At 43.5% G+C, this 113,014-nt stretch carries 104 protein-coding genes, 1 tRNA gene, 1 other RNA gene and 3 pseudogenes; 66 read left to right on the plus strand and 43 right to left on the minus strand.

The features are described 5' to 3' along the window. Nucleotides 1–333 precede the first annotated feature (333 nt). Nucleotides 334–1,500, minus strand: coding sequence for a methionine adenosyltransferase (metK, locus tag FTU44_RS09165; RefSeq protein ID WP_005096646.1), 1,167 nt, complete (start codon nt 1,498–1,500; stop codon nt 334–336). 473 nt (nt 1,501–1,973) lie between these two features. On the opposite strand from metK, the gene FTU44_RS09170 reads away from it, so the two are divergent. From FTU44_RS09170 to FTU44_RS09190, 5 genes are all read left to right on the plus strand, one after another. Continuing rightward, nucleotides 1,974–2,357, plus strand: a complete 384-nt coding sequence (locus tag FTU44_RS09170; RefSeq protein ID WP_180050383.1) for a prepilin-type N-terminal cleavage/methylation domain-containing protein — start codon at nt 1,974–1,976, stop codon at nt 2,355–2,357. 452 nt (nt 2,358–2,809) lie between these two features. After that, the gene (gene tkt, locus FTU44_RS09175) at nt 2,810–4,798 is read left to right on the plus strand and encodes a transketolase (RefSeq protein ID WP_005096649.1); all 1,989 of its coding nucleotides are present in this window, start codon (nt 2,810–2,812) and stop codon (nt 4,796–4,798) included. Nucleotides 4,799–4,932: 134 nt separating this feature from the next. After that, entirely contained in the window at nt 4,933–5,148 is a 216-nt protein-coding gene (locus FTU44_RS09180) for a hypothetical protein (RefSeq protein ID WP_005096650.1), read from the plus strand. Between the two features lie 174 nt (nt 5,149–5,322). Further along, nucleotides 5,323–5,778 (plus strand): GNAT family N-acetyltransferase, encoded by a 456-nt coding sequence (locus tag FTU44_RS09185; RefSeq protein ID WP_005171309.1) that lies wholly within the window; start codon nt 5,323–5,325, stop codon nt 5,776–5,778. 128 nt (nt 5,779–5,906) lie between these two features. After that, nucleotides 5,907–6,497, plus strand: coding sequence for a YceI family protein (locus FTU44_RS09190; RefSeq protein WP_100357101.1), 591 nt, complete (start codon nt 5,907–5,909; stop codon nt 6,495–6,497). A gap of 71 nt (nt 6,498–6,568) precedes the next feature. Here the strand turns inward: FTU44_RS09190 and FTU44_RS09195 are convergent, their stop codons facing one another. Both FTU44_RS09195 and FTU44_RS09200 read right to left on the minus strand, forming a co-directional pair. Then, the gene (locus FTU44_RS09195; RefSeq protein ID WP_100357102.1) at nt 6,569–7,201 is read right to left on the minus strand and encodes a LysE family transporter; all 633 of its coding nucleotides are present in this window, start codon (nt 7,199–7,201) and stop codon (nt 6,569–6,571) included. A gap of 50 nt (nt 7,202–7,251) precedes the next feature. After that, on the minus strand, nt 7,252–7,971 hold the full coding sequence (locus tag FTU44_RS09200) for a glutamine amidotransferase (RefSeq protein WP_180050242.1): 720 nt from the start codon (nt 7,969–7,971) through the stop codon (nt 7,252–7,254). A gap of 240 nt (nt 7,972–8,211) precedes the next feature. On the opposite strand from FTU44_RS09200, the gene yfcF reads away from it, so the two are divergent. After that, on the plus strand, nt 8,212–8,847 hold the full coding sequence (yfcF, locus tag FTU44_RS09205; protein ID WP_180050245.1) for a glutathione transferase: 636 nt from the start codon (nt 8,212–8,214) through the stop codon (nt 8,845–8,847). A gap of 133 nt (nt 8,848–8,980) precedes the next feature. Beyond that, a complete protein-coding gene (locus FTU44_RS09210) occupies nt 8,981–9,898 on the plus strand; it encodes a cation diffusion facilitator family transporter (protein ID WP_005096661.1) in 918 nt (305 codons plus the stop codon). A gap of 27 nt (nt 9,899–9,925) precedes the next feature. Here the strand turns inward: FTU44_RS09210 and FTU44_RS09215 are convergent, their stop codons facing one another. The 4 genes from FTU44_RS09215 to cysS all read right to left on the minus strand — a co-directional run bounded on the left by FTU44_RS09215 (nt 9,926) and on the right by cysS (nt 13,535). Next, nucleotides 9,926–10,906: a fatty acid desaturase family protein gene (locus tag FTU44_RS09215; protein WP_180050248.1), complete on the minus strand. Its 981-nt coding sequence runs from the start codon at nt 10,904–10,906 to the stop codon at nt 9,926–9,928. 91 nt (nt 10,907–10,997) lie between these two features. Then, on the minus strand, nt 10,998–11,786 hold the full coding sequence (locus FTU44_RS09220; RefSeq protein WP_159138181.1) for a PaaX family transcriptional regulator C-terminal domain-containing protein: 789 nt from the start codon (nt 11,784–11,786) through the stop codon (nt 10,998–11,000). A gap of 189 nt (nt 11,787–11,975) precedes the next feature. Continuing rightward, nucleotides 11,976–12,051: transfer RNA gene (locus tag FTU44_RS09225), tRNA-Gly, on the minus strand. 62 nt (nt 12,052–12,113) lie between these two features. Continuing rightward, nucleotides 12,114–13,535, minus strand: a complete 1,422-nt coding sequence (cysS, locus tag FTU44_RS09230) for a cysteine--tRNA ligase (RefSeq protein WP_005096664.1) — start codon at nt 13,533–13,535, stop codon at nt 12,114–12,116. 484 nt (nt 13,536–14,019) lie between these two features. Between cysS and FTU44_RS09235 the strand changes: the two genes are divergently transcribed. The 11 genes and pseudogenes from FTU44_RS09235 (at nt 14,020) to FTU44_RS09285 (ending at nt 25,017) form a co-directional block, all read left to right on the plus strand. Next, complete coding sequence (locus FTU44_RS09235; protein ID WP_071851229.1) at nt 14,020–15,012, plus strand: KpsF/GutQ family sugar-phosphate isomerase; 993 nt, start codon at nt 14,020–14,022, stop codon at nt 15,010–15,012. A gap of 3 nt (nt 15,013–15,015) precedes the next feature. Next, nucleotides 15,016–15,555, plus strand: a complete 540-nt coding sequence (locus tag FTU44_RS09240) for an HAD family hydrolase (protein ID WP_005096667.1) — start codon at nt 15,016–15,018, stop codon at nt 15,553–15,555. A gap of 33 nt (nt 15,556–15,588) precedes the next feature. Next, a complete protein-coding gene (lptC, locus tag FTU44_RS09245) occupies nt 15,589–16,137 on the plus strand; it encodes an LPS export ABC transporter periplasmic protein LptC (RefSeq protein WP_005096668.1) in 549 nt (182 codons plus the stop codon). Further along, a complete protein-coding gene (gene lptA, locus FTU44_RS09250; RefSeq protein ID WP_005096669.1) occupies nt 16,121–16,687 on the plus strand; it encodes a lipopolysaccharide transport periplasmic protein LptA in 567 nt (188 codons plus the stop codon). Before lptC ends, lptA begins: the two co-directional genes overlap by 17 nt. Then, nucleotides 16,687–17,430, plus strand: coding sequence for an LPS export ABC transporter ATP-binding protein (gene lptB / locus FTU44_RS09255; protein WP_005096670.1), 744 nt, complete (start codon nt 16,687–16,689; stop codon nt 17,428–17,430). The genes lptA and lptB overlap by 1 nt, the downstream gene beginning before the upstream one ends. Before the next feature lie 208 nt (nt 17,431–17,638). Further along, a pseudogene (locus FTU44_RS09260) lies at nt 17,639–19,114 on the plus strand (TolC family outer membrane protein). Then, a pseudogene (locus FTU44_RS09265) lies at nt 19,111–21,252 on the plus strand (type I secretion system permease/ATPase). The pseudogenes FTU44_RS09260 and FTU44_RS09265 overlap by 4 nt, the downstream one beginning before the upstream one ends. After that, nucleotides 21,249–22,436, plus strand: coding sequence for an HlyD family efflux transporter periplasmic adaptor subunit (locus FTU44_RS09270; RefSeq protein ID WP_180050251.1), 1,188 nt, complete (start codon nt 21,249–21,251; stop codon nt 22,434–22,436). The pseudogene FTU44_RS09265 and the gene FTU44_RS09270 overlap by 4 nt, the downstream one beginning before the upstream one ends. A 118-nt stretch (nt 22,437–22,554) precedes the next feature. Beyond that, nucleotides 22,555–23,154 carry a YigZ family protein gene (locus tag FTU44_RS09275; RefSeq protein ID WP_180050254.1) on the plus strand — a complete coding sequence of 200 codons (600 nt, stop codon included), beginning with the start codon at nt 22,555–22,557 and terminating at the stop codon, nt 23,152–23,154. After that, nucleotides 23,147–23,764 carry an acyltransferase gene (locus FTU44_RS09280; protein WP_100328714.1) on the plus strand — a complete coding sequence of 206 codons (618 nt, stop codon included), beginning with the start codon at nt 23,147–23,149 and terminating at the stop codon, nt 23,762–23,764. The genes FTU44_RS09275 and FTU44_RS09280 overlap by 8 nt, the downstream gene beginning before the upstream one ends. Nucleotides 23,765–24,174: 410 nt before the next feature. After that, on the plus strand, nt 24,175–25,017 hold the full coding sequence (locus tag FTU44_RS09285) for a universal stress protein (protein ID WP_005171275.1): 843 nt from the start codon (nt 24,175–24,177) through the stop codon (nt 25,015–25,017). A 170-nt stretch (nt 25,018–25,187) separates the two neighbouring features. Here the strand turns inward: FTU44_RS09285 and FTU44_RS09290 are convergent, their stop codons facing one another. From FTU44_RS09290 to FTU44_RS09345, 12 genes are all read right to left on the minus strand, one after another. Next, on the minus strand, nt 25,188–25,853 hold the full coding sequence (locus tag FTU44_RS09290) for an O-methyltransferase (protein ID WP_180050257.1): 666 nt from the start codon (nt 25,851–25,853) through the stop codon (nt 25,188–25,190). Nucleotides 25,854–25,986: 133 nt separating this feature from the next. Continuing rightward, on the minus strand, nt 25,987–26,703 hold the full coding sequence (locus tag FTU44_RS09295; RefSeq protein ID WP_005096679.1) for a D-Ala-D-Ala carboxypeptidase family metallohydrolase: 717 nt from the start codon (nt 26,701–26,703) through the stop codon (nt 25,987–25,989). A gap of 136 nt (nt 26,704–26,839) precedes the next feature. Next, the gene (gene fdxA / locus FTU44_RS09300) at nt 26,840–27,163 is read right to left on the minus strand and encodes a ferredoxin FdxA (protein WP_180050260.1); all 324 of its coding nucleotides are present in this window, start codon (nt 27,161–27,163) and stop codon (nt 26,840–26,842) included. Between the two features lie 196 nt (nt 27,164–27,359). Continuing rightward, a complete protein-coding gene (gene mutS, locus FTU44_RS09305; RefSeq protein WP_180050263.1) occupies nt 27,360–30,008 on the minus strand; it encodes a DNA mismatch repair protein MutS in 2,649 nt (882 codons plus the stop codon). Nucleotides 30,009–30,344: 336 nt separating this feature from the next. Beyond that, nucleotides 30,345–32,351, minus strand: a complete 2,007-nt coding sequence (locus FTU44_RS09310) for a triacylglycerol lipase (RefSeq protein ID WP_005171267.1) — start codon at nt 32,349–32,351, stop codon at nt 30,345–30,347. A 123-nt stretch (nt 32,352–32,474) separates the two neighbouring features. After that, nucleotides 32,475–33,416 (minus strand): ABUW_2363 family tetratricopeptide repeat lipoprotein, encoded by a 942-nt coding sequence (locus FTU44_RS09315; protein ID WP_005171266.1) that lies wholly within the window; start codon nt 33,414–33,416, stop codon nt 32,475–32,477. 120 nt (nt 33,417–33,536) lie between these two features. After that, the gene (gene cysE, locus FTU44_RS09320; RefSeq protein WP_005096684.1) at nt 33,537–34,346 is read right to left on the minus strand and encodes a serine O-acetyltransferase; all 810 of its coding nucleotides are present in this window, start codon (nt 34,344–34,346) and stop codon (nt 33,537–33,539) included. Next, nucleotides 34,346–35,194: an RNA methyltransferase gene (locus tag FTU44_RS09325; protein WP_005096685.1), complete on the minus strand. Its 849-nt coding sequence runs from the start codon at nt 35,192–35,194 to the stop codon at nt 34,346–34,348. Before FTU44_RS09325 ends, cysE begins: the two co-directional genes overlap by 1 nt. Before the next feature lie 37 nt (nt 35,195–35,231). After that, the gene (gene dnaE / locus FTU44_RS09330) at nt 35,232–38,804 is read right to left on the minus strand and encodes a DNA polymerase III subunit alpha (protein ID WP_100328709.1); all 3,573 of its coding nucleotides are present in this window, start codon (nt 38,802–38,804) and stop codon (nt 35,232–35,234) included. Between the two features lie 576 nt (nt 38,805–39,380). Further along, entirely contained in the window at nt 39,381–40,076 is a 696-nt protein-coding gene (locus FTU44_RS09335) for a methionine ABC transporter permease (RefSeq protein ID WP_005096687.1), read from the minus strand. Continuing rightward, nucleotides 40,073–41,098: a methionine ABC transporter ATP-binding protein gene (locus FTU44_RS09340; RefSeq protein ID WP_005171261.1), complete on the minus strand. Its 1,026-nt coding sequence runs from the start codon at nt 41,096–41,098 to the stop codon at nt 40,073–40,075. Before FTU44_RS09340 ends, FTU44_RS09335 begins: the two co-directional genes overlap by 4 nt. Before the next feature lie 76 nt (nt 41,099–41,174). Continuing rightward, nucleotides 41,175–42,050, minus strand: a complete 876-nt coding sequence (locus FTU44_RS09345) for a MetQ/NlpA family ABC transporter substrate-binding protein (protein WP_005096689.1) — start codon at nt 42,048–42,050, stop codon at nt 41,175–41,177. Between the two features lie 700 nt (nt 42,051–42,750). Here FTU44_RS09345 and FTU44_RS09350 point away from each other — a divergent pair. After that, nucleotides 42,751–43,953, plus strand: coding sequence for a hypothetical protein (locus FTU44_RS09350; RefSeq protein WP_159138173.1), 1,203 nt, complete (start codon nt 42,751–42,753; stop codon nt 43,951–43,953). 53 nt (nt 43,954–44,006) lie between these two features. Here the strand turns inward: FTU44_RS09350 and purD are convergent, their stop codons facing one another. The 8 genes from purD to FTU44_RS09390 all read right to left on the minus strand — a co-directional run bounded on the left by purD (nt 44,007) and on the right by FTU44_RS09390 (nt 52,185). Continuing rightward, on the minus strand, nt 44,007–45,290 hold the full coding sequence (gene purD / locus FTU44_RS09355) for a phosphoribosylamine--glycine ligase (RefSeq protein WP_180050266.1): 1,284 nt from the start codon (nt 45,288–45,290) through the stop codon (nt 44,007–44,009). A 162-nt stretch (nt 45,291–45,452) separates the two neighbouring features. Further along, nucleotides 45,453–47,027, minus strand: coding sequence for a bifunctional phosphoribosylaminoimidazolecarboxamide formyltransferase/IMP cyclohydrolase (purH, locus tag FTU44_RS09360; RefSeq protein ID WP_005096691.1), 1,575 nt, complete (start codon nt 47,025–47,027; stop codon nt 45,453–45,455). 95 nt (nt 47,028–47,122) lie between these two features. After that, on the minus strand, nt 47,123–47,392 hold the full coding sequence (fis, locus tag FTU44_RS09365; RefSeq protein WP_001086304.1) for a DNA-binding transcriptional regulator Fis: 270 nt from the start codon (nt 47,390–47,392) through the stop codon (nt 47,123–47,125). Nucleotides 47,393–47,788: 396 nt separating this feature from the next. Then, nucleotides 47,789–48,643, minus strand: coding sequence for a DUF3426 domain-containing protein (locus tag FTU44_RS09370; protein WP_005171257.1), 855 nt, complete (start codon nt 48,641–48,643; stop codon nt 47,789–47,791). 15 nt (nt 48,644–48,658) lie between these two features. Further along, nucleotides 48,659–49,564 (minus strand): 50S ribosomal protein L11 methyltransferase, encoded by a 906-nt coding sequence (gene prmA, locus FTU44_RS09375; RefSeq protein WP_005171256.1) that lies wholly within the window; start codon nt 49,562–49,564, stop codon nt 48,659–48,661. 129 nt (nt 49,565–49,693) lie between these two features. Then, a complete protein-coding gene (locus FTU44_RS09380; RefSeq protein WP_005096694.1) occupies nt 49,694–50,581 on the minus strand; it encodes a bile acid:sodium symporter family protein in 888 nt (295 codons plus the stop codon). A gap of 88 nt (nt 50,582–50,669) precedes the next feature. Continuing rightward, the gene (locus FTU44_RS09385; RefSeq protein ID WP_159138171.1) at nt 50,670–51,557 is read right to left on the minus strand and encodes a bile acid:sodium symporter family protein; all 888 of its coding nucleotides are present in this window, start codon (nt 51,555–51,557) and stop codon (nt 50,670–50,672) included. Between the two features lie 145 nt (nt 51,558–51,702). Next, the gene (locus FTU44_RS09390) at nt 51,703–52,185 is read right to left on the minus strand and encodes a hypothetical protein (protein WP_180050269.1); all 483 of its coding nucleotides are present in this window, start codon (nt 52,183–52,185) and stop codon (nt 51,703–51,705) included. A 254-nt stretch (nt 52,186–52,439) separates the two neighbouring features. On the opposite strand from FTU44_RS09390, the gene mnmG reads away from it, so the two are divergent. The 3 genes from mnmG (at nt 52,440) to FTU44_RS09405 (ending at nt 56,297) form a co-directional block, all read left to right on the plus strand. Then, nucleotides 52,440–54,320 (plus strand): tRNA uridine-5-carboxymethylaminomethyl(34) synthesis enzyme MnmG, encoded by a 1,881-nt coding sequence (mnmG, locus tag FTU44_RS09395; protein ID WP_180050272.1) that lies wholly within the window; start codon nt 52,440–52,442, stop codon nt 54,318–54,320. A gap of 314 nt (nt 54,321–54,634) precedes the next feature. Further along, nucleotides 54,635–55,840 carry a 3-(3-hydroxy-phenyl)propionate transporter MhpT gene (gene mhpT, locus FTU44_RS09400; RefSeq protein WP_100355040.1) on the plus strand — a complete coding sequence of 402 codons (1,206 nt, stop codon included), beginning with the start codon at nt 54,635–54,637 and terminating at the stop codon, nt 55,838–55,840. A gap of 130 nt (nt 55,841–55,970) precedes the next feature. Then, nucleotides 55,971–56,297 carry a hypothetical protein gene (locus tag FTU44_RS09405; RefSeq protein ID WP_180050275.1) on the plus strand — a complete coding sequence of 109 codons (327 nt, stop codon included), beginning with the start codon at nt 55,971–55,973 and terminating at the stop codon, nt 56,295–56,297. A 50-nt stretch (nt 56,298–56,347) separates the two neighbouring features. Here the strand turns inward: FTU44_RS09405 and glnG are convergent, their stop codons facing one another. Beyond that, nucleotides 56,348–57,823, minus strand: a complete 1,476-nt coding sequence (gene glnG / locus FTU44_RS09410) for a nitrogen regulation protein NR(I) (protein WP_180050278.1) — start codon at nt 57,821–57,823, stop codon at nt 56,348–56,350. Then, nucleotides 57,810–58,919 (minus strand): nitrogen regulation protein NR(II), encoded by a 1,110-nt coding sequence (gene glnL / locus FTU44_RS09415; protein WP_005096702.1) that lies wholly within the window; start codon nt 58,917–58,919, stop codon nt 57,810–57,812. The genes glnG and glnL overlap by 14 nt, the downstream gene beginning before the upstream one ends. Before the next feature lie 341 nt (nt 58,920–59,260). On the opposite strand from glnL, the gene rimO reads away from it, so the two are divergent. From rimO to lpxA, 12 genes are all read left to right on the plus strand, one after another. Next, nucleotides 59,261–60,604: a 30S ribosomal protein S12 methylthiotransferase RimO gene (rimO, locus tag FTU44_RS09420; RefSeq protein WP_005096703.1), complete on the plus strand. Its 1,344-nt coding sequence runs from the start codon at nt 59,261–59,263 to the stop codon at nt 60,602–60,604. Nucleotides 60,605–60,650: 46 nt separating this feature from the next. Further along, a complete protein-coding gene (gene pyrH / locus FTU44_RS09425) occupies nt 60,651–61,379 on the plus strand; it encodes a UMP kinase (protein WP_004279886.1) in 729 nt (242 codons plus the stop codon). A 78-nt stretch (nt 61,380–61,457) separates the two neighbouring features. After that, on the plus strand, nt 61,458–62,012 hold the full coding sequence (frr, locus tag FTU44_RS09430; RefSeq protein WP_005096705.1) for a ribosome recycling factor: 555 nt from the start codon (nt 61,458–61,460) through the stop codon (nt 62,010–62,012). Nucleotides 62,013–62,019: 7 nt separating this feature from the next. Then, complete coding sequence (gene uppS / locus FTU44_RS09435; protein WP_005096706.1) at nt 62,020–62,772, plus strand: polyprenyl diphosphate synthase; 753 nt, start codon at nt 62,020–62,022, stop codon at nt 62,770–62,772. A gap of 3 nt (nt 62,773–62,775) precedes the next feature. Further along, a complete protein-coding gene (locus FTU44_RS09440; RefSeq protein WP_100355039.1) occupies nt 62,776–63,600 on the plus strand; it encodes a phosphatidate cytidylyltransferase in 825 nt (274 codons plus the stop codon). Then, entirely contained in the window at nt 63,601–64,797 is a 1,197-nt protein-coding gene (ispC, locus tag FTU44_RS09445; protein ID WP_100328702.1) for a 1-deoxy-D-xylulose-5-phosphate reductoisomerase, read from the plus strand. 3 nt (nt 64,798–64,800) lie between these two features. Then, nucleotides 64,801–66,156, plus strand: a complete 1,356-nt coding sequence (gene rseP, locus FTU44_RS09450) for an RIP metalloprotease RseP (protein WP_180050281.1) — start codon at nt 64,801–64,803, stop codon at nt 66,154–66,156. Between the two features lie 39 nt (nt 66,157–66,195). Next, on the plus strand, nt 66,196–68,640 hold the full coding sequence (gene bamA, locus FTU44_RS09455; RefSeq protein WP_180050284.1) for an outer membrane protein assembly factor BamA: 2,445 nt from the start codon (nt 66,196–66,198) through the stop codon (nt 68,638–68,640). 82 nt (nt 68,641–68,722) lie between these two features. Continuing rightward, the gene (locus FTU44_RS09460; RefSeq protein ID WP_180050287.1) at nt 68,723–69,220 is read left to right on the plus strand and encodes an OmpH family outer membrane protein; all 498 of its coding nucleotides are present in this window, start codon (nt 68,723–68,725) and stop codon (nt 69,218–69,220) included. A gap of 3 nt (nt 69,221–69,223) precedes the next feature. Further along, nucleotides 69,224–70,294 carry a UDP-3-O-(3-hydroxymyristoyl)glucosamine N-acyltransferase gene (lpxD, locus tag FTU44_RS09465; RefSeq protein WP_005096712.1) on the plus strand — a complete coding sequence of 357 codons (1,071 nt, stop codon included), beginning with the start codon at nt 69,224–69,226 and terminating at the stop codon, nt 70,292–70,294. Nucleotides 70,295–70,299: 5 nt separating this feature from the next. Next, nucleotides 70,300–70,785, plus strand: coding sequence for a 3-hydroxyacyl-ACP dehydratase FabZ (gene fabZ / locus FTU44_RS09470; RefSeq protein WP_171063349.1), 486 nt, complete (start codon nt 70,300–70,302; stop codon nt 70,783–70,785). Further along, nucleotides 70,782–71,570 carry an acyl-ACP--UDP-N-acetylglucosamine O-acyltransferase gene (gene lpxA / locus FTU44_RS09475; RefSeq protein WP_074382858.1) on the plus strand — a complete coding sequence of 263 codons (789 nt, stop codon included), beginning with the start codon at nt 70,782–70,784 and terminating at the stop codon, nt 71,568–71,570. Before fabZ ends, lpxA begins: the two co-directional genes overlap by 4 nt. Nucleotides 71,571–71,643: 73 nt before the next feature. Here the strand turns inward: lpxA and FTU44_RS09480 are convergent, their stop codons facing one another. Then, complete coding sequence (locus FTU44_RS09480) at nt 71,644–72,441, minus strand: YbgF trimerization domain-containing protein (RefSeq protein WP_180050290.1); 798 nt, start codon at nt 72,439–72,441, stop codon at nt 71,644–71,646. Between the two features lie 293 nt (nt 72,442–72,734). Between FTU44_RS09480 and ffs the strand changes: the two genes are divergently transcribed. After that, nucleotides 72,735–72,831, plus strand: an RNA gene (gene ffs, locus FTU44_RS09485) — signal recognition particle sRNA small type. A 192-nt stretch (nt 72,832–73,023) separates the two neighbouring features. Here the strand turns inward: ffs and FTU44_RS09490 are convergent. The 4 genes from FTU44_RS09490 to FTU44_RS09505 all read right to left on the minus strand — a co-directional run bounded on the left by FTU44_RS09490 (nt 73,024) and on the right by FTU44_RS09505 (nt 76,016). Next, nucleotides 73,024–73,632, minus strand: a complete 609-nt coding sequence (locus FTU44_RS09490; RefSeq protein WP_100357125.1) for a regulatory protein RecX — start codon at nt 73,630–73,632, stop codon at nt 73,024–73,026. Nucleotides 73,633–73,722: 90 nt separating this feature from the next. Then, nucleotides 73,723–74,763, minus strand: a complete 1,041-nt coding sequence (recA, locus tag FTU44_RS09495) for a recombinase RecA (RefSeq protein WP_005096717.1) — start codon at nt 74,761–74,763, stop codon at nt 73,723–73,725. A 145-nt stretch (nt 74,764–74,908) separates the two neighbouring features. Beyond that, entirely contained in the window at nt 74,909–75,349 is a 441-nt protein-coding gene (locus tag FTU44_RS09500) for an RNA-binding S4 domain-containing protein (RefSeq protein ID WP_005096718.1), read from the minus strand. Next, the gene (locus FTU44_RS09505; protein WP_218949983.1) at nt 75,342–76,016 is read right to left on the minus strand and encodes an HAD-IA family hydrolase; all 675 of its coding nucleotides are present in this window, start codon (nt 76,014–76,016) and stop codon (nt 75,342–75,344) included. Before FTU44_RS09505 ends, FTU44_RS09500 begins: the two co-directional genes overlap by 8 nt. A 221-nt stretch (nt 76,017–76,237) precedes the next feature. On the opposite strand from FTU44_RS09505, the gene FTU44_RS09510 reads away from it, so the two are divergent. After that, the gene (locus FTU44_RS09510; protein WP_180050293.1) at nt 76,238–77,539 is read left to right on the plus strand and encodes an integrase family protein; all 1,302 of its coding nucleotides are present in this window, start codon (nt 76,238–76,240) and stop codon (nt 77,537–77,539) included. Here the strand turns inward: FTU44_RS09510 and FTU44_RS15215 are convergent. From FTU44_RS15215 to FTU44_RS09545, 8 genes are all read right to left on the minus strand, one after another. After that, nucleotides 77,449–77,670 (minus strand): hypothetical protein, encoded by a 222-nt coding sequence (locus FTU44_RS15215; RefSeq protein WP_005251506.1) that lies wholly within the window; start codon nt 77,668–77,670, stop codon nt 77,449–77,451. The genes FTU44_RS09510 and FTU44_RS15215 overlap by 91 nt on opposite strands. Further along, nucleotides 77,670–78,032 (minus strand): hypothetical protein, encoded by a 363-nt coding sequence (locus FTU44_RS09515; protein WP_180050296.1) that lies wholly within the window; start codon nt 78,030–78,032, stop codon nt 77,670–77,672. The genes FTU44_RS15215 and FTU44_RS09515 overlap by 1 nt, the downstream gene beginning before the upstream one ends. Continuing rightward, complete coding sequence (locus FTU44_RS09520) at nt 78,025–78,270, minus strand: hypothetical protein (RefSeq protein ID WP_180050299.1); 246 nt, start codon at nt 78,268–78,270, stop codon at nt 78,025–78,027. The genes FTU44_RS09515 and FTU44_RS09520 overlap by 8 nt, the downstream gene beginning before the upstream one ends. A 46-nt stretch (nt 78,271–78,316) precedes the next feature. After that, the gene (locus FTU44_RS09525; RefSeq protein WP_180050302.1) at nt 78,317–79,789 is read right to left on the minus strand and encodes a recombinase RecT; all 1,473 of its coding nucleotides are present in this window, start codon (nt 79,787–79,789) and stop codon (nt 78,317–78,319) included. Between the two features lie 23 nt (nt 79,790–79,812). Continuing rightward, complete coding sequence (locus FTU44_RS09530) at nt 79,813–80,691, minus strand: PD-(D/E)XK nuclease-like domain-containing protein (protein WP_373686012.1); 879 nt, start codon at nt 80,689–80,691, stop codon at nt 79,813–79,815. Then, a complete protein-coding gene (locus tag FTU44_RS09535) occupies nt 80,688–80,930 on the minus strand; it encodes a hypothetical protein (RefSeq protein WP_180050305.1) in 243 nt (80 codons plus the stop codon). The genes FTU44_RS09530 and FTU44_RS09535 overlap by 4 nt, the downstream gene beginning before the upstream one ends. A 189-nt stretch (nt 80,931–81,119) precedes the next feature. Next, entirely contained in the window at nt 81,120–81,485 is a 366-nt protein-coding gene (locus FTU44_RS09540; protein WP_180050308.1) for a hypothetical protein, read from the minus strand. After that, entirely contained in the window at nt 81,485–82,210 is a 726-nt protein-coding gene (locus tag FTU44_RS09545) for a S24 family peptidase (protein ID WP_180050310.1), read from the minus strand. Before FTU44_RS09545 ends, FTU44_RS09540 begins: the two co-directional genes overlap by 1 nt. Before the next feature lie 116 nt (nt 82,211–82,326). Between FTU44_RS09545 and FTU44_RS09550 the strand changes: the two genes are divergently transcribed. From FTU44_RS09550 to FTU44_RS09695, 30 genes and pseudogenes are all read left to right on the plus strand, one after another. Then, nucleotides 82,327–82,542: an XRE family transcriptional regulator gene (locus tag FTU44_RS09550; RefSeq protein WP_180050313.1), complete on the plus strand. Its 216-nt coding sequence runs from the start codon at nt 82,327–82,329 to the stop codon at nt 82,540–82,542. After that, nucleotides 82,542–82,880: a hypothetical protein gene (locus FTU44_RS09555; protein ID WP_180050316.1), complete on the plus strand. Its 339-nt coding sequence runs from the start codon at nt 82,542–82,544 to the stop codon at nt 82,878–82,880. Before FTU44_RS09550 ends, FTU44_RS09555 begins: the two co-directional genes overlap by 1 nt. Then, complete coding sequence (locus tag FTU44_RS09560) at nt 82,874–83,761, plus strand: replication protein (protein WP_180050319.1); 888 nt, start codon at nt 82,874–82,876, stop codon at nt 83,759–83,761. The genes FTU44_RS09555 and FTU44_RS09560 overlap by 7 nt, the downstream gene beginning before the upstream one ends. Then, entirely contained in the window at nt 83,758–84,357 is a 600-nt protein-coding gene (locus FTU44_RS09565; protein WP_180050322.1) for a restriction endonuclease, read from the plus strand. Before FTU44_RS09560 ends, FTU44_RS09565 begins: the two co-directional genes overlap by 4 nt. Beyond that, nucleotides 84,354–84,866 carry a RusA family crossover junction endodeoxyribonuclease gene (locus FTU44_RS09570; protein ID WP_180050325.1) on the plus strand — a complete coding sequence of 171 codons (513 nt, stop codon included), beginning with the start codon at nt 84,354–84,356 and terminating at the stop codon, nt 84,864–84,866. Before FTU44_RS09565 ends, FTU44_RS09570 begins: the two co-directional genes overlap by 4 nt. 17 nt (nt 84,867–84,883) lie before the next feature. Beyond that, nucleotides 84,884–85,327, plus strand: a pseudogene (locus FTU44_RS09575) (hypothetical protein); the annotation flags it as partial. Nucleotides 85,328–85,778: 451 nt separating this feature from the next. Continuing rightward, a complete protein-coding gene (locus FTU44_RS09580; RefSeq protein ID WP_180050328.1) occupies nt 85,779–86,273 on the plus strand; it encodes a hypothetical protein in 495 nt (164 codons plus the stop codon). Between the two features lie 65 nt (nt 86,274–86,338). Continuing rightward, on the plus strand, nt 86,339–86,668 hold the full coding sequence (locus FTU44_RS09585; RefSeq protein WP_180050331.1) for a hypothetical protein: 330 nt from the start codon (nt 86,339–86,341) through the stop codon (nt 86,666–86,668). A gap of 2 nt (nt 86,669–86,670) precedes the next feature. Continuing rightward, the gene (locus FTU44_RS09590; protein WP_159515833.1) at nt 86,671–86,904 is read left to right on the plus strand and encodes a hypothetical protein; all 234 of its coding nucleotides are present in this window, start codon (nt 86,671–86,673) and stop codon (nt 86,902–86,904) included. Between the two features lies 1 nt (nt 86,905). After that, a complete protein-coding gene (locus tag FTU44_RS09595; protein WP_180050334.1) occupies nt 86,906–87,127 on the plus strand; it encodes a hypothetical protein in 222 nt (73 codons plus the stop codon). Between the two features lie 3 nt (nt 87,128–87,130). Further along, a complete protein-coding gene (locus tag FTU44_RS09600) occupies nt 87,131–88,789 on the plus strand; it encodes a portal protein (protein ID WP_180050337.1) in 1,659 nt (552 codons plus the stop codon). Next, a complete protein-coding gene (locus FTU44_RS09605) occupies nt 88,786–89,310 on the plus strand; it encodes a hypothetical protein (protein WP_180050340.1) in 525 nt (174 codons plus the stop codon). The genes FTU44_RS09600 and FTU44_RS09605 overlap by 4 nt, the downstream gene beginning before the upstream one ends. Further along, on the plus strand, nt 89,303–89,944 hold the full coding sequence (locus tag FTU44_RS09610; RefSeq protein WP_180050343.1) for a hypothetical protein: 642 nt from the start codon (nt 89,303–89,305) through the stop codon (nt 89,942–89,944). Before FTU44_RS09605 ends, FTU44_RS09610 begins: the two co-directional genes overlap by 8 nt. Before the next feature lie 13 nt (nt 89,945–89,957). Beyond that, nucleotides 89,958–90,857 (plus strand): phage capsid protein, encoded by a 900-nt coding sequence (locus tag FTU44_RS09615; protein ID WP_180050345.1) that lies wholly within the window; start codon nt 89,958–89,960, stop codon nt 90,855–90,857. A 108-nt stretch (nt 90,858–90,965) separates the two neighbouring features. Further along, nucleotides 90,966–91,529 (plus strand): hypothetical protein, encoded by a 564-nt coding sequence (locus tag FTU44_RS09620; RefSeq protein ID WP_180050348.1) that lies wholly within the window; start codon nt 90,966–90,968, stop codon nt 91,527–91,529. After that, entirely contained in the window at nt 91,529–93,553 is a 2,025-nt protein-coding gene (locus FTU44_RS09625; RefSeq protein WP_180050351.1) for a carbohydrate-binding protein, read from the plus strand. The genes FTU44_RS09620 and FTU44_RS09625 overlap by 1 nt, the downstream gene beginning before the upstream one ends. A 2-nt stretch (nt 93,554–93,555) precedes the next feature. Beyond that, nucleotides 93,556–94,008 carry a GNAT family N-acetyltransferase gene (locus tag FTU44_RS09630; protein ID WP_180050354.1) on the plus strand — a complete coding sequence of 151 codons (453 nt, stop codon included), beginning with the start codon at nt 93,556–93,558 and terminating at the stop codon, nt 94,006–94,008. Nucleotides 94,009–94,010: 2 nt separating this feature from the next. Next, the gene (locus tag FTU44_RS09635; protein WP_159515825.1) at nt 94,011–94,394 is read left to right on the plus strand and encodes a hypothetical protein; all 384 of its coding nucleotides are present in this window, start codon (nt 94,011–94,013) and stop codon (nt 94,392–94,394) included. After that, nucleotides 94,394–96,424, plus strand: coding sequence for a methyl-coenzyme M reductase (locus FTU44_RS09640; RefSeq protein ID WP_180050357.1), 2,031 nt, complete (start codon nt 94,394–94,396; stop codon nt 96,422–96,424). The genes FTU44_RS09635 and FTU44_RS09640 overlap by 1 nt, the downstream gene beginning before the upstream one ends. Then, the gene (locus tag FTU44_RS09645) at nt 96,424–99,249 is read left to right on the plus strand and encodes a lytic transglycosylase domain-containing protein (RefSeq protein ID WP_180050360.1); all 2,826 of its coding nucleotides are present in this window, start codon (nt 96,424–96,426) and stop codon (nt 99,247–99,249) included. The genes FTU44_RS09640 and FTU44_RS09645 overlap by 1 nt, the downstream gene beginning before the upstream one ends. 65 nt (nt 99,250–99,314) lie before the next feature. Next, the gene (locus tag FTU44_RS09650; RefSeq protein WP_180050363.1) at nt 99,315–102,482 is read left to right on the plus strand and encodes a hypothetical protein; all 3,168 of its coding nucleotides are present in this window, start codon (nt 99,315–99,317) and stop codon (nt 102,480–102,482) included. 88 nt (nt 102,483–102,570) lie between these two features. Beyond that, nucleotides 102,571–102,906 carry a hypothetical protein gene (locus FTU44_RS09655; protein ID WP_180050366.1) on the plus strand — a complete coding sequence of 112 codons (336 nt, stop codon included), beginning with the start codon at nt 102,571–102,573 and terminating at the stop codon, nt 102,904–102,906. Between the two features lie 3 nt (nt 102,907–102,909). Then, entirely contained in the window at nt 102,910–104,562 is a 1,653-nt protein-coding gene (terL, locus tag FTU44_RS09660) for a phage terminase large subunit (RefSeq protein WP_180050369.1), read from the plus strand. 9 nt (nt 104,563–104,571) lie between these two features. After that, entirely contained in the window at nt 104,572–107,205 is a 2,634-nt protein-coding gene (locus tag FTU44_RS09665) for a hypothetical protein (protein ID WP_180050371.1), read from the plus strand. A 33-nt stretch (nt 107,206–107,238) separates the two neighbouring features. Continuing rightward, nucleotides 107,239–109,191: an acyltransferase family protein gene (locus FTU44_RS09670; RefSeq protein WP_180050374.1), complete on the plus strand. Its 1,953-nt coding sequence runs from the start codon at nt 107,239–107,241 to the stop codon at nt 109,189–109,191. Nucleotides 109,192–109,246: 55 nt separating this feature from the next. Next, nucleotides 109,247–109,531, plus strand: a complete 285-nt coding sequence (locus tag FTU44_RS09675) for a holin (RefSeq protein WP_257226466.1) — start codon at nt 109,247–109,249, stop codon at nt 109,529–109,531. Then, on the plus strand, nt 109,515–110,057 hold the full coding sequence (locus tag FTU44_RS09680; protein ID WP_180050377.1) for a glycoside hydrolase family protein: 543 nt from the start codon (nt 109,515–109,517) through the stop codon (nt 110,055–110,057). The genes FTU44_RS09675 and FTU44_RS09680 overlap by 17 nt, the downstream gene beginning before the upstream one ends. After that, the gene (locus tag FTU44_RS09685; protein WP_180050380.1) at nt 110,058–110,420 is read left to right on the plus strand and encodes a hypothetical protein; all 363 of its coding nucleotides are present in this window, start codon (nt 110,058–110,060) and stop codon (nt 110,418–110,420) included. A gap of 333 nt (nt 110,421–110,753) precedes the next feature. Next, nucleotides 110,754–111,605: a 3'(2'),5'-bisphosphate nucleotidase CysQ gene (locus tag FTU44_RS09690; RefSeq protein ID WP_100355033.1), complete on the plus strand. Its 852-nt coding sequence runs from the start codon at nt 110,754–110,756 to the stop codon at nt 111,603–111,605. Between the two features lie 60 nt (nt 111,606–111,665). Next, a complete protein-coding gene (locus FTU44_RS09695) occupies nt 111,666–112,400 on the plus strand; it encodes a phosphoglycerate mutase family protein (protein WP_034608526.1) in 735 nt (244 codons plus the stop codon). A gap of 85 nt (nt 112,401–112,485) precedes the next feature. Here the strand turns inward: FTU44_RS09695 and FTU44_RS09700 are convergent, their stop codons facing one another. After that, nucleotides 112,486–112,812 (minus strand): hypothetical protein, encoded by a 327-nt coding sequence (locus FTU44_RS09700; protein WP_257222417.1) that lies wholly within the window; start codon nt 112,810–112,812, stop codon nt 112,486–112,488. Between the last annotated feature and the right edge of the window lie 202 nt (nt 112,813–113,014).

The raw sequence follows: 113,014 nt of genomic DNA on the forward strand, positions 1-113,014 counted from the left end.
AGAAAGTAACTTAGACCAGTGTTGATCATTCAGCATTGTACGAGGCATAGCGAGAAGTAAATTTGGTTTGGCGATTAAATTTTACTTTCTCGCTATTTTTTTGAACAGAAAATGTCAACAGACCCTAATAAGTTGTTTTAAGTGTATTAGATGAGTCAGATCCAGAAACTAAGAAATTTCTAATTTAATAAGCATTCAAGGATGATGGAGGTGAACAGGGTATATTATTAATCTTGCGATTTAAGTTGTCAGTCGTATAAAAAAGATGATTTTAAGCAATAAAATCCCAGTCATAAAAAAAGCCCGCAGGGTGCGGGCTTTTTAAAGAGAAAATTAGAGACCAGCAGAGGCTTTAAGCGCTTCCACTTTGTCGGTTTTTTCCCAAGTAAAGGCCGTATCAGAGCCTTCACGGCCAAAATGACCATAAGCCGCAGTCTGCTTATACATTGGCTGAATCAGATCCAGCATGCGGGTAATGCCATATGGGCGTAGGTCAAAGTGCTCACGAACCAAGGCAATAATCAATTCTTCAGATACTTTTGCAGTATTAAAAGTGTTGATTGAAATTGAAGTGGGTTCAGCAACACCAATTGCATAAGACACCTGGATTTCACACTTGTCTGCAAGACCAGCCGCAACGATATTTTTTGCTACATAACGCCCTGCATAGGCAGCAGAACGGTCAACCTTAGATGGATCTTTGCCAGAGAAAGCACCACCGCCATGACGCGCCATACCACCGTAGGTATCTACGATAATTTTACGACCTGTCAAACCACAGTCACCGACAGGGCCGCCAATCACGAACATACCCGTTGGGTTGATGTGGAATTTGGTCTCTGCATGGAACATATCGGCAGGAATGATTTTCTTCACGATTTCTTCAATCACAGCTTCTTTAAGATTGGCTTGTGAAATTTCAGGATCGTGTTGAGTCGACAAAACCACAGCATCTAAACGAACAGGTTTGCCATTTTCATAAGCAAAGGTCACTTGGCTTTTCGCATCTGGGCGTAACCAAGGCAAAGTTCCATTACGACGAAGCTCTGCTTGTTTTTCCATTAAGCGATGTGCATAGGTAATTGGCGCAGGCATTAAAACGTCAGTTTCACGGCTGGCATAACCAAACATTAAACCTTGGTCACCGGCACCTTGATCTTCAGGTTTCTGACGGTCTACACCCTGAGCAATTTCAGGTGACTGTTTGCCAATCATGTTGATTACGGCACAGGTCGAACCATCAAAACCTAGATCAGAATGGTGATAACCAATACCGTTCACGGTATGGCGTACTACCGCTTCAAAATCGATATTGGCCGTCGTTGTGATTTCACCGGCAAGTACAACCGCACCTGTTTTTACAAGCGTTTCACAAGCAACCCGTGCATAAGGGTCTTCTTTTAAGATTGCATCCAAAATAGCGTCACTGATTTGGTCAGCCATTTTATCTGGATGGCCTTCGCTTACAGATTCTGAAGTAAATACAGCGTACTCGCGCATAGTCCTATCACAGTTAATTTTAAAGACCCGATATGTTACATCGAGTTGCGCTCTAGGACTAGCTTAACACGACAAAATTGGTCGAAATTGTTTCAAATTATTGTGTTTTTAATTGATTAATAGAATTAAAAAAATTGATATGTCGATTTAACCGTCATTGCTGATTTGGCAAGGAGCGACAAATTAATCCGGATTTTCCCAGATGTAGCAAAATTAAACAGTTATATTCTCGAATAAATTTTAAAAGATCGCTGATTGGAAAAATATAAAGCTAAAATCTGAGCAATTTTCAGGAAAATGATTATTACATTAATACGCTCGCATGTGATTCAACATGATTCGACTAGCTGTATTGTTGTTGCATCGGCTTCTCTGCATATTAGGCCTAAGGTTTCACTACTGGCCGGTTAAGCATGGCCAAGATTCTTTTTGTATGGGCTTCTTGAAGTAAGACTGTACGGAGATAAGTCATGATGTATCAAAAGGCATTTACCTTAATTGAGGTGATGATTGTACTGACGATGATGGCGATTTTAGCCACCATGGCGTTTATGAGCTATCAGGGCTATGTGGTACGTGCTCAACTGGCTGAAGTGTTTGAGCAGGCTGGCACATATCGAACTCAGTTCATTGCCTCAGGTCAGCATTGTGATGCTGGACGCGAGATTGGGGGGAATACACGATATATCGAAAAAGTGGTGATTAATGCGGCATGCCGAATTGAGTTTAAGCTGCGACAGCAAGGCCTAGATGCAGCGATTCGGGGTAAATCAATTGCATTTGATGTCTATACGGGAAAATGCTTTTCGACTGATATTTATCAGCGCTATTTACCTAAAAGCTGCCAAGGGCGCTAAGCACGCTTGCTGCTTATGATTGAGCCTAAATAGATGTAAGCTTTTCATCTAAAAAATAAATACGTTGATCCATCTATTGATAAGAATGAATCATCAATGCTTTCCATCATCAACGAGAAAATTATATGACACATCTCGCTTTGAACGGATGGAGCCGACTTTAGATTAAAAACGAAGTAACAGTCAATTCTAAAAAATCCAGGGTTGAAAAGCTCAATCAGACAACAATATGCTAACTATCATATCTAATAAATCCATCGCAAAAGTGACCAGAGAAAACAGAACTAGAGAGAAAAATGTGGAATAATTACCCGATAAGGAAATACAAGACTAATAAACTGATAAATGTTGTTGCTTAGTCTTTACCCCTCGCTGTTTTTTTAAGACAATAGACCATAGTTTTGAAAGTCTTTTCATCATTTCCTATTTCTGAATATTTTGGACTCTGATTTATGACAACCCCGCTTAATGAACGTCGTATTGCAAACGCAATTCGTGTATTGGCAATGGATGCTGTGCAAAAAGCAAACTCAGGACATCCAGGTGCTCCAATGGGGATGGCAGATATCGCTGATGTGGTTTGGCGTGAATTCCTGAACCACAACCCGACCAACCCGAATTGGGCTAACCGTGACCGTTTTGTATTGTCAAATGGCCATGGCTCTATGCTTCAATATGCACTGCTTCATTTAACGGGCTACGATCTTTCGATTGAAGATCTAAAAGCATTCCGTCAACTTCATTCTAAAACACCTGGTCACCCGGAATTGGGTTATGCACCCGGGATTGAAACGACGACTGGTCCTCTAGGTCAAGGGATCGCCAATGCTGTTGGTTTTGCGCTGGCTGAAAAAACCTTAGCCGCACAATTTAATAAAGATGACCTTCAGGTTGTGGATCACTTTACTTACTGCTTCCTGGGCGATGGCTGCCTGATGGAAGGTATTTCACATGAAGTGTGTTCATTGGCAGGTACCTTAGGTCTTGGTAAGTTAATTGCCTATTATGACGACAACGGTATCTCGATTGATGGTGAAGTGGAAGGCTGGTTCTCTGACGATACCGAACAACGTTTCTTGGCTTACGGCTGGCAAGTACTTAAAGTAGATGGTCATGATAGCGAAGCGCTTCGTGCTGCAACTTTAGCAGCTAAAGCTGAAACTGCTAAGCCAACCATCATTATCTGTAAAACAGTGATTGGTTTGGGTTCACCAAACAAGCAAGGTAAAGAAGACAGCCATGGTGCGCCACTCGGGCATGATGAAATTGTCTTGACGCGTGCAGCATTAGGCTGGACTGACGAAGCATTTGTTATTCCTGAAGATGTGTATGCAGCTTGGGATGCCAAAGACAAGGGCGCTAAAACTGAAGCAGCGTGGAATGAAACATTTGCTGCCTATGCTGCAAAATATCCGACTGAAGCGGCAGAGCTAAAACGCCGTATGTCAGGTGATTTGCCAGCGGACTTCGTTGCAAAAGCAGATGCTTATATCGCTGAAGTGAATGCTAAAGCTGAAACCATCGCGACACGTAAAGCAAGCCAAAATGCATTGCAAGCACTGGTTCCATTATTGCCAGAAGTGCTAGGCGGTTCTGCGGACTTGGCTGGTTCTAACCTGACGCTGTGGAAAGGTGCGCAAGGTGTACAAGACAATGCAGCGGGTAACTACGTACATTATGGCGTGCGTGAATTCGGTATGACTGCAATCGCCAATGGTGTTGCGCTGCATGGCGGTTTCATTCCTTATGTGGCTACATTCCTGATGTTTATGGAATATGCACGTAATGCGGTACGTATGTCTGCCTTGATGAAGCAACGTGTGATTCATGTGTACACACATGACTCTATTGGTCTCGGTGAAGATGGTCCTACGCATCAGCCAATCGAGCAAATTGCATCTTTACGTGGTACACCAAACCTGAATACCTGGCGTCCATGTGATACCGTTGAAGCCGCAATTTCTTGGAAGTCTGCATTGACTCGTTCTGAGGGTCCGACAGCGTTAATCTTCTCTCGTCAAAACTTAGCTTTCCAAACTCGTACTCAAACACAAATTGAGAACGCCGCGAAAGGTGGTTATGTATTGGCTGAAGAAAAAGGCGAATTAAAAGCGATTATTATTGCAACAGGTTCAGAGGTTGCTTTGGCAATGGAAGCTTATGCAGAGCTTGAGGGCGTGCGTGTCGTGTCTATGCCATGTGCTGAAGAATTCATGAAGCAAGATGCAGCGTACCGTGAAGCGGTTCTTCCATCCAATATTCGTGCGCGTGTTGCGGTTGAAGCAGCGCATGTAGATTATTGGTGGAAATTCGTTGGTCTAGATGGTCGCGTAATTGGTATGAGTACTTATGGTGAATCTGCACCTGCAAAAGACTTGTTCCAGCACTTTGGTATTACCACTGATGCCGTTGTTGCAGCAGTAAAAGAAATTACTGCTTAATCAGCCCCTTAAAAGTTTAAAATGGCGTCCCAGTTTTGGGGCGTCTTTTTGTTTTTGGTCTTTTTAGCTCTGTTTTCATGTGACAAGAGTTGAAGAGTTCTCTTGATAATTGAATGCAAAAAAGTGAGATGAACATGAGCTTGTACGAGCAAATTAGCGAAGAAATTACTCTGATGGATGCAGGCGAACAGAAATGGATCGGGCAGGATCTACCTCTTGAGGCCATGATGGCGGTTGAGTTAATGCTGCAAGAACTCGCGGAAGAAAAAGTCATCAAAGTCCGTCGTAAAAACCATGAAAAGACGACTGGCCTAAAACAGGTTGATCGTATTCTGGTTGAAAAACTGTAAAGCTAAAATACTAAAAAGTCCCTGATTGGGGCTTTTTTTATGCCAGATGATTTTTGTCTGGAAGTTGCTTATCAAAACCAGATGAGATAAAGATAAGTTTATAACCCGCTATAGAACTCAGCACCCTATCGAAACGGTTTATTTTGATGAAATAGGCAAAAGAAGTTGGTAAACATGAAAATAAATTCCCAGATTCAGATCAAATCTTTAGAGCAAATATCACAGTACCAATGGCTGCCTTTATGGCAAGAATATCAGGCTTTTTATCATGCGAAGATCTGTGACGAGGTCAGTGAAAATACCTGGGCGAAATTACACAGTACTGAGCTAGATTCGATGTATGGCTTTGCCGCATTGCTTGATGAAAAAGTGGTGGGCATTGTACATGTGGTCGAGCATGACAGCAGTTGGACGCTACGACCTTATGCTTATTTGCAGGATTTATTTGTGCCTTCGCAGTATCGAGGTCAAGGTATCGCTTGCAAGTTGATTGAACAGGTTTATCAGGTGGCAGAACAGCGTAATTGTGACCGCGTTTACTGGCTTACGCATGAATCAAATCGTCAGGCACAAATGCTCTATGATAAAGTGGCCAAAAAGACCGGATTTATCCAATACCGTATGGATTAATAATAGAAATTTAAAAAATAACTTACAAATTTATCGTTTCATCGCTGCAACAAAACGTTTTATCTTTAGAGCTGTAAATATTTCTGAATTCTATACACTGAATAACATCCAAAACGAGAGATAAAAACATGAATTTCAAAACATTAGTATTAGGCTTAGCGGTTTCATCTGTAGCAACATTTTCTATTGCAAAACCAGTAACCTATACAATTGACCCGACCCATACTGCAGCCGTATTTAGCTGGGATCATTTCGGTTTTTCTACGCCATCTGGTAATTTCTCTGATATTCAGGGCAAAATCGTGGTAGACAATAAACAACCGGCAAAGTCAGCTGTGCATGTGACAATTCCAGTATCCAGTATTAATACCAACGTGACAGCTTTAGATGATCACTTAAAGAAAGCAGATTTCTTTGATGCAGCAAAATATCCAAACATCAGCTTTAAAAGTACCAAAGTAGAAACACAGGACAAAAAGAACTTCAAAATTACTGGTGACTTAACTATTAAAGGCGTGACCAAACCTGTGGTATTGGATGCTGTTTTAAACAAACAGGCTGAACATCCAATGATGAAAGTTCCAGCAATTGGTTTCAATGCAACCACTTCATTTGACCGCTCTGCATTTGGTTTAGGAGCAAACGTACCGAGTGTGGGTGATAAAATTACTGTTCAGATTACCACTGAAGCCACTGTACCTGCGCCTACAAAGAAATAAGATTCTCTGTATGGGTAGTATGAAAAAGCACCTGATTCAGGTGCTTTTTTATCAAATAAAATGACTTAGATCTAATCACGATTCAGAATCAGCAGACAGCCAAAACTGATAAAGATCCCGCCTGTAACTCCATCAATCCATTTGGCAAATTTTTGATAATAAGTCGTCATCTTCGGCATTGAAAAAATAATGGCTACAACCGTAAACCAGAGCAAACTTTCGATAAAGACCAGAGCTAAAAGAGAAGATTGTTCTGATAGTTTTGCATTAGGGCTAATCGCCAATGCAAATACACTGCTAAAGTAAATCAGGGCTTTGGGGTTGGCCATGTTGGTGAAAAAACCTTGCAGCAATAATTTAAGATACGACGGCTGAACGATAGAAAGAGCTTCTGCTTTCGAATTTGTTAAAGGTAGAGGTGTCTTAAAGCTCGACTTCAACATCAAACTGCCCAGATAGAGCAGATATAATCCACCCAATAGCATTAAGATCTGCTGTAACCAGACCATTTTCTGAAATAAAAAATGCAGGCCGCCAAGTGCACAAATTGACCAGACCAGAATGCTCAATGAAATACCGAGGGCTGCACATAAAGCATGCTTTCTGGACTGCCGGATGGCACTTTGTGTGACAAAGAAAAAGTCCGGTCCTGGACTAATCAGGGCAAAAAAATGAATCACGGCAATGCCGAATAATGCGCTCATAATGTTTCTACAGTCGAGAGGAAGAGTTTAGTCTGGAATGCATCTTGAGACTAGGATACGATATTTAATTGCGCCAGATATTGCTTTAGTACAGTTTGCGAGGTGGTTTCCAGTACAGGCGCAAACTGAAGATTGGCAGCGCGTAGTGCAGGAATATCAATTTTAGCCTGACTCAATTCACAGCTATGTCCAATCAGCCATTTCTCTAAACTTTCACTGGCCACTTCAGCATGGAATTGTAGTGCTAGAATATTCTGTCCTACCCGAAAGGCCTGATTTGGATAAAGATCAGAGCTGGCCAGTAATTCTACCTGTTCAGGTAGGTCAAAGGTATCACCATGCCAATGCAGGACGTCAATATCCTCCAGAGCTTTTAGTGGATTGTTTTCAATAGAAGCAAGACTGAGTTTAGACCAGCCAATTTCCTTCACATCTCCGGGGTAGACTTTAGCATTCAATGCAGCAGCAATTAACTGCGCACCTAAACAGATGCCTAAAGTCGGTAAATTCTTTTCCAGTCGAACTTTAAGTAAGTCTATTTCTTGTTGTAAGAAAGGGTAATCCTCAGTTTCATAGACTGCAATCGGGCCACCGAGAATAATTGTTAATCCAGGATGTTTAAAAGCCTTGGTAAGATCATCGATGCCAGCTTCGAAATAACGCACACGTAAGCCGAGCTGATAAAAAATATCTTCCCAAGCGCCTAAGTCTTCAAAAGCCAGATGTTGAATGGCATACACGGTATCGGAGAGGTGGGCTAAGTTCAGCATAGTTTTTTGATATCAAGAGAATGATTTAATTTAACGTGAATCAAAAGCAAAATAAAAGGTTTATCTACCGATCCTGTGCAAAATAGAAAGCAATGAACATCGCTGCGCTATCAGAAAGTTTCTAAACATTTTCGGGTGATCGCTACATGAAGCAGTTCATTTTTTTCTTTTGTATAGGAAAGAGAGTAGAGTAAGACTGCCGTACTGAATAAAAACAACAAGTCTATCAGGAACAAGGATATGCAAAATATACGTTTATATGTCGATAAAAATAGAATCAGCCCTTATGCCATGTCGGTTTATGTTGCCTTAAAAGAAAAGGGTTTAGATTTTCAGGAAATTGTGATTGATTTAGATCAGCAGCAACAGAAATCTGCGACTTATCAAGCCATTTGTCCAAGTGCTAAAGTTCCGTGTTTAATAGTAGATAACTTTAGCCTGTTTGAATCATGGGTAATCACTGAATACTTGGAAGATGCCTTTCCAGCTCCAAGTTATCCGGCCTTATATCCAAAGGAAATTCAGGCCAGAGCCAAATGTCGCGCCATACAAGCCTTGGTCAAAAGCGATTTTATGCAAATCCGTCAGCAAATGCCTTCCGATTCGGTATTTCATCCACCAAAAATATCTACACCTCTTACAGCTTCGATCACTGAAGAAATTCAGCGATTGTTAAATGTGGCAGAACATATGCTAGAGGACATATGGTTGGCTGAACACTGGTCAATTGCAGATTTTGATCTGGCCTTTATGCTGCATCGCCTGCTTAGCCAGCAGATTGAACTGCCTGATAAAATTCAGGTATATATCCAGCGAAATTTCCAGCGTGCTTCAGTTCAGGCGTGGCTAACAGAAAATGAAAAGCTCAAGCTTTAAGCTGCCAAAACTTATCAACTAGAGGATACAAAAAAGACTTAAATAGATAAAAATCAAGCGTAATATAAATCAGAACTGTGTGGAAAATTACGAGAAATAATGTCCTTGTTGCATCATTATTAAGGAGTGCGGGGTGGGGAATTCACATCATCATGAGCATAGTCATGTCACTGTGACTGCGAAAAATATCAAAAAGTTATCGATTGCTCTGGCACTCACGACCAGTTTTTTAATTGTGGAACTTATTGCCGGCTTTTTGACGCAGAGTCTGGCCTTGCTTTCTGATGCCGCACATATGTTTACTGATGCTGCGGCACTGGCGATTGCACTGGTGGCCATCAAGATTGGGCAAAAACCGGCAGATAACAAACGCACGTTTGGCTATCAACGCTTTGAAATTCTGGCTGCCTTATTTAATGCCTTGATGCTCTTTGTGGTGGCGATTTATATTTTATTTGAAGCCTATCAACGTTTAAGCAATCCTCCAGAAATCCAGAGTCTGGGGATGATGGTTGTGGCGAGCTTAGGACTCATCATTAACCTGATTTCGATGAAAATTCTGGTGTCGAGTAGTCAGGAAAGTCTAAATATCAAAGGGGCTTATCTGGAGGTGCTGAGTGATGCATTGGGGTCAGTCGGCGTGATGATCGGGGCGCTGCTGATTTATTTTACTGGCTGGATGTGGGTAGATACACTGATTGCCGTATTGATCGGATTTTGGGTTTTGCCACGCACCTGGATTTTGCTCAAACAAAGTATCAATATTCTGCTAGAAGGAGTGCCAGATGAAATTGATATTGAAAAACTGCGTCATGATCTTTTAGCACTCGAAGGCGTACAAGATATTCATCAGCTTAAAGTCTGGGCGATTACTTCCAAAAAAGTCATGTTGACGGTACATCTGGTTGCACCGAATGTAGATTATCAGAAACTGCGTCATCAGGCTTTTGAAATGTTGAGCCATCAGCATCATATTACTGAAATGACTTTACAGATTGAGGCAGAAAATTGTCCACCGGAACAACGAGGGCATTCGACCCATCAGCACTGAAATATAATCATCTGAGCATCGCAGGGCTTAATTATTTTTTAGAAGTGAACGGATGACATCCAAATAACTTGGTGGAGCATCGACATACTGACGCTCTCTTAACATTTGATGCATTTTCGCCAGCTTTTGATGCGGAACAGCGGCCATTAAATGATGTTCAATATGATAGTTCACATGAATCGGTGCTACAAAAGCTCGTGCCAGATAACCTGCGCGGGTTGTACGGGTATTGCTGAGGGCAGAATGACTGGTTTCCAGACCCGCATGTTCAGCCATTGCGCGAATACGGATAAATAAAGGGAATGGTGTGATATAAGCCAAAGGCCATAGCAAATACAGCTTAGGATGGCCACTGGCCCAAAACACAGAGAAAATCGTGGCATTCGCGAGCAGCATACCTGAACTGTTTTTCAGCAGATTTTTGGCCAAATCTACCTTGCTACGATCACCACGTGGAATAGGTTTGGGATCGTTGGATACACTCCATTCCAGAAGCTCCAAATCCATCAATACCCGACCTGCCAGAAATTTAAGTCCAGATTGCCCGTTTAAGTCGCGAAAGAATTTTCGGAATAATGAGCTTTGAGTAATGGGGAAGTTTTTCACCAGGCCTAAATCCGGGTCGTCTGGTTGAGAGGTTTTAGCATGATGTTTCAAGTGATAAGGACGATATTTGCTGACCTCATTCCAGATTGGGCGTGCACACAGCCAATCGGTCAAATGTGTATTTAGCCATTTGGTTTTAAACAGGCTATGGTGTGAGGCATCGTGCATCAAAATCGCCATGGCCAGCTGACGACCTGCCAAAATCGCCAATGCCACTGCACACATTAAAACCTTTCCCCAAATGGGCAAATATTCCCAGCTATAGGCCACTGTACCGAAGGTCATCACAATCACAGCCCAAGTTGAAGCTATAGACCAAGCACCATGTAAGTCAGAAGTCGTGGTGAGTTCTTTAATTTCTTCGCGGCTAAAAAATTCGGTGACACTGAGCTTAGTGTTCATTGTTTTGCCTATAGCGTTCTTATCATTACTTTCAATATATTTGTCCTAAATATTACAGTCAATTTATTTTTGTGAATAAATATGAAATAAATTATACACCCTGATTGTTAAAATATTGCTGCCATAAAAATTGCCCCTGTTTTTCTATTTTACGAACCGCCCGCTCAAATTGTTGCCGAGCTTCGGCTTCTATCCATTCTGCAGGAAGTAGGGGATCGGCACGTAAACTAAATAAGGCAGATTTACCGAGATAGAAGGCGGTTTTTGCTGCATCAGATAAAGGCAAGCTTTGAGAGTAATCAAACCATTGATGAATGTCTTGATTCACCTCCAGATAAGTTTGATGTAAGGCTTGAACATCCCAAAGTGCACTGACATCTATTTCCTGATCTATCTCACTGACTTGAAAAAAACGTGCATCTGGATCTAATCCAAACTGGATTGCAGCCGTTTTTAATTCGGTTAAGCTCAGCATTAAGTTGTCTGGACGAATAAAAACATTCTGCTCCATTTCCTGAAAGCCATAATAACCTAGTGCTTTTTCCCGTTTGGATAATGCAGTGCGATCTACACGTCCCAAAGCACCGGTATAAACCAGTACATATTTTCCATTCCACGCGGTCGCCATTTGCATATTGGGATGCTTGTTTAAACTGATAAAAGAAGTATCAAATTTTTTTTCTAGCAATTGATACACCCCGCGCTCTACAGCTTGAATGATATTTTCCTGATTCAATCGGGCTACAGCAACCCGCAGACTATTGTGAGAAATGCTTAATAGATCTGCTGCACATAGCATCTGTTTAATGCTGGCGGTGGAATTTTGAGACGCATATAACAAGTCTAAAACCAGATGACGGGCATTCAATTTATAAGTCATGAAACGATATCGTAATTAAAGGAATTGAAAGTTTTGAAGTTTATTTACAATAGCACTTTGTTGTGAATAACCCAAAAAAATGTCAGGGTGAAAGAGGATGAATAAGTGATTTGAGATATGCTTTTTATCAATGAAATTTTTTAAACACAATAAAAAACCCTTATCTTTCGATAAGGGCTTTTCGTATTCTGGAGCGGGAAAGGAGACTCGAACTCCCGACCCCAACCTTGGCAAGGTTATGCTCTACCAACTGAGCTATTCCCGCAATGAGATGAATTATAGAGAATTCCACAGCAGTGTCAACTCTCTACAAATCTGTTTGCTTAATTAATCAGCACGGCGCCAAACTGTACCTTGGCGGGTATCTTCAAGAACAACACCTTGATCAAGTAAAGATTGGCGAATTTCATCCGCACGCGAAAATTCTTTGGCTTTTTTGGCATCTTGACGCTGTTGAATTAAACCTTCAATTTGTTCAGGTGATAACCCTAGGGCTTCCTGACCAATATCAGATTTGAGAAACTCATCTGCATCTTGTTGTACCAGACCGAGAATATTGGTCAGATGGCGTAAAGTTGCGTAGTAGATTGCTGCCTGTTCCGCATTTTCCTCTTTCACGGCACGATTCAGTTCTTTGTTAATTTCAAATAGCACTGCAATCGCTTCAGGTGTATTGAAATCATCACGCATGGCAGCATTAAAACGTTCAACCAAAGCATCATCCAGCGTTTCCACCAGATGATCGCCATAAACCGCCTGATAGGTTTTAAATGAATGGTAGAAACGAGACAAAGTATTTTTCGCTTCTTTTAAGGCAACATCCGAATAGTTCACCGGGCTGCGATAGTGTGAAGACACAATAAAGTAACGCACCACTTCCGGATGGAACTTTTCGATCACGTCGCGAATGGTGAAGAAATTGCCTAAAGACTTCGACATTTTCTCGCCATCGACATTAATGAATCCGGCATGCATCCAGTAATTCACATATTGTTCACCGGTTGCTGCTTCAGATTGTGCAATCTCATTTTCATGATGCGGGAAGGTCAAATCGGCACCGCCGCCATGAATGTCGAAATGATTGCCCAGGCAGCAGGTCGACATCGCTGAACATTCAATATGCCAACCCGGGCGGCCATTACCCCAAGGTGAAGGCCATGCAGGTTCATTTTCTTTGGCGTGTTTCCAGAGGACAAAGTCAAATGGATGTTTCTTTTGAACTTCGACATCAACACGTTCAGAAGCTCCAGCTTGCATATCTTCTAACTTGCGACCAGAAAGACGGCCATATTTGGCAAATTTCTCGACTTCAAAATAGACATCGCCATTATTAGATGGATATGCCGTGCCTTTGTCGACCAGATTGCCAATCATATCTTGCATTTGGTCAATATAGTCTGTGGCTTTAGGCGCAGCATCAGGCGGGAGACAGCCTAGTTTGGCAAAGTCTTCATTCATCGCATCAATAAAGCGGCCGGTCAACTCCGAGATATTTTCGCCATTTTCATTGGCACGTTTAATAATTTTGTCATCAATATCGGTAATATTGCGCACGTATTTGACTTTCCAGCCTTGGCTGCGCAGGAAACGGATAATATAGTCAAATGCAACCACTGTACGTGCGTGTCCAATATGACAGTAGTCATAGACGGTCATACCACAGACATACAAATCAATTTGACCTTCAACACGAGGTACGAATTCTACTTTTTTGCGTTGCTCTGAGTTATATAGAACAAATGGTTGCATAGCTGTTCAAAAGACTTCAAATAAAAGGATGAATCATCTTAACCTAAGCATAATTATTCATAAAGACAAAAGCGTAAAAAGCCTCAGATATTTAGCATAGTTAGGCAGAGATACTGATTGATAAAAAGGTGATTCTTGGACGGAAGTCAGAATATTGAGCTCAGCTTTACAGAACTAGTGTTTGCCAGGGAGATTAGGTGATATTGGGATGAGTATGATCTTATTCGAATCCAGCTTATTGAGGAGAGAGTAGGCGTGTGTCGATAGAAAATAAAAAACAAGCATATTTTACAGCGTCAAAAATGGAGTAAATGTAGAGATGGAGATACCAGACTGCGTAAGTCACATACAATCAAGATATATTAAAAATCTGTCGAATCTTCTACATTTAGAAAGCTTGCAATTGCATAGCTATGCTAAAATTGCGAAAATTGTGCCCATCAAATGAGAGTTTTTCTCTGTCCTTAACGTAGGTAAACAGGCTTTGAATTCACAAAAAACAGCGAATCAACTCGATTTTCAGAAAGTCGCACTTGAAACACTGCGCATCGAAGAAAATGCATTACAGATTTTAGCCACACAGATTGATGGCCGTTTTAGCCGGGCCTGTGAAATTATTCTACAGTGTACTGGTCGTCTGGTAATTACCGGAATGGGCAAATCAGGTCATATTGGCCGTAAAATGGCGGCGACCTTTGCTTCGACCGGAACACCCTCATTCTTTATGCATCCGGGTGAAGCCGGTCATGGCGACTTGGGCATGCTGGTCGCGGGTGATGTGCTGATTGCGATTTCAAACTCAGGCAAGAGTGATGAGATCATGATGCTGATGCCACTCATCAAACATCTTGAAATTCCTTTAATTACCATTAGCGGCGATGAGCGTGGCCCAATGCCACAAAATGCCGATGTGGCTTTGACCCTGGGTAATATTCAGGAAGCCTGTCCGCTCGGGTTGGCACCCACCTCATCAACGACTGCCACCTTGGCCTTAGGCGATGCTTTGGCGGTGGCGTTACTGGATGCGCGTGGTTTTACTTCAGATGATTTCGCCCGCTCGCATCCCGCCGGAGCTTTGGGTAAGCGCCTGTTATTACATGTAAAACATCTGATGCGTACGGGTGATGATTTACCTAAAGTTTCACCAGATACCGCCATGAACAAAGTATTGTATGAAATTTCCAACAAACGTCTGGGATTGACCACGGTCGTAGATGCAAATGATGTCTTGCTGGGAATTTTTACCGATGGTGACTTGCGTCGTTTAATTGATAAACAGCAAGGTTTTGATGTCAATCTGGCAATTCAGGACGTGATGACCAAGAATCCGCTTACGATTTCTCAGGAAGCACGTGCAGTCGTGGCGCTGGAACGTATGAATGAACGTAAAATTAACCAGTTTGTAGTGGTTGATGAGGCCAATAAAGTGATTGGTGTGATTAGTATGCATGACCTGATTCAGGCTGGGGTAAATTAATAAATGGCATCTTATGTATTATTAGAGCAGGCACGTCATATTGCAGCATTAGTGCTTGATGTAGATGGTATTTTAAGTGACGGCTTTGTAACGCTGACCAATACTGGTGATGAAATCAAATCATTCGATATCCGCGATGGTCTGGGTATGAAACTGGTTCAGCAGGCTGGAATCAAGGTGATTATTATCACTGGCCGTAAAAGTAATATTGTCGAAAAACGGATGTCTGACCTGGGTGTGGATCTGGTCTATCAGGGCCGTGAAGATAAAGGCACAGCACTACGTGAAGCATGTGCACAGCTCAATATCGACCCTGAAGATTGCTTATATATGGGCGATGACTGGCCTGACTTATCTGCTTTTGCCATTGCTGGCATGAAAGTGACCGTACCGAATGGTCATGTCGAAGTTCGTCGCCGTGCAGACCTGGTGACTCAGGCGCTGGGTGGCCGTGGTGCAGTACGTGAAATCTGCGATATGCTGCTGATGTCCAAAGGCGTATACCAAGAGTTACTTGAAAAATATACTCGTGCGCCTTATTAATAAGTCATATCTTTTGGATTAAGTACACCGCTTATGGATACTAAAGTTTTATATATTACGGCTGTGATGATTGCCGCAATAAGTGGTGGTTATTATTATTACAGTGGCAAGGGCAATAAGCTGCAGACGGACTCCGCGCGCAGCATGACCTATTCCGCTCAAGATATTAACTTAACCCAGACAGATGAATCAGGCATGTTATCGGTTCGCGCCCAGGTGGATCGACTTGAGCAGAACTTGCAGCAACAGACCTCCAAGCTGGAAAATCTGCAAGCTTCGACCTATGACAATGCTCAAGTCGATGCGACTTTCTCTGCTAAAATGGCGCATGGCTATGATGACAATACAAAAGTTGTACTCTCTCAAGAAGTGCTTGCCACCAAAATCATGCAAAATGGACAGTTAGAGTTCCGTACTGAGGAGCTGACGGCTTTTCCAAAAACACGTGAAATTGAAACTGATAAAACGGTGATCGTGGAGTCTCCACAGGCTGAATTTATCAGCCAGGGTCTTAAAGCCAATCTTAATGATGGTCAATACGAATTCTTTAATATTCGAGGAAAGTATGAACCAAATTCCTAAAGTCAAAATGATGCACACTTTCCTGAAGCGCACTGCGCTGGCGACTGTGATTGGACTTTTTTCAATCGCGGCCTTTGCCTTGCCATCTGACCGTAACCAGCCGATCACCTTACTGGCGGATCGCGCGACTTTTAATGAGCGTACTGGGGTGACGACCTATTCTGGCAATGTCATCATTGAACAGGGCACCATGAAGCTGCAAGCCAATTCAATTGTGGCCAATCTGAACAATAAGCGCCAGATTAGCCTGATTACGGCTACCGGTAGCCCGACACAGTTCCAGCAAAAAGTAGATGCCTCCAAAGGTCTAACCAAAGGTCAGGCTCAGAAAATTGTCTACAATGCTGAAACCGGAATTATTACCCTGTCTGGTAATGCCTTATTGCAGCAGGATGGGGCCAGTATTCGTGGTGCGACTTTAAAATATAGTATGAATAAAGGTGATGTTGAAGCGATTGGTACACCGAATAAAACCGGTTCAGCTGAAGGTCGCGTAAAAATTGTGATTCCACCATCGGCTTCACAATCCTTTCCAGGAGCACGTGATTAATGGAACAATCGCAGCAGGTTCAAACCTTGACCATCAAACATCTGGCGAAAAATTATAATAAGCGCTGGGTGGTGAAAGATGTGTCTTTTAGTATGGAAAGTGGCCAGATTGTCGGATTGCTCGGACCTAATGGTGCAGGTAAAACCACCAGCTTCTATATGGTCGTCGGTCTGGTACGTATGGATAAAGGTGAAATCTATCTGGATGATCTGGATCTTTCTGATCTGGCCATGCATGAACGGGCACGCAAGGGAATTGGCTATTTGCCGCAAGAAGCATCGATTTTCCGCAAGCTGACAATTTCACAAAATATTATGGCGATTCTGGAAACCCGCAAGGATTTGACCAAGGCCCAACGTCAGCAACGTCTGGCGGAACTTTTGGCCGACTTTAAAATCACTCATATCAAAGATTCTTTAGGAATGAGTGTCTCCGGTGGTGAGCGACGCCGTGCCGAGATTGCACGTGCATTGGCGGCAGATCCAAAATTTATGCTACTCGATGAGCCTTTTGCTGGTGTCGACCCGATCTCGGTTGGTGATATTAAAGATATCATCACCACTTTGAAAGATCGTGGGATTGGGGTATTGATTACCGATCATAATGTGCGTGAAACGCTGGCGATTTGTGAACATGCTTATATTGTGAGTGAGGGAGCATTGCTTGCTGAAGGTACGCCAGCAGAAATTCTGGCCAATGAAACAGTAAGAAAAGTTTATTTAGGTGATGATTTTACCGTATAAACAGCTTTTATGTCTGTAAGATACCCACATCACGACACCAATTGTCGGATGAGGGTTTTTTTTCATCAAATCAACGTTAAAAAAGTATCTTTTACAACGATTTGATATATTGTTAGGCTAAAACACGAAACATTAATTATTATGCGATTTAGGGTACAGCACATAAAAAATGTTCAGGGGGAAAACCGATAAAAAAAGGGGGATCTTCATGAGTCTTCTTTTGCCTTTATCTATTTCCTTGGCACATGCAGAAACTTCGCAAAACCATTTTGCAAATATTAAAAACGGTTTAAGTAAACTGATTGCACCAGAGCCAACACGGTCAGCGCATTCAGTTGATATTACGTCACTCAGTCGCTACTCATTAGACACTTCTCAGGTAGCTGAACTGCCCAGATTACCCGGCCACAACAGGGACAGTCTGCTACCGGCCCTATCGTGGCTCCTATTCCACAAAAGATGAATGTGGTGGAAGCGATCCATACCGCAGTTCAGCGACGTCCTGAAATTAGCCAGAGTATTTCTACCCTGTCTGCACAGGCGGCCAATATTGATGTGGCAAAAGCAGCCTATTATCCGCAGTTATCGGGCGGATTGGGGACCGGTGATCTGACCTCGGGTGAGCGTGGACGTCAAGTGATTTCCTTAAATGCGACACAGATGCTGTATGACTTTGGCAAGATCAAAACCAATGTCAGTATCGAGGAAGCCAGATTGGCAGAAGAGCAGGCAAGGGTGCTGGTCAGTCTGGATCAGGTGGCTTTTGAAGTGGCAGATGCGATTGTTAATATCAAGCGTTATCAGGAAATTACCAAAATTGCCCAGCAACAGATTCAGGGCATTGGACGGATTGCAGAAATTGCCAATTTGCGTGCCCGTGCCGGTATCAGCAGTCAGGCCGATCCAATTCAGGCTCAGTCCAATCTGGAAGCGGCACAATCGAACCTGCTGGTGCAGCAGACCCAGCTCAGACAATATCAGCAACGTTTACGCACTTTGTTGGGATTTGATGTATCTACAGTTGAATGGGATATTCCTGAACGTATTGTGACACAGGCAGATCTGTACCAAGATCCGGAATTTACCCAGATTCCAAATATGATCCTAGCACATGCCGGGGTTAATGTTGCCCGTTTGCAAAAAAGATCAGGCGCGTTTAAGTCCTTATCCGACCATTCATCTCAAAGGCAGTCTAAGTCAGGCAGTTAACGGGCGAAATCCGAATAATAATGAAGATGATGGCTTTTATAATTCAGTCATGATTGAAGCCAGCAGTAATTTGTATCAGGGTGGTGCAACGCGTTCACAGACCCGTGCCGCAAGCTATGCTGAAGAAGCTGCACGCGCACAGGTCAATACGGTCTATCTGGATGTGCTGGATCAGGTGCGCTTGATCCGAGAACAGATTGAAAATAAACAAAAGCAAATGGGGGTTTTATCCCAACGCCGCGCCACTACGGTACGCACCAAAGAGCTGTATCAAGAGCAATATAAATTGGGTACCCGAACCGTAGTGGATTTACTGAATGCAGAGCAAGCCATTCATAGTGCAGCGCAGGAAATTGAATCGGCGCGCTATGACATTTATTCGGCGATCGTACAGTACATTCAGGTCACGGGCCGTACACGGGATATTTACGCGCTTAACAGCATTTCTATTCAGGGGTTTGAAGTTCAGCCATGAGTACTACAATAATAAATTATCAACCTTGGCTTCAGGCAGTATTAAATATTGCCCGGCATTACCGGATTGAGCCTTCTGAAGAGCGAATTCGCCTGCAACTGGACTGGAACCAGCATCATGACATTGATGACCTGCTCAAGATTGTCAGTCGTCAGATGGGGTTAAATGTCCGTAAAAATAAATTTGACCGTAGCCTGCTGAATCCATGGCGTTTGCCATTGCTGGTTGAGTTTGACAGCGGAGATGTCGGCGTCATTGAACGGATTGACCGAGACGGTAATCTCAGTGTACAGCTCAGCGGTGATGATGGCCTGTCTCAAAGTTTTAGAGTTGAGCAGTTAGAGACTGGCGTTAAGCATCTTTATGTGCTGCGTCCTGAATCTTCAGTACCCGATGCCCGGGTCGATGAATATATCAAGCCTTTTGAAAAGAACTGGTTCTGGTCAATCGTTCTGAATGACTGGAAGCGCTATATCGATGTGATGTTTGCGTCTTTAATTACGAACATCCTTGCGTTGGCGACCATTGTCTTTTCCATGAATGTGTATGACCGTGTCATTCCATCGTAATCTATTCCAACCTTATGGGTGTTAGCTGGCGGTGTGTTAATCGCAGCGATTTTTGAGTTTGTTTTACGCGTGTCACGGATCTATCTGTCCGACATTATTGGGAAACGTGCGGACTTAAAAATTTCTGACCGGGTGTTTGGCCATTCATTGCGTATCAAAAACAGTGAACGATCCAAATCGACAGGAACGTTTATCTCGCAGATTCGTGAACTGGAAGGTGTGCGTGAACTGGTGACTTCAACCACAGTCACAGCAATTGCCGATCTGCCATTCTTCTTCCTGTTCTTGGGCATCTTCTGGGTCATTGGTGGCAATCTGTTCTGGGTCATGTTGCTCGTTGTGCCTTTAATGATTCTGCCGGGAATTCTGGCGCAGAAAAAACTGGCACAGCTGGCGCAGTTAGGCATGCGTGAATCGGCCATTCGCAATGCCTTGCTGGTCGAAGCTGTGCAAGGGATTGAAGACATTAAGTTGCTCAGGGCTGAAACACGTTTCCAGAATCAGTGGAACCATATGAATGAAGTTTCGGCTGATGTCAGCATGCAGCAACGTAAAATTGTGGGCTTGATGACGGCATGGACGCAAAAAATTCAGGGGCTGACCTTTGCGATTGTGGTCCTTGTCGGCGCTTTTGCGGTCATGGAGGGTGATATGACCACCGGTGCACTGGTGGCCTGTTCGATTCTATCTTCACGCATGTTAGCGCCGATATCACAAATTACTGGTGTACTGGGGCGTTTGCAACAGGCCAAAGTCGCCAAGGCCGGGCTGGATGAATTGATGAAAAAACCGGTGGATCAGCCGGATTATTCACACCTGATTCATCGTCCGGCATTAGAGGGTCATTATGAGTTAAATGGCGTGGTGTTCAAATATGGTGATGATGACCCAAAACCGAGTCTGATGATTCCAAAACTGGAGATCAAGCCAGGGGAAAAAATTGCGATTCTGGGGCGGAATGGTGCAGGAAAATCGACTTTGTTGCAGCTCCTGTCTGGGATGCAGACGCCTTTACAGGGCAAGGTCAAGCTGGATGGGATTGATCTGACCCTGATTGATCCTTCAGATATACGTCGTGATATGGGCTTGCTGAATCAGAACTCACAGCTATTTTACGGCTCAATTCGTGAAAATCTGAGTTTGGGTGCGCCATTGGCCACCGATCAGCAAATTTTGGAAGCCTTACAAATGACCGGCGCGCTCGGTTTTGTGCAGGAGAAAAAAGAAGGTCTGGATCATATCATTTTAGAAGGGGGCGTCGGCTTTTCTGGCGGGCAGCGCCAAGCCTTGTTATTGGCACGGCTGTTGATTCGTCAACCCAAAATTTTGCTGCTGGATGAACCGACCGCTGCTATTGATGATGTTTCTGAGAAACAGCTGATTGATCATCTCAAAGGATATCTGACCCATCGTACCATGGTGGTTGCGACGCATCGCCGTGCGGTACTGGAACTGGTGGATCGTATTCTTGTGGTGAATGACGGCAAGATTGTCATGGATGGACCACGTGATCAGATCCTGAATCAGTCGCAGGGTGGCAATAAACGGGTTGTGGGAGCAAGTGCATGAGTGAACTACAACAACTAAAACGTTCCAGCAAGGTCAGCTTTCAGGAACCGCCATTACCCAAATCAAGTGTCATCATCTGGATTGTCGGCATTGGTCTATTGATGCTGCTGACCTGGGCCTGGTTATTCAAGCTGGAAGAAGTTTCCACAGGTACTGGTAAAGTGATTCCATCATCTAAAGAGCAGGTTATTCAGTCTCTGGAAGGCGGTATTCTCACCAAACTGAATGTCAAAGAAGGTGAGATTGTCGAGCAGGGGCAGGTATTGGCTCAGCTGGATCCGACCCGTTTTGAGTCTAATGTTGGGGAGTCGGCTTCGTTATTAATCTCGTCACGTGCGACTGCTGCGCGTTTACGTGCCGAAGTCAGCGGTGCTCCGTTGTCTTTCCCGCCTGAAGTACTTAAAGAGCCAAAACTGGTGGCAGAAGAAACTGCATTATATCAATCACGGCGTGCCAATCTGGAACAATCTCTGGCCGGTTTAAAACAGGCATTGGTGTTGGTACAGCAAGAACTGGAAATGACAGCACCACTGGTGGCCAAAGGGGCAGCCAGTGAGGTTGAAGTACTACGCTTAAAACGTGAAGCCAACGACCTGCGTAATCAAATGAATGATATTCGTAATCAATATTATGTGAGTGCGCGGGAAGAGCTGTCCAAAGCCAATACCGATGTGGAAACTCAGCAACAGGTGGTACGCGGCAAGTCAGATACGTTGAGCCGGACTATTTTTAAATCACCGGTACGCGGTATCGTAAAAGAAATTGATGTGATGACCTTGGGCGGCATGATTCCACAAAATGGCAAGTTGATGACCATCGTGCCACTCGACGAAAAACTACTGGTTGAAGCGCGGATTTCACCACGTGATATTGCCTTTATTCGTCCAGATCAGGAAGCACTGGTTAAAATTACGGCCTATGATTATTCAATCTATGGTGGGTTAAATGGTAAAGTTGCGATGATTTCACCAGACACCATCCGTGATGAAGTCAAGCAGGATCAGTTCTATTACCGGGTCTATATCCGCACGGACAGTGACAAACTGAATAATAATGCGGGTCAGGAGTTTAATATCACCCCAGGTATGGTGGCCACGGTAGACATTCGCACCGGTTCAAAAACTGTCATGGATTATCTGATCAAGCCATTCAACAAGGCCAAAGAAGCGTTGCGGGAACGCTAATCCTTTCAGGCCATTGAGTCAAACAATCGAGTCAAATCAGGCCTCTCCATGGAGAGGCTTTTTATTTGTTGAAGTAAAGCAGGTATACTGCCAGGGTTCGATTTTAAAGCCCGAAGTTATGCCATATACGCTTGCCAGCCTGGTCAGTTTTGAGGAAGACATCAAAAAAAGCCGATTTCAGGCATTTGCGACCCCTGTAGAAAATGAACAGCAGGTCAAAGATTTTCTGGACGCTTATCGTGATCCAAGTACCACGCATCAATGCTGGGCCTGGAAAATTGGCCATCAGGTGCGCTTTAATGATGATGGTGAACCTTCAGGCACTGCGGGGCGCCCGATTCTCGCCACCATTGAAGGTAATGAACTGAGCAATGTACTGGTGCTGGTCAATCGCTGGTATGGCGGGATTAAACTCGGCACCGGAGGTTTGGTTCGTGCCTATGGCGGCTGCGCTGGACAATGCTTGCTGCTGGCAGACAAAATTGAACTGATTGAAAAGAAAAAAGTGCAATTTTTCTGTCAGTTTAATGAATGGGCCATTTTTCAGTATGAACTGAATCAGCAGCAAATCGATTATCAGGAAGACTATAGTGCCGAAGGCGTTCAGGTTCAGGCACAGTTGCAGAAGCATCAGATTGAAGCTTTTGCTTTAAAAATTCAGGATGTGACTCGTGGCCGTGAACAGCTCAAAATCATAGAAGAAGCGACAGATGACTGAAGCAGATCCATTACTGAAATATCGTGAGCAGCATAAACATCGCCTGAACTATATGCCTTGGCTATACTGGTCCTTAAAGCCGAAAAACCGTGGCTGGGCAGAAGCTTGGCAAAAAGAATATCAGGCTTATCTGATGGAAATGGAAACCGTCGAGATTGGTGAAAACTGTTTTATTTCACCACTGGCACATATTTTTGCGGAACCGGGACGCAAGATCGTCATTGGCGATAATACCTTTATCGCCGCAGATTGCACCCTGCATGGCCCACTGGACATTGGCAATGAAGTGGCGATCAATCATCACTGTATTCTGGATGGTGGCCGGCTGGGGATTAAACTGCATGATCAGGTGCGTATCGCAGCGTATTGTCATCTGTATGCATTTGATCACGGTATGCAGCTAGAACAGCCAATTTATCAGCAAGCGGTACGCTCACAAGGCATCGAAATTGGCCGGGATGTCTGGCTCGGCGCACATGTCGGTATTAAAGATGGCGTTAAAATCGCAGATCAGGCCATTGTCGGAATGGACAGTATGGTCACCAAAGATGTCGAAGCACGGGCTATCGTTGCTGGGAATCCTGCAAGCTTTATTCGATACCGCAAATAAAGCTTTACACTCAGTAGATCTCTTTCATCAATCAAAAAATGATGGTTCTATTGATATTTAAATCCACGAGATATTAAAAGCCCTTTCTCTCTTTCGGATGAGAAGCAGTGCGTCGCAAGGGCATGAGCGGATTTTATAAAGACCTCTTCCTTGTGCAACAGTATTGCTGACTTCCTAACAGCAAGAGGGAATTTCGCTGATATGAATTAGAAAATGATTTTAAACGCATTTTAATGATCTGAATTTAAGTGTTTGGCCTAATGGCTGAATTATTCTTCTAATTATCGGTCAATCACATAAAAGTTAACATATTTCAATTCAAGCCTTACAGATTTTGCTGCACATTTTATAAAGCTTATGCTAAGTTAAAAATAACAAAGAAATTTTTATCATAAATAGAGAGGCTAAACATGAAACGTGTCATCGCCTGCATCGACTCTTCACCATGTATAAACGCGCTGGCAGACGCGGCTGCATGGATTGCCAAACAGACTGGACGTGAACTGGTTTTGTTACAGGTCTTGGATTATTACCCGGCCAGTTATCATCTGGGCGAAATCAGTGGGGTAATCGGGTTTGAAAGCAATGCCATGTTGCTGAAGGAATTGGCCGAGCTTGAACAAAAACAAAGCGAAATTGCCTTGGATTATAGCAATAATCTGCTGCAACATATTTCCGAGCGGATTTTAGCCGAACATGGTATTCAAACCACACATATTCAGGAAAAAGGGGATTTTCTGGAGCAAAGTTTCCAGATTCTTGAGCCGGATGATATCGCATTAATTGGATTGCTCGGTGAGCGCTCAGCTGAAAAGAATAAACCGATCGGCACCAATGTCGAGAATTTTATTCGTGGTGCCAATTGTACGGTCATGACCGTTGGGGAGCAGTTTAAACCGCCAACACGATTTATTTTTGCCTATGAATATTCTCCAACCTGTATCAAAATGATGAGACGGATTGCGGAAAGTGATCTGCTGCGTTTATTACAATGTCACCTGTTATATATTGGCGATCATGCCGAAATTTTAACTGAGCCGCTGCAATATCTGACTCAAGCGGGTCTAGATGTAGTGCCGCAATATCGCTATGGCGATGTCGCCGAGAATATTTTGACCTATCAACAGGAGATGGGTATTCAACTGATTGTTCTGGGCGCATTTAGTCACAGCAAAATCCATCAGTTTTTCCTCGGTAGTATTGCCACCACAATTTTCCGTAATTCCAAGGTGCCTTTACTGGTCGCAAAGTGAGGATTGCCTAAAAAGCAAACAAAATTAAAATTTAAACGTAAATTGTTACAGCTTGATTTAAAAATGATCAGAGTTATCCTCATATATTGTGGATAACTCTGTGGTTAATGTTTTTAAGTTAATGTTATATATAATAAATATGGCGCTGGGTAATTTTTGTTCTTCTGATTTTATTTGACAATCGCAAGTGCAAAACCATCATGTCCTTTACTGCCTACAGTCTGTAAAGCGGTACAAGACAAGATACGTGGATGATTTTGCAGCGCTTTAAACATGACACGGATGCCTTCAATACTTGGCTTGTGATTGTCCGGATTGATAATCTCGCCTGCACGGATTACATTGTCCAGAAAAATAAGTGTACCTGAATGCGACAGATTTAAACTGAGTTCCAGATATTCCGGATAACTCTGTTTGTCTGCATCAATGAAGATAAAATCAAAAGCCTCGGTCTCTGCGGGTAGAGCTTTGAGTACATCTGCTGCACGACCACATTTCAGTTCAACAGTTTGCTTGAGCTGGGCACGGTCAATATTTTCCTGACCCATTGCCGCGTGGGTATCACGTCCTTCAATTGTCAGGATATAACCATCATCCGGCAAAGCACGTGCCAACCACATGGTGCTGTATGCGGCAAATGTTCCGAGTTCCAGTACACGTTTACATTGATTCATCTGGATCAGCATCTGCAACAACATGCCTTGATTTGCTGCTACAGCCAGATGATCTGGCAGACCATGCGCAGCAGTATTTTCCAGCGTCTGGTTCAGGATGGGATCTTCAGGAATTAAATGTGACTCAATGTAGTTGTCAATGTCTGTCCACATGTGTTGCATAGTTTTAGCACCATCAATTGCGATGGGTGCATTTTAAACTTTTCGCGGCATAGCGCAATTTATTGTGCTATAGCTGCTGTTTTTTTAGGCTATATAAAGTCTTAAATGAACTTTGTATAGCCGTTGTCATGACTTAGTAATTACACATTGAAGAATTTCGCCCCAGACTTGGCCCCCAGGTACGGTAACCTTGGGTATCGATGTGGATCTGACCAGAAGCATACATGCCGAGTCCCATATTCAGACTTTGACCATGTTGCGCCCAGAACTGGCACAGTTTGAACTTGGTATTTTCAATATAACTATAGTCTTGCGCTTGTGGATATTCTGGGCCAATACGAAAATCGATGGCAGAATTATACAGATGGCGTGAAGAATTGGCGCCACCGGCACACTGGTTTAAAGGCAGGTCACGATAGACGGAAGTGACTTCAAAATCAGTCAGGACATTGGCGGCTACTAAATATTTAAATACACGCAAGGTTGGAACCTGATTGGCCCATAATTCACGGCTTGGAATCATGTACTGTGAACGACCACATTTGGCCCAGTCCCGCGCGGTACGCATTAATTCAAAACTGGGAATAATATTGCCTACGCCATTGCGTTCCAGAAACACTTCATACTCACGTACACGTGATAAATTATCCAGCGCAGAGACCCAGTGGGTATACAGATAAGGTACAGTTTTGGGTTGGACTTTGCGGTCGTATTGAACACGTTCTTGGGGAATATAAATCCGCTTTCCATCGGGCACGGTCTGTCCCGGTGGTTTTGGGGTCGTGGTACAACCCACAAAAACGAGAGGGATTACACACAGACTCAATAATCCCTTTGCAAAATTCTTCATTTATAGAAATCAGATATTTATAAATAGCGCCATTTTAGACTAAATATACGGAGAAATTTGGAGAATATTGCAATAAAATGTGTGGATTGAGTATAAAAAAGATCAGCATGTGCTGATCTTTTTTAACTGAAATTAATTACTTTTCAAGATATTGTAATTTGTCAGCTTTACCATTCCATTCTTCACGATCTGCTGGCTGGTCACCAATTTGTGTGATATTTGGCCATTTTTGCGACAGGTCAGTATTCAATTCAATAAATACTTCTTGGCCTTCTGGTAATTCATCTTCAGAGAAAATTGCATTCGCCGGACATTCAGGTTCGCATAAGGCACAATCGATGCACTCGTCCGGGTTAATCACCAGGAAGTTAGGACCTTCATAGAAACAGTCTACAGGGCAAACTTCAACACAGTCTTGATATTTACATTTAATACAATTTTCAGTGACAACGAAGGTCATGGCGACAGCTACCTAAAAAATATGGTTCTATTTACGAATACTGTATTTTAGGCAAAAACAGGGGGAACTAACAATTCCTTTTATTGATATTTGTTATATATAGGGCTGTTAAATTTGAAAAAAGCCAGAATAGGGCTAAATTCAAGTATAAATCAGTGCTAGACCCCATACGGGATGAGGTCTATGACTTAGAGAATTACCCCGGCTGTTTGAGTAAATCTTTTAGTGCATATAATTGTGCTAAGGCTTCGCGTGGACTCAGGTTGTCTACATCGATGTCCTCAAGTAATTCGAGAGCTGGAGATTCTTTCTCAATTGCGACAATACGTTCCACTGGCTCTACAATTTCCGGCAGTGCAAATAGATCGTGTTGTAGACTCTTTGGTTTGACCAGTTGTTGCTTTTCCAGAATCTTTAAGCGGTTTTGTGCTTCTTTAATGACTGATGCCGGAATACCGGCAAGTTTCGCCACCTGTAAGCCATGACTCTGGCTGGCAGGGCCATGTTGTACCTTATGTAACAAAATCAGATTGCCATTCAGTTCTTTAGCCGTGACATGATAGTTATCAATGCCGCTTTCTTTATCGAGTTCGGTCAGCTCAAAATAATGGGTTGCGAATAGACACAGGCATTGAATGCGTTTGCTCAGATCCAGCACACAGGCCCAGGCCAGAGACAGGCCATCATAGGTACTGGTGCCACGACCGACTTCATCCATCAGTACCAGCGACTGACTGGTGGCATGATGCAGAATTTGCGAAGTCTCGGTCATTTCCACCATAAAGGTCGATTTGCCAGTTGATAAATCATCGGCAGAACCAATACGGGTGAAAACCCGGTCAATAGGCCCTAAAGTCGCAGCTTGTGCAGGTACATAAGCCCCGCAATACGCCAGCAAGACGATCAATGCGGTCTGGCGCATAAAGGTCGATTTACCGCCCATATTGGGTCCGGTAATAATCGCCATGCGATGGGAAAAGTCCAGTCGCGTATCGTTCGGTGTAAAAGCAGTTTTGCTTAAAGCTTCCACCACCGGATGACGGCCAGCAGTGATACTTACACCGACTTCAGGGCTGAATTTTGGACGTGACCAGTTGCGTAAACGTGCCTGATGGGCAAAGTTTGCCACCAGATCAATCTGGGCAATGGCACTGCTCATCATCTGTAAATTGCCGATATCCTGACGTAATTCATCTAGCAGCATTTCAAACAGCATTTTTTCACGCGCCAGAGCACGGGATTCACTGGATAAAACCTTATCTTCAAAGGCTTTCAGTTCAGGTGTGATATAGCGTTCGGCATTTTTCAGAGTCTGACGGCGGATATAGTGCTCGGGTGCCTGTTCGGCCTGAGCACGTGAGAGTTCAATATAATAACCACTCACTCGGTTATAACCAATTTTCAGTCCCGGAATTCCGCTGGCTTCACGTTCTTTAATTTCCAGATCAATCAGGAACTGGCTGGCGTGATCACGAATCTGACGTAATTCATCCAGTTCACTATCAAAGCCTTCGGCAATCACATTCCCATCACGCAGCAATACCGGCGGATTTTCTACGATGGCAGACATCAAGTGTTGATGCAGGCCATGGAAATCTCCGAGTTCTTCATTGAGCTGGATTAATAGCTCAGACTGTTGTTGACTGACAATCGGCTGTAGGGCATGGCGTAAAAATGGAATTTGCGCACAGGCCTGACGTAGTTGTACCAGATCCCGCGGTCGGGCACTGCCCAAAGCAATTCGGCTCAGGACACGTTCAATATCACTAATTTCCTTAAGTACCAAACGTACAGGTGCTTCATGGAAACCTTGTAGCAGGGACTGGATGGCATCTAAACGTTCACCCAGCAAGGCAGTGTCACGCAAAGGCTGCATCAGGGTGCGACTCAGCAAGCGTCCACCCATAGCCGTCTGGCAATCATTAATTAACTGGAACAGTGAAGTACCATGCTCAAATAAAGGCTCAATCAGTTCCAGATTGCGACGTGTCACTGGATCTAGGGCGATAAAGTCGGAACTCTGTTCTAGTTGAATCGAAAGAATATGTGGTAAAGCGGTTTTCTGGGTTTCTTTGGCATAGTGAATCAGTGCCGCAGCGGCAGCTTTTGCCAACGGCAAATGATCAATCCCGAAACCGGAAAGTGTGCTGACGGCAAACTGGTCGCACAAGGTTTTTTGTGCATTGTTCAGGTTAAAGTCCACATTAGGACGCTTCGTCACGGAAATATCAAGTTGCTGCTTGAGTTGCTCGGTCAGCATCGGATCAGTCGTATTTTCATCCAGCAAAATTTCGCTTGGCATTAGGCGCGCCAGTTCAATCATGAGCTGGTTGAGATCATAATCCTGCTGCTGTACTTTAAATAAGCCGGCACTGAGATCGAGCAGTGCAATCCCGATCTGATTTTGCTGAATACATAAAGCCACCAGATTAGAGCTTTGATGTGCACCGAGCATGGCATCATCGGTCAGGGTGCCCGGGGTGATAATCCTTACCACGCCGCGCTCCATGGGAGCCTTACCGCGAGTGCTTGTGCTCTCGCCCTCACCAATCTGCTCACAGATCACCACCGTTTCGCCTTTTTTGACCAGACGGGCCAGATAGCCTTCGGCTGCATGGTAAGGCACACCTGCCATCGGGATCGGCTGACCATTGGCTTTACCGCGATGGGTCAGGGTAATGCCTAAAATTTTGGCTGCCTTGTGTGCATCTTCAAAGAACAGTTCATAAAAATCACCCATACGATAAAACATCAATGAGTGTGGATGCTGCACTTTCACCGACATGTATTGCTGCATCATGGGCGTTAAGGTAGAAAGATCAGCCATAATTTCCGAACTGGTCATTAAAAATAAATCCTTTCAACAAGAGAGAAATGCAAATACTGATAAGCAGCGTATGCACAAAAAATTAAAGCACATCTAAACAGATCTATAAAAATATTTTATCGAGGATCTGCTCAGGAGCATAGTGAATGAGGTCGCTTATCTTAGGGTGCTTTAAATCAAGATTGAAACAAGTCTATCAAATTTAATTTTTAGAAAGAAATGAAATTCCAGATGAATGTTTAAGTCATGCGACAGATCTGTCGGTCTGAGTTTTTATTCAGCATGATTTCCAATTTTAAAAAACAAACCACTGGATGTGAACATGCAGTGGTTGATTTAAATTAAGGGAATTGTTTATTCGGGATCATAAAGACCAAGGTCAGACAGGTGTAATCTGAGAATCCGGCGCAATTCCAATACGGCCTCAGGGGTTTCCTGAATGGAATGGCCACCCTTGATCACTTTACTGGATACTGCACCTTGCAAATAAGCACTTTCGTAGGAAACAATGCCATCACTCATCAGCTGAGGTTCTGTAGTATCTACGGTATTACCGATGATGGAGTGAAATTTGAAGCCGGTATAGGGCTGAATGTTTTTAGTCAGCGCATTGAATTTCGAATTTTCACTCAAATCACTCGGGCCATTTTGAATCAGGTCATGTCCCAGTTCTTTGACAAATTCTTTTAATCCGATTTCGCCTTGTAAAGTATCAGCAAAGGCACCTAAAAATGCACCTGGAACCCGAATAATTTTACGCGCCAGTTTGGTATGCCAGCGATTGGCATATTCTGTGCCACGATGCGGTGTGGCCAAGAAAATCGCCCGACTAAAATTTGGAATCGGCTGCATTTGCAGGCGTGCTTGAAACAGCGGTTTATCCTTAAACTGTTCAATACGGGTATTTTGTACCAGTTTAAAAGCATCTTGGCTGATATCGGCATTGCTGACCATCAAACGGGCAATCACGCCGCCCATACTATGTCCGACCAGTACTGCATCTTTTTTAGCTGCGGCATTGTTCGCGACCTGGGCAAATCCTTGCTGAACCAGTGCATTGATTTGAAAACGGCTTTCCAGAATCGGCATGTTGGTAGAATAAAACACCTGCCAGACCTGAAAGTTTTCTCTTAGAACCGGATCACCCATAATATCGTTGGTCATACGAATCCAGGCTTCGGGGCTGCTGGCCAGACCATGGACCAATACCAGGATCTTCTTGTTCGGATTATAAGGTTCCAGCATATACAGGTGGGGCATGCTCAGACTATCATCCCGATCAATCAGGGTCAGATAGGCCAGACGCCCCAGATTGTTCTCGGCCAGCCATAAACCATAAGGTGCTGAAAAATTGGCTGCCAGAGCATATTCCTTAGAAGCGACCTTAATTTTTTCATATTTATAGGGATCATAGAGTTTCAGATGAAATTCGGAGGTCGATAAAATCTGTTCAGTACTATTGGCTGATTTAGGTACAGCGGTGATCGTGGTGGCCAGATATCGTGCTGCGTGGATATTGGGATTGATACCATTCGGATATTTGTGATTGAGTGGGTCAGTAATATATTTTTTATCTTTTTCGGATGGTTGCTGCTCCGGTAGAACCACTAAAAACTCTGAACCAAAACCGTCACGACGGGTAATTGAACGAAGCCCAGAGAAGTTCATGTTGTAGGTGGATAATAGTTGCTCAATGGGCTGGTTTTTCAGCTGCGGAAAATTTTCCAGATCAATGCTATACACACTGTTACCCACCTGAATCCGTTGGCCGGAACGCTTGGTTTCATAACGTTCAGCATAGCGTTGAATCAGATGAGCAATCGCCAGGTTATAAAAATCACGAATCTGAACCTGACGGTTGTCGAAAATACGGTCTTGCGGGGCACGCTCGGTTTTAAACAGGTAGGCATAACTATAACGAATGCTTTTATCCAGCATGCTGAGCTGCTGATCCAGACATTTCTGGATATTCTGTTTTTGCAGCTGTTGCTTTTCCTGAGATTGGGTCTTGCTCAAAACACTGGTGTTGCACTCGGCTGACTTGGCATTCTGTAAAGAATTGGCGAGATACAACTCACTTGCTGTAGAAAGTAATTGTTCATCTAAAATCTGGGGAATCTTTTTAAGATCCTTTACACATTCTTCGGGCTGGTCAATACAGATCTGGGCTTCACGCCCCGTCATGGACAACACATTTAGACTGGCTTCGCTCAGTTTGTCGCGCGTCAAAATACTGTCACGCTCATTGCTGAGTGTGACATTAAGTGCCTGTTCCTTAACACTGACCACCTGACAGCCGCTCAGCACGCTGGTGATGACTAAAGTGCACAGTATTAATCTTTTATTTATTTTTTCGTGCATAAAACCTTTCACTGAATTTAAGTTGTAAGTTTGGATAATGGTTTGTATTTTACTAATTTTTTCTCATAAAAATAGACCGCCGTAGCAGTCTATTTGTAATCAGAGAAAGAAGATAAATTCTGATTATGGCGTTTTAGGCGTTGCAGCAGCTGGAGCTTGATTTGCGGTTTGCAGAACTTGCCAAACATTCCAGCGACCTTGTTTCTCAATTTCCTGAATCAGACGGTCTGCCACTTCAGCTTCTTGCGGGTATTTCACTTTATAGTTTGCCAAGGTTTGAGCCGCATTTTTTTTCTGTTCCAGCGCAATATAATTATTGGCTGCAGCAAGATAGGCTTCCTGAACGCCAGCTTTCATGGCTTTGTCCAGATAAGGGATCGCTTCACGTTGACCGCCACCTTCGGACAGGCCAAAGCCGAACCAGAAGTTCACTTCAGGATCATCTTGGTTGATCTTAAGAATTCGTTGTGCATAGGTCAGGGATTTGGTGGTATAGACTGAACCCAGATCCAGATTACGTGCCATGACACTGGCTTTAAATGCACGTACCAGAACATCGAAAGAGGCATTTTCACGTGCAGCTAAAGTATCCAGCTGTTGAGTGACTTCACGCAGTTTGGCTTCAAAGCCACGACGTTCCTGACGATCGCTAAAACGTGGTGGATAATGACGTGCTTTACCTTCCACCATTTGCAGGAAATCATCAATCTCGGTGATGTCGATTTCATTGGTATTTGCCAGAGCCGCATAACGCATTGAACGTGTATTGCTGTCTACAATGGGAATAATCAGTTTATTGACATCCAAGGTTAATTGCTTGGATGGATCATTTGGATGAGTCACGACCATTTTGGTCACGGGTTGAGCCGCAGCTTTTTGCAAATGCACCTCAAACGGAGGTGGTTCATTATAATTGAATGGATTTAATGCATAAAATGGCGGACTTAATTCAGGTTCTACAAAAACCACTTGATCCACAGGTTTCTCAGCAGACTTCTGAGAGACGGTCGAACATGCAGTCATTGTGAATGCTAAACAAGCAAGTGCCAAGGGCTTAAAGGTCATAATATTCATCCATTCGTGTTATTTTTTAAAACAGCTAGTACAAAAATCACATGACCGTCAGTCTATGAAAACTCTAACGATCATGCAAGTAAATGCATGTTACAGAATTGAACGCTCTATTCAGGCTTTAGACTGACTGGTTTGAGCTTCACATTCACGGCGCGCTTCTTCCAGAATCTGTAATTCTTTTTTGCTTAAAGGCTGACCATCTTGTTGCTGTTTATTAAAGGTCGGATCCAGCAAAGAAAGACGGTTGCACAAGTTGTTCATGCGTTTTTCATTTTGCTGAATACGGTCCAGCAGAATGCGCATACCCTCCAGAATTGGATCAGACTGGTCTTCAGTTGCAGCATAGGGCTGGAAGCCGATACTTTCTGCATAATCACGACGACGGGTTTCTGCATCATCCTTCGGTTTATTTTTGGTAATAAAGCGTGCAGGGTTACCCACAGCCGTCGTGTTTTCAGGAACTGCTTTAGTCACGACCGCATTAGAACCGACCTTGGCATTTTTACCGACAGTAAATGGCCCTAAAATCTTGGCACCAGCGCCAACCACCACGCCATCTTCTAAAGTTGGATGGCGTTTGCCTTTATTCCAGGTCGTTCCACCCAAAGTCACCCCATGATAGAGGGTAACATCATCGCCAATTTCTGCAGTTTCCCCAATTACGACACCCATACCGTGATCAATAAAGAAACGACGGCCTATCTTGGCGCCCGGATGTATTTCAATACCAGTCGCAAAACGGCTAAATGAAGACAATGCACGTGCAGTTCCCTTACAGTCTTTGTTCCATAGCTCATGTGCCATGCGATGCATGATCAGCGCATGGATGCCAGGGTAAGTGGTTAAGACTTCTAAGGTATTGCGTGCTGCAGGATCGCGCGCAAAGACAGCTTGTATATCTTCTTTGAGCTGTTTTAGCATTAGATTTGATCCTCGTCCTGTGATGATGTATGTGAAGATTTTTTCCACGTGCCGTTATTTAAGGCCTGAACGCGGCTGAAAATACCACGAAGTAAATGATATTCCATACGATCTAATTGTATACGTCCAAAGAGACGACGCAAGCGTAAAGGCAATAATCTTGGATTTTTTGGGTCCATAAATTCAATTTCGGCCAGCATTTTTTCCAAATGCGGATAGAACTGTTCCATCTGCGCATGATTCACCAAAGGCTCATCCCATTCCATTTCAATGCCATCAATGACTTGCATGGTTGCTTTAGCATCACGTGGTTGTTCAATCTGGCTCATGGCTGCCATGCGCATTTCATAGCAGATCACCTGAATGGCTTGAGCCACATTCAGTACGCCGTAATCGGTATTGACTGGAATGGTCAGGTGATAGTTGGCCATTGCCAGTTCTTCATTGGTCAGACCGCGGTCTTCACGGCCAAATAGAATTGCAACTTCTTGCTGCTCTTGTACCACGGCGCTCATGGCTTTTGTCGCAGCAGGGCGCACATCTAACAGCGGCCAGGGAATGGTACGGCTACGTGCGCTGGTACCGAATACAATCTGACAGTCTTTAATGGCATCTTCGAGCGTTTCTACAATCTCGATCTGCTCGATCAGGTCAGTTGCGCCTGCGGCCAGTGCATCAATATCCGGATGCGGATAGGTTTTTGGCGCCACCAGAACCAGCTTGGACAGGCCCATGGTTTTCATGGCGCGTAAAGCACTGCCGATGTTGGCAGGTAAAGTGGTATTGACCATGACAATACGCACATGGGAGAGATGTGCTGAAACAGCAGCATTGTCAATTTGACTCATGAGGATTCCAATTTAAAGGTTTTTTAAAGATCAGGATTTATGAATATTGTGGCTGGGATTCAGCCTGATACAGTTCCAGCGCATCGTCCATGCTCATGCCAGCAGGTGGTGGTGGAACATTGACCGGTTTGGCCTGTTCATAAGAAACAGCTTTGGCGGCTTTGGACTTGACCTGATATTCAATATGCAATGCTTCTTTACCAAAATAATCACGCAATTTAGCCAATAGTTCGTCCAGTGGTGCCACTTTCCAGTTGAGACCCAGATGAAGTTCAGTCGTAGCATAAGGATAGTCTAAATACAGAATTACCGGAATATGCGCTGACATGTCGATATTGGTATATGGTGTCAAAATCTGCTGCAAGTCACGACTCAGACTTTTACTGAAATGCTCGGCAGTTAGGGTGATTTTAATGCTGTTGGCACGCTTCTGGCGAATTTCATTCAGGCTAAAGGCTTTAGTAAGACGTCCCATTGGGCGGTCAAAGCCTTCACGCTCATAAATTTCACCTTCAATCACCACAACTTTATCCAGCTGGATAATCTCTTTAAAGCGGTTAAAACGTTCATGATTGGCTGAAATTTCAATACGCGCCGTACCATCATCCAGGGTCATCATCATCCGGTTCGGGAAGTTGGCAATATCCACCACCAGTCCTGCAAACACGGTGGTCACGCCACGGCGGGTCGGCGTCAGCTCATTGATCTGACTAGGTACAAAGGATTTCAGTTCATTACGATAGACATCAATCGGGTGGCCGGTGAGGTACAGGCCGAGGGTGTCTTTTTCACCTTTCAGGCGAACTTCATCCGCCCATGGCTTGACCGGTTTAGAGGGTTTGCGCTGAACTTCTTCCACTTCACCAAACAGATCCATGATGCCGGTTTCACGGTTGGAGCGCGCCTGTTCCGCAGCTTGCACCGCTTCAGGCAGTTGTGCCATCAGGTCGGCACGATCAATGCCTAAACAATCCAGCGCACCGGAGCGAATCAATGCTTCCAGGGTACGTTTATTGATTTTTTTCAGGTCAATACGATGACAGAAATCAAACAGGTCACGGAAAGGACCTTCTTGTGTACGCGCGTCAATCACTGATTGCATCGCAGCTTCACCGACACCTTTAATCGCACCCAGACCATAGACAATGGTTTGTTCATCCGTGGCATGGAACTGATACAGCGACATATTCACGGAAGGTGGTAAAACTTCCAGATGATTCTTGCGACAGTCATCAATCAGGAATACCACGTTGTCGGTGTTCTGCATCTCCGAGGTCAACACCGCAGACAGGAATTCCGCCGGATAATGCGCTTTTAGCCATGCAGTCTGATAGGCAACCAAAGCATAGGCCGCAGCATGTGATTTGTTAAAGCCATAGCCGGCAAACTTTTCCATATAGTCGAAAATATGGTTGGCAGTGGCTTCATCAATGTCTTTTTTCGATGCACCTTCAATAAAGATCTGGCGCTGTTTGACCATCTCTTCCGGTTTTTTCTTACCCATGGCACGACGTAACAAGTCCGCGCCACCGAGGGTATAGCCGGCACAGTACTGTGCAGCCTGCATGACCTGTTCCTGATAGACCATAATCCCGTAGGTGGGTTCTAGTACGCCTTCAAGCAAGGGATGCAGATATTCAAAATCGCCTCCATGCATCCGGTGGATAAAGTCAGGAATCAGATCCATCGGGCCCGGACGGTACAGCGACACGAAGGCAATAATTTCTTCAAATTTGCTTGGGCGTGCCTCTTTCAGCATCTTCTTCATGCCCACGGATTCAAACTGGAATACCGCGGTGGTGTTGGCATTGGCAAAAACCAGATACGCGTCTTTATCTTCAAGCGGGATATAGGCAATGTCTAAAGGCTTGTCAGATTTGATACGTTTATTAATATTTTTAACTGCATCTTCAATTACGGTCAGGTTACGCAGACCCAAGAAGTCAAACTTGACCAGACCAGCAGATTCAACATCGTCTTTATCGAACTGTGCCACGCGTGAAGTACCATCAGCCTCACACATAACGGCAGAGAAATCGGTAATTTTGGTTGGCGAGATGACCACACCACCGGCATGTTTACCGGTATTTCGGGTAATACCTTCCAGTTTTAGTGCCATTTCCCAGATTTCAGCCGCATCATCATTATCTGGGTTGGATGGATTGGTGACGATATCTTTAAGCTGTGGTTCGGCTTCTAAGGATTCCAGCAGACTCAGGCCTAAAGGCTTGGTCGGGATCATTTTCGAGATACGATCGGCCAGACCATAAGATTTACCCAAGACACGCGCCACATCACGAATCGCACCTTTGGCCGCCATGGTACCGAAGGTGGCAATTTGCGAAACTGCATCACGGCCATAAGTACGCGCCACATAGTCAATCACGCGGTCACGACCTGCGATACAGAAATCGACGTCGAAATCGGGCATCGACACACGTTCCGGGTTCAAGAAACGTTCGAAGAGTAATTCATAACGTAGCGGATCAAGATCGGTGATTTTTAAGCTATAAGCCACCAGTGAGCCTGCACCTGAACCACGCCCCGGGCCTACTGGAACGCCGTTACTTTTCGACCACTGAATAAAGTCCATCACGATCAGAAAGTAGCCCGGAAACCCCATCGAGTTAATGATATTAATCTCGTACTCGATTCGCTCATCATAAGGCTTGCGAACTTCTGGCCAGTGTTCATCACGCTGTTCAGGTGGATACAGGAAATTCAGACGTTCTTCCAGACCTTCTTTGGACAAGTGTGCAAAGAAAGTATCAATGGTATGACCTTCAGGAATCGGATAATCCGGCAGAAAGTATTGACCCAGTCGCAATGTGACATTACAGCGTTTGGCAATGTGGTAAGTGTTCTCAATCGCAGAGGGAATATCCGAGAACAGCTCTGCCATTTCCTCTGCAGATTTAAAATATTGTTCAGGTGAATAGGTTTTAGGGCGGCGGTTATCCCCCAGTACATAACCATCGGCGATACACACCCGGGCTTCGTGAGCTTCATAATCATTGCGGGTCATGAAGTGCACGTCGTTATGTGCCACTACACCGATATTATATTTTTTGGCCAGTTTCACTGCTTCCAGAATGAAGTCATCTTCATCCGGACGGTTGGTGCGGGTCAGGGCGATATAAACGCGATTGCCGAATTTTTCGACCCATTCTTCCAGCAAGGGTTCCGCTTTTTGCGGATTTGAACTCATCAGCATCTTGCCGACATCGGAATGCATGCCGAGCAGGGCAATCATGTCCTCGGACTGGTTTAAAATCCATTGTTTTTGTACGCAGGGAATGTCTAATTGCTGACCACTGATAAAGCCTTCAGACACCAGTTCAGTCAGGTTACGCCAGCCTTTATTGGTCATCGCCAATAAGGTCATACGATGTTCGGCATCATTCAGGCGAATTTCAGAACCGAGGATCGGCTTGATGCCTTTGCCTAAGCATTTGCCATAGAACTTGACTGCGGCATGCAGGTTAGACAGATCCGTCAGCGCGAGGGCAGGCATCTGTTCTTTTTCGGCAGCTTTGACCAGGTCAGGTATCCGTACGATGGATTCAGTAATCGAAAATTCTGTATGAATACCAAGATGAACAAAGTGCATAGATGAGTCCCTGCTAAAACTATTAAATAGTTTAACATGGGATTTATTGTTTCAGTTTGAAAATGAGGGGAAATGCTGAACTTTTAGATTTTAATTAAATGTTGATTTGGGGCTTTGTCCATATCTATAACGAGACGGCATTGTTAACCGAAATTGAATTTCTGACTAGCGACATGGATGTCGCTAGTTGATCTGTGGCACAAGGAAGTATCATCAAGCCAACAGAAGATTTTTGTTACCTTGCATAGCAGTGCTATTCATCTTTCAAAAGTAAAAGAAGAATTTTAAATATTAGTAAGTTTATTCATGACATTATTTGAAAAATAGAATTTCGTTATTTTTACTTCAATTTTAACTTTGTAATATTTGTGCCTTACTTTTGACGGGGCAAAAGTAACAAAACCCCTTTATCTGATGGTACATCCCAGTACCACAGATCAACGGGCGACTTCCTGTCGCCGTGGCACGTATCAAATAGTTGCAGGACTTTACTTTGAAATAATGAGAAAGGGTTCGTAAGTATTAAAAACAATAAAACCCTCTTTTAGAGGGCTTTATTCATACATAAAAACTAGCTTAACGAAGTCGGGACAACCAGTCCCCCAGACTTTGTACAATCTGTACCAAAATCAATAACACAATCACCGTCATGATCACCACAGAGGTATCGAAACGCTGATAACCGTAAGAAATGGCCAGATCACCGATACCGCCGGCACCGACAGCACCCGCCATTGCTGTTGCACCAATCAAGCTGATGGTGGCAGTGGTCAGGTTCAGAATCAGTGAACTACGTGCTTCAGGTAAGACAAACTTGAAGATAATCTGCATTGGGGTTGCACCCATCGCTTGCGCAGATTCAATAATGCCTTCATTCACTTCCAGTAATGAGGTTTCAACCAAGCGACCAATATAAGGGCCGACATAAATAGTCAGTGGTACAATTGCGGCCCAAGTACCAATTGAAGTGCCGACCAAAAACTTGGTCAGCGGAATAACGGCAATCAGTAGAATAATAAATGGTAGTGAACGTAGCGCATTGACAATCGGATTGAGACCGTGATAAATCACACGATTTTGCAAGATGCCGTTAGGACGCGTCACCACTAAAGTAATTGCCTGAATAAAACCCCAGATACAGCCAAACAGCATTGCGAAGAACACCATATGAAAGGTTTCTTGCAGCGCTGTCACAAATTGATCCATCGACAGCGAGCTTTTCCAGAACGGCGCAGTAATTGTCGTCAGCCACTGTACAATTAAATCTCTCATGCCTGTACTCCTGCTTGATCTACCTGTACGCCGTTATCTTTCAGATATTGCACTGCAGCGCTAATCTCTGCGGAATCACCCAGGAGCTGAATAAACATCTGACCAATCACCGAACCATTAATTTCGGTCATGTTGGCAAACAGGATATTTAAACTGATATCAAACTGTTTAATCACGGCCTGAATCACCGTTTCCTGTGCCGAGCTGCCAAGGAATTTTAAACAATAAATACTGTGATGATTCTGGTTTTCCAGATTATTCAGAATATTGACCGGCAAATGTTGCTGAAGCACGGTCTGAATAAAATTTTTGGTGGTCGGGTGTTGCGGCTGACTGAAGATCTGTAGCGTGCTGCCGGTTTCAATCACATCACCTTTTTCCATCACAGCGACATAATCACAGACGGTTTCAATTACATCCATTTCATGAGTGACCATGACAATGGTAATACCTTGCTCTTGATTGATTTTTTTGAGTAATTGCAGAACTGATTTGGTGGTTTGTGGATCGAGTGCCGAAGTCGCTTCATCACAAAGTAAAATCTTGGGATGGTTGGCAAGGGCACGGGCAATCCCGACGCGCTGTTTTTGACCACCAGACAATTCATCCGGAAAAGCCTGCCGTTTATGTTTCAGGTCAATAAAATCTAATAATTCTTCGAGGCGTTTTTCCCGTTCAGCCTTGCTCCAGCCCAGAAGCTTCATAGGCATTTCGATATTGGCCGCCACGGTTTTGGTTTGCATTAAATTAAAATGCTGGAAAATCATGCCGATATTGGCACGTTCTTGACGCAATGTTTTGGCATCGAGTGCGGTAAAATCTGTTCCATTAATGATAATCTGACCTGAGCTTGGACGCTCAAGTAAATTAATCAGACGGATGAGGGTACTTTTACCGGCACCACTATAACCGATGATGCCAAAAATACTGCCGGTTGGAATCGATAGATTAATCTGATTCAAGGCATGCAAGGTTTGACCCTTAAGCTCATACTGTTTTGAAATATCTTTAAATTCAATCATAGTGTCAAAAACTGCATCACGGATAAAAAAACAGGCAAGAAATCGTCCTTGCCTGTTCTAAAAGAGTATTATAGTACTATTTTGATTCAGTTAAATACGTCACCGGCTTGTTTACTGCAACTTTAGTGCCACCAAAATTTTCATCGACATACGCCTGAACTGCTGGCGTATGATACAAGGCACCTACTTTTTGCAGTACAGGATCCGTTTGACGATCTGCTGCAACCGCTAATACGTTTACATTCATTTTTGTGCTTTGATCAATTGGCTCATAGTAAACCGCATCTTTTAATACGTTTAAACCGCCTTCCATTGCCAGCGTATTGCCTAGCACAATCGCATCAACTTCATCTTTTACACGGACTGCAGTTGCCATTTGAATGGGCTTAATCACGATTTGTTTTGCATTTTCAGCCACATCAGCTGTTGTGCCTTTTACATTGTCAAAGCCAGCTTTTAATTTGACCAGACCTGCCGATTGTAAAAGTAGTAACGCGCGTGATTCATTTGCACCGTCGTTTGGAATGGCAATGGTTGCACCTGTTTTAAACTCATTCAAAGATTTTACTTTGCTTGAGTAAATTCCCATTGGTTCTAAATAGGTGGTAGACAATGGTGCAATTTTTGCTGTATTGGCATCATTATACGCAACCATATAGGCATATGACTGGAATGCATTGACATCGATTTCTTTATTGGCAACGGCTGTGTTCATTGACACATAGTCAGTGAAATTTTTCACATCAAGTTTAATGCCGGCTGCTTTGGTTTCAGGTAATGTGGCGATATAGCGCCATACATCTGCATCTGAACCGGTCGATGCCATGGTTACGGTTTGAAGGCCATTCGCATCATTGGCTTGTGCTGCATCATTGGCAGGCGCTTCTTGTTTGCCACACCCAGTCAAAGTTAATACAGAGGCACTCAATAAAACGCCAAGTAATTTTTTCATGAAATTTTCCTAATTTTAATCTTGCCTAGAGTATAAGCATTTTTAAATCGTGTTAAATAAGATTTTTATACGATCTAAGTATGTGTCCTGATCGTTGTTGGTGCTGGCCTTAAACTAAAAGATCCAAGCCTACAGCAATTGTTCTGGTGAACGCGATCAAGTCAGAAATGCCACAAACCTGATTGTAAATGATCTATTTTGGAGAGAAAAATAGATAGTTTATAAGCACATGAAGTAGTTTGAGCATTCTGGGATTGTCGATATCATAGCAATAAATCTATATTCGATATACTGGATAGCAAAGCCTTGTTTAGCTCTTTAATTGAATAAAAAACCAAGTTGTTTTATAAAAATATTAATTAAAACAATATTTTATTTATATTAGGGGTATGGTTTTTAGGGGGTTGTTTAAATAGTGAGCTTTATAAGATTTTATCCAATCTAAATCATAAAAATGGATATATATGATTTATTGATGGAATCAAAGTAGCGTTGCGCTGTTCTAGACATCAGGGTGTTATCTCGATTCAGCTTCTTTGGGAAATAGCACATAACTTCATCGTCTGTGCACATTTGGATAAATGGGTCGGTGTCGGAGTCTTTCCATTGGCGGAGGATCAGGCTAGGGGGCTGAATGCTTATGGATGGCATCGTGGTATTACACTATTATTGACGAATTAATTATAACAGAGATGTATTTGTGAAGAATTATCAGGATAAGGAAACAGGTCAGATTTATGCTTTTGAAGATGATTATGATCCCTTTCTTTCTGATAATCGTAATACTCCTAAGACACTAACTAAAAATATTAAAACAAGACCAACAGAAACATCAGTTTGGTATGATGGTGGTTGGATTGAGAGAACAGATGTGCCAATTGATTATATAGAGCCTACTTCTAGCGTACCATCATACAATCCTGCTTGGATGGTACATTTAAAACCCTATTCAGCAATAGTGAGTGATAAACAACCACAGTTTCAGTTCTCATTAGATCAAATCAATAACAATTCTTATGATGGAATGCAATTATCTAAAGTAATAGGAATACTTTCTTTAGAGGATAATTTAGATGTATTGATCAGCTATGATGGTGGAATAGCAATACCTCAAAGTGAAAAATTTTCAAAGAGAGTTGATGGTATTACTAAGTTAAATGAAATTCTCTGTCGTTTTTTATTAGGTGGAATTCATACAGAAGTATTGCATCCACATGAGTTAACAGTAGGGACTTTACATGAAAAAACGCACTTATTTTGTTATGCACCATCGCTTTATAATCAATTGAGATTCAATTGGGCATCTATTGCAGATAGGTTTCAGCCATTGATGGTTCCAAGAGTTTTACATTTAAATGATTTGCAAAAAGCTTATATGGATGGGCGAGAAATTCTTGAATCTATACCTACTTTCACGCCATTTTTTCTTTTAAATGGTTATACATCGTTAATCAATCAAAATATTAATGATGCTTTAAATAATCTTTGGATTGTTGTTGAACAACTTACAGAAATTTTATGGAAGCAAATTTATATTAGGCATAAAGATAATTATCCAAGACGAGTGCAAAAGTGTCATGCAAATTACAAAGAAAGTAATTATTTAAAGCATATTGCTACAAAACATAAGCTTTTGAGGTTGGCTAAAGTTATCACAAGGCAAAATTATAAAATACTAGAATGCGCTCGAAAATCTCGTAATAATTTAGCACATAGAGGAAGACAGCCAAATCGTGAAGTAGTTATTACGTTATGGGAACAATTGCCCGAACTTCTAGAGTCTGCTACGGATTATAAAAATATAGGTATGAGAGAAATAAAAATTGGACAAGAAATCAATTGGAATAATTCACATAATAATAATTTTGATGAATGGAAAGAATTAGTATCTCTGATGAAATAAATGTATTAAAAAACCCCGCACTCAGCGGGGTTTTTACTTAATCAAAATTAAGATTAAGCATTTTCACGTGCAATGGCACGGTAACCGATATCTTTACGATATTGAACGCCGTCGAATGTCACTTTTTTGCAAAGTTCCAAAGCTTTGGCTTGTGCTTCACCAATCGTATTACCAAGCGCAGTTACGCAAAGTACACGACCACCCGCAGTCACAATCTCGCCATTTTCATTGGCTTTCGTACCGGCATGGAAAACTTTTGCATCAGTCATTTCAGTGTCTAAACCAGAAATCACATCACCATTGCTTGATGTTTCTGGGTAGCCTTTTGATGCCAGTACGATACCGACAGTCTTGCGCTCATCCCATTCAGCTTCTTTCGGTAAATTACCGTCTAAGCCTGCTTGAACCAAATCCACTAAAGATGATTTTAAACGCATCATGATGGGTTGAGTTTCAGGGTCGCCAAAACGACAGTTGAACTCGATCACTTTCGGTTGACCTTGTTCATCAATCATCAAGCCAGCGTACAAGAAACCAGTATAAACGTGACCGTCTTTTTTCATACCTTCAACGGTAGGACGCATCACTTCATTCATGGTTTTTTCAAATACATCCGCAGTCACAACAGGCGCAGGCGAGTAAGCACCCATACCACCCGTGTTTGGACCTTGGTCGCCTTCAAAGATACGTTTGTGATCTTGTGAAGTCGCCATAGGTAAGATGTTGTCGCCATCAATCATACAAATGAAAGATGCTTCTTCGCCTGCAAGGAATTCTTCAATTACAACGCGAGAACCTGCATCGCCAAATTTGTTGCCTGCAAGCATGTCATCGATCGCATCAAATGCTTCTTGATTGGTCATGGCAACGATCACACCTTTGCCCGCAGCAAGACCGTCGGCCTTAATGACGATCGGCGCACCATTTTTTTCAACAAATGCTTTCGCAGCATCTACTTCTGTAAATACATCGTAAAACGCAGTTGGAATGTTGTGGCGTTTTAAGAAATGTTTCGCGAAAGCTTTAGAGCCTTCAAGCTGCGCAGCAAATTGAGTTGGACCCCAAATTTTTACACCCGCTTCACGGCAAGCATCAACGACACCGTTTACCAATGGAGCTTCTGGGCCGACAATGACAAGCTCAACGGCATTGTTTTTTGCGAAATCGATAATCGCAGCATTGTCTAAAATACTTAAATTTACGTTTTCACATTTATTTTCAGTGGCTGTACCTGCGTTGCCCGGAGCAACAAAGACTTTTGCAACTTTATCGTCTTGTGCGATTTTCCATGCAAGTGCATGTTCACGACCGCCATTACCCAAAACTAAAATATTCATCTAAAAATCCCTCAAAAGAATAGAATCCCACCTTGCGAAGCCATGCTTCTCACCCTGTAAAAAAGAAGGGCTTCACGAATAAAAATGTCCCTTTATTTGTGAAAAGTCCCCCTTTTTACAAAGGGGGATTTAGGGGGATTAATAAATACGACTTTGAATCAATTAGTGACGGAAATGACGCATGCCAGTGAACACCATCGCAATACCTGCTTCGTCAGCAGCCGCAATGGTTTCTTCGTCACGCATAGAACCACCCGGCTGGATAATGCATTTGATACCCGCTTTAGCGGCGTTATCAATACCATCACGGAATGGGAAGAATGCGTCAGACGCCATGACAGCACCCTCAACCACCAAGCCAGCATGTTCAGCTTTAATTGCAGCAATACGAGCAGAGTTAACACGGCTCATTTGACCTGCGCCAACACCAATGGTTTGACGGTTTTTCGCATAAACAATCGCATTAGATTTCACGTATTTTGCGACTTTCCAAGCAAAGATCATGTCATCGATTTCTTGTTCAGTCGGAGCGCGCTTGGTCACCACTTTAAGATCAGCTTTAGTAATCATGCCCAAGTCTTGATCTTGTACTAACAAGCCGCCATTCACGCGTTTGTAATCAAGTTGCGATTGACGTGCATCGATTGCTGGAAGTTCACCGCAAACTAAAACACGTACGTTTTTCTTCGCACCAGTCACTTCAAGTACGCCATCAGCAATACTTGGTGCAATGATCACTTCAACGAATTGACGCTCAACAATCGCTTGTGCAGTTGCAACGTCTAATTCACGGTTGAATGCAATGATGCCGCCAAATGCAGATTCGGGATCTGTTGCATACGCAAGGTCATAAGCCGCTTGAATGCCGTCTAAAGACACTGCAACGCCACATGGGTTTGCGTGCTTAACGATTACACAAGCAGGTTTCGCAAAAGATTTAACACATTCAAGTGCAGCGTCTGTGTCTGCAATGTTGTTATAAGAGAGTTCTTTACCTTGTAGCTGTTTCGCAGTTGAAACTGAGGCTTCTGTCGCTGTGTCTTCAACGTAGAACGCAGCAGACTGGTGCGGGTTTTCACCGTAACGAAGATCTTGAACTTTGTTCAATTGTGTATTGAAGGTACGTGCAAACTTGTCCGCTTCACCTTCTTGTTTGCCTACGCGAGCGCCAAGGTAAGATGCGATCATGCCGTCATATTGTGCAGTATGTTCAAATGCTTTTACTGCAAGGTCGAAACGAGTCGCATGCGATAAAGCGCCTTCAGCTTTAAGCTCAGCTACAACAGTGGCATAGTCAGAAGCATTCACCACGATGCCTACAGATGCATGGTTTTTTGCCGCAGCGCGAACCATGGTAGGGCCACCAATGTCGATGTTTTCGATCGCATCAGCCAGTGAACAGTTTGGTTTTGCTACAGTTGCAGCAAATGGATAGAGGTTTACAACGACTAAATCAATAGCATCAATGTTGTGTTCAGCCATCACAGCTTCGTCTAGACCACGACGAGCCAGAATACCACCATGAATTTTAGGATGTAGCGTTTTTACACGGCCGTCCATCATCTCTGGGAAACCAGTATGCTCTGAAACTTCTACTACAGCGACACTATTGTCTTTCAACAATTTGTAGGTACCACCTGTAGATAAAATTTCTACCCCTAGAGCAGCAAGTTCTTGTGCAAATTCAACAATACCAGTCTTGTCAGACACAGAGATTAAAGCGCGTTTAATAGTCATGATCTTCGTCACAGTTTTCAAGGAACAGAATAAAACAAAATCAGCAATTTACAGGTTAAAAAAAATGCCTGCGGAAGCCGCAAGCATTTTATCATTTATTCACTCATTAAACCGTGAGCTTTTAACTTTTTACGTAAAGTACCACGGTTGAGTCCGAGAATCTCGGCAGCACGTGTTTGGTTACCACGTGTATATTCTAGAACTACAGATAGAAGAGGTTTCTCCATTTCTGCTAGCACCATGTCGTATACCTGAGATGGTTGCTCGCCCTGTAGTTGCGCAAAATAATGGCGAACTGCGCGATCTACGTGGATACGTAAAGCAACATCAGATTGTGCAGTAAAAATAGGAGATTTGCTATTCATGCGAATTAATCCGAAAAACAAATATCGCTTGGGTAAAGCGATATAAAAAGTGGTCTAAAATTGAAATGAACTCCGCTTTAGATCCTAAAACTGGAGTTCTAAAACTTAATCATTGCATTGAGCCAATAGCTTGACACATCTCAACGTTTTGGTCGAAAAATAAGCGTAACAATAGTTAAAGTTTTGTTACTGACCAAAATCAAAACAAAAAAATCTGCACGATACGCAATAAATTTTATAGCGCATTAGGCAAGACTGTATTTGTTGTGAAAAAGTAGCGAGGAGTTGCAGCACATAGCTTTCGTGGCGCGTATCATACCATTGTCTAAGCAAAAGTGAGCAAGAAAACTGCATTTTTTTTAACTTTTTTTAATTTTTTAATGCTTTCTATTCAGATTAAGGGCGAATTATTTCCAAACTATAGCGATCAAAGCTTTTACGATCGACAGGAAGCTCAAATTTGAATTTGAATGGACTGTTTTTCGGGATACGTTCAATATTGACCAGACTTTCAATCAGGTACTCTTTGGCAGACAGGTTATAAGTCGCAACAACTTCACCGCGCTGTTCCAGATTGATTTTTAAAATCGGTAAAGCCAGGCTACGGTCATGGAAGTTGATCAGCTCACCGCTAAATTCAGTTTTCTTGTGACTGGTTGCCTTGATCTTGACTTTATTGACCTGAATCAGCGTGTAGTATTTTTCCAGATTGGAACAATTAAACACCTCGCATACATTGTTAAAGGCCAGACTCATGATATGACTATTTTTGATGTATTGCGGATTAAACCAGAAAAACTGGAACAGCAATACGCCAAATAGCATCAGGTTCAAGATGCTCCAGCCAATATAATACATTGGCCCACGGTATATCTGTTTTTCTGCCTGATCTTCCCAGTTCATGCTCGGCAGTACCGAGATAGGTTCGGTACTGAAATAGTTCAGATTGTTTAAATAGGTTTCCAGATCGATATTTGAATGTTCAACTTTCTGATCGAAAATATATAAAAGACTGTGCGTATTTTGCTGTTGATCGCGACCATATACAGGTGGGTTATATCGAGAATAGGTTTGATCCTGAGACGCTGAGGTAGTGACCGAGTTTTGGGCTTCGGCCACCAGATGCGATAAGGCATTAAATGAAGTGGTACATTTGGGACAGCAAACCATACCCTGCGCAATGGTGAGTTGAGCAACTGTGACCTTGTAGGTGGTGGAACAGGTAGGGCAATGGGTTCGTTTGTCACTCATAAACTATTTGTAGACTCATTCATTCTTATGGCGTTTACCCGAGATACGGCACCAGTGCTCGTCTCGTTTTTCTACGTCTAATATATCAAAATAATTTGAGTAAATGCTAGTAACATCAGCAACTTGCTCTTCGATAACTCCGGCAAGTGCGAACTGTCCCTCAGATTTAATTAAAGTTGCGAACTCAGGAGCCAACATCATTAGTGGCGCAGCCAAAATATTGGCAACAAATACGTCAGCCTTGGTAGTGCCGAGTTCATCTCTAAATTCTTCTGGCAGGCCGACATAAAGTTTGTCCAGTACACCATTCAGTTCAGCATTTTGCTGGGTGGCCAGAACTGCTTGTGGGTCAATATCAGTGGCATATGCTTTTTTAGCACCTAAGAGCAGGGCAGCTACCGCGAGAATGCCTGAACCACAGCCATAATCGATGACGATTTTGTCTTTAACGTCAATTTTGCCGAGCCATTGTAAGCACAAGAATGTAGAGGCGTGGTTCCCTGTACCGAATGCCAGACCCGGATCAAGCTTGATATTGACTGCATCGGCTTCAGGTGCTTGCATCCATTCCGGTACAATCCAGTATTTTTCAGCAATCTGGATTGGCTCATATGCATCCATCCAGGTGCGTTCCCAAGCCTGATCTTCAATGAATTCGTACTTGATCGGCGCTTCTGGCATTTGCGCACCAATAAAGGTTTCTAGTGCAGCAACGTCAATTTCTTCGCCTTCTTCCTGTGCATAAATACCAGTCACAATCACTTTATTCCAGAGTGGTGTTTCGCCTGGAAGTGGTTCCAGCAAATCCTGGTTTTCAGCATCATCCAGGGTCACACTCACTGCGCCTAGTGAGCTGAGTAATGTCTCAGTATAATCGACCTGAGCTTGTTCAACCGTAATATGAATTTGTAACCACTTCACAGAAATAACCTTTATACATTTTTCAAAAAGCTATTGTAACGGAAGTTCAGACACAACGCTGCTATCTTCTTGATGCATACCCAAAATAAAAAGGATGCCGAAGCACCCTGTATAAAGCTCTATAAAGACTTATGAAACCTTAGAGAGAAGAGGTGTTCTGTCTAATGGTGCAAAGCGGTTAAGCAGTAGACCAAAAATGGCAGCAAAAATATACATGAAGATTGAATAAACCGCGGCAGGCATGGCCACAGCAGTGCTGGACATCACGGTCAGGGCAATGGTCATGGCTAATGTGCTGTTGTGAATGCCGATTTCAAAGGCACTGGCCCGTGCCTGAGCGGTATCTATATTCATTAAGCGGGGGACAAAATAGCCGATGGTCAGGCTGAAAATACAGAACAATGCCGTGGCGACACCGACCTGAGTCAGATATTCGGCAATATTGGTGCGTTCACTATAGATGGCCCCGACAATAATCAGAATCAAGAATATGACTGCAAAAATACGCAGCGGTCTATTCAGTTTTTCAGTCAGGCGTGGTGCATGATGTCGAATCAGCATACCAATCGCGACAGGAATAATAATGATGCCAAACACCTGAAGAATTTTACCAAGCTGGAGTGTGATCTGCTGGCTGTCCTGCATGAAATGCATAATCGAAAAATTAACGATCAACGGTAAAGTTAAGGCTGCAATCACTGAATTAATCGCAGTCAGGGTGATGTTGAGTGCCAGATCACCTTTGAAAAGATAGCTAAACAGATTGGCCGTACTGCCGCCAGGTGAGGCAGCTAACAGCATCAGACCCACGGCAAGAAGTGGAGGCAGGGCCAAAACTTTACACAGGATAAATGCAATACCGACCAATAAGACCAGTTGGCAAAATAATGCGACTAAAACAGCTTTAGGATGTTGGGTGACCCGGGCGAAATCTTTGAGGGTAAGTTCGAGACCTAAACCCACCATAATAATCGCGAGCGCAAGCGGCAGTAAAATCGTAATAATGCCAGAATCCATCTGTCATGCTCCTTGTTAAAAATTATTTTGATACTTTTGCTTTTCTTGGGAAAAGCATACAGCTTTATCGCAGACTCAGCCAAATAAATTACAAATCCGATAAACGATTTTTATGGCGATAACCGATATATTGGCGACTCATCATTACCCCGAAAATAGTCGCAAAACTATACATGACAATGGTGTAAATGCCGGCCGGAATTGCCATAGTGACATCGCCTAAGACCGAAATCGCAATGGTGATCGCAATCGCCGTATTATGAATGCCGATTTCAAAGGTACAGGCCCGTGCCATTTTTTCTGGAATACCCATCAGTAGCGGAATGCAATAACCAATAAACAGGCTGGAAAAACATAAAATCACAGTAGCTAAACCAATACTGGAAAAATATTCAAAGAGATTAAAACGATCTCTAAAAACGGCAAATATCAAGAGTATGCTTAAAAAACTAATTGAAACGAAGCGCATCGATTTGCTGACGGTAATGGATAAATGTGGAAATTTGGCTCGAAGCAGCATCCCGATGATCACGGGGATCAGGGTAATTAAAAACACCTGTATCATTTTTTCAACTGGAAATGTCACAGTCGAGTCGTGACTCATAAAGTATTGTAATGAGAGATTGATAATAAAGGGCAGGGTGAAAATAGAAATGATGGTATTGATGGCAGTCAGGGTGATATTCAGTGCGACATCGCCTTTATACAGATAGCTAAACAGGTTGGCGGTTGGGCCTCCTGGTGAAGCGGCCAGAAGCATTAAACCTACTGCGAGTAAAGGAGCTAAGTCTAGAATCAGGCAAATAAAGAAAGCAATACTGGTCAACAGCACGAGCTGTGTAAATAGGGCAATAAAAATGACTTTAGGATAGCGGCTTAAGCGCAGGAAATCCTTGATTTTTAATTCGAGTCCCAGCCCCATCATCATGATTGCCAAGGTAATAGGCAAAAAAAAGTTAAAAAACCCCGAATCCATGAAAAATCCTTTTTATTATTCATTTTTAGATAGATTTCGAGTGTAGCGTAGATGAATAAATAAGCAATATAAAACGGGTAAAATGCATGCACTTTACCCGTCAAAGCTTTTACTTGAAATGTAGACTGTTTGGCGCTATGACAGCTTACATGCCTGGCTGAGTTTGCATTGGTGAAGCAGACGGATTCTGATCATTCATCGGTGTTTGCATAGGTTGGTTTTGCATCTGCGGCTGGCTCATCTGTGGTTGCATTGGCTGGTTCTGCATTTGGGACTGTCCCTGAGGACGTGGTGGTACAAAGCCTAATGCACATTTACCTTTGACCTCCGTGCCATTAATAGTTGCAGTGGTCGCGCTACTGTTGCCACTACAGGTACTCATCAGCTCTGCTTCATCACCTTTAATTGACGCATTCTTGGATGAGGCGAAAAACTGCGGTTCACAGGTTCCATTCCAGATAATGCCCCGATGAGCAAAGCTGACTTGTGCACCTTGGGTTTTGCCTTTACAAACCTGTTGGTACTTTTGTGCATTATAAGTGGTGTCTACCTTGTCATTTGCTGATGCTGCAAATGGTGCAAAGCATAAACCACAGAGAACAGTCGAGAGGAAAATATTCTTATTCATCTTTTATACCTTTGTTTGTAATGTAACCACTGTATAGATTAAAAAATGCTCAAGATTAAACAATGCAAATCGAGTAAATTTCTGGACTTATATGTTTAATTTATATAGTCCCTCTGCAAAGTTAAATTACAGTGCTTGATTGTTGCAGGATAGGAGCGGTTTTTATCTCAGGATAAATTCGACTGAATCTGTCTACTTTAGAGTGAAATTTGCTATAATACTCAGCTATCCTTTTTTATCTCTCAATTACCACTATGCATTATCCTAAAGTATACGATGTCATTGTTATCGGTGGCGGTCACGCCGGTACAGAAGCGGCTCTGGCTGCAGCGCGTATGGGTCGACAGACTTTACTCTTAACTCATAACATTGAGACTTTAGGGCAGATGAGCTGTAACCCGGCTATCGGTGGTATTGGTAAATCGCACCTGGTGCGTGAAATTGATGCCTTGGGCGGTGCAATGGCACTAGCTGCCGACAAGGGCGGTATTCAGTTCCGGATACTGAACTCGCGTAAAGGCGCTGCAGTACGTGCAACACGTGCGCAGGCTGACCGTGTGCGTTATAAAGCTGCGATTCGCGAAACATTAGAAAATCAGGCGAACCTGGATATTTTCCAGCAAGCTGCTGATGACTTAATTCTTGAAGGCGACACCGTCAAAGGCGTGGTTACCCAGATGGGTATCCGTTTTGATGCCAAAACAGTGGTGCTGACAGCGGGTACGTTCCTAGGTGGTGTGATCCACGTCGGTCTGGAAAAATCCAGTGGTGGTCGTGCCGGAGATCCGCCGTCAATTTCCCTGGCACACCGTTTACGCGAACTTCAACTTCCAGTTGGTCGCTTGAAAACAGGTACACCACCGCGTATTGATGCACGTTCAGTCGATTTCTCGGTAATGACCCCGCAGCCGGGTGATTTCCCGTCTCCGACCATGTCATTTATGGGTGATGCGTCTATGCATCCTGAGCAAGTCAACTGCTATATCACACATACCAATGAACGCACCCATGAGATTATTCGTGGCGGTTTAGATCGTTCACCCATGTATACCGGTGTGATTGAAGGTGTAGGGCCGCGTTATTGCCCATCGATTGAAGACAAGATTCACCGTTTTGCCGACAAAGATTCGCATCAGGTATTCCTGGAACCTGAAGGTCTGGATACACATGAGCTTTATCCAAATGGTATTTCAACCTCTTTACCATTTGATGTGCAGTTTGAATTGGTACGCTCAATCCGCGGCATGGAGAATGCACACATTCTTCGTCCGGGTTATGCCATCGAATATGATTATTTCAACCCGCAAGCGTTGAAATTTACCCTTGAAACCAAAGCGATCAATAACCTGTATTTTGCCGGTCAAATCAACGGTACAACAGGTTATGAAGAAGCCGGTGCGCAAGGCTTGCTTGCAGGCTTGAACGCAGCGCGTCGTGCCTGGGATCAGGAACAATGGACGCCGAAACGTGACGAAGCATATATGGGTGTGCTGGTAGATGACCTGATTACCTTGGGTACCAAAGAACCGTACCGTATGTTTACCTCGCGTGCCGAATATCGCTTGATGCTGCGTGAAGACAATGCAGATCAGCGTTTAACTGCAATCGGTCGTGAACTGGGTCTGGTCGATGACGCACGCTGGGCAGTTTACTGCGAGAAAATGGAAGCAGTTGAACGTGAAACAGGTCGTTTGCAACATCTTTGGGCAGCACCAAATAATCCGATGGGTAAAAAATTCGTTGAGATGACCGGTGCAGATCTTTCCAAAGAATGTTCTGCGATTGATTTGTTGAAACGTCCTAATATTTCATTTGCGCAAATTGCTGAATTGACCGGTTCTGAAGTTTCACCATTTGTCGGTGAGCAAATTGAAATTGCAGTGAAATATGCAGGTTATATTAACCGTCAGCATGAAGATGTCGCACAAATGAAGCGTCTGGAAGAAACACGTATTCCAGCAGATTTTGATTATGACATTGTGTCGGGTCTGTCACGTGAAATTACCTTGAAGCTAAAAGATGTGCGTCCTGAAACACTGGCTCAAGCCAGCCGTATTCCGGGTGTGACGCCTGCGGCAGTGCAACTGGTGATGATTACAATTCGTAAGAATGCTCAGGTAAAAAAATCTGCTTAAGATTTGAAGCTTAAAAAGCCCACATTATGTGGGCTTTTTTACAGGGAAATTTTCTGGATAAGTTTTGACTATGGTTCGATTGCAAATAACTACTATTAAAATAAGTTATTGATAAATTTAAACAATAAAAATAATTAATATTTAAAAACTCTGTCTGTACAAGCTTTTAAGTCTAATTTGGCTGTTAATGAGTTTAAATGGAGAGCTTAAACCCGACTATTGTAGTGGTATTTCTGGAGCAGAATTAAGATGAGAATAGCGCAACAAATCGTCAGTTCATCGAGCGATTTGTAAATTTTTGATGGAGATCAATCATGGCGCAGCCACACAGCGGAAAAGTTCAAAAAATATTAACAATATTTTTATGTTTTTGGGTCGCATTTTTTGAAGGTTTTGACCTTCAGGCACCTGGGATTGCAGCAAAAGGAATTGCAGCAAGCTTTGGTTTAGATCAAGTTCAAATGGGCTATGTGTTTAGTCTTGGGGTCTTTGGAATGCTGTTTGGCGCATTCTTTGGCGGACGTATTGCGGATTATCTGGGGCAAAAGAAAGTCCTGATACTCTCCGTGACTATTTTTGGCCTGTTTATGTCGTTGACTGCAATTGCGCCAAGCGTTGAAGTTTTATACGCAGCGCGTTTCTTTACGGGATTGGGGTTGGGGGCTGCAATGCCGACCATGATTTCAGTGGTGGGTGATGAAGCGACAGAAGCCAATCGCGGTAAGCTCAATAGCTTGATGTATTGTGGTCTGCCTGTAGGTGCTATTTTTGTTGCCGGACTGGCCATGTCGTTTCCAGATATTCAATGGCAAACCCTGTTCCTGATTGGGGGGCTAACGCCTTTGGCATTGATTCCGTTGATGGCTTTTGTGCTTAAAGATAAGCCTAAAGTGGCGGCCGATGTGCAAGTGTCTGCCGAAGCTGTGCCGGGTATGGTTGAAGTATTATTCAAGCAACAGCAGTATAAAAATACAGTGCCGCTTTGGGTAGGTTTCTTCTTCACCCTGATGATCAACTATATTTTGATTAGCTGGTTGCCTAATTTGCTGATGGAACAAGGCCTGGAAAGACAGCAGGCTTTTCTGGTGATGCTGGTGTTCCAGGTGGGTGCGGTGATTGGAACCTTAGGTTTGGGGTATTTGTTAGATCGTTTAAAACTATGGCAAATGGCTGTCATCATTTATAGTGGTTTATTTGTTGCGCTGGTATTGTTGTTCACGACCACCTCAATTCCGCTATTAATTTTGGCCGGAGTAATGGGCGGGATCTTCTCTACAGGTGGTCAGTCTATTCTTTATGGCATTTCACCGATTTTTTATTCAGGTGCAGGAAAAGTCACAGGCGTGGGCAGCGCGATTTCTTTGGGGCGTTTAGGTGCCATGACTGGCCCGCTCTTAACCGGAAAAATTCTGGCATTAGGCTTGGGAACCACAGGTATTCTTATGGCAAGTTTGCCAGCTGTCGTGGTGTCGGCAGTGGCGGTGACAGCATTGTCTCGCTATAAAGCAGCGCATAAATAAGCCAACCCTCCATCATCAGATGAAAAAAAGGAATCTCAGGATTCCTTTTTTATTGCTTGGTGTTTTATTTAGCGAAGCCCATAGCAGAAATTTGTTAAAATATGGGTATAGCAAACTGATTGATCTTGATATGCCTTACCAACTGATCCAACTCGATATTCAGGCCACCGATAATATTGCCTGCCCGCATTGCCAGCAAAACGTTATAGACTGGAATGAAGAACAATATGTACAGCCATGTGAGCATACTTTGTTTATTGCCATGGATATTGGCTTTGAATACATGACTGATGAATTCGAGCACAGCATGCCGCGTTCGGTAGATGATCTGCATGCCAATGATGATCAGGTGAATATGCTGGATGAAATCACCCAAGCGACCTATCCGGATTATCTAATCTATAAGTCGGATCTGGGAGCGCAAGGATATTTTCGTTATGTGGGTTTTACTGCATAAACCAGAGTTAACAAAAAAGCGCCCTCAGGCGCTTTTTTGTTGGTCAAACATCAGCTTTCAATTTCTTCTTCGACTTCATCGTCAGTGGTGTCCATGCCGAGCTCTTTCAGTTTGCGGGTAAGGGTGTTGCGGCCCCAACCGAGCAGTTCTGCGGCATGACGTTTACGGCCACGAGTTTGTTGTAATGCAGCATTGATCAGAGTGCGTTCGAACATCGGAGTGGCAGCATCCAGAAGTTTCATTTCGCCATTTTTGAGCTTTTGCATGGCCCATTGTCCGAGTAATTCATCCCAGTGATGTGGTGCAATCTGATTCAGGTTTGGAATGGGCGCGCCCGGATCTTGTTGTTCAATCGGAATCTGCTTCAACTCCGGTGGCAAGTCTTCAGGATAGACTTCACGCCCAGTGATCATTACGGTCAGCCAGCGGCAGGTATTTTCAAGCTGGCGCACGTTACCTTGCCAAGGCAGTTTTTGCATGTATTCCTGGGTCTCAGGGCGCAGAATTTTTGGATTTACCCCCAATTCTTTGCCGGCACGTGCCAGGAAGTGCTGGGCCAGCATCGGGATGTCTTCACTGCGATGTGCCAGTTTAGGAATATGAATCCGGATCACATTCAGGCGGTGATAGAGGTCTTCACGGAAGCGCCCATCATGTACCAGTTTTTCCAGATCCTGATGGGTTGCGGCCACAATACGCACATCGACTTTGACCGGAATATGGCCGCCGACACGATAAAACTCGCCATCGGCCAGAACCCGCAGTAAACGAGTCTGGGTTTCAAAGGGCATATCACCAATTTCATCCAGAAACAGGGTGCCGCCATTGGCCTGTTCAAAACGGCCCTGACGCTGGGTATTGGCACCGGTAAAAGCGCCTTTTTCATGACCGAAGAGTTCGGTCTCGATCAGGTCTTTGGGAATGGCTGCCATATTTAGCGCAATAAAAGGCTTGCTGCTGCGGGGTGAGTGACGGTGTAGGGCATGCGCAACCAGTTCCTTGCCCGTACCAGATTCACCATTAATCAATACCGTAATGTGCGATTGAGCCAAACGGCCGATGGCGCGAAACACTTCCTGCATGGCGGGAGATTCACCGATAATTTCAGTCGATTGAATCGGCGGGGCAACTTTTGCTGATTCTTGTTGTTGCAGCTTGGTAATATGCAAAATCGCACGATTGACCAGTGCCAGCGCTTCATCAATATCAAAAGGCTTTGGCAGATATTCAAAAGCACCAGTTTGATAACTTGATACAGCAGACTCTAGGTCTGAATGCGCCGTCATAATAATCACAGGCAGGTCAGGATAATTGTGTTTGACCTTACCCAAGAAGGTGAGTCCATCAATCCCCGGCATACGGATATCGGTCAGAATCACATCTGGTGCATCAACACTGAGTTGATCTAGTGCGGATTGTGCTTCTTCAAAGCTGGTCACGTCCAAGCCTTCTTCTTTAAAGGTTTTTTCCAGTACCCAGCGCATGGCACGATCGTCATCAATCACCCATATTTTATTTCGCGACATGATTCGACTCCCAAGGTAAATATAAGCTAAACACGGTTTTTCCAGCCACGGACTGACATTCAATCATGCCGTTATGCTGATGAATAATATTTTGAGCAATACTGAGACCCAGTCCGGTACCTTTGGCGCGACTGGTGACCAGTGGATAAAACACAGATTCGATAATGTCTTCGGGGACCCCAGGGCCATTGTCTTCAATATCAATGCGTACCACAGAGCGATGAATTGCCCCGTTAATGGTAAATAGGCGCTGAATCCGGGTTCTTAAAACCAGTTCAGGCTGGTGATCGACAAAAAACTCTTTGTTCTCGGTCATGGCCTGTACTGCATTGGCGCAAATATTCAAGATCACCTGAATCAGTTGATCACGGTCTGCCAGCACTTCAGGTAAGGACAGGTCATAATCCCGAATAATCTTGATTTTCTTTTTGCTTTGATTGGCGATGAGTGAGCGCACCCGCTCAAGTGGCTCATGTACATTTACCAGCTCATAGCTTGGCAGTTGGCGTGAACCGAGCATGGTGTCGGCCAGATTTCGGAGTCGATCGACTTCACTAATAATAATATCGGTAAATTCTTTGTATTGTGGATCATTCAGACTGCGAGCCAGAAGTTGTGTTGCCCCCCGAATTCCGCCGAGTGGGTTCTTGATTTCGTGCGCGACACCGCGAATCAGCTGGCGAGCCACTTGATGTTGCTGAATCAGGTTTTCTTCACGCGAAATTTTAAGCATACGGTCACGAGGATTGAGCTCGATTAACAACAGTGGGTGATAGGGCTTACCCAGATTTAGTTGAGAAACCGTGTAATCGACATGAATGTCCTTAAAGTTGACAATCAGTGTGGCTTCACGGCGCGTATAAGGTTGGCCTGTAGTTAAAGTGTTGTTCAGCGCTTCTTCAGTATTAAACTCATCGGTCGGATGTTGCAGAAGACCCAGTGCCGGACTTCCACTGGCGCGAAATAAGCTCACATCAAATAAGGCTTCGCAGGCCGAGTTGAGATAATAAATATTAAGATCGCGGTCTACCAATAAGATACACGTGGTCATATTGTCCACTAAAACACGATAGTCGATCGGAATAAGCTGATCCATTCGCGGTTTTTTTCCTGTATTAAAATGGCGCAATGGCATCTTCATAAAGCAATTTAATCAATTTTAAGTTCTGATTTGATGCAAGATGCACGCCAACTTTTATGACTAAAGCTTATTTATTGCGATGAAATGCAGAAATGTGCCACAGCGACACAATTCATCTTAGGTATAGCGGATTAAATTGAGGCTGTAAATCTAAAATGTTCTATTTTGGTGCGCGCGCAAATATGTTGTATATTTTATGGCGTTATTTTAGTGCATGATGCAAAGAGTCAGGTTTTCAACTATTTTTATGATGCGAAAAGACATACAATACGCGCATTCTAGTAGAGCGAAAATTCATGAAGTCCCCCAAAGTCGGTTTTGTATCTTTAGGTTGTCCTAAGGCATTGGTAGATTCTGAACGTATTTTAACCCAGTTAAAGACTGAAGGTTATGACGTCGCTTCGGATTATGACGGTGCTGATTTAGTTGTAGTAAATACCTGTGGTTTCATTGAATCCGCAGTGCAAGAATCGCTAGACGCGATTGGTGAGGCGATGAGCGCGAATGGTCGCGTCATCGTAACAGGCTGTCTAGGTAAAGACGAAGACAAGATTCGCCAGATGCATCCGAATGTCCTGAAAGTGACAGGTGCAGCGGCATATAAAGATGTTATGGATGCGGTTCATCAATACGTGCCTGAACCGCCAAAACACAATCCATTTATTGATTTAGTTCCAGAGCAAGGTATCCGCCTAACACCTAAACATTATGCCTATTTGAAAATATCGGAAGGCTGCAACCATCGTTGTACTTTCTGTATTATTCCAAGCATGCGTGGTGATTTGGTCTCCCGTCCAGTTGGTTCTGTGCTTGAAGAAGCCGCAGCGCTGAAACGTGCCGGTGTTAAAGAAGTACTCGTTATCTCCCAGGATACTTCTGCTTACGGTCTGGACACCAAATACAAGCTGGATTTCTGGAACGGCCAGCCGGTGAAAACCAAATTCTATGACATGTGTGAAGCACTCGGTCAGTTGGGAATCTGGGTGCGTTTGCACTATGTTTATCCATATCCGCATGTCGATGCCGTGATTGACCTGATGGCTCAAGGCAAGATCCTGCCTTATCTGGATATTCCATTTCAGCATGCGAGTCCAAAAATTCTCAAGCTGATGAAACGTCCTGCGCACAGTGAAAACACACTGGAGCGATTGAATATCTGGCGTGAAAAATGTCCTGATCTGGTTATCCGTTCAACATTTGTGGTGGGCTTCCCGGGTGAAACCGAAGAAGACTTCCAGATGCTGCTCGATTGGCTGAAACAAGCTCAATTGGATCGTGTAGGTTGCTTTACCTATTCACCAGTTGAAGGTGCGACAGCAAACGATTTGCCAGACCACGTTCCTGAAGAAATTAAACAAGAGCGTTATGAGCGTTTCATGCAGGTTCAGCAAGAAATTTCGGCAGCAAAACTCCAAAAACGTATTGGTCAGACCATGACCGTGCTGGTAGATGATCTGGAAGAAGAATTCCCGGTGGCAGTTGCGCGTTCTTATGCAGATGCACCTGAAATTGATGGCAATGTTTTTGTGGAAGATATTGATAAAAGCGTCATTAAGGCAGGGGATTTGCTTGAAGTCGAGATTACCGATGCAGACGAATATGATCTGTATGCAAAACTCATTTCAGTCAAATCTGCTTAAAATTTTGAATTAAAAAAATTTAAATTGAATACTTTGGAGTTTGATGATGTTGGATTCTAAAAAGCCACGCTTTGGTCGCATTCTGTTAAAGCTTTCTGGTGAAGCGCTGGCAGGCAATAAAGACATGGGAATCGATGCACAAGTGCTCGACCAGATGTCGCTTTCTATTGCGCACCTTGTGGGTTTAGGCGTACAAGTAGGTATCGTGGTCGGTGGTGGTAACCTGTACCGCGGTAGCCAGCTGCAAAAAGACGGTCTGGTTGGCCGGGTCACTGGCGACCAGATGGGTATGCTGGCAACCGTGATGAACGGTCTGGCACTACGCGACGCTTTGGTGCGCCGTAATATTAAAACCCGTTTGATGTCTGCACTGCCAATTGGTGCTGTGGTTGAGTCTTACTCGAGCCGTGATGCGATCCGTCACCTGACTCAGGGTGAAGTGTGTGTATTCGTGGCAGGTACAGGTAATCCATTCTTTACCACAGATACCGCAGCATGTTTGCGTGGTATTGAAATCGAATCAGATTTGATTTTGAAAGCCACTAAAGTCGATGGCGTATATAACAAAGATCCAAGCAAATATGACGATGCGGTTAAATATGACACTTTAACCTTTGATCAGGTGCTGGATGAAAAGCTGGGTGTCATGGACTTAACTGCGATCTGTTTATGTCGTGACCACAATGTGCCGCTACAAGTATTCGATATGAATAAATCTGGCGCATTACTTTCAGTGGTGATGGGCGAAAAAGAAGGGACTCACGTTACCAATTAATGACGTGAGCACCAAAGCACTTTATACTACGCGCTAATTTAGCAATTAACTTTTTTAGAATTAAGTAAGGAAGATCATATGATTAACGATCTTAAAAAAGACAGCGAAGACCGTATGAACAAAACTCTAGAATCTCTAGAGCATGGTTTTGCAAAAGTTCGTACCGGTCGCGCGCATCCATCTATTTTAAATAATGTGATGGTTTCTTACTATGGTTCAGACGTTCCATTGAACCAGGTGGCAAACGTTGGTGTTGAAGATTCACGCACCCTGTTGGTTCAACCATTTGAACGTTCAATGGTGGCTGCAATTGATAAAGCGATTCGTGAATCTGACTTGGGTCTTAACCCGATTTCAGCAGATGCGATCCGTGTACCTATGGCAGCACTCACTGAAGAAACACGTCGTGACATGCAGAAAGTTGCCCGTACTGAAGCAGAAAATGCGAAAGTGGCAATTCGTAACATTCGCCGTGATGTATTGGGTGATATCAAAGCTTTATTGAAAGAAAAAGAAATTTCTGAAGATGAAGAACGTCGTGCTGCTGATGAAATCCAGAAAATTACCGACAAATTTGTTGCTGAAGTTGACAAACGCTTGGCTGCGAAAGAAGCTGAATTGATGAAGGTCTAATTCATCGATGACCGCTGCTGAAGAAAACCCCTGTCTTCCGAAACATGTTGCCATCATTATGGATGGCAACAATCGTTTCGCCAAAAAAAATCAGATGCAGAAAGGTGATGGACACCGTGAAGGAAAAACGGTTCTGGATCCGATTGTAGAACACTGTAGAAAAAGAAATATCCAGGCTTTAACTGTTTTTGCCTTTTCCAGTGAAAACTGGAATCGTCCACAGTTTGAAGTCGAATTGCTCATGAAACTCCTGCTTGACACGATTCATGAGCAACTCCCCCGCATGGAAAAATTCAATATTGCCTTACGTTTTATCGGTGATCGCAGCCGTTTGTCCGCTGAATTGCAGGGACTCATGTTGCAAGCCGAACAAAGGACTGCTAATTTCAATAGTATGACACTCACTATTGCAATCAGTTATGGCGGTATGTGGGATATGGCACAAGCTGCAAAGCAAATTGCCAGTGATGTTTTAACAAATAAATTAGATCTTGATGCAATTGATACTGATGTATTTGGTCAATATGTCAGCCTCGGTGACTTACCAGCAGTTGATCTGCTGATTCGTACTGGCGGAGATTTCCGTCTGTCGAATTTTCTGTTATGGCAGGCAGCCTATGCAGAGCTTTATTTCACTGAGACGCTGTGGCCAGAATTTACCGTTGAAGAACTTGATGATGCACTTGCCGTATTTGGTGGGCGTGAACGTCGTTTCGGTAAAACATCAGAGCAGGTTCATCAGGAAAAACTTGAGAATTAATACATGTTTGAGCGGATTATAACCGCATTGGTGTTGGTAGCAGTTGTACTGAGCTGTATGTTTGCTACTGAATCACATTATCCAATGTTTGTATTGATGGTTCTTGCTGCCGGGGTTGCCGGTTATGAGTGGTTTAAACTCATGCCGCGAAAATTTAAGCAGGTCATCAAGCCCGTTGCATGGGGATATGGGGTGCTGACCGCGGCTCTATCAGCATTGGCATTGTATTTTGCTGAAGTCGCTTTGTTGTTATGGGTGGCTTCTATTATTACCTGGTTACTCAGTATTTACTGGGTCAAGTCTTATCCTGAGTATGACGGCTGGTACAATACAAGCCTAAATGGCATTGGTGTAGTGCTGATTTCTGCTGCTGTCACCGCAATTTTCTCGGTTTGGCAAAGTTCACCGTGGTGGTTGATGTACCTGTTTTTACTGGTATGGGGCGCAGACAGCGGTGCGTATTTTGTTGGCCGTAAATTCGGTAGGAAAAAACTTGCACCAAATGTCAGCCCAAACAAATCTGTAGAAGGGCTGTATGGTGGTGTGATCACCTCAATGCTGATTGTGATTGCAGTTGCTTTGCTTTATCTGGAGATGACCTGGCCAGAACTTATTTTATTCCTGACCTTATCGGTGATCACGGTCTTCAGTTCAGTACTGGGAGATCTGTTTGAATCCATGATCAAACGACGTGCCGGTATTAAAGACTCGGGCCGTATTTTACCGGGTCATGGCGGGGTGCTGGATCGTATTGATTCTTTGCTTGCTGCAGCTCCAATCTTTGCGGCAGGTATTGCTGTTCTAAAACTTATTGGTGTAGATTTATAAATGTCACAAGCGGTTTGTATACTGGGTGCTACAGGTTCTATTGGTCAAAGTACTTTAAAAATCTTGCAGCGACATCCTGAAGCGTACTCGGTTTTTGCTGTAACCGCGCAAAGTCGTATTGCTGAACTGGTCAAGATTTGCCAGCAATACCGCCCTAAAGTGGCGGTGGTGCCTGCGGCAAAAGTGGATGAGTTTTCAAAACTCCTTCAGCAACATGGTCTGGCTGATATTGAAATTCTGCAAGATGAAGCCGGTTTAATTGCTGTGGCTGAACATGCGGATGTCGATATTGTCATGGCTGCCATTGTCGGTGCTGCCGGATTGTTGCCGACACTGGCTGCAGTAAAAGCAGGCAAGCGCGTACTGTTGGCCAATAAAGAAGCCTTGGTGATGTCCGGTGACATCATGATGCAGGCTGCACGCGATCATGGTGCATTGTTGCTTCCGGTGGATTCCGAACACAATGCGATTTTCCAGTGTTTACCACAGCACTATTTTGAGGCAGAGCGTCATGGCAAGCCCAAGCTGGGTGTCTCGCAAATTTTGTTAACTGCATCTGGTGGGCCGTTTCTTAATCATAGTCTACAACAGCTTGAAGATGTGACGCCTGCACAGGCCTGCAAGCATCCCAACTGGTCAATGGGCCAAAAAATTTCGGTCGATTCAGCGACTTTAATGAATAAAGGTCTGGAATTGATCGAAGCCTGTCATTTGTTTGCAGTTCAAGAACAATTTGTTACAGTCGTGGTGCATCCACAGAGTATTATTCACTCCATGGTTCAATATGTAGATGGTTCAACTTTGGCACAAATGGGTAATCCGGATATGGGCACACCTATTGCACATGCATTGGCATGGCCTGAGCGAATCAGTACGCATGTACCACCCTTAGATCTGTTTATGCACTCGCAGCTTAACTTTCAGGAACCGGATGTGATTCGTTTTCCTGCATTAAAGTTGGCGCGTCAGGCGATGCAGAGCGGCGGAATTGCACCCACGATTTTAAATGCGGCCAATGAAATTGCAGTTGACGCATTTTTACATCAGCAAATTAGGTTTACCCAAATTCCTCAAGTGGTTGAACATGTCCTGAATCAGATGGACAATCAGCCGGCAAATGATCTGGAGGCTATCTTGCAGGCAGATCAAATGGCACGAGGTTTATCACAGCAGTATGTTGTGAATAAAGGAAGTTAAGACATGAACGCCTTGTTTATTATTGCAGCCGCAATCCTGTTACTCGGTCCCTTAATTGCGATTCATGAGTTTGGTCACTATATTGTGGCGCGTAAACTGGGCGTTAAAGTGTTGGTGTATTCGATTGGTTTTGGACCAACGCTGTTAAAGTGGACCTCAAAAAAATCCGGCATTCAATATCAGCTATCCGCCTTACCTTTAGGCGGTTATGTGAAAATGCTGGATGAACGTGAAGGCAATGTTGCTGAAGAAGACTTGCCCAAAGCATTTAACCGTCAGCATCCCTGGAAACGGATTGCCATTGTGGCAGCGGGACCATTGATCAACCTCATTCTTGCGGTGCTGTTATTCTGGGTGCTGTTTTTACCGGCACAAGAGCAGCTGAATACCCGCGTTGGTAAAGTTTTACCAGATACGCCGGCTGCAACAGTACAAATGCAGCCGGGTGACAAAATTGTTGCTGTGGACGGGACTCCAGTCGAAACCTGGGAAAAACTGAGTTATGCGCTGGTGGATCGTGTGGGTGAAACCGGTGTAGTGTCTATTCAGGCAGAACGTGCCGGGGAAAACAAGCTGTTCCAGTTACCGATTCGGGACTATTTAAAAGACCAGAGTCAATCTCCGTTAGACAGTCTGGGCTTCTTGCCTTATCGACCGGAAATTCCGGCTGTGATTAGCAAGCTGACTGAAGATGGTGCAGCAATTCGCCAAGGCCTGAAGCAAGGTGACAAAATTCTGGCCATTGATGGTGTCCAGATGAAAGACTGGTTTGATGTGGTACAAATTGTACAGGCATCACCAGAAAAATTACTGAAGATGGATGTATTGCGCGAAAACCAGGTGGTGCAACTTGAAGTGATGCCACAGGGCAAGCGTGACAATATGGGCAATGTCACGGGTATGCTCGGTGTACAAAGTGATCCGGGTAAAATCTCGATTCCCACAGAATATAAGCAGACCATTCACTACAATCCAGCTGAAGCACTGGTGATGGCATTTGATAAAACTGCGCACTTATCTTCGATGATTCTGAACTCGATTGTCAAAATGGTACGTGGCATGATTGGACTGGATAACTTATCTGGACCGATCACCATTGCCAAAGTCGCAGGACAAAGCGCGGAAATGGGTTGGGAAACTTTTATTTCCTTTATGGCGCTAATGAGTGTAAGTTTAGGAATATTAAATCTACTGCCGATTCCAATGCTTGATGGCGGACATCTGGTTTACTATTTTGTTGAATTAATTCGTGGTAAACCTGTTTCCGAACAAATACAATTGGTTGGACTAAAAATTGGTATGGTACTGCTCGGCAGTATGATGCTTCTGGCATTATTTAATGATTTTATGCGTTTATAACAACGTAGATGGAATAAATTAACAGCGGAAAAGACTGGCATGCAGCACACACATTTATTTATGCCTCTGGCACTCGTTAGTGCAATGGCAGTAGCACAACAAGTATATGCAGCAGATGAATTCATTGTACAAGATATAAAATTTGATGGATTAGTGCGTTTAACTCCTGAGAATGTATATGGCCTCGTGCCAATTAACAGTGGTGATCGGGTCAATGATCCGGTCATTGCCAATGCAATTCGCAGTTTATATGCATCAGGCTTATTTGATGACATCAAAGCTGTTCAGCAAGGCAATACTCTAGTTTTTCAGGTGGTAGAGCGCCCAGTCATTTCGAAAATCGAACTGAAAGGCAATAAGCTGATTCCAAAGGAAGCACTTGAAGATGGCCTGAAAAAAATGGGTCTGGCTGAAGGTGAAGTGCTGAAAAAATCTGCTTTACAGACAGTCGAAACCGAGCTTGAGCAGCAATACATGCAGCAAGGTCGCTATGATGCAGATGTTACAGTCACGACGACAGCAAGACCGAATAACCGGGTTGAATTGCAGATTGATTTTATTGAAGGTAAAGCCGCAAAAGTTTTTGATATCAATATCATTGGCAATACTGTTTTCAAAGAATCAGATATTAAACAGGTATTTGCTGTTAAAGAAAGTAGCTGGAACTCGGTGATTTCACGTAATGACCGTTATGCACGTGAAAAAATGGCTGCAAGCCTTGAAGCATTGCGTGCTATGTATCTGAACCAGGGTTATATTAACTTTAATATTACCAATTCCAGTTTGAACTTGAGTGAAGATAAAAAGAATGTCTTTATTGAAGTGTCTGTAGATGAAGGCGAACAATTTAAATTTGGTCAAACCAAATATTTAGGTGATGCACTTTATCAAACTGAAGAATTGCAAGCCTTACAGCTGTTTAAAGAAGGTGAAACTTATTCGCAAGAAAAAGTAAATGTGGTTAAGCAGCTATTACAGCGTAAATATGGTAATGCTGGTTATTATTATGCAGAAGTGAATATTGTTCCTCAAATTAATAATGAAACCAAACAGGTTGATTTAAATTACTACATTAACCCAGGTCAGCAAGTTACAGTACGACGTATTAATTTTACCGGTAATACCAAAACTGCAGATGAAGTGTTGCGTCGTGAAATGCGCCAGATGGAAGGTGCTTTAGCCAGTAATGAAAAAATTGACTTGTCTAAAGTCCGTCTGGAACGTACCGGTTTCTTTAAAACAGTTGATATTAAGCCTGCACGTATTCCGGGTTCACCGGATCAGGTCGATCTAAATGTCGCAGTAGAAGAACAGCATTCAGGTACCAGTACCTTGGCGGTGGGTTTCTCGCAAAGTGGCGGTGTGACCTTCCAGGCAGGTTTAAGTCAAACCAACTTCCTGGGCACTGGTAATAGTGTATCGATCGACTTGTCGCGTTCTGAAACCCAAGATTATTATAACCTGAGTGTGATGGACCCGTACTTTACCATTGATGGTGTACGTCGCGGTTATAACATGTACTACCGCAAGACCAAGCTAGACGATGACTATAACGTCAACAACTATGTGACGGACAGTTTAGGTGGTGGAATCAACTTCGGTTATCCAATTGATGAAAACCAGAGTGTTAGCTTAGGCCTAAATGTCGACAATACTGAAGTAACGACTGGTAATGGTGTTTCCACCTATGTTCGTGATTACCTATTAGCAAATGACGGTAAGTCAATAGGCCAAAGTCCTTACTGTATCGACAATGCTGATCCTTGTAAAACTGATTTAAAATCAGACCGCTTTCAAGGTGAATTTTTAACATATAACTTAAACTTAGGCTGGTCTTACAATACTTTAAACCGTCCAATGTTTCCGACGACAGGAATGTCACATCGTGTCAATGCTGAAATAGCCTTGCCAGGTAGTGATGTTGAATATCAAAAAGTGACTTATGATGCTCAGGCTTTCTTCCCGCTAGGCAAAGATTTTGTGCTGCGCGGTTATGGGAAGTTGGGCTATGGTAATGACTTACCATTCTATAAAAACTTCTATGCTGGCGGTTTTGGTTCAGTGCGTGGTTATGAAAACAGTACTTTAGGTCCAAAATATGACAGTGTCTATGCAGAAAATGCAGGCATTAGTGACTTTGATCTAGAGGAGGTTGGTGGTAATGCATTGGTTCAGTTTGGTACTGAACTGGTACTGCCAGTGCCATTTAAAGGCGATTGGGCACGTCAGGTACGTCCAGTGATTTTTGCCGAAGGTGCACAAGTTTTCGATACAAACTGCGATGTTTCACAATCTGGTGACTTACGTCAATATTGTAAAGATAACTTCGGTTTCGATGCAGGCAATATGCGCTATAGCGTCGGTGCGGGTTTCACCTGGATTACCATGATTGGCCCATTGTCACTGAGCTATGCTTATCCGTTGAATAAGAAAGATGGTGATGAAATTAAAAATATCCAGTTCGAAATTGGCCGTACTTTCTAAGATTATTAGCTAATCCTGAATATAGATTTTGCTCATGAGGTTGCGAGGCTTTATGAGCAAATTTTTTTGAATGAGTAAGAATATGAAAAAAATGATCATGGCGATGAGCCTGGCTTTGGCAAGTGTTGCACCTTTGACTCAAGCAGCTGGTATTGGTGTGATTGACTTGGAGCGTGTAGTCGAAGGCAGTACTTATCTGAAACAGCAAAACACGGCATTTCAACAAAAAATTCAGCCACAAACCAGCAAGATTGAACAACTCAGTAAAGAACTGGAAGCTTTGCAGCAGCGTGCTCAGTCTAATACCAAACTGAGCGATGCTGAAAAGCAGAAGATGTCTACGCAATATCAGGCTAAATTTCAGGAATTGAATCAGTTGCAACAATCTGTGCAGAGTAATGTTCAAAGTTCGATTCAGCAGATTCGGACGGTATTTGATGCACGTGTAAAGCAAATTGCTGAACAATTGCGTAAAGAAAATAACCTGAATGTGGTTTTAAATAAAAATTCAGCACTTGCTTATGACGCTAAATATGATTTAACTGATAAAATGATTCAAAAGGTTAATGCAATTAAGTAATCAATGAATCATCAACAGCTTCAGTTAGCTGACCTTGCTCGCCTGGTTCAAGGCGAGTGCGTAGGTCAGGCAGATTTGCGTTTGAGCGCTTTGGCCAGTCTTGAGCATGCGACATCGCAAGATTTGGCATTCGTCAATGCAGACAAATATGTAGAGCAAGCCAATCAAAGTCAGGCGGCTGCTTTAATTGTCACTGCTGAACTGAAACAACAAATAACGTCACATCAGAACTTTATTGTTGTTGCAAATCCTTATCTGGCTTTTGCGATCCTGACCCATGTATTTGAGAAAAAAAATACCCAGCGTGGTATCGAAAGTACTGCTCAAATTCATCCTTCAGCGATCATCGCCGATGATGCGTATATTGGACACTATGTGGTGATTGGCGAGCATTGTGTTGTGGGCGCCAATACCGTGATTCAGCCTCATGTACATGTCGATAATGATGTGGAAATCGGTCAGGACTGTTTTATTGATGCGCATGTGACGCTGACGGGTGGCGCCAAAATTGGCAATCGCGTTCGTATTCATGCCAATACCGTGATTGGCAGCGAAGGTTTTGGTTTTGCACCTTATCAAGGTAAATGGCATCGTATTGCCCAGCTTGGTTCTGTGCGTATTGCTGATGATGTGCGTATCGGGTCAAACTGTAGTATAGACCGCGGTGCATTGGATGATACGATTTTGCAACAGGGTGTGATTATTGATAATCTTGTGCAAATCGCGCATAACGTCAAGATTGGTGCCAATACCGCACTCGCAGCAAAATGCGGAATCGCCGGAAGCACTACAATTGGCAAAAACTGTGTATTTGCAGGTGCGGTGGGGGTAGTAGGCCACATTAATATCGCAGATAATGTCACAATTACTGGCATGTCAATGGTGACAAAAAATATTTCTGAGGCGGGCAGTTATTCTTCTGGCACACCTATGTTGGAAAGTTTGCACTGGAAACGTGCTGCTGTGCGTTTTAAACAATTAGCAGATGTGCCATTGACCCAGGTGATGAAACGACTAGATCATATGCAATCTCAAATTGAGTCCATTGAATCAACATTTAAGTTGCGTAAATAATTATGATGACAGAGTCGAATTTGCCTACATTCACGAAACCTGAATTGCCAATGAATATTCAAAAGATTCGTGAATATTTGCCCCATCGTTATCCATTTTTATTGGTTGATCGCGTGGTCGAGATTACCGAAAATGGCATTGTTGGTTATAAAAACGTCTCAATTAATGAAGAGTTTTTGCAAGGCCATTTTCCGAATTATCCAATTATGCCGGGTGTGCTGATTGTTGAAGCACTGGCACAAATCTCGGGAATCTTGGGTTTTGTGATGAACAATGAAACACCAAGTGCGGGTTCATTGTTCCTTTTTGCCGGTGCGGAGAAGGTTAGGTTTAAAAAACAGGTGGTTGCAGGCGATCAATTGGTATTAAAAGCTGAATTGGTGATGCAAAAGCGCGGCATTTACAAATATAATTGTATTGCCACTGTAGATGGCGTCGTCGCAACAACCGCGGAAATTATGGTTTCGCATCAAAAAGTCGAGCAGGCATGAGCAATAATCCCCTTATTCATCCAACTGCCATTATTGACGCATCAGCAGTCATCGCTGCCGATGTAGAAATTGGTCCATACTGTATTATTGGGCCAAACGTCACTATTGGTGCGGGTAGCAAACTTCATTCACATGTAGTGGTGGGTGGCTATACGCGTATAGGTGAATATAATGAAATTTTCCAGTTCGCCAGTGTAGGCGAGGTTTGTCAGGATCTTAAGTATGCCGGTGAAGAAACCTGGCTTGAGATTGGCGATCACAACAAGATCCGTGAGCATTGTAGTTTGCATCGTGGTACCGTTCAGGATCAGGGTTTAACCAAGATTGGCAGTCATAATCTTCTAATGGTCAACACCCATATTGCCCATGACTGCATGGTCGGTGATCACAATATCTTTGCCAATAATGTCGGTGTGGCTGGACATGTTCATGTCGGGGATTATGTGGTCATTGGTGGAAACTCAGGGATTCATCAATTCTGCAAGATTGACTCTTATAGCATGATTGGCGGAGCATCACTGATTTTGAAAGATGTGCCGGCCTATGTGATGGTGTCAGGTAATCCTGCGCACGCTTTTGCTATGAATATTGAGGGAATGCGTCGTAAGGGCTGGTCTAAGGCCATAATTGACGGTTTGCGTACTGCCTTTAAACTGATTTATAAATCAGGTTTAACCACTCAGGAAGCAATCGAGCAGATTCGTAAAGATATCTTGCCGGAAGTTGCCGAAGCACAACGTTTGATTGATTCTCTTGAACAATCCAAGCGTGGTATTGTGCGCTAAAATATTTCAAGTAAAAAAAGACACCTTTAAGGTGTCTTTTTTATTGCTGAATTAAGGGTTATCTAGAAGATTATTACTTAAAAAATTTAGCTTCTTCAGATTGCGGGTAATTACTGAGTAATTTGTTCTTGTACTGGGTGGCAATGGCCGGTTTTTGCTCGACGTCCTTGCTAATGTTATGCAGTTGATAAAGCGCACGCGAAGCACGGGTCGACTTTGGATAGCGGTCTGCCACAATGGTGTAATTGCGTTTTGCTTCTTCAAAATTTGGCGGATCGATGGCCAGATTGAATTCTGCTAACCAGAAATAGGCATTGCTGATATACACACTATTCGGATTGTTTTTAATAAAGTTCTGCATGGGTGCAATGGCTTTGGCTGCACCGCCATTTTTATAGGCATCTAAGGCTACTGTATAGGCTGCTTTGTCCAGCTCGGTGGGCTGTTGTCCGCTGCTCGCTGTATTGATCTCATTCGCATTTAAACTGGGAGAACTATCCTGTGGGTTGTCCTCCGTTGGGTTTTCTTCAGCCGGTTCAATTTTTTGCTGTAACAGTTCCAGGCGCTGATCGAGATCGGCATAGCGATTGGTCAGTTCGCTTTTCAGTTGGGCAATTTCATTTTCCTGTTCTTCCATTTTGCCGCGCAAGATCCGCAGATCACTTTCCAGTTGCTGGTTTTTTTGCATAATCTGCCAGCTGGTATTGGTTTGCACAGGTGTCGATACGCCGGCAGAACTCGCAGACTGGGTATTCATTGACGCTTGATTGGCAGTCTGGCTCAAGCCACGCGATTCAATTGGAATATTGGCAAATAGCGGTATGGTAAAGAGTGCTGTCACTGCACACAATACGGTCTTTTTAAACATCATAAAATTTCCATAATTCTTTGTGAGATACGTATCCGCTGCTCATCTTTTAAAGAAGATCATTCATATACATTGCACACATTAAAAACGGCATTTTTAGAAATTGCAACAAGGTTTTACAAAGATCATGCGAATCTGGGTGTTGATGGATTGATTGTGAAGATCGCTTGAAAATCAGCAGAAATATTAATATTGTTTTTAAAATAATCAAACGGATAGCTTGATGGATTATTTTAAGGAACAAAGCTTGCAACTTGATTAAAAATCTCTATACTCTGTTTTTGTAATGGTAGCCCTGCTGGTTACTTCGCAATTGTACTCTATGAACCCCGCCAGGACCGGAAGGTAGCAACGGTAATAGAACTATGATGTGCCGGAGCTTTGCTGGTAGGGTTGCCACCATATTTTTCAATAATAAAAACATTTTATCCCAGCCTATTAATCTCAAAGCTCACTTCTAATATCAGCTAATTTTTAATATTTTATTATCCCGATAATTCGTTCTGCTAGCGAACTGATTTTCTCATTTTAAGATCAATCTGCAAACACTTTTGTAGTAGGTCTATTAATGAATCTGAATACAAATTAATCTTCCACTTTACGGTTAATCGCCTTAATAATCGTATCCATTTCAAAACCACGGTACATCAGAAAACGGATCTGTTTGGCCTTGAGCTTCGGATCTTTAGTAACTTCCGCCCCATATTTTTTGACTTTCAGCTCGTAGGCTTGCTGCACCCAGTCAGTTTCTTTCAGTTCTTCTGCGATTAAAGCTGTATCAACTTTCTTGTTTTTTAATTTCATTTTAATCTGATTGGGGCCTTTGCCTTTACGCTTTTGGCTCGACAGCATGGTTTCTGCGACACGCTGATCACTCTGGTAATTCTCTCGTGATAATTCTTCAACTAATTCCAGTACTTCATCGCGATCCTCTGCATATAGGCATAGCTTCTCGATCAGTTCGGCTTTAGCATATTCTTTGCGGGTCAGTACGGCAAAAGCATACGAACGCAAACGCGAGCCAGTTAAGCCCGGTTTTTTCTTTTCATCAAGGGTATCAAACAGGCGCTCTTCTGAGTCGAAAGTGGGTTTTTGTTTCGATGTGTTTTGCTGGGTCGCTTGATCATCAGCATCGCCAAATTGCTGTTTTAAAGTTTCATAATCGAGCAGTTTGCTGAATTTTGCCTCTGACATCTTTCTCTCGCATTTTATCATCTACCCATAATAACAAAACGCCCCGTAGGGCGCTGTGTCGTGATGTTTAAAGACTAGGCAGATAATAGATTAGGCATCTAAAAGATCTGCTTCTTCTTTATTATCTTCTTCAGTGATCACGGCTTTGGTCAGCAGTTGCTCGCGAATCAGCTTTTCAATGGTTTGCGCCATTTCTTTATGCTCTTCCAAATAACGGATGGTATTGTTCTTACCTTGGCCAATTTTGTCGCCTTGATAAGAATACCACGCACCGGCTTTCTGCACGATTTCTTGCTGTACAGCCAGATCGATCAATTCACCCAGATGGTTCACGCCTTTGCCGTACAGAATCTGGAACAGGGCTTCTCTAAATGGAGGCGCCATTTTGTTTTTCACGACTTTGACTTTGGTTTCAGAACCAACGATCTCGTCACCTTCTTTCACCTGACCAATACGACGGATGTCTAGACGTACAGATGCATAGAACTTCAATGCGTTACCGCCAGTCGTGGTTTCCGGGCTACCGAACATGACACCAATCTTCATACGAATCTGGTTAATGAAGATCACCATACAGTTGGAACGCTTGGCATTACCGGTGATTTTACGCAGTGCCTGGCTCATCAAACGGGCTTGCAGACCCATATGCGAGTCACCCATTTCGCCTTCAATTTCCGCACGTGGCGTTAGAGCAGCTACAGAATCGACCACGATCATGTCAATTGCACCAGAGCGTACCAGCATATCTGCGATTTCAAGCGCCTGTTCACCATGGTCGGGCTGCGATACCAGCAGGTTATCAATATCTACGCCAAGTTTACGCGCATATTGCGGATCAAGTGCATGTTCGGCATCGATAAATGCACATGTACCACCGGCTTTTTGACATTCTGCAATTGCTTGCAGGGTCATCGTGGTTTTACCTGATGATTCAGGACCATAAATCTCGACGATACGGCCCTTCGGTAGGCCACCAATACCGAGTGCGATATCCAGGGTTAAAGAACCTGTAGATACTGCTTCAACAGCCTGAACGGTATTGTCACCAAGACGCATGACTGTATTTTTACCAAACTGTTTTTCAATCTGGCTTAAGGCAGCGTTAAGCGCCTTGTTTTTATTCTCATCCATCTTACAACCTCAATACGATGTCACTCAGTTAGTACTCAAGTGGATGTCTTAAATTAGAGCTTTGTTCCACAGGCGTATAGTGACAGAATTTTCCCTAGTGTTCTATCAATGTCAGCGCATGTACGACACATTCTGACGCTTGAATTTAATCGTCATTATACGACCATGACTGATCAAAACTCTGACTATTTTCATTTTTAAATTTACTGATATCCCGGCGATCTTTCTTGCTTGGACGATGATCGGGACGAGCTAGATTATGCAACTTTCTTTGTGAGGTAATCAATTCCCGTCGAGCAATACTGACTTCGGTTTCTTCATACAGTTTTTGTGCCACAGGTGCAGGGCCGCGAACATCAGAAAGTTCTTTAACCAGGACAGTTTTCTTGTCGATGCCTTGCTGAATCGTCAGTTCCATACCGACACGGACTTCGCGTGATACTTTGACACGTTCACCATTGTGGTGGACTTTACCACCTTCAATTGCATGTTTGGCAATGGAACGGGTCTTGAAAAACCGTGCTGCCCAAAGCCATTTGTCTATACGCATGCCTACCGCATCTTCGGGTAAAGACGATTTACGCATATTTTTTCTCTACCTCAGCCTGATTTAAATAAGTGATTAAATCTGTTAATTGGTGCAGCATCGGATAATTGCAAGTCTCGCGTGCGACTTTGGCCGAAGAGGGTTGCTGGATACTGAGCAGGTTTTCAATCCCGTAGGCTTTGGCACCATTCAGGACTTTTTCGGTATCATCAATAAAATAAGCATGTTGCGGATCGAAGGGATGCATGGCATTCAAGCCTTGCCAGAATTCAACAAATTCTTTGGCGTGCCCAATCGTTTCTGAACTGACAATCACATCAAAATAATGGCTTAAATTTAAGTGATCCAGTTTAAAGGCCAGTCCGGCACAATCGGCATTGGTGGCCAGCCAGATCGGGTAGCCATTCGTTTTAAGATAATCCAGTAATTCGAGACAATACGGGCGTAAGGCGACTTTGTCTTTATGTTCAATCTGCATCGCCAGAACATCAACTTCGACTTTAGCCGTCCAGAAGCGTGAGGAGTACCAGTTTAGGGTATGATTATGTTCCTGATAGAATGCGGAGAGGGTCGCCTGACTGTGTTCCATGCTACAGCCATGTGTGGCAGCATAACGCACAGGCAGCAACTCATTCCAGATGAAATCATCGTAGGCAAGATCAAGTAAAGTTCCATCCATATCGAAAATTATAGTCGGCCTTTCCATTCAACATTCTCCAAAGTTTTTCAAAGTTCAACAAAGCATATAGAAAAGCTTTAGATTCAATAGAATTATTCAACTTTCGCGTTTATTAACGGCAATCAAATAAATTCAAAGTTCAACAAAGTCATTTACCTTTCAAGAAAAAATATGTACATATGTGTGTACATAATTTTGCTCTGTTCAAATATGTACAGAGTATAGAACATTTGGACTGGAAAATTTAAATGGCTTTAAGTGATAGTTGGCTCAAATCCAACAATGGGAAACCGCGTGAAAAAGTTGAGGTGGTGACGGATCGGGATGGCCTGTCAGTTCGAATTACACCTAAAGGCAAGATCGTCTTTCAATATCGCTATCGTTTTGGCGGCAAGGCCAAAAGACTGGACTTAGGTACTTATCCCTTACTCAGTTTAAAAGATGCCCGGGTACAGGTACATAAATATAAAGCTGAGCTCGACCAGGGCAAGGATCCGATGCAGCTTAAACTGAAAGGGGAAAGCGACTATCTGAAACAGCTCACAGTCAAAGACATTTGCGATCTTTGGTTTAATACGGTGGCCATTCATAAAGTCTCATATAAGGATGATTATCGAGCCTTTGAGTTGCACGTTTATCCGCGTATAGGTAGACGAATCTGTGATGATGTGTCGCTGCAAGAGTGGTCGCAATTGCTCTTTGATATTGCTGCGGATGCTAAAACCGTATCGATCAAGGTGCTGGGCAATTTAAGAATGATCATGCGCTGGGGATGCATTCACGGAAAATTACAGCATCAGCCTATTCAGCACTTGAGAGCAGCGGACCTAAACGTAAAGAAAGTCAAACGGTCGCGTTATCTTTCAGAACAGGAAATATTCTGGGTGGTACATGCTTCACTGCGATCGAATGCAATATCACCAAAAAATAAAGCCATTATTATCATGCTGCTGTTCTTCGGTTGTCGTGTATCAGAATTAAGACTGGCCAAGAAGTCGGACTTCGATTTTCAGGAAATGATCTGGCACGTACCACCAGAGAATCACAAGATGGGGGACCGTACCCATAAGCCGATTATCCGGCCCATCATTCCGCAAATTGTGCCATTCATTAAGTATGTGTTTTCACTCTCACCTGATAGCTGTGAATACGCTTTCCCGAACTTAAAAGGCAAAGCCTATACCATGCTGGCCAAAAGCTTTCAGACGACTATACCTATATATGTGAATGAGAATGTGCGTAAACGTTTTGGGGTGGAGATCCAGCACTGGACCACACATGATTTACGAAGAACGATGAGAACACATATATCAGAACTGGCACCGCCGCATATTTGTGAAATTATGCTTGGCCATGGTTTACCTGCAGTATGGGGAACTTATGATTTACATGAGTATTTAGATGATCAGGCGCAGGCGTATGAAAAGTGGTTCTTCAAGCTCTGCGCCATATTGGACAATTACGAGCGCTTTGATATCAAAGGCTGTATTTCAAGTGATTCAAGCAATCCGTTGTCTCTTTCCCAGGCATCCACGGCTTTGATCCCGTAACGGCTGCTTGAGCGCCCATGTGCTTTGATCACTGGTTCAGGGAAATCCTTTTTATTGCGCCAGTTGATCAAAGTGCCTTTTGTTACCCCATAACGCTTCAGTAACTCAGGCGTTGAGATATATAAAACCATTAAGACACCTCCTTTGAACTTTTCACTACAGATTCCGGTAAACCAAACACATCTTTAAAAGCCTTATCAAATTCACCGCTTGCAATGAATTGATCGATGCAGTTTTCCGGCTTCTGATGCTGAGCGATGTAGCTGCTCAATGCCTGATATATACCGTTTGAATTTCCCTTAGTTACACCGACATGAATCTTGTCACCGATATTCTTAACTGAAAATCCAACATTAAGGTTTGAAGCATCAATGATTTCCATAAATGGCACGAATTCGTCCTGATTAAAAATCAGATCAAATGGTATTTCTTTATGCAGTTCATCACACACATAGTTCGCCAATTGAAGTTTGGTTAATTGAATTTCAGTCATTGGCTGGCTCCTGTGCTTTAATCGCTGCCTTGTATAACTCTTTGGCTTCATCTAAATTTGCAAAATCATCACCAATACATATTGATGCGATTTCAATCAAAGTGTCTTTTGTCGGCTCTTTCGGCATCAAAACAAACCCTTCCTGTTTAATCGCTTCAATCACAGCTTCCGCCTGATCTTCTGTGAACTCTGAAAAGTTGTCCTGAATCGCTTTTGTAATAACCGCTTTAATATTCATTTCCAATTCCTTTCAGACCACACCCGAAGGTGTGGCCATATCCGTATTATTTATTTGGGAACATATCCATCTGATCTTCGATCAATTTCTTTTTTTGCTGGTAGGCTTGCAGTAATTCCTGTTGATGCTCACTGGTCAAGTCCGGCTTCGCTGCATTCATTTTCTGGGCGACTTGTCGAAGATCTTCACCGTTCTTGGCATCAGAGATCAGTAGGATAAGACCACTTTTAACTGACCCACTTTTGAGAGGATCTACAGCTGGCGCTTGTGATGCCTCAAACTTGGCACGAACTTCTTCAATGTTGCCTACTAAATACTGAGCATCACCCTGATTTAAAGCACCGTCATTTTCGATCTGTTCTTCGATATCCAGTACATCAGCCAGTGACTTCGCCGTATTCAGAGCCTTGGCATAAGCACGTCTAAGCTCACCAGAGGCAGGTTGTTTCTTTTGCTCAACCAGTGCTTCGGCTTCTTGTTGCAGGCGCTTCAATTCATCTACGCTTAGTTCGCCATCAGCCGCCGCATTTGATGTTTGATTTTGGGCATTTTCAACTGGTGCTTCTTCCACAGCCTTAGGCTGGCGTTTGGTGATTGGCTTTTCTTCTGCAGCTGGTACATCTTCGACTACTTTAGGTTGAAACTTTTGCGCCTGTGCATTCACTAACTTCATCAATTCTTTACGTGGTTCATCTTCCGCAATATCGAATACCTGGTCTTCTAAAGCATCCAGTTCAGCAGGGGATTTTGCTGCAAGAATTTTGCGCTTGAGCTGACTAATATCTGCTTTGGTAGACAAGCCTTGCTCTGGTGTAACGTCAATGATTCGGTCTTGTTCTTCTTCTGCAGAACGTAGGCCCATCAATAATTCAGGTGCATAAACACGGCCAAAGAATGAAGCAGCACGATAGCGCAGCATCTGTTCAGGCATGGTTTGCCATTTAGATCCGTTCTTCTGGTACCAGCCTTCTTTAACAGCCATTTCAATACTGATTTTAGAAGATTCAAGACGTTCACCTGATTCACGTTCGATCACCCAGGCAACACAGGTAAGATTCTGAATTTTGATTTTCTTGGTTAAGTTCTGTTTTTTACCACCAGACCATGACGTTTCCTGGTATTCAACTTCCTTTTCACCCAAGTCCTGAATTTCAAAACGTAGGGCAGAGAAACGACCACAGCTATTGATTGAAGCCATGATGAACTGTGATGACCAAGATGGACGGCCTTCAATCAAATACAGGTTTTGCATGATCATTAACGGATCTGCACCCATACGGTTAGCCATGTTTAAAGCAATGATGCAGTTAGATAGGCCATTCGGGTTTTCTTCATCGCGGTACACCCATTGGCCGTTTTGATCTTTACCAGCTTTAACCTTTAAAACAGCGCGGTACTGTTCAGGTACCAGGGTAGAGCTAGACAACATTTTTGCGACACGTTGAGACAGTTCAAAAGCTTCAAGGTTTAAAAGGCCAACAGAATTCATTTGTGGAGCAGTAGAGATTTGAGCATTCATGATAAAAATTCCTATAAATTAAATTAGTTAAAATCGTTTTCTAAAGCTTGTTTGGTCATATAAGACGGTAAATAAATTTCTTCCATTTCGGTTGGGTAGCCGTCCCATTTATCAATGAGTAGCGACTCAGCCAGTCGGGCTTTGGACTTGTTGTATCGGGTTTCACCTACACTTAAAAACAGGTCAGATGCCTTGTACTGTTTGACGTTGAAAGGCAAAGCACTTTCAGCCACAAGGAAAACGAAGTCTGGCTTTTCTGGTGTGCGGTAGTACTCCTGGAAGCCTTCGCGGTACATGGCCGCCGATAGGTCATAACCAAACTTGGCGCAGCTTCTTGAGAATTCATTTGGACGTGCATCCGTTGTGGTCTTCAAGTCCAGAATCAGGCCGTTAGGAAATGCTGAACATGGTGCAATGTGCCAGTCAGGACGGATACGCAGCTGCAAGTCATAGGTTGGATCGGTGAAGAAAATGCTTGCTTCAGGCATACCGTAGTTATTTTGCATGTCTGCATAGCTGCTTAATGTGCGCAGGTTGGTCGCCATACGCTGAGCATTTTCAATATCTTCTTCGGTGACAGCCAATTTCCCAGCGTTTGCTTGTTCCCATGCTTCCGCTTCTGCTTTCCCATCTTTGGTGCGGCGGTTGAATTTAGGTGCAATCACGAATTCATTTTCAAACTGTTCAGGCTCTAAAAACATGGTGTGAACCAATGTGCCGAAGTTCATAGCGGTTGAAGCTTCTTTTTTTGCTTCTTTGCTAATACTGTTCACATAGAAGTGGGCACCAGAACGCAGCATGTCTTTTAACTGGCTTGAGCTGAACTCAGGACGAGCGTGATATTCATCATTGCTCATTTCCTCAACGAGCTGTGCCGTTGGTAGTTCGATAAAGGCGTTCACTTCGCACCCCCTACAGACTTGGCAATTGCTTCCGCCTGGTATGCAGACTGCTTTTCCGCTGCATGCAGAATCATGACTGACAGACCAAAGAAGATTGAAAACAGGAGCATCCAGGCAGCTACATTTGAAGCGACTTCTTTCGCTACTGATTTCGGTTCTGGGTGCTGATACAAACGCTCAGAAGTCATGCTTGATGCATCAAACTCTGGCAGGTTGCTTTGAATAGGATTTTGTTTCATACTTATCTCGCTTTATTGCAAGCCCGCTAGATTTCCAGTCCCTGCGGGCTTTTTATTGGGCACGAGATAAATATCGCATTAACGATAAATATAGTCAATAGCTATTGCGATATTTTATCGCTAAAAAGATCTAATTATTTTTATGGCAATAAAAAACCACCTGAAGGTGGCTTTGGGGGCAGAAGGTAATTAACGTGACTTACACATATCTCCTTTGTATCTATAGCTCTCCACTATTCCCTCAACCAACTTAAATTCTAGTCTGCACCACATGTTCTGAGGAACTGAGGTTTGCGTATTGATTAAATAACCATTGACTACAGACGTATCAGACTTGGAATTGAATACGGTTTGGCTTTGGTTGTATTCAAGGATTTCAAAGTTACTTATTTTATATTCTCTGTCCGGAATTCCCATTTCCTCAATCAATTGGGCTTTGTTTAAGCCCTTTTTTTCATCCATTCTTTTTTCAAACTTAGCAACTGTTACGCAAGCTGAAAGAAAGAGTACAAGTAAAGAAGCTACTGATAGTCTTAATAATTTCTTTTTGTTCATCACCAGTTCTCCATGGATTGCCAAGACCAAGCCCAGCCAATAATTTGAAATTGTTGATCAATTATTTCCTGAGCGGTTAATCTTTCTTCTGGAAATTCCACAGTATTATCGGAAACAATTCGCACACCACCGAGAGGGAGATTGTAAAGTCGCTTAAATTTAAAAAGTCCACCATGGCAAATAGCAAATACTTTGCCATCTTTTATAGTTGTACGCTCTAAATCAACGTAAACAGTATCCCTGTCTTTAATAGTTGGTAGCATTGAATCACCACTCGCAGGAAATGCCACACAGTTTGCTTGATGAATGTGTCTATCGTTTAGAGATTTACTATTTATAGTGATTTCCTCATGCTCTTGTTCAAGAACCTCCCCAAATGATCCAGATCCACAGGAAATAGAAAGATTCGGATAATACCTAATTTTCACTAGATTATTTATTTGATAAATAATCTCATCATTATTATTAACATGTTCAATTATTTGATCAATTGTGCCGTTGGTATGCTCTTTGTTATTTACAGATTCCTGTTTACCTGTCAATAAATAACTACTTGAAGTACCTAGTGCCTGAGCAATAGCTTCCATATTTATAGCTGATGTACTTTTTTTATCATTCTCTAAATCGGAAATAGTTGATTGGCCAACTTTTGCTTTTTTAGCTAGTTCAGGCTGAGACATGCTTAGAGATCTTCTTAGTGTTCTAATTCGATTTCCTACACTCATGATTATTGCTCCAAAGTTGATATCGCTATTGTGATGTAAATTTATATCGCTATGGCGGTTGCTTAAATATCGCAATCAAGATAAATTATCCCAATAGCTATTACGGGAATGATGAAATGACTAATTGGAGTCAGTTAATTAAAGACCTTCAGGACAAGGAGAAGGGGAATATGACTCAGCAACAAATTGCAGAGAGTGTTCCTTGCTCACAAAACTACATAAGTGATCTAAAGGCTGGAAAGAAAGGTAAAAGGCTTTCGTATGAAATCGCTGACGGGTTGAAGAGATTACACAAAGAGAAAGTAAACCCAGAAAACGAAGGGGCTGCTTAATGTCAGAAAAATTAAATGCTGTTGCAACACTACGCTGTTCTTTTGATGAAAAGAGCAAAGCTGAGGCTATAGCTCGGGTAAAAAAATTTAATTCAATATCTGAATATTTACGTGATTTGCTCATTAAGGATATTTCTGCAACTGAGGAATATCTGCATTGTCTAGCAAAAGAGTTCGACCTGGCTATGAATACAGTGTCTACAGTGCATACGCCATTTTTTGAGCTTGCACCCGAACCACTACCAAAACCTACCGGCACAAAAAAAGCCCAACTGCTCGAACAGATGGACTTTCTTGCCGTTCACTCGAAAGCAAACGAGGCATGTAACGAATGTTGAATTTAGCACAGGAACAACACCCAGCTCAAGGGCTAGTGGTGCCGTTTCCCAAAAAAGAGCGACTAACGATGACAGGGATAGATGAGGGATATACAAGACTTCCAAATCTGCTCATTGACTCTGAGATTATGGCGGATCTGAGCGACAAGGCGTTCAAATGCCTAGTGTTCATAGTGCGTCAAACTGTAGGGTTTGGGCGCAATTCTCACACCATTGCAGTTACGCAATTCCAGAAGTACTGCGGTATTAAAAAAGAGGAAACCGTTACCAAGGTAATTCGTGAATTAGAGCAATGCAAAGCTATTAAAGTTGAGCGTAAATCAGGGTGCTTAAATGAGTACTTCCTCACGCTTGACCAGTACCAACAAACAGCACCACCCCCATCAAAGGGGGGTAGCCCCATGAAACAGGGGGAGAGTACCACCGTTGCAGGTGGGGAGAGTACCCCCATGAAACAGGGGGCTATTAAAGAAAACTTTAAAGAAAATATTAAAGAAAATAATAATTATAAAGCGCCGGCTGATTTTGTTCCTCAGGATCGTGGTGCTTTGAATTTTATTGATTACCACTCTGAGGATCCAAAGCTGTACACGCTGAAAGATCTATCTGGGACCTACCCAATCAAACAGGATTTCATGGCGCAAGCAGCTGTGAGTTTTCCAAAGCTGTCACAAGACATCGTACTTGAACAACTCAAAGAGCTGGCGCAATGGTCAGTTGGTCAACCTGAACGCATTTCTCAAAAATGGATGACCACTTGGTTGAACTGGTTACGCAATTACCAGCCGGCAAAACCGAAGGCAGATCTAAAACAACCTAAGGCTGAACAACCAAAACGTCATCGTTATGGCCAAGGTGTAATTCCACGAGGTGAATCATGAGCAATATCCAGTTATTCCAGGATGCATTCGTTGTCGATTTTCCAGCTGAGATTGCAGATCAGGTCTTAGGTCGGATGCAGGCACTGTACGGTGAAATGTTCGATAAAAAATACGGAAATATTAATCCGGCAGAGCTGCAATTCACTGTTTGTACGGTTTTGAACGGTTTGAAACCTGCAGAGTTACGCCGTGGTTTAGAGCGTATGAATTCTGAAAAATGGTGTCCTTCACTTCCTGAGTTTCGTTCTTGGTGTGTGCATGACGGCGACTGGTGGACAGCTGAACAAGCATGGGCCAAAGCTTTAAATTTTGAAGCAGATCCAGCCAATAAGATCACGACATTGGCCAAGCGTGCACTGGATGAAGTTCGCCACATACTCAAAACCGAAGGCCAGAAAGCAGCTCACTTTGCATTCAGAGATATTTACAGCGATTACCTGGACAAAGCCAAGAAATCCGGACGTGTTCAAGTGATGTACGTACCACCAGTGAAGCCAGTAGCGATTGAGCATGACGAAAAGAATCGTAAAGGCGTGCCATGTCCACCTGAGTTGGCAGCCATGATCAAAGGAACGATTAAGCGAGCGACTGCATGACGATACGTATGAGTGAAAAACAGTTAGAAGTTCACTTGAATAAGCACAAATTACGCAAGGAATGCGCGACAGTGCAATTTAAAAACAAAATTGAAGCAAAGACACATGAAGCAGAACAAAACGCCGTAGACGCGAAACTAGAGCGAAATAGCACAGGGGGAGAAAAAGTTATTTTAGATTTTAATTTGCCGGCCATTCCTCCATCAGTAAACCACTATTGGAAGAAATCTGGACGCGGTTTCAAGTTGAGTGATGAGGCAAGAGATTTTCATGATCTGGTCAGCATGTTGGTACCGCCAACCAGAACAGCAGCACGGTTAAAACTGGAGGTGACGTTTCATTTTCCAAATCGATTAAGACGGGATATCGATAATTACTTGAAAGCAACGATTGATAGCCTGGTGAAGTGTGAATTTTGCGTAGATGACGAACAGTTTGATGAGCTGATAGTACGCCGGGGCAATGTGGTTAAAGGCGGATTACTCAAAATAAAAGTGATGGAAATCTAATGATTATAGGGGTTGCTATGGGAAGTTCTATGGGGCTGCAACTAACAGGCGGTGAGTGTGGAGAGGGGGTATATACGAACGACCCTCGCGCGCGCGCGCGTTTTATCAATCTGCATACCAAAAAGAAGGTCAAAGAGTTCAAGTTAAAACTTCGAAATTACAAGCGTCCGGACTTCAACCGAATGATTCTGGACTTAGGCAAATGCGGCTGGACACACGAAAAGATTGCAGACGTTCTGCCGGTGTCTGGTGCTTCTACAGTTTCAGAATGGGCGCGTGGTGGCGTTCCAAATTATGACAACGGCCATGCCTTCATCATGCTCTGGCAAACAGAGACAGGCATTGTGCGCTATCCACTGGAAGGTGAATGGATGACATACAAGTACAAGATTGGCCAGATGGATATTTTTGAAGACGGCGGCCTGTGTGATCAGGTCATTGATGAGTTGGATCGGGCTTTGTCTGAACCAGTAGCAAGAATAGTGATTGACCATAGCCAATATAAGAATGGTGATTATGCAATGTACACAGATGGCACGCCTGTTCTTCTCCGTGTTCAAAAGCACCATCTTACAGGCGAAGTTATGGTGAGCAAGTTTGGATCACTTGGTAACTATGTTAAGCCAATGGTTGCTATCCGTAAGGCAACACAGCAAGAGATAGATCTGTACTGTAAAAAACAAATGAAGAAGGAGAGACGTAAGAGCAAGTCTTATAACGGGGGGAACTTTCAATAATGCCACCTGACTACACCCATATCGAGAATGACGGCACGCCGTGGAAGGAGTTCAACGGCGATTGGTTTTACTGGCGTGAATTGTGGGGATGGATTCAGTATGTCGGGCCGAAGAATAGTAATTTTTTTAATAAGTTTAGGTAGAATGAGGGCAATTTATAATAAGGATTTATTTTATGTGGGAATGTATTGTCAATGCATGGGCTTGGTTGGGGAGCAATTCGGGACAAGTGCAAATTATCATTGCATTGATAGCTGTCTATTATGTCTATTATCAAATTAAGCTTTTCAAGAAACAAAGATATTTTGAATTAAGACTTCAACTTATTGAGTTTATTTATCAACAGCTGAATGTCGTTAATGCAATAAAATTAAAAACACTAAAAATAAAAATATTTTCTAAGCATGCATGTGATTTAACCAAGGTAGAAAGAGAGTTAATTGATGGGTTTTTGGAAATTTCAGACTCAACAGAAGATGCTCTGGTTGAGATGAAAGAGTGTTTAGAAATTATGCTGGATTCAGTGAATGATGATTGTGATGTATTTACCATAAAGGAGCTAGAAGTAGAGCTAAAAGAGGCAATGGAGCGTATTAAAGATATAAGAGATTTTCATGATAGGTATGACAAGTTGATAGTAATGCTTGATAAAGATAATCCTCTTAAATAACACACAACAAACCCCAACACCCATACCCCCACAGTAACCCTATCAACCAACGATAGGGTTTTTTTATGGCAGCTCGCAAAGTAAATACACCAGGTGCAACAGAGAAGGCACCAGCAGCAGACACCACACCAATTGGTGCAACTGAGTCAGATCCAAAGGGCGAAAAAGCAACTGGTGAAATGTCTGAAGCACCTCAAGACCAGTCTACTAATGAAACCAGTTCACTAGGTACACCAGTTGAACCTGTCGAAGACTCACGTATTGATCAGATCCTTGTAAACCAAGCACGCATCGAAAAGAAACTCGACCAGTTATTAAAGTCGGGTGGCATTGAAGTGAAGAAAAAACAGCGCTGGTCCCAAGGTAAAAACGGTCTAGAACTTAAGGATATCTAATTATGTGCGGTGGATTCGTAGGCAAGGCCATTAGCACTGTGACGGATGCCATTGGTCTGACTGATACCAAGGCAGCATCCAAGGGCTATGACGCTCAGGCAGCGGAAGCCAAAGCCCGAGCAGAGGCACAGACAGCGGAAAACGAACAGGTGGCACAGCGTAAAAAGCGTAAGGCATCTGAAGTTCTTTCTTCTGGATCTTCTCAGGACGAGAAGAAAAATACCTTAGGAGGTTGATATGTGCGGAGGATCAATCGGCAAGTTGTTTCAAAACAGTGGGAAGATTTTTGGACTCGACATCGTTGGTACGAAAGAGCGTGCAGCGAATAAAGCAGCTGAAAACTCACCAGAAGCCCAGCAATCTAAACAGGACAATGCACAGGCTGCCATGAAAAAGCGCCGCGCATCTGAGGTTTTAAGTGCTGGTGATAGCAATAAAAAATCAACACTAGGCGGATAAGGCATGAGTGATCGAGCAAGTCAAATTTGCAAACGGTTGGGTGAGCTTCGGGCAGAACGTGCCAAATATGAAGCCCACTGGACTGAATGCTACAAGTACGGAGCACCTGAGCGCCAACAGTGTTTTAACGGTAGTTCAGGTTCCGAAGGCACCAGAGAGAAACAGCGTGCTGATTTGCTGGATTCTACTGCTGCCGAATCAATCCTGATCTTTGTATCTAACCTGATTGCAGGTACCACACCTGCAAACGCGATCTGGTTTAAAGCTGTGCCTGATGGCATGGACAATCAAGCCGAACTCACACCAGGTGAACACTGGCTTGAACAGGTCGCACAATTCTTATTCCGCAATATCCACGGTGCAAACTTTGACAGTGAAATCTACGACATGATCATTGATTTCGCCGTTGCTGGTTGGGGCGTGGTTTATCAAGACATTGACCGTGAAAAAGGCGGTGGCTTCACATACCAGTGCTGGCCAATTGGTGAATGCTTTATTGCTTCTACACGTCCAGATGGTCAAGTAGATACGATTTATCGTGAATACACTAAAACCGCTGCACAGCTGGTATCTGAGTTTGGTGAACACAAGGTAAGTGATGCTGTACGTAATGCTTACCAAAGCCGGCCAGATGACCGTTTCAAGATTGTGCATGTGATTGAACCACGCAAGGTCAAAGCATCAATGACCAACCGTGTATTGCTGCCGAAGAATATGCCGTTCGCTTCATATCACGTGGAAGTGAATGGAAAAAATATCCTGAAGGAATCTGGTTACAACGAATTCCCATGTGCGGTACCACGTTTTAGAAAGATCCCGGGCAGTGTATACGGAATCGGCATCATGTCCACGGCGTTACCAGATGCTAAATCAGCCAATGCTTTGATGCGTGACACCTTGCGCAGTGCTGAGATTGATGTGCTTGGTTTCTGGATTGCTGAAGATGATGGCATTTTAAACCCACGTACTGTGCGTATCGGTGGCGGCAAGATCGTTCCTGCAGGAAACGTGGATTCAATGAAGCGTCTGGATAGTGGTCGGGGCTTTCAGGTCGCAGATCCGCTGTTAGATCGTCTTCAATCCAGCATACGCAGAAAGCTTATGGCTGATGGTATGGCTCAGCACTACAACACACCACCTACGGCCGCAGAGATTTATGCACGTGTCGACATGATTCGGCAGCAGCTCGGGCCGCTATATGGCCGTGCACAGGCTGAATTACTGGTTCCTATTCTTGATCGTGCTTTTGGTCTGGCATATCGGGCAGAGGCATTAGGCGAAGCACCAGAGGATCTACAAGGCCGCAATCTTTCATTCAAGTTTATTTCACCACTGGCACGCGCCCAGAAGCTTGAGGAAGTGGCCAGCATTGAACGTCTAATGGCTTCACTTGGATCAATTATTGAAGTCGCTCCGGATGCACTGGACAACATCAATCTTGATGCCGTACCGCAAGTACTGGCAGCTGGTCTAGGTGCGCCAACTTCAATCATGCGTACCACGGATGAACTTCAGGCATATCGTGAACAGAAAGCTCAGGCACAACAGCAGGCAGCAGCACAGGAACAAGAAGCAGCTATGGCACAACAGATGACAGGTGCAGTCGCACAGGGCATGGGTAAAGGTCTGGAAGCACAAATGGTCAGTGAGGTGATGCAATGATTTTAGGTTTTGCGGTGATGGCCATTCTTGCACTGATTGCATGTGTCGGCTGGTGGAACTGCTACCGGTCTAAGCAGCTTGTAGAAGCTGTAAGCGAGTTTAATAGAAATGCGGTTAATGAGCTTCAGATTTGGCTTCATGAAGAAAAGCAAACAGTTGAAGCACTTGAGAATGAGCTTGCCAATCTTAAGGCTCAGCCTGATCAGGAATTTAAAGAACTGGTCCAGGAGCAAGAGGACGAATTAGGTTTTGGCCACCACGTCAAATGGCGTTCACATCGAAAGCCAACGGCGCAAACCTACCAGATTCACTTTGATATTGAGCCGAACGGCCAACGAATTTTAGAAGAACTTACAGCGCGGTTTAAGCGCAATCCATTTACCGATGATGAACGCGAAACATGCCGCCGTTTGGGCCGTGCCGAAGTCGTGGACTTCATTATCAACCGAATTAACACAGCAAACGACCCTCGCTATGACGAGAGCCTAGAACTAGCACACATGGAGCAAAACAATGAATGAACAACAAACAGCAAACACACCAGACGTTCAAACAACTGAACAGACTCAAACTACAACACCACCTGCAGGAACAGAAACGCAAACGGTGCCAGGTACTGAGACAACACAGCAGAACCCTGGTGAACAAGAAACGCAAACAACTGAAACAGATCCAGCAAAAGCGGTACCAGAATCTGCCGATGCTTATTCAGTTGAAATTGATGGCTTCGATTTTGATGCTTTTAAAGCGGATAACACTGAAGTATTGGAATCATTCCATGCTGAAGGTATGACCAATAAGCAAGTTGAAGCAGTCGTTAAAGCCTATGAACAGCATCAATCCGTTCAAATGGAAGCCCTGCAGCAAGAATGGGGCAATGACTTTGGGGTGAATGTGAACCTGGCTAAACAGGCCATTGAAGCATTAGGTTTCCAAGCTTCGGATCTGGACTCACCAATTGGTGCGTTAAAGCTGGCAGCTGCTATTGGTAAGCATATTCAGGAAGATTCACCGCCACAGAACACACAGCAAAGTGGTAGCGAAACCATTCAACAATTGCAAATGTCGGAAGCATACCGTAACGCAGATCATCCTGATCACAAGTCAGTGGCGCAACGTGTAGACGCTTGGTATGCAAAACAATACGTAGATTAAGGGGTAGTAAAACATGGCTCAAGACATGGCTACAAATGGCGGGATGATTACCGCCGCATTCAAGCGTCAATTTCACGATGCGTTTGAAATTCAATGTCAACAAACACAATCAGTGCTTCAGGTGCTGGCGCATGATCGCGGACAGATCCAAGGTTCATCTTTCACAGTCAATGATCTTGGCGCAGTGGAAATGGAGAAGATGACGACTCGATTTGCTGATACTAAATGGTCTGTACCTGAGGCTGGTACGCGTTTAGCGGTAATGGAAGATTACGGTCTATTCGTACCAATCGATCCACGTGATGAAGCGAAGCTTTCAGCAAATCCGACTTCACCATACATGCAAGCGTGTCTAGCTGCAGAACATCGTCAGCGTGACCGTGTAATTTACACGTCACTTGGTGCATCGGTACAGCGTAAAACTGCAGACGGCGAAAGCTACACAGCTACACCGGTGCCAGCAGGTCAAACCATTGCAGCATCTGCCACACCAATGAATAAGGCCAAGATTGCCAAAGCACGTGCCTTGTTCCGTAAAAACCAGTGTGACAACTTGCCGTTGTACATGATCTATAACTCAGAAATCCTTGAACAGATTCTGGTGGATGAAGAGCTGACCAAATGGGACCGCGACACGATCCAGCAGATTCAGGATGGTGATGTGGCTAAAAAATGGGGTGGCTTTATCTGGTTGCCTTATGAAGAGCTGGCAGATGGTGCAGGCGGTGATACTGAAGGTCGTACCTTTGCAGTTGCGAAAGGCTCAACTCACTATGGCCGTAATACGATCTCTAACTTTGACATTGTTACCCGTGCTGACAAATCAAACGTGAAGCAGATCGGCGGTATCGCATCTTATGGTGCGGCACGTGCCAACGAACAGAAGATTGTCTTAATCGACTTCCTTCGTTAAGTAGGGGCTTTGGCTCGGTACCTTGGGCATGGGGTGTCGGGTCTTTTTTATACCCAAAAAACCGCAACCTAAAAGCCTTCAAGATCATTAAAACTTGAGGGCTTTTTTATGTCTATTACAACCAGAACAACCATCGTCAATCATGCTTTAAGTCTGATCGGGGATAGCAATATTGCATCATTTGATGAGAACACAGCACGTGCTGAACGCTGCCGCAGTATCTATGACCAGGTGCGGAAATCAATTCTCCGTGATCATCCGTGGTCATGTGCAAAAAAACGTACCATTCTTGCGCCAGTGACCACGTATCCGGCCTTTGGTTATACCCATTCTTTCCCATTGCCGCGTGACTTCATCCGGATCATCAGTGCCAATACAGAGCAGTATGAGGTCGAGAATCGTTACATTCTGGCCAATCAGCAGCAGATCAACCTTGAATATATTTTTGACAACGATAACGAAGATTCATGGGATTCAATGCTGGTTGAAGCCATGTCACTCAAGATGGCTGCCAAGCTATGCAAACCGAATACCGGTAGCGATGCAGCAGGGCAATCGGCAGAAGCGCAATATCGTGATTTGATCAAGCGTGCACGTACGATCAATGCACAAGAACGACCTTCTGAAGACATCGTGTATGAGGAATCACGCTATATCGGGAGTCGCTACTAATGAAGCAATGGCTACTTAAAAATAACCTGTCCAGCGGTGAGCTATCACCGTTACTGCATACCCGAACTGATGTGCAGCAATATGCCAACGGCGCTAAAAAACTATTGAATGCAATTCCATTGGTAGAAGGTGGTGCAAAGAAACGACCAGGCACTAAATACCGTGGCATCTTCGCTGGTGCATTGCGTCTGATTCCTTTTGTACCGAACTCAGACAATCCATTTCTATTGATCTTGGGCATTAATACACTGCAGGTGTATGACCCTTTAACGCAATCCGTGGTCCATACAGGAAGTACGCCGTATAACACAGCGACCAAAGTTGCACAGATCCAAGTGGCACACTCACGCTATCGCATGTTCTTTGTTCAGGGTGATCATCCGGTGCATCGTCTGGTCTGTAGTAAGGATTTTGATAACTGGAACTTTGATCAATTCACTTTTGTCACCGCACCGGTGGATGAAATCAATACCACACCTAACGTGGCATTAACGCCGACTGGTGTGGAAGTGGGGAAAACCATTTCACTGAATGCAGCTGCTTTTCCGAACTGGAGCTCAACAGAAAACTACATCATTGGTGAGCGTGTTATTTATCTTGGCCAGACATGGCGTGCCATAGCGGATAGTACTGGCAAGGTTCCAGCAGCTGAGAGTACCGATTGGGAATCTGTGACTGCAGGTGATGCATCTGTGTTCATTCCTGCGCATGTGGGGGCAATCATTTCGATTAATGGTGGCCAAGTCAAAATTACATCCTATGTTTCACCAACCGGTGTGTTGGGTGAGGTCATTGTTAAGCTTAATGCAGCAGTCCAGGCAATTGCTAAATCATGGACCTTAAATACTGCAGCGTTTACAGCAGCGACTGGCTACCCATCCACGGTGACATTCTTCAAACAGCGCCTGGTCTTTGCCAATACAAAGAACAATCCGAACCAGTTATGGGTGAGTGCAATCGGAAATGATGGTGATTTCTTGGAAGCAACGGACGATGCCAGCGCATTTTCCATGGCTTCATCTTCTGCACAGGCAGACAACATTCTGCACCTGGCACAGCGTGGTGGTGTGGTGGCGCTTACTGGTGGTTCTGAGTTTCTGATCAGTTCAACCGGTGCATTTACACCTGCATCTGCCCAGATAGAACAGCATACAACCTACGGCGCGCAATCCAACGTCCGTCCGTGTCTGGTGGGGAATGAACTGTTATTTGTACAGCGTGGCGGTAACCGTTTGCGTGCTTTGTCTTATCGCTACGAGGTAGACGGTCTGGTCAGTCCTGAGCTGTCAGCCATTGCACCACACATTGCTGAAGACCATGGCGGTATCAAGGAACTAACCTATCAGCAAACGCCGTATAGCTTGGTCTGGATGGTGCTGAATGATGGCATGGTGGCCAGTATCACTTTAAACCGTGATCAGGAGATGAATGCCTGGGCACAGCATGACTTTGGTGGATCTGTACGCTCAATCTGTGCTTTGCCCCAAGCTGCAGGCAATGATCTGTGCTTCATGCTGGTTACGCGTAAAACTTCGGTTGTGCTTGAGCAGCTGGACGAAACATCATTCATGGATTGTGAGATTGCGCATAACGGCGCATTGGCAAACAGAAACCTGCATAACAGCACACAGTACCGATTCCAGAATGCAGATGGCTATTTCTACGATGACAACCAGCCAACATCCGGCACTTGGTTTGCTGGCCAGCCGTTCAATATGGAAGTTGAGTTTCTGCCACCGGATCACAGTCAAGTTCCCAATACTGCAATGTTCCATAAGATCCAGGCGCATGAAACGGTCTTGTATATCCGTAATTCAATTGGTGGCCAGTGCAACCAATACGATCTGGAACACAAGTCATTTAATCAGTCTGCCTTCCAGAACCTGACCTATACGGGGCCGGTCAGTGTCAGCATGAATGGCTGGTCAACCTTGCACGAAATGGAATTAAAAATAACACACAACAAACCGCTACCTTTCCACGTCCAGAGTGTAGCTATGTTGGTATCAATGAATGAGAGATAAAGATGCTTGTACGTGCAGCAACACTAAAAGATTTAGACACGCTTGTTGACTGGGGCAAGCGTCTGACCAGTGAATCACCACGGTTTAAGAAACAGGGCTTTGATGAAAAGCGGGCGCGTAATGTATTTACGCATTTGATTAATGAGCTTGAGTCTATCCTGATCGTGATAGATGAGTATCAGAACCCGGTCGGTACATTGATCGGTGCGATTGATATTGATTGGCGAACAGGCCAGAAACTTGCTTATGAGCAGGGTCTTTATGTTTTGCCGGAGTATCGTAAATCAGGTGCAGCCAGTGACCTGATTGAAACATTTAAGGTATGGGCAGAGATGAATGAAGCAGATCGTATTCAAGTCGGCACCATCACCGGCATTTATGCTGAACGTACTGTGAAGCTGTATGAATCTCTAGGCTTTGAACTGGTCGGCTATGTTCTGGAAATGGAGGTCTAATCATGTGCAATCCAGGCGGAATCATGCAAGGCGTTCAAAACATGGCAAATGCTCAAATGGCAGATGCTGTGTCCAAAGGTAATGCCAAAACTATCAACTCAGTCGCACGTGCAGAAGCCGAAAAGATGAAGCGGCAAGGCAAAAGCAATGCTTCAACGGCGCGTGCACAGGCTGCGGAAAATGGTGTGAATGTTGACTTAGGTGCAGCAGCAATGCTTCAGGACGAGCATATTTCTGATGCAGCCTATAACGCATCACTCAATATTTCAGATGCAGGTTATCAGGCTAAACAGGTTCGCATGCAGGGCAAAATGCAACGTAACAATTATGCAATGCAAGCCGCCTCTGACTTTATGGGTGCAGCATCAACAGGAGGATGGAAATAATGGCGTTAATTCCAAAATCTCAAGGTCGGGATGTGTCTCGACCAGTGATGCAGCAGCATACGCCGATGACCGGACTCGGAAGTATTGGTAAGACAATCGACGGCATCATGGATGAACGCAGACGAAAATCCGATGAAGCCGATGTATCTGCCAAACGCGCAGAGCTTTATCACAATGATCTGGCAGAGAAAGAAGCTAAAGTTAAGCTAGATGATGTGCTGACGACCGAACTATCAGAGCAGGTTACATTGCTTAAAAACGATGTGGCCAACGGCGCAATGAATGCTGATGTAGCCAATAAAACATTGCAGCAATGGTCTGAAAAGCGCTTCAAAGATATGGAAGGTGAGCTGCCCGGGCATGCTCACCAAGCATTAAGTCAGCACTGGTCCAGCAATGTGAGCCGTAATGCCACTGCATTCCTGCCATTGCAATTAAGCGCAGACTCCAAGAAAGGCACTGTACTTGCTGATCGTTATCTTGAGATCGGTACACGTATGGATCGTGAAGCTGGGGCTGAATACGTCAAATCCAACATTCAGAGCTTGAACATACCAGAAGCACAGAAACAGGCACTCATTTATAAATACCAAGGCACACGTGACCTGCAAGATATTGATGGGCGTATTACTTCGGCGGTTGAAAACAAGGACACAGCCAGCCTGCAGCAACTCATTACCGAAATGGATAACGGTGGTTTTGGTTTTACCGATGGCCCAACACTGCAGCAGAAAAAAGCTCAGGCGCTGAGCCGGATCGATGCAATCAATAAACAGGTTGAAGTTGAGGAAAATAAGCGTCTGCAATTAGCCGGCAAAGTTCTGAATGATTTTAAATCTCAGGTGCTGACTGGTCGTGCTTTAGATGATGATTATCTGGCAAGTGTAGGCGGTGCAGTGGTCGGTACTGAACATGAAGCCGAATATAACTTCTACAAATCACAGTCCAATAATTTTCAGCAGTTTTCTAACCTGTCTACATCTGAGCAGCTAAAGCGTATCAATGAACAGAAGGCGCGTGCCAAGAATAGCAAGACCACTGATGCTGTGAATGAGGAAAAGATTTTAGGCGTGTATGAGTCAATCCATAAGGAAAAGACAGAAACATTAAAAAATAATCCCAATCAGGCGGTACGTGAAGCAGGTTTAGAAATACATAGCCTGAATGCTGGTGAGTTGAAAGGCAGCCCTAAATCATTTGCTGCAAAGGCAATTGATAACGGCGTGAGTCAGTTGGCGCTTAAAGACCCAAACATTGTGGTGAAACCGATTGCTGCAGAAGACCTGCCAGAAGCCAAACAAGCGTTTGAAGCCAAGTCTGTGAATGACAAGCTGGATTTTATTGGTGAGTTAATCAACCAGTCTAAAGGCGTACCGAATGGCAGCAAGATCTGGTCTGCAACTATGGGCCAACTTGGCGGTGGTGATCTGTCATACCTTATGGCCGGTGTAGCACGTGCCAATAACTATCGTTCACGTGATGGTGAGGATGTAGCAGCAGCAATTATTTCAGGTACTCAGGCACTAAAAAACAAAGCTTTGGTTATGCCTACAGATGAACTACTCAAAGAAGAATTTAATAATTACGTGGGTAATTCTGTTTCTGGTGCTACAGCAAACATGAATTTTTCGGCATTTAAATCAATCTATGCACATTTATCTGAGCGCAATGGATATCAGCACAAAGATAATAAAGACATTAGCAAAGATTTGGCCAAAACAGCACTAAGCCTGACCACTGGTGGCGTATATGAACAGGGTATGAAGTACGGCAATCAAAAGACATGGAAGGTATCAAAACCTTACGGCATGGATGATGACCTCTTTGAAAGTGAAGTCAGCAAAGGCTATGCCGCGATTTCTCAGGCTACTGGTATCAGCACAGCCGAACTGGAAGATTTACGCCTACGCCGATCTGACAAGCGATCTAAAAAAGGCGAGATCCAATATGACCTGATCAATGAACGTGGTGCGCCGTTACAAGTGGGTGGCGTGATGTGGCGGATCAATATGCAGGGAGCAACCAAGTAATGAGTAACTGGCTATCTGAATACTCCACTGATGATCAAAAGCAGGTCGATCAGCTGAATACACCAGGTGTGGCGTTTAAGCCGCTTGAGCAGAAAGCAGAATCTGGCGCACTGTTTAAAGTAGCTGCACCGTTTCGTGGTGCGGCAGCTGGCTTCGCCAAAGTCGGTGATGCGATTGCCGCGCCAGTTGATGCTGTTGTGGATCGTGTTTCATATTCCCTTGATGATGTTGGCAAAGAAGAATTTAGCGAGCCGTATTCTGCATACAAGGAGCTTAAGCAAAAGACGCGTGATGATCTGGTCTATGAATCCATTGATTATCTGCAAGATAAAGAGAATACCGGCACAGTTGGCAATATCGCATTCAGTCTGGGCGACTATGCAACACGTGCGGTGGTCGGTAGCGCTGTTGGTGGTATTGCTGGTGCAGCAGCTGTTACCGGTGGATCTGAGACTCACTATGTCTATGGTGACTTAACCCGGGAAGGTGTGGACGAAGAAACCGCTTTAAAAGTTGCTTTGACTGATGGCGCGGTGGCTGCGGTATCAACAGCTTTGCCTATGTCCTATGGTTTTAAAGGCACAGGCGGCATGATTAAAGATGGTCTGCTTTCAGTTGGTGGTGCATCTGGTCTATCGATTGGTGGCCAAGCTGTATCAGGTGCAATCCTAGAATCGGAAGACTACGACAAACAGGCTAAAAAATACGAAGTCACAGCCGAGTCAGTCGCTACAGATATCTTGCTGAATACCCTGTTTTTTGGTGCAGCACGTGGTGCTGGCAAGTATTTCAATAATCCCGATGTCACACCAGAACAGCAGCAGGCAGCACTGGTTTTAAATGAATTGGAGTTTGAAAATACACTGGCACCAGTGAATCCGGCCAATCCAGTTCAAGCCAATAACCATATTAAAAACTTGGATGCTTCTGTTGAAGCAATTCGCATGGGTCGACCGGTGAATGTGGTGCATCCGGTGAAGGGTGAGGACAAGCAGAAGCCTGTTAATTACAACACCATGGCTCTACCAACCAATGCCAAAACGATTGCACGTAAAGCACAACAGGCCGGGATTCCTCCAAATGTAGCTTTAACCATTGCTCATATTGAAACAGGTGGTTCATTCAGCCATACAGCCAAGAATCCAACATCATCCGCACATGGTCTGTTTCAGGTGCTGGATAAGTCGTGGAGTAACTTGGGCGGCGGTGATCGATCCAATATTGATGAGCAGATCCGTATCGGCTTCAAGCACATGAAGCAGGCAGAAAGCCATATCAAGAAAAGTATTGGCCGGGAGCTGCAACCGCATGAGCATTATCTAGGGCACCTACTTGGACCAGGTGGAGCGTCTGCAGTATTAAAAGCAGATCCAAATGCAAAACTGATTGATGTGGTTCGTAAGTACGATCCAAAGAATGCTGATGCAATTGTGGCCAATAATGGCATGTCTGGTCTGACCGTTGGCCAAGCTATTGGTAAATGGCAAAACAAGTGGAACAGTCTAAGCGCTCGATATGGTGGCAATGGCACCAGTACTGCAATCGGCATGGATGGCAGTAGCTATGACATGGCTTATGAGGTCAAATCACTGGACGAACTGATTGCATCTAATGATCTGGCCTATGGGGTGAATCCGCTTTATCCGGGTGAACTGCAACCGCGTGACCGTACCCGTGAAGCATCACGCCAGCAGATCGAGCGCATGGCCGATGATCTGAAGCCTGAATTGCTCGGTGAATCTCCAAAGCTGTCTGATGGTGCACCAATTATCGGCATGGATAATGTGGTTGAGTCTGGCAACGGTCGTACACTGGCCATTGCAAAAGCTTATGAGTCGGGCCGTGCTGAAGAATATCGGGCCTTTCTGGAACAGTACGCATCTGAACGCGGCATTGATATTGCCGGCATCAATAATCCTGTTTTAGTCCGGACACGTTTAACCGATACAGACCGTACGCAATTCGCAAAACTGGCCAATGAATCGGACATTGCGCAGTACTCCGCAACCGAACGTGCCGTGAGTGACTCAGATCGTCTGCCTGATGCTTCTTTACTGAAGATCAATAATGATGGCTCAATTAATTTAGATGGCTCTATGGACTTTGTACGCGGTTTTGTGGGGTCATTGCCAAAGTCAGAACAGGGCACAGTGATTACCGGTGACGGACGTTTAAGCCAGGAAGGGAAACGCCGTATTGAATCCGCCATCATGCAGCGTGCTTATGATGATTCGTCACTGATTGGCCGTATGGCTGAGAATCTGGATGATGACAGCAAGACTGTATTGAATGCCTTGTTACGTGCTGCACCACAATTGGCACAGCTTGATAGTTTAGTGAAACAAGGTGGTCGGCATCAAAACACTTTGGCCAAGGATCTGGCACAGGCAGCGCAAAAGCTCAGTGATCTGAAAGCCAATGGGCAGAACGTACCGGATTATTTAAATCAAGGTCAGCTCCTCGAGGACGGTTTAAGTGATGGTGCAAAGCAGTTTTTAAACGTATTTGATACCAATAAGCGCAGTGCTAAGGCCATTTCAGACAATATTCAAAGTGAGATTGATCGGATCGAGGGGATGGGCGATCCGCGACAAGGTTCGTTGTTTGGTGATGGGCCAGAAGAATCAGCCGCTTTAGATATCATCATGCAGAATCCGGATCAGCAGATTTCTGTCAGTCGTATGCGACCGGATGGTGAGATGGAAGAAATTACCATGTCTTTACGTGAACGACTGGATGAGCTGGAAGCAGAAGCACGTCAGGCACAAGAAGATACTTTGGCCGCACAGACTGCCATTAGTTGTGCTTTACAGTTTGGGGAATAGTTTTACCCAACAAACCACATTCTTATTAATGCTCAGATGATGGAAATTATCTGGGCATTTTTATTATGAAAGACCAATGCAAGGCCGCCGTAGCGAAAGCGCTCGGGAAGGCAACACTCAACCAGCAAGAAGCCACCAACATTGAAAACCGGATCAAGGACGCGATGAAGTCCTTGGCCAAACAGGATATTAATAACTGGCGCAATCTATCTGATGCTGAAAAACTGGTGAAAGCCGGTGAATTTGTGGCACAGGATATTCAGGCGCAATTAAAACAAAAGCATGCTATTGCCGCACGTGACATTCTCACTCAAAACAAAAACCTTGCCCTGCTGGATCATCCGACCTTAACCGCCAGTGAAGTGGTAGACCGTATGGTGGCACCGCATGGTGATATGTCGGGTGTTCAGTCGATTGATTCTAAATCCCGCGCGATTGCAGCCATTTACCGTGGTGAGCTGGTGGACTTCTATACCAATGTGAAAGGTGCTCTAGGTGTCTTTACCGATGCAGAACTGGTGCAGAAAATTGTCCGTGAACGATTCAATGACAGCACTGGCGACCCATTGGCCAAAAAGATTTCAGATAAGATGGGCGAAGTGTTTGAAGGTATGCGCGAACGCTTCAACCGTGCCGGCGGTGATATTGGCAAGCTGGATGATTGGGGATTACCGCAGACGCATAGCCTTGAAAAGATTGTATTAGCTGGCAAACAGGCATGGGTGCAAAAAGCAGAAGGCTTAATCGACACTTCAAAATATGTGCATGAGGATGGCACGTACTATTCACAGCAAGAGATCCGTGAGCTGCTTGAATACTCATTCGACACACTGAGCAGCAACGGTGCCAATAAAACTGAAATTGGTCGTCAGTCCTTTGGGGGTAATTCCAAAGTTACCAGTCGTCATTCTGAAAGCCGGGTACTGCATTTTAAAGATGCTGAATCGTGGATGGAATATCAGTCTGAGTTTGGCGGCATGCCGTTTGTGGATCTGATCGAGGCGCACGTAAATGGATTATCTAAAGATATTGCTATGGTGGAAAATCTGGGCAGTAGTCCTAAGAATTCCATGCGCATATTGATGGATGCAGCAGAGCAAAAGGACTGGCAAAAGGGGATTGATGCAAACGATACAGGCAAGAGCCGTAAACGTGCACAGACCATGTTTGACGAGTTCTCTGGCCAGAATACACCACAATCCGAAGTGCTGGCCAATATGGGTTTAGCGTACCGATCTATGAACGTGGCATCTATGCTGGGCGGTACCACAATTTCATCCGTCACCGATCAGGCCATGATTGCTAAGACTGCATCGATCCATGGCATTGCCTTCCGCAAAACCTTCGGTGAGTTGCTCACACAGTTAAATCCAAAAAATAAAGAAGATCGGGAGCTGGCGCATAGCTTGGGTCTGGCCACAGAGGAAATGCTCGGCTCTATTGCACGTTGGTCTGATGACGGATTGACTTCAGTACATGGCAAGTCACAGAAACTGGCCCGGGTATCCAGTGGGATTGCTTCACAGGTTATGCGCGTATCTGGCCTAAATGCACTCACAGCAGCGTCAAAAGTCGGCTTTAGCAAGATGCTTATGCATAAATACGGCACCTTGACCCGTGATAAAGCATGGGCTGATCTGGATGCAATGGATCGTGAGCTCATGGAAAAAACCGGACTGAATGAACGGGCATGGGAAGTCATGCGCCTGGCTGATCCTGTCGTGGATCGGAAAGGCAACCAGCTCATGTCAGCACGTTCTATTTATGAAATTCCAGATGATAAGATTTTAAGTGCTGTGGATGGTGACGTTAAAGCTTTGACGGATGATATTGATAGTCAGATTAAAGCACTAGATGATCGTAACGCTTTAGATGATCAGCGCATGACCAACAGATCACAAAAGGTTGATGATGTTAAACGACAGCTATCACAACGTCTTCTAGATTATGCCAATCGAAAAGATGCTAAATCACAGGCTGAAAAACAAGCACTTCAGGATCGTATTGATTTGATCGATGCGCAGAAGGAGGCTGCAACTGCTCAGACAGATATAAACCGTTATCTTCAATCAGAAAAGCAGGCTGGTCGAATTCAAGATTTCCTACAGCAAGTTGAAGATGGCCGTCACTCCGATAAAGCTTCAGAATCCACACGCAAGAATATTGAACGCAATGCTAAGCAGTATGGGAATAGAGCAGAAAGTTTAGGTTATCGCCTTGGTAATGCTGAGCGAAGAATGACAGAGCTTCGTGCAAAAATGCGCAATGCAGATAGCAGTGCCAATAAATCTATTCAGCAGAAGTTTAAGGAACTGGATAAGCGTGTAAATACCTTGGATGCAGAGTTTATTGAATACCAGACAAAGGTTGCTGAGCGCCAGGCTAAACGTCAGCATGTCATGGATCGCCTTGCAAATAGCATTGATGGAGAGAAAAAATTATTAGCGCAAAAAATCCGTGATGAAGTAGCCACACAGTTTCAGGCGCATTTACTGGATGAACAGGGAATGGCCGTGGTTGAAGCCGGATTACGTGAACGTACTTGGATGAGTGCAGGGCAAAAGAAAGGTACAGCCATGGGTGAAATTCTAAAAGGTATGCTTCAGTTTAAATCCTTTCCAGCAGCATTCTTGATGCGCCATGGTTCACGTACCATGGCACAGGATGGTGTGAAAGGTAAGGCGGCTTATGGGGTATCATTATTTGCCATGACCACCATACTGGGCGCACTGGCTGTACAGTTGAAGGAGCTGGCCAACGGTAACGATCCTTCAACTATGTGGGATAGTGACGATCCGCAAAAGGCTATGAATTTCTGGACGCGTTCAGCGGTTCAGGGTGGTGGCCTATCTATTCTGGGTGATATTCTTGTTGCGGGTACAGACACTTCAGGGCGTAGTGCTTCGGACTTTATGGTAGGTCCATTGGGTTCAGATGTTAAAGCGGTACTTGGTCTGACTGTGGGCAACCTGACGCAGTACTACGATGACAAGGACACCAATGCATCCAATGAAGCATTCCGCTTGCTTAAGAACAAGATCCCTGCACAAAACTTGTGGTATACCAAAGCCGCGACTAATCGCCTGATCTTTGATGAAATGCAGGACATGATTGCACCAGGGTACCGTGAAAAATTATTGCGTAAAGCCGAGCGTGAGCATGACCGGACACGCTTCTGGGGTGACGATGTAGGTGATATTCAGATGCCTGATTTTGATCGTACAATTCAATAAGACACCGTTTACCTTGCAGTAAGTAGGACACCCAATTAAGCCCAATCAAACCCCCTGTATATATGGCTTATATACGGGGGGATTTTTTATGTCGGATGTAAAGAAGTTACGTTTTCTAAAGCCTGAAACAGTAGAGAAGTTAAAACTCTGTATGGAGATGGCCGGCACGGATGCGGTCGATCTAATGACTGAAGCTTATGGTCAGGACGTTTTTGATAAGAAAGGCCGTGGTGACAAAGTGTGGCTATACAAAGGCGCAAAAGAAGCATTGACCTGCATGGAGAAACTGAACCGCGTCTTGCTGGATGATGAATTGTCAGCTGGCGACGGAAGTGATCGGAAGGTATCACCAGAAGCACAGGCCGCAAAATTACTTGAAGCTGTGGCCAAAAAACTGGAAGAACGTAAGCAACGACCGAGCTAATACATGATCAAGGTCAGCTTTGCTGCTTTCTTTCTGGTTTATGCGGAAGCCATGAATTGGGAAGTGCCGGAGTTTCATTTAGATGTCTGTGATTTTTTAGAGGATTACGGATCACTTGGCTTATTGATGATGCCACGTGGTCACGGTAAATCTACGATTCTGGATATTTATAACGCATGGAAGCTATTCATTGATCGCAATCGATTGATTCTGCACCAGGGCGCAACTGATGGAGATGCTTCAAAGTGTAGCCGTGGTACTCAGCAAGTCATTGAAAAGCATCCGCTGTGCCAATTGTTTGGCGTATTTAAAGAACGTGGTGAATTGCAAAAATGGTGGGTGACTGGATCGGAAGATGTGCGGCACGGCTCACTGCATGCGCGTGGCGTATTGTCCAACGTGACGGGTGCACGTGCACATGAGATTCAAAACGATGATGTGGAAATGCCGGCCAACATTGGTACACCTGAAGCGCGTGAAAAGCTGCGCTATCGCCTGTCCGAGCAGACGCACATCCTTATTCCTGGTGGGCAAAAGCTATTTGTCGGTACACCGCATACCCATGACTCCCTTTATACGCAAGTACAAAAACAGGGTGCAAAATGCATGATTCTTAAAATGTTTGAAACAGAAAAACGCTTTGAAAATATCAGCGAGTGTTTATCTGACTTCGATCCGGTTTATGTGTTTAGTGGGATCAGTCATACCGCCAAGCTGCTCACACGTGATGAAGATTATGCAGTTTATAAGATTGGCAGCACCTTTAAAATTGTTCTAAAGGAAACACACTATCTGATCGACTTATACAGTGAATCACTATGGCCTGAACGCTTTACGCCGCAGGTTATGGGAGAACGCCGTAGAGAATGCCGGACATTAAACGAATGGGATTCACAGTATCAGATGCATGCCAAGCCGGTTGGTGAAGTTCGACTTGATCCGGATAAGATGATTCCTTATGACTGCGAACCAGTTTTGAGACGTGCCAATGGCCAGTACATCATGATGCTGGGTGATCGTCAGATTGTTGGCATTACCATGCGATGGGACCCATCATCTGGAAAGCTGAAATCTGATATTTCCTCAACTGCATTAGTGCTGCATGATGATTTTGGTGCCAAGTATTGGCATAGATCCGTTGCACTGACTGGTGATGTCGTCACTCATGACGCACAAGGAAATATCATAGGTGGTCAGGTATGGCAGCTTTGTGACCTGATTGAGCAATTCAATGTACCGAGTCTAACGATTGAGACTAATGGTATTGGTAATTTTGCACCGGCAGCATTAAAAGGTGCGTTAAAAGCACGCCGTATTCGTTGCGGGGTAAAAGAGCAGCATAGTTCAGGAGCTAAAAACAAACGCATTCTTGAGGCACTGGAAGGCCCATTGATGTCAGGTTTACTTTGGGTACATACATCTGTGATTGATACACCAGAAGAAGGCGAAAACAGCTCAAGACAATATAAAAATATGCGGATGTTTAATCCTGCAATTACGGATCAGCCTGATGATGATCTGGACTCTTTAGCTGGTGCAGTGACTGATTCACCAGAACGCGTAGGCAAAATACACAGACAAAATGAGGTCAATGAAGGCCCTAATTGGAGAACAAACGGTGGTGTTGTTGAAGCCACTCTAGACTTTGAAAATTAGGGGCAGATCATGGCAGTTCCAGAACAAACGCCGTATATCGAACACACTGGAAATGGTATTACAACCAGCTTCGCACTAAAGTTTCAGTGTGAATCAAAAGATCATTTAATTGTATTAGTGGATGATATTGAACCACCAATTGCAACGTGGAGCCTAACTGGTGGAAATGTGGTATTCACTACAGCACCAGCAGCCGGTAAAAAAATTACCATACAGCGAAATACACCATTTAATCGGACTGCAGAATACCAGTCCTTTAATAATTCATTTCGACCGCAAACTGTAAATGTTGATTTTGATCGGATCTGGTGGAAGCTTCAGGAGTTGGGGGTAGCTGACTGGATTCTCGGTGCACGTATTGATGCATTGAAAAACTATGTGGATGATCGAGATGATGAGCTTCGAGCTTATCTCATGGAAGAAATCCGCAAACAAGGTGTGGCTTTAGATCAACTGGATGAGTATTACAATTATCTCATGCAGCGACTTGCTCAGATTGCAGTTGATAAAGGGTGGGATGCAAGTTTTGTTGTTGATGGAAACAAGAATCAAAAACAAATAAATGATGATCAGAAAAGATTTAATGAGAGATTCGTTTTTCCACAGGATTTTGGAGCGAAACTAGATGGTGTTACACCAGATGATGATGCATTAGAACAAGCGGCAGCTAAGGCTAAAATTAAAAAATCTACGCTTGTTTTAACAGGGGCACCTTTTCTAACTCGTTTAATTAATATTGATTGTAATATTGATGGCCGAGGAGCTGAGATCTTAACTGAACATAATTCAACACATGCGGTATTTGATATTAATGGCGGTAAAGGTCTAAAAATAAAAGATTTAAAGTTTAAAAAAACAAGAACAACTATAAAACGTGGCTTTCCTATTCAAATTCGTGGAGAAGCTGAAGACATTGAAATTCTAAATGTCGAATCTGATGGATATCGGAGTGTGGTATCCGCAGTGAATGATTTTGATCCAACAATCAATGCGAAATTTAAGTTTAGTGTATCTAATACAGCTACAGGTGGAACATGGAAAATTGGATTTGCCACAATAAAAACATTAGGACAGCTTGCTTGGACAACTTCATTGTCACATAGCGCAACAGCATCAGAGCTACAAGTAGCATTAAATATTCTATTAGGTGTTGGTAACACTCAGGTTATAAAGCAAGTTAATGATTATATTATTGAATTTATCGGAGAATTGGCCGGAATTTATATTACTCCACCTTACCTTTCTTATGCATTAACAGGTACCAAAAGTTATGGTGGTTCTGTTGAAATCATTCAGTATGGTGGTGGCAAATTTATAAAAAACCTAACATTAGACAATGTTAGAGCAAAAAATAGTGGTGAGTACGGTATTGCACTTGGTTTGGTAGACGGATTAAAAATTATCAATTGTGTTGGAAAATACAGTTTTTTTGATGGAATCAAGTTTATTAAGCATGTAAGAAATGTAGACATTCATGGGGGGGATTTTTGTTTTAATGGCACATCTTGGCTTGGGGTTGGCAGTAGCCAACAAACTGGGGATGGTCTGGATGCGTATGCCGGTGGTGAAAATGTAAAAATTTTTGGGGGAAGGTATAATTTTAATCGGGGAGCTGGATTGCAGCTTAAGAATGATGACGATTTAGATTTATCCGGGTATGGAATGGGCAAATATGGCTTATGTCGAAATTTTGAAATAAATGGCATTGAAGCATCATTCAACAGTGTTTCTGCTGGCTTATGCATCACTATAAACAAGAGTGGGGTTAATGATTATTCTGTCACTGGTGTGACTGTAAATGGTGGGGTATTTGAGGGAAATGCTACGGCTGGTGTCTTAGCAGTTTGCGGACAGAATATCGTTTTAAATTCAGTAAAAACAAAGAGAAATGGATATTACGGAATTTGGATTGGTGAGTTTGCTAAACATGTTTCAGTAAATCAATGCTCTGCAATTGCTAATGCAAGAAGAGGGCTTCTCATACAGGGTAAAGAAGTTACTATTAATGAGGGTATTTATGATGGCGCAGATACAGATAACTTGACATTTAATACAGATACCAGTGCTTTAATAAAACATCACAGTAGTAACATACAGGTTGATGCCACTGCTGAGAATGTATTAATCAATATGCCTTACGAGGCAAATAATTCAAGTGGTCGAGGTATCTTGGTAAATGGTTCACCTAAAAACGTGGTTATCCACCAGAAACCAACCGAAACATTAACTGCAAATAGTTCTTTAATCTATGGTGATATTGGGTCGACATTTATCAACAAATCGGGTGTTAAGTTTACAAAAATTACTGGCACTGTCTCGACAGGGATCTGGCGCAGTAGAGATGTAAAACAAGTTGTAAATATTAACGCAGACACAACCATCAATGGTGCTGCTGACTTGCACATTGTTCGTGCTCAAAATAGCAATGTAGTAATAACATTACCTTTGGCACAGACAATGGTAGGGCTGAGTACTTCTTTCATACTATATACAAGTACAATTTATAAAGCACAAATTATGAGTCAAGGTGCGGACACAATTAATGGCGGTTCTGTATCAAGTATAGAATTAAGTAGTATTGGAGAGTGTTGTGAATTAACTGCGACTAGTCTTGGATGGCTTATAACAAATAAGCTAAAATAACTTATCATTGATAATCAACATATAACTTTAAAAATGAATATAAAATATAGGACTGAAATTGATGGATTGAGAGCAATTGCTGTTTTGCTAGTTGTTCTCAATCATTTGGGAGCTACCTTATTTAAAGGTGGGTTTGTAGGAGTTGATGTATTCTTTGTTATTTCAGGTTTTCTAATTACGAGCATTATTAAAACTGAGATTGAGAATAATGATTTCACATTTACAAACTTTTATAAAAAAAGGATTTTGCGTTTAGCTCCTGCATATTTTTTGGTTTTAAGTACAACAACACTTGCAATGTTTTTGCTTGCAGCACCTCAGCAGCTTGTAATGTACATAAAAAGTGTTGTCTACTCTTCTTTTTTTGCCGCTAATTTTTTTATGTGGAGCGAGTTAGGAGGATACTTCTCAGCTAATGCGGAATTTACACCTCTGCTGCATCTCTGGTCGCTAGGTGTTGAAGAGCAGTTCTATATTTTATTTCCAGTAGTGTTAATACTTTTAACTAAGTACTTTCCAAAATTTAGAGTATTTCTAATAATTTTAGCTTTATTGTTTGGCTTATTATTATCTCAATATATGTCTATCAACAATGCTTCAGCAGCATACTTCTTATTACCATTTCGTGCTTTTGAGCTTTTATTGGGAGTGCTGCTTGCATTCATTCCTGTGAGATATTTTAAAGAAAATATTTCTAATATGGTAACGGCTTTGGGTTTAGCCTTAATTTTAATACCAGCTTTTACTTTTAATGAAAAAACTATTTTCCCTGGATTGAATGCTTTATATCCTTGTCTTGGCACAGCTTTGATTATTTATTTTGCTCGAGCAGGTATATCTCAGAAAATACTCAGCTCAAGTCCAATGGTATTTTTTGGAAAAATTTCATATCCACTATATTTATGGCATTGGCCACTTATTGTTTTTCTTAATTTTTACTTTATCGAGATAAACATACTGGTTGGTTCTGCGACATTCTTGACTACTGTGCTTTTATCATGGCTAACATATCAATACGTAGAAAAATATTTCTCAAAATTCAAAAATTCCAAGCCTAGGTTAATTATCTCGAAAGGTTATTTACTTCCAATTTTTGGCGTGGTTGTTTTAAGTACATTGACTTTTCAAACACAAGGTTTTTCTAAAAGATTTAATGATAGTGTCATAGATCGCGAAACAGCTTTGTACTCAAAAACACATGTTATTAGATCACAGTGCATAAATGGCAGTTCAGATAAATTACCTAATTCTGATAAATGTAAATTAGGGACTGATAAAAATGAAGTAGATTTATTGCTGATTGGGGATTCTCATGCTAATCATTTTGCACCAATGATTGATGTATTTGCCAAGGATATGAATTTGCGTGGTTATGATATAGCGAAAGACTCTACTATATTCTTGCCAAATATCGATAGATATAAGAATGAAAAAGATAATGTGGTTTTAGTGAGGGATTTTAAGGTTAGAAATGATGAACTTATTAAGTTAATAAAAAATAATAATTTTAAATATATTGTTTTAGCTGGTTCTTATGCAAATAGCTATGAAGATAGCATTTTCAAATCACATGAGAATCAAAAATCAAGTGATGTATTCTTAAAAGGTTTAGATGATGCGATTACTCTAATTGAGTCTAAAAAAGCAATTCCTATTATTATTAAAGGTAGCCCCAAACTAACTAATTATGATCAAACATGTTCATTAAGAAAAGAAATGTATAAATCTCAAATAGATTGCGATATCTCAATAGAGCAGTATAAAAAACACTTTAAAAAATGGGATAAAGATTTAAACATTTTGAAAAGTAAGCATCCGAATTTAGTGATTATCGATCCTGCTAAAGTCATGTGCAATGCAACTATTTGTAACAGTGAGTTAGGTGGTATTCCTCTTTATGTTGATAAGGGGCATTTAAATTATGAAGGATCTACGCTTGTAGGTAAAAAGTATTTACAAGAATTTGGAAATCCATTAAAGAATTAATTTTACCCAACAAACTACCACTAACCCTGATCTTTAATTAGATCAGGGTTTTTTAATGTCAAAAATTGGGGGCGGCATGTCCGATCAGAAATCAGCAGTTGTTGAGATGGCAGCATCCGTTTCTTCAGCTGCATCAAAAACAACGTATGCCGGGGCCGCTTCTGGTTTTGTGGCATACCTTGCATCAATTGACGTTTTGGCATGGCTGGGTATCGCACTTGCTTTGGCTGGCTTCATTGTGAACTGGTACTACAAGCGACTGGAAAACAAACGAGCTGATGAGATCCACAAACTAAAAGTAGAGCAATGGGAGAAATATTACGATGTCAAACAAGACTAAATATTATGTGCTTGGTTCTTCTCTGATGCTTGCTGCAGGGATGTGGATTACTGGCCCAAGTGAAGAACAGGTGCGAGCCACAGCTATAAAGGAAGGTTATACATCCAAGCCAGTGATTCCGGTAAAAGGTGATGTACCGACTATTGGCCACGGCACCACAGTCTACCCAAATGGCGTGCGCGTTAAAATGACTGATCCGGCGATTGACCGCAAACAGGCTTTTGAATACCTCAAACTGCACATGGATAAAGATGCACAACGATTCAATAAAACGGTTCTGAATATTCCAATATCACAGCCTGAATATGATCTTTATCTGGATTTCACATACCAGTACGGCACAAGTGCCTGGTCTGGATCGTCAATGCTTCGCCACTTGAAAGCACGTGATTATGTTCAGGCATGTAAGTCACTTTTGAAATGGAGGTATGTCGCAAAGCGTGACTGCAGTATCCGTTCTAACAATTGCTATGGCGTATGGACCCGACAAGTTGAGCGCTACAACAAATGCATGGGAGTGAACTAGATGCTAATTATCAGACTGATTTTATCTAACATGCGCTGGACGATAATCGCTGTGCTGTGCATCGTGATTCTTTGCCAGCTCTTTTATACCAATCGTTTAGCCGGTGATTTACGCAAAGCTGAAACGACATGCCAAGACAAAATCAATAAAAAGCTAAAGCCATATCTCGATGCTGAAAAGAAAGCACAGAAGCTGGCCAACGAAGCAGGTGAAGAATATGAAGAATCAAAAGAAGTTGAGCGCGTTAAAACCGAAGTTATCACACGTGAAGTGCAAAAGATCGTGGAACGTCCTGTTTATATCAACACTTGTATTGATGATGATGGGGTGCGCCTCATCAACGAATCTGGTAATACCGGCTAATTTGAAAACACCTTGTCCGAATCTATTAAAATTAGAATCAGGTAAGGGTAAGGATGTGATGCCAGTGATGATTGATGATCGACGAAAGTATGTAGATTGTAGTCAACGTCATGCAGCTGTAATTGGTATTATAGAAAAGTCCTCCAAGTGAGGGCTTTTTGCTTATAATGAATCAGGTATGTTTTTGAATGTGTACAGTAATGTGTACATAAATATTTATAAAATTAAATATTAAATAAAAAATATATCTAAATTAATAACTTGCTATCCTAGCCATCCATATCGAAAATTATGGTAGGTTTTTCAGAGCATTTTGACATATTTAGGTTTTCTATGTTTAAAGCAATAGCAGCACCACAAGATCCGATGATTTTGCAGTTTGTGCCCATTTTGACACAAGCCTGTGAAATTTTGCGAGAAGAATATCAGCGTTATTGTTCTGGTGCGGCTTTTGATGTCATCCAAAAAAATGATAATTCTCCGGTAACTCAGGCAGACTTGAGGGTCAATACTTTTCTAACTCAGGCTTTGGCAGATATTTCAGACTTGCCTTTATTGTCAGAAGAAGGAAAAGAACATGAGCGTCGTTCATGGCCAGAATTCTGGTTATTAGATCCGCTAGACGGCACCAAGGAGTTTTTGCATCAGCGGCCTGAATTCACCATCAATTTGAGTTTGGTTCGTGGAAGTTTGACGACTTTTGCCATATTGGCAGTACCAGAACAGCAAATGATTTATTTCTGTGCAGAGCAGGGGCTACCTTATAAATATGACCTTCAGCGAGATACGTGGTTTGGCTATGAAGCAGCGCCAACAGACCAAAGAATTGCGATCGGTCTGAGTCAAAGTAGCCAGCAGAAACCGAAATATGTCGACTATTTACAGCATCTGGCCAAACTTACCGAATATACAGAGTTCAAAGCGGGCAGCGCCTACAAGTTTTGTATGATGCTGGAAGATCAGGTGGATATCTATCCACGTTTTCATCCGACTTCGGAATGGGACACTAGTGCTGGTCAATGTATGCTGGAACGGATTGGTGGTGGTTTGGTCGATTTAAAAGGACGGCCATTTATTTATAATCATCGCGATACCTTGCTCAATGGCGGATTTATTGCCTATAAAAATAATAATATGAAAAATATTGCATTACAGGCGGTGGCTGACATGCAGGCCGAGCATTGAGCAAAATCCTGAGCATGGTATAGTGATGATTAACTCATTACCAATCCAGTTGGCTGTCACGTGTCCCTGAAACTGCTTCCACCGAGTATGTTAAGTGCAATTGATTTATTGCCTGATGTACAGACGCCTGTCACCTTATTCACACGCCATTCGGTTCGTGAAGATGTTCCGGGTCAAGGTCTGGCAGGTTATGACCTGCAATTGACTGGTCAGGGGCGGGATCTGGCACAGGAATGGGGCGCTTATCTGGCTGATCAGACAGATCGTGTAATTCATCACTGTATTTCGAGCCCGATCCAGCGCTGTATTGATACTGCTGCGCTCATGATTGAAGGTGCGGATGCGGTTACCCCTGAGCAGAATACCCATCGTATTGAAATTATCGAACAGGGATTGCTGGTCGAGCCGGGCAGTTTTGTGCTGGATATTCAAAAAGCCGGTCCTTATTTTGCCAAGCAGGGCGCTCTCGGTTTTGTGAACAGTTTTGTGAATAATGCCTTGCCGGGGATGAAACAGCCGATTCATGGTGTGGTGGATGTGCTGGAACTGATTTATAACACCCATCCGCAAAATAAGTATGGGCTGAGTCTGGCAGTCAGTCATGACACGATTCTGGCAGCGATGATTGCCGTAATGTCCGGGCGTCAGGACATCAGCCGAGAAGACTGGCCCAAAATGATGGAAGGTCTGTTTGTCTGGTTCGAGGGCGATGTTTTTCTGGAATCAAAACTGAAATGGATCTGGCGTGGTCAGGTACATGAGCTAGATATTGCTGATTTTAAGCGTTCCCAGTAATTTTAATTTAATAGGTCATTCATTTATCATATAAAAAGCCCAATCGCAGATATGATTGGGCTTTTTACATATAGGTCTGTTTTTTCTAAATGTTGGCTTTTAAGCGCTGAGGATAGGCATTGAGATCAAGCAGGTCACCTGTATCATTCAGCGGCCAAAGAGGACTATTGACTGGAACCTGTTGCTGATGAATGCGACTATATTTGTCGGCGGCGATCAGTGTTGCGATGTCATGTTCCGGAAGGCTGTAAGCTGCAACGACTTGTTGGGGATAGCGGGTGCGTATATAAAAATCTACTTCATTTTCACCCTTATATCGGGCAAAGATATATTCTACTGCGGGCAAATACACACCATAGCCTAACCAGGCATCTACGCCTTGAGATGCCTGAAGTTCAGCAGTGCCTTTCATATTGGAAATCACCCGGCCTAAAATGTCTTTTTCACCTTGGGTCTTAAAGTATTCAATATATTGCTGTTCGATTGCTAGGGCGTGTCATCAATTAGCTTGAGGAAAACCGCCTTGTCCCCATTATACTTTTATGACTAAACGCTATGCATTAAAAGATGAGCAGTGGGAACAGATTAAAGATCTGTTACCTGGACGAATGGGT

It is taken from the genome of Acinetobacter sp. YH12105, from assembly GCF_013419095.1.
GTDB classification, from domain to species: Bacteria; Pseudomonadota; Gammaproteobacteria; order Pseudomonadales; family Moraxellaceae; genus Acinetobacter; species Acinetobacter pseudolwoffii.

Excerpts from the sequence above, each read along its gene's own strand:
- metK (WP_005096646.1), bottom strand. The coding sequence starts at position 1,500 with ATGCGCGAGTACGCTGTATTTACTTCAGAATCTGTAAGCGAAGGCCAT.
- FTU44_RS09170 (WP_180050383.1), top strand. The coding sequence starts at position 1,974 with ATGTATCAAAAGGCATTTACCTTAATTGAGGTGATGATTGTACTGACG.
- tkt (WP_005096649.1), top strand. The coding sequence starts at position 2,810 with ATGACAACCCCGCTTAATGAACGTCGTATTGCAAACGCAATTCGTGTA.
- FTU44_RS09180 (WP_005096650.1), top strand. The coding sequence starts at position 4,933 with ATGAGCTTGTACGAGCAAATTAGCGAAGAAATTACTCTGATGGATGCA.
- FTU44_RS09185 (WP_005171309.1), top strand. The coding sequence starts at position 5,323 with ATGAAAATAAATTCCCAGATTCAGATCAAATCTTTAGAGCAAATATCA.
- FTU44_RS09190 (WP_100357101.1), top strand. The coding sequence starts at position 5,907 with ATGAATTTCAAAACATTAGTATTAGGCTTAGCGGTTTCATCTGTAGCA.
- FTU44_RS09195 (WP_100357102.1), bottom strand. The coding sequence starts at position 7,201 with ATGAGCGCATTATTCGGCATTGCCGTGATTCATTTTTTTGCCCTGATT.
- FTU44_RS09200 (WP_180050242.1), bottom strand. The coding sequence starts at position 7,971 with ATGCTGAACTTAGCCCACCTCTCCGATACCGTGTATGCCATTCAACAT.
- yfcF (WP_180050245.1), top strand. The coding sequence starts at position 8,212 with ATGCAAAATATACGTTTATATGTCGATAAAAATAGAATCAGCCCTTAT.
- FTU44_RS09215 (WP_180050248.1), bottom strand. The coding sequence starts at position 10,906 with ATGAACACTAAGCTCAGTGTCACCGAATTTTTTAGCCGCGAAGAAATT.
- FTU44_RS09220 (WP_159138181.1), bottom strand. The coding sequence starts at position 11,786 with ATGACTTATAAATTGAATGCCCGTCATCTGGTTTTAGACTTGTTATAT.
- cysS (WP_005096664.1), bottom strand. The coding sequence starts at position 13,535 with ATGCAACCATTTGTTCTATATAACTCAGAGCAACGCAAAAAAGTAGAA.
- FTU44_RS09240 (WP_005096667.1), top strand. The coding sequence starts at position 15,016 with ATGGCATCTTATGTATTATTAGAGCAGGCACGTCATATTGCAGCATTA.
- lptC (WP_005096668.1), top strand. The coding sequence starts at position 15,589 with ATGGATACTAAAGTTTTATATATTACGGCTGTGATGATTGCCGCAATA.
- lptA (WP_005096669.1), top strand. The coding sequence starts at position 16,121 with ATGAACCAAATTCCTAAAGTCAAAATGATGCACACTTTCCTGAAGCGC.
- lptB (WP_005096670.1), top strand. The coding sequence starts at position 16,687 with ATGGAACAATCGCAGCAGGTTCAAACCTTGACCATCAAACATCTGGCG.
- FTU44_RS09270 (WP_180050251.1), top strand. The coding sequence starts at position 21,249 with ATGAGTGAACTACAACAACTAAAACGTTCCAGCAAGGTCAGCTTTCAG.
- FTU44_RS09275 (WP_180050254.1), top strand. The coding sequence starts at position 22,555 with ATGCCATATACGCTTGCCAGCCTGGTCAGTTTTGAGGAAGACATCAAA.
- FTU44_RS09280 (WP_100328714.1), top strand. The coding sequence starts at position 23,147 with ATGACTGAAGCAGATCCATTACTGAAATATCGTGAGCAGCATAAACAT.
- FTU44_RS09285 (WP_005171275.1), top strand. The coding sequence starts at position 24,175 with ATGAAACGTGTCATCGCCTGCATCGACTCTTCACCATGTATAAACGCG.
- FTU44_RS09290 (WP_180050257.1), bottom strand. The coding sequence starts at position 25,853 with ATGCAACACATGTGGACAGACATTGACAACTACATTGAGTCACATTTA.
- FTU44_RS09295 (WP_005096679.1), bottom strand. The coding sequence starts at position 26,703 with ATGAAGAATTTTGCAAAGGGATTATTGAGTCTGTGTGTAATCCCTCTC.
- fdxA (WP_180050260.1), bottom strand. The coding sequence starts at position 27,163 with ATGACCTTCGTTGTCACTGAAAATTGTATTAAATGTAAATATCAAGAC.
- mutS (WP_180050263.1), bottom strand. The coding sequence starts at position 30,008 with ATGACCAGTTCGGAAATTATGGCTGATCTTTCTACCTTAACGCCCATG.
- FTU44_RS09310 (WP_005171267.1), bottom strand. The coding sequence starts at position 32,351 with ATGCACGAAAAAATAAATAAAAGATTAATACTGTGCACTTTAGTCATC.
- FTU44_RS09315 (WP_005171266.1), bottom strand. The coding sequence starts at position 33,416 with ATGACCTTTAAGCCCTTGGCACTTGCTTGTTTAGCATTCACAATGACT.
- cysE (WP_005096684.1), bottom strand. The coding sequence starts at position 34,346 with ATGCTAAAACAGCTCAAAGAAGATATACAAGCTGTCTTTGCGCGCGAT.
- FTU44_RS09325 (WP_005096685.1), bottom strand. The coding sequence starts at position 35,194 with ATGAGTCAAATTGACAATGCTGCTGTTTCAGCACATCTCTCCCATGTG.
- dnaE (WP_100328709.1), bottom strand. The coding sequence starts at position 38,804 with ATGCACTTTGTTCATCTTGGTATTCATACAGAATTTTCGATTACTGAA.
- FTU44_RS09335 (WP_005096687.1), bottom strand. The coding sequence starts at position 40,076 with ATGAGAGATTTAATTGTACAGTGGCTGACGACAATTACTGCGCCGTTC.
- FTU44_RS09340 (WP_005171261.1), bottom strand. The coding sequence starts at position 41,098 with ATGATTGAATTTAAAGATATTTCAAAACAGTATGAGCTTAAGGGTCAA.
- FTU44_RS09345 (WP_005096689.1), bottom strand. The coding sequence starts at position 42,050 with ATGAAAAAATTACTTGGCGTTTTATTGAGTGCCTCTGTATTAACTTTG.
- purD (WP_180050266.1), bottom strand. The coding sequence starts at position 45,290 with ATGAATATTTTAGTTTTGGGTAATGGCGGTCGTGAACATGCACTTGCA.
- purH (WP_005096691.1), bottom strand. The coding sequence starts at position 47,027 with ATGACTATTAAACGCGCTTTAATCTCTGTGTCTGACAAGACTGGTATT.
- fis (WP_001086304.1), bottom strand. The coding sequence starts at position 47,392 with ATGAATAGCAAATCTCCTATTTTTACTGCACAATCTGATGTTGCTTTA.
- FTU44_RS09370 (WP_005171257.1), bottom strand. The coding sequence starts at position 48,643 with ATGAGTGACAAACGAACCCATTGCCCTACCTGTTCCACCACCTACAAG.
- FTU44_RS09380 (WP_005096694.1), bottom strand. The coding sequence starts at position 50,581 with ATGGATTCTGGCATTATTACGATTTTACTGCCGCTTGCGCTCGCGATT.
- FTU44_RS09385 (WP_159138171.1), bottom strand. The coding sequence starts at position 51,557 with ATGGATTCGGGGTTTTTTAACTTTTTTTTGCCTATTACCTTGGCAATC.
- FTU44_RS09390 (WP_180050269.1), bottom strand. The coding sequence starts at position 52,185 with ATGAATAAGAATATTTTCCTCTCGACTGTTCTCTGTGGTTTATGCTTT.
- mnmG (WP_180050272.1), top strand. The coding sequence starts at position 52,440 with ATGCATTATCCTAAAGTATACGATGTCATTGTTATCGGTGGCGGTCAC.
- mhpT (WP_100355040.1), top strand. The coding sequence starts at position 54,635 with ATGGCGCAGCCACACAGCGGAAAAGTTCAAAAAATATTAACAATATTT.
- FTU44_RS09405 (WP_180050275.1), top strand. The coding sequence starts at position 55,971 with ATGCCTTACCAACTGATCCAACTCGATATTCAGGCCACCGATAATATT.
- glnG (WP_180050278.1), bottom strand. The coding sequence starts at position 57,823 with ATGTCGCGAAATAAAATATGGGTGATTGATGACGATCGTGCCATGCGC.
- glnL (WP_005096702.1), bottom strand. The coding sequence starts at position 58,919 with ATGGATCAGCTTATTCCGATCGACTATCGTGTTTTAGTGGACAATATG.
- rimO (WP_005096703.1), top strand. The coding sequence starts at position 59,261 with ATGAAGTCCCCCAAAGTCGGTTTTGTATCTTTAGGTTGTCCTAAGGCA.
- pyrH (WP_004279886.1), top strand. The coding sequence starts at position 60,651 with ATGTTGGATTCTAAAAAGCCACGCTTTGGTCGCATTCTGTTAAAGCTT.
- frr (WP_005096705.1), top strand. The coding sequence starts at position 61,458 with ATGATTAACGATCTTAAAAAAGACAGCGAAGACCGTATGAACAAAACT.
- uppS (WP_005096706.1), top strand. The coding sequence starts at position 62,020 with ATGACCGCTGCTGAAGAAAACCCCTGTCTTCCGAAACATGTTGCCATC.
- FTU44_RS09440 (WP_100355039.1), top strand. The coding sequence starts at position 62,776 with ATGTTTGAGCGGATTATAACCGCATTGGTGTTGGTAGCAGTTGTACTG.
- ispC (WP_100328702.1), top strand. The coding sequence starts at position 63,601 with ATGTCACAAGCGGTTTGTATACTGGGTGCTACAGGTTCTATTGGTCAA.
- rseP (WP_180050281.1), top strand. The coding sequence starts at position 64,801 with ATGAACGCCTTGTTTATTATTGCAGCCGCAATCCTGTTACTCGGTCCC.
- bamA (WP_180050284.1), top strand. The coding sequence starts at position 66,196 with ATGCAGCACACACATTTATTTATGCCTCTGGCACTCGTTAGTGCAATG.
- FTU44_RS09460 (WP_180050287.1), top strand. The coding sequence starts at position 68,723 with ATGAAAAAAATGATCATGGCGATGAGCCTGGCTTTGGCAAGTGTTGCA.
- lpxD (WP_005096712.1), top strand. The coding sequence starts at position 69,224 with ATGAATCATCAACAGCTTCAGTTAGCTGACCTTGCTCGCCTGGTTCAA.
- fabZ (WP_171063349.1), top strand. The coding sequence starts at position 70,300 with ATGACAGAGTCGAATTTGCCTACATTCACGAAACCTGAATTGCCAATG.
- lpxA (WP_074382858.1), top strand. The coding sequence starts at position 70,782 with ATGAGCAATAATCCCCTTATTCATCCAACTGCCATTATTGACGCATCA.
- FTU44_RS09480 (WP_180050290.1), bottom strand. The coding sequence starts at position 72,441 with ATGATGTTTAAAAAGACCGTATTGTGTGCAGTGACAGCACTCTTTACC.
- FTU44_RS09490 (WP_100357125.1), bottom strand. The coding sequence starts at position 73,632 with ATGTCAGAGGCAAAATTCAGCAAACTGCTCGATTATGAAACTTTAAAA.
- recA (WP_005096717.1), bottom strand. The coding sequence starts at position 74,763 with ATGGATGAGAATAAAAACAAGGCGCTTAACGCTGCCTTAAGCCAGATT.
- FTU44_RS09500 (WP_005096718.1), bottom strand. The coding sequence starts at position 75,349 with ATGCGTAAATCGTCTTTACCCGAAGATGCGGTAGGCATGCGTATAGAC.
- FTU44_RS09505 (WP_218949983.1), bottom strand. The coding sequence starts at position 76,016 with ATGGAAAGGCCGACTATAATTTTCGATATGGATGGAACTTTACTTGAT.
- FTU44_RS09510 (WP_180050293.1), top strand. The coding sequence starts at position 76,238 with ATGGCTTTAAGTGATAGTTGGCTCAAATCCAACAATGGGAAACCGCGT.
- FTU44_RS15215 (WP_005251506.1), bottom strand. The coding sequence starts at position 77,670 with ATGGTTTTATATATCTCAACGCCTGAGTTACTGAAGCGTTATGGGGTA.
- FTU44_RS09515 (WP_180050296.1), bottom strand. The coding sequence starts at position 78,032 with ATGACTGAAATTCAATTAACCAAACTTCAATTGGCGAACTATGTGTGT.
- FTU44_RS09520 (WP_180050299.1), bottom strand. The coding sequence starts at position 78,270 with ATGAATATTAAAGCGGTTATTACAAAAGCGATTCAGGACAACTTTTCA.
- FTU44_RS09525 (WP_180050302.1), bottom strand. The coding sequence starts at position 79,789 with ATGAATGCTCAAATCTCTACTGCTCCACAAATGAATTCTGTTGGCCTT.
- FTU44_RS09535 (WP_180050305.1), bottom strand. The coding sequence starts at position 80,930 with ATGAAACAAAATCCTATTCAAAGCAACCTGCCAGAGTTTGATGCATCA.
- FTU44_RS09540 (WP_180050308.1), bottom strand. The coding sequence starts at position 81,485 with ATGAACAAAAAGAAATTATTAAGACTATCAGTAGCTTCTTTACTTGTA.
- FTU44_RS09545 (WP_180050310.1), bottom strand. The coding sequence starts at position 82,210 with ATGAGTGTAGGAAATCGAATTAGAACACTAAGAAGATCTCTAAGCATG.
- FTU44_RS09550 (WP_180050313.1), top strand. The coding sequence starts at position 82,327 with ATGACTAATTGGAGTCAGTTAATTAAAGACCTTCAGGACAAGGAGAAG.
- FTU44_RS09555 (WP_180050316.1), top strand. The coding sequence starts at position 82,542 with ATGTCAGAAAAATTAAATGCTGTTGCAACACTACGCTGTTCTTTTGAT.
- FTU44_RS09560 (WP_180050319.1), top strand. The coding sequence starts at position 82,874 with ATGTTGAATTTAGCACAGGAACAACACCCAGCTCAAGGGCTAGTGGTG.
- FTU44_RS09565 (WP_180050322.1), top strand. The coding sequence starts at position 83,758 with ATGAGCAATATCCAGTTATTCCAGGATGCATTCGTTGTCGATTTTCCA.
- FTU44_RS09570 (WP_180050325.1), top strand. The coding sequence starts at position 84,354 with ATGACGATACGTATGAGTGAAAAACAGTTAGAAGTTCACTTGAATAAG.
- FTU44_RS09580 (WP_180050328.1), top strand. The coding sequence starts at position 85,779 with ATGTGGGAATGTATTGTCAATGCATGGGCTTGGTTGGGGAGCAATTCG.
- FTU44_RS09585 (WP_180050331.1), top strand. The coding sequence starts at position 86,339 with ATGGCAGCTCGCAAAGTAAATACACCAGGTGCAACAGAGAAGGCACCA.
- FTU44_RS09590 (WP_159515833.1), top strand. The coding sequence starts at position 86,671 with ATGTGCGGTGGATTCGTAGGCAAGGCCATTAGCACTGTGACGGATGCC.
- FTU44_RS09595 (WP_180050334.1), top strand. The coding sequence starts at position 86,906 with ATGTGCGGAGGATCAATCGGCAAGTTGTTTCAAAACAGTGGGAAGATT.
- FTU44_RS09600 (WP_180050337.1), top strand. The coding sequence starts at position 87,131 with ATGAGTGATCGAGCAAGTCAAATTTGCAAACGGTTGGGTGAGCTTCGG.
- FTU44_RS09605 (WP_180050340.1), top strand. The coding sequence starts at position 88,786 with ATGATTTTAGGTTTTGCGGTGATGGCCATTCTTGCACTGATTGCATGT.
- FTU44_RS09610 (WP_180050343.1), top strand. The coding sequence starts at position 89,303 with ATGAATGAACAACAAACAGCAAACACACCAGACGTTCAAACAACTGAA.
- FTU44_RS09615 (WP_180050345.1), top strand. The coding sequence starts at position 89,958 with ATGGCTCAAGACATGGCTACAAATGGCGGGATGATTACCGCCGCATTC.
- FTU44_RS09620 (WP_180050348.1), top strand. The coding sequence starts at position 90,966 with ATGTCTATTACAACCAGAACAACCATCGTCAATCATGCTTTAAGTCTG.
- FTU44_RS09625 (WP_180050351.1), top strand. The coding sequence starts at position 91,529 with ATGAAGCAATGGCTACTTAAAAATAACCTGTCCAGCGGTGAGCTATCA.
- FTU44_RS09630 (WP_180050354.1), top strand. The coding sequence starts at position 93,556 with ATGCTTGTACGTGCAGCAACACTAAAAGATTTAGACACGCTTGTTGAC.
- FTU44_RS09635 (WP_159515825.1), top strand. The coding sequence starts at position 94,011 with ATGTGCAATCCAGGCGGAATCATGCAAGGCGTTCAAAACATGGCAAAT.
- FTU44_RS09640 (WP_180050357.1), top strand. The coding sequence starts at position 94,394 with ATGGCGTTAATTCCAAAATCTCAAGGTCGGGATGTGTCTCGACCAGTG.
- FTU44_RS09645 (WP_180050360.1), top strand. The coding sequence starts at position 96,424 with ATGAGTAACTGGCTATCTGAATACTCCACTGATGATCAAAAGCAGGTC.
- FTU44_RS09650 (WP_180050363.1), top strand. The coding sequence starts at position 99,315 with ATGAAAGACCAATGCAAGGCCGCCGTAGCGAAAGCGCTCGGGAAGGCA.
- FTU44_RS09655 (WP_180050366.1), top strand. The coding sequence starts at position 102,571 with ATGTCGGATGTAAAGAAGTTACGTTTTCTAAAGCCTGAAACAGTAGAG.
- terL (WP_180050369.1), top strand. The coding sequence starts at position 102,910 with ATGATCAAGGTCAGCTTTGCTGCTTTCTTTCTGGTTTATGCGGAAGCC.
- FTU44_RS09665 (WP_180050371.1), top strand. The coding sequence starts at position 104,572 with ATGGCAGTTCCAGAACAAACGCCGTATATCGAACACACTGGAAATGGT.
- FTU44_RS09670 (WP_180050374.1), top strand. The coding sequence starts at position 107,239 with ATGAATATAAAATATAGGACTGAAATTGATGGATTGAGAGCAATTGCT.
- FTU44_RS09675 (WP_257226466.1), top strand. The coding sequence starts at position 109,247 with ATGTCAAAAATTGGGGGCGGCATGTCCGATCAGAAATCAGCAGTTGTT.
- FTU44_RS09680 (WP_180050377.1), top strand. The coding sequence starts at position 109,515 with ATGTCAAACAAGACTAAATATTATGTGCTTGGTTCTTCTCTGATGCTT.
- FTU44_RS09685 (WP_180050380.1), top strand. The coding sequence starts at position 110,058 with ATGCTAATTATCAGACTGATTTTATCTAACATGCGCTGGACGATAATC.
- FTU44_RS09690 (WP_100355033.1), top strand. The coding sequence starts at position 110,754 with ATGTTTAAAGCAATAGCAGCACCACAAGATCCGATGATTTTGCAGTTT.
- FTU44_RS09700 (WP_257222417.1), bottom strand. The coding sequence starts at position 112,812 with ATGAAAGGCACTGCTGAACTTCAGGCATCTCAAGGCGTAGATGCCTGG.